Origin of the sequence: Polynucleobacter sp. IMCC 30228 (assembly GCF_021395205.1) — a bacterium.
Lineage (GTDB): Bacteria > Pseudomonadota > Gammaproteobacteria > Burkholderiales > Burkholderiaceae > Polynucleobacter.
Genome location: NZ_JAJVCS010000004.1, coordinates 57,672 through 173,014, shown reverse-complemented (window position 1 = coordinate 173,014; position 115,343 = coordinate 57,672). Strand labels below are relative to the sequence as shown.

The 115,343-nt window shown below is 44.7% G+C and carries 115 protein-coding genes and 1 other RNA gene (2 of these 116 cut by a window edge); 47 read left to right on the top strand and 69 right to left on the bottom strand.

Translation table 11 applies throughout. The features are described from left to right. The 8 genes from rpsA to gyrA form a co-directional block, all read right to left on the bottom strand. Window positions 1-847: the 5' portion of a 30S ribosomal protein S1 gene (gene rpsA / locus LZT21_RS08520; protein WP_233937287.1), read on the bottom strand. It extends 827 nt beyond the left edge of the window; the window shows 847 of its 1,674 coding nt (coding positions 1-847); its start codon is at window positions 845-847; its stop codon lies off the left edge, out of view. Between the two features lie 154 nt (window positions 848-1,001). After that, window positions 1,002-1,658 (bottom strand): (d)CMP kinase, encoded by a 657-nt coding sequence (gene cmk / locus LZT21_RS08515; RefSeq protein ID WP_233990262.1) that lies wholly within the window; start codon window positions 1,656-1,658, stop codon window positions 1,002-1,004. A gap of 19 nt (window positions 1,659-1,677) precedes the next feature. After that, window positions 1,678-3,015 carry a 3-phosphoshikimate 1-carboxyvinyltransferase gene (aroA, locus tag LZT21_RS08510; RefSeq protein WP_233990260.1) on the bottom strand — a complete coding sequence of 446 codons (1,338 nt, stop codon included), beginning with the start codon at window positions 3,013-3,015 and terminating at the stop codon, window positions 1,678-1,680. Beyond that, window positions 3,012-3,884, bottom strand: coding sequence for a prephenate dehydrogenase/arogenate dehydrogenase family protein (locus LZT21_RS08505; RefSeq protein ID WP_233937284.1), 873 nt, complete (start codon window positions 3,882-3,884; stop codon window positions 3,012-3,014). Before LZT21_RS08505 ends, aroA begins: the two co-directional genes overlap by 4 nt. Continuing rightward, on the bottom strand, window positions 3,881-5,017 hold the full coding sequence (gene hisC, locus LZT21_RS08500; protein WP_233924172.1) for a histidinol-phosphate transaminase: 1,137 nt from the start codon (window positions 5,015-5,017) through the stop codon (window positions 3,881-3,883). Before hisC ends, LZT21_RS08505 begins: the two co-directional genes overlap by 4 nt. A gap of 6 nt (window positions 5,018-5,023) precedes the next feature. Beyond that, a complete protein-coding gene (pheA, locus tag LZT21_RS08495; RefSeq protein WP_233990258.1) occupies window positions 5,024-6,106 on the bottom strand; it encodes a prephenate dehydratase in 1,083 nt (360 codons plus the stop codon). A 3-nt stretch (window positions 6,107-6,109) separates the two neighbouring features. Beyond that, complete coding sequence (gene serC / locus LZT21_RS08490) at window positions 6,110-7,207, bottom strand: 3-phosphoserine/phosphohydroxythreonine transaminase (protein WP_233924170.1); 1,098 nt, start codon at window positions 7,205-7,207, stop codon at window positions 6,110-6,112. A gap of 28 nt (window positions 7,208-7,235) precedes the next feature. Beyond that, window positions 7,236-9,923 carry a DNA gyrase subunit A gene (gene gyrA / locus LZT21_RS08485; RefSeq protein ID WP_233924169.1) on the bottom strand — a complete coding sequence of 896 codons (2,688 nt, stop codon included), beginning with the start codon at window positions 9,921-9,923 and terminating at the stop codon, window positions 7,236-7,238. Between the two features lie 153 nt (window positions 9,924-10,076). Here gyrA and ompA point away from each other — a divergent pair, with 153 nt between their 5' ends. The 4 genes from ompA to ssrA all read left to right on the top strand — a co-directional run bounded on the left by ompA (window position 10,077) and on the right by ssrA (window position 12,583). Further along, entirely contained in the window at window positions 10,077-10,679 is a 603-nt protein-coding gene (gene ompA / locus LZT21_RS08480; RefSeq protein WP_233990256.1) for an outer membrane protein OmpA, read from the top strand. Window positions 10,680-10,790: 111 nt separating this feature from the next. Next, window positions 10,791-11,492, top strand: a complete 702-nt coding sequence (ubiG, locus tag LZT21_RS08475) for a bifunctional 2-polyprenyl-6-hydroxyphenol methylase/3-demethylubiquinol 3-O-methyltransferase UbiG (protein WP_233990254.1) — start codon at window positions 10,791-10,793, stop codon at window positions 11,490-11,492. 10 nt (window positions 11,493-11,502) lie between these two features. Beyond that, window positions 11,503-12,171: an HAD family hydrolase gene (locus LZT21_RS08470; RefSeq protein ID WP_233990251.1), complete on the top strand. Its 669-nt coding sequence runs from the start codon at window positions 11,503-11,505 to the stop codon at window positions 12,169-12,171. Window positions 12,172-12,224: 53 nt separating this feature from the next. Beyond that, window positions 12,225-12,583, top strand: a transfer-messenger RNA (tmRNA) gene (ssrA, locus tag LZT21_RS08465). A 103-nt stretch (window positions 12,584-12,686) separates the two neighbouring features. Here ssrA and LZT21_RS08460 read toward each other — a convergent pair. Continuing rightward, window positions 12,687-14,576 (bottom strand): hypothetical protein, encoded by a 1,890-nt coding sequence (locus LZT21_RS08460; protein WP_233924165.1) that lies wholly within the window; start codon window positions 14,574-14,576, stop codon window positions 12,687-12,689. 294 nt (window positions 14,577-14,870) lie between these two features. Here LZT21_RS08460 and LZT21_RS08455 point away from each other — a divergent pair, with 294 nt between their 5' ends. From LZT21_RS08455 to LZT21_RS08440, 4 genes are all read left to right on the top strand, one after another. Further along, window positions 14,871-15,557, top strand: coding sequence for a Crp/Fnr family transcriptional regulator (locus tag LZT21_RS08455; protein WP_233924164.1), 687 nt, complete (start codon window positions 14,871-14,873; stop codon window positions 15,555-15,557). 226 nt (window positions 15,558-15,783) lie between these two features. Next, entirely contained in the window at window positions 15,784-16,425 is a 642-nt protein-coding gene (locus LZT21_RS08450) for an outer membrane protein (RefSeq protein WP_233924163.1), read from the top strand. Between the two features lie 115 nt (window positions 16,426-16,540). Further along, on the top strand, window positions 16,541-17,899 hold the full coding sequence (locus tag LZT21_RS08445) for a chitinase (RefSeq protein ID WP_233990249.1): 1,359 nt from the start codon (window positions 16,541-16,543) through the stop codon (window positions 17,897-17,899). Between the two features lie 102 nt (window positions 17,900-18,001). Continuing rightward, window positions 18,002-19,258: a glycoside hydrolase family 18 protein gene (locus tag LZT21_RS08440; protein ID WP_233924161.1), complete on the top strand. Its 1,257-nt coding sequence runs from the start codon at window positions 18,002-18,004 to the stop codon at window positions 19,256-19,258. Window positions 19,259-19,295: 37 nt separating this feature from the next. On the opposite strand, the gene LZT21_RS08435 is transcribed toward LZT21_RS08440, so the two are convergent. From LZT21_RS08435 to LZT21_RS08410, 6 genes are read right to left on the bottom strand one after another with little or no spacing between them, the layout of a single operon-like run. Next, window positions 19,296-20,498, bottom strand: coding sequence for a class I SAM-dependent methyltransferase (locus LZT21_RS08435; RefSeq protein WP_233990366.1), 1,203 nt, complete (start codon window positions 20,496-20,498; stop codon window positions 19,296-19,298). Continuing rightward, entirely contained in the window at window positions 20,491-20,892 is a 402-nt protein-coding gene (locus LZT21_RS08430) for a Zn-ribbon domain-containing OB-fold protein (protein ID WP_233990247.1), read from the bottom strand. The genes LZT21_RS08435 and LZT21_RS08430 overlap by 8 nt, the downstream gene beginning before the upstream one ends. Then, window positions 20,889-22,061, bottom strand: a complete 1,173-nt coding sequence (locus tag LZT21_RS08425) for a thiolase domain-containing protein (protein ID WP_233990245.1) — start codon at window positions 22,059-22,061, stop codon at window positions 20,889-20,891. Before LZT21_RS08425 ends, LZT21_RS08430 begins: the two co-directional genes overlap by 4 nt. 26 nt (window positions 22,062-22,087) lie before the next feature. Beyond that, on the bottom strand, window positions 22,088-23,083 hold the full coding sequence (locus LZT21_RS08420; RefSeq protein WP_233990243.1) for a tripartite tricarboxylate transporter substrate binding protein: 996 nt from the start codon (window positions 23,081-23,083) through the stop codon (window positions 22,088-22,090). A gap of 36 nt (window positions 23,084-23,119) precedes the next feature. Continuing rightward, window positions 23,120-23,782 (bottom strand): 3-oxoacid CoA-transferase subunit B, encoded by a 663-nt coding sequence (locus tag LZT21_RS08415; protein ID WP_233990241.1) that lies wholly within the window; start codon window positions 23,780-23,782, stop codon window positions 23,120-23,122. Window positions 23,783-23,813: 31 nt separating this feature from the next. Then, window positions 23,814-24,491, bottom strand: a complete 678-nt coding sequence (locus LZT21_RS08410; RefSeq protein ID WP_233990240.1) for a 3-oxoacid CoA-transferase subunit A — start codon at window positions 24,489-24,491, stop codon at window positions 23,814-23,816. Between the two features lie 147 nt (window positions 24,492-24,638). Between LZT21_RS08410 and LZT21_RS08405 the strand changes: the two genes are divergently transcribed. Genes LZT21_RS08405 through LZT21_RS08390 form a run of 4 tightly spaced genes read left to right on the top strand, consistent with a single transcriptional unit; the run spans window position 24,639 to window position 27,449 of the window. After that, entirely contained in the window at window positions 24,639-25,556 is a 918-nt protein-coding gene (locus LZT21_RS08405; RefSeq protein WP_233924155.1) for a DUF6662 family protein, read from the top strand. Window positions 25,557-25,567: 11 nt separating this feature from the next. After that, window positions 25,568-26,107: an FMN-binding protein gene (locus LZT21_RS08400; protein ID WP_233990238.1), complete on the top strand. Its 540-nt coding sequence runs from the start codon at window positions 25,568-25,570 to the stop codon at window positions 26,105-26,107. Further along, window positions 26,108-26,956, top strand: a complete 849-nt coding sequence (locus LZT21_RS08395) for an FAD:protein FMN transferase (protein WP_233937265.1) — start codon at window positions 26,108-26,110, stop codon at window positions 26,954-26,956. Next, window positions 26,949-27,449, top strand: a complete 501-nt coding sequence (locus LZT21_RS08390; protein WP_233937264.1) for a hypothetical protein — start codon at window positions 26,949-26,951, stop codon at window positions 27,447-27,449. The genes LZT21_RS08395 and LZT21_RS08390 overlap by 8 nt, the downstream gene beginning before the upstream one ends. Here the strand turns inward: LZT21_RS08390 and LZT21_RS08385 are convergent. Continuing rightward, window positions 27,421-27,972 carry a carboxymuconolactone decarboxylase family protein gene (locus LZT21_RS08385; RefSeq protein ID WP_233990236.1) on the bottom strand — a complete coding sequence of 184 codons (552 nt, stop codon included), beginning with the start codon at window positions 27,970-27,972 and terminating at the stop codon, window positions 27,421-27,423. The two genes, LZT21_RS08390 and LZT21_RS08385, sit on opposite strands and share 29 nt — an antisense overlap. Before the next feature lie 46 nt (window positions 27,973-28,018). Further along, window positions 28,019-29,035 (bottom strand): tripartite tricarboxylate transporter substrate binding protein, encoded by a 1,017-nt coding sequence (locus LZT21_RS08380; protein WP_233924150.1) that lies wholly within the window; start codon window positions 29,033-29,035, stop codon window positions 28,019-28,021. 181 nt (window positions 29,036-29,216) lie between these two features. On the opposite strand from LZT21_RS08380, the gene LZT21_RS08375 reads away from it, so the two are divergent. From LZT21_RS08375 to LZT21_RS08345, 7 genes are all read left to right on the top strand, one after another. Further along, entirely contained in the window at window positions 29,217-29,993 is a 777-nt protein-coding gene (locus LZT21_RS08375) for a sulfurtransferase (RefSeq protein ID WP_233924149.1), read from the top strand. Window positions 29,994-30,088: 95 nt separating this feature from the next. Further along, a complete protein-coding gene (locus LZT21_RS08370; RefSeq protein WP_233924148.1) occupies window positions 30,089-31,093 on the top strand; it encodes a tripartite tricarboxylate transporter substrate binding protein in 1,005 nt (334 codons plus the stop codon). A gap of 28 nt (window positions 31,094-31,121) precedes the next feature. Then, entirely contained in the window at window positions 31,122-32,495 is a 1,374-nt protein-coding gene (locus LZT21_RS08365; protein WP_233924147.1) for an MmgE/PrpD family protein, read from the top strand. 19 nt (window positions 32,496-32,514) lie between these two features. Beyond that, window positions 32,515-33,489, top strand: a complete 975-nt coding sequence (locus tag LZT21_RS08360; protein ID WP_233990234.1) for a D-2-hydroxyacid dehydrogenase family protein — start codon at window positions 32,515-32,517, stop codon at window positions 33,487-33,489. Between the two features lies 1 nt (window position 33,490). Then, window positions 33,491-34,030, top strand: coding sequence for a chromate transporter (locus LZT21_RS08355; protein ID WP_233924145.1), 540 nt, complete (start codon window positions 33,491-33,493; stop codon window positions 34,028-34,030). Further along, the gene (locus LZT21_RS08350) at window positions 34,027-34,548 is read left to right on the top strand and encodes a chromate transporter (RefSeq protein ID WP_233924144.1); all 522 of its coding nucleotides are present in this window, start codon (window positions 34,027-34,029) and stop codon (window positions 34,546-34,548) included. Before LZT21_RS08355 ends, LZT21_RS08350 begins: the two co-directional genes overlap by 4 nt. 59 nt (window positions 34,549-34,607) lie before the next feature. Beyond that, the gene (locus tag LZT21_RS08345; protein WP_233990233.1) at window positions 34,608-35,606 is read left to right on the top strand and encodes a tripartite tricarboxylate transporter substrate binding protein; all 999 of its coding nucleotides are present in this window, start codon (window positions 34,608-34,610) and stop codon (window positions 35,604-35,606) included. A gap of 36 nt (window positions 35,607-35,642) precedes the next feature. Here the strand turns inward: LZT21_RS08345 and ygiD are convergent, their stop codons facing one another. From ygiD to LZT21_RS08330, 3 genes are all read right to left on the bottom strand, one after another. Next, window positions 35,643-36,422, bottom strand: a complete 780-nt coding sequence (gene ygiD / locus LZT21_RS08340; protein WP_370634817.1) for a 4,5-DOPA dioxygenase extradiol — start codon at window positions 36,420-36,422, stop codon at window positions 35,643-35,645. Between the two features lie 11 nt (window positions 36,423-36,433). After that, a complete protein-coding gene (locus tag LZT21_RS08335) occupies window positions 36,434-36,571 on the bottom strand; it encodes a hypothetical protein (RefSeq protein ID WP_233924141.1) in 138 nt (45 codons plus the stop codon). 94 nt (window positions 36,572-36,665) lie between these two features. Then, window positions 36,666-36,830: a hypothetical protein gene (locus LZT21_RS08330; RefSeq protein WP_233924140.1), complete on the bottom strand. Its 165-nt coding sequence runs from the start codon at window positions 36,828-36,830 to the stop codon at window positions 36,666-36,668. A 28-nt stretch (window positions 36,831-36,858) separates the two neighbouring features. Between LZT21_RS08330 and LZT21_RS08325 the strand changes: the two genes are divergently transcribed. After that, window positions 36,859-37,527: a site-2 protease family protein gene (locus LZT21_RS08325; RefSeq protein ID WP_233924139.1), complete on the top strand. Its 669-nt coding sequence runs from the start codon at window positions 36,859-36,861 to the stop codon at window positions 37,525-37,527. A 7-nt stretch (window positions 37,528-37,534) separates the two neighbouring features. Then, window positions 37,535-38,740, top strand: coding sequence for an MFS transporter (locus LZT21_RS08320; protein ID WP_233924138.1), 1,206 nt, complete (start codon window positions 37,535-37,537; stop codon window positions 38,738-38,740). Between the two features lie 7 nt (window positions 38,741-38,747). On the opposite strand, the gene LZT21_RS08315 is transcribed toward LZT21_RS08320, so the two are convergent. Both LZT21_RS08315 and LZT21_RS08310 read right to left on the bottom strand, forming a co-directional pair. Further along, window positions 38,748-39,689, bottom strand: a complete 942-nt coding sequence (locus tag LZT21_RS08315) for a 3-hydroxyacyl-CoA dehydrogenase family protein (RefSeq protein WP_233924137.1) — start codon at window positions 39,687-39,689, stop codon at window positions 38,748-38,750. A 4-nt stretch (window positions 39,690-39,693) separates the two neighbouring features. Next, window positions 39,694-41,472 carry an IlvD/Edd family dehydratase gene (locus tag LZT21_RS08310; protein WP_255696489.1) on the bottom strand — a complete coding sequence of 593 codons (1,779 nt, stop codon included), beginning with the start codon at window positions 41,470-41,472 and terminating at the stop codon, window positions 39,694-39,696. Window positions 41,473-41,563: 91 nt separating this feature from the next. Here LZT21_RS08310 and LZT21_RS08305 point away from each other — a divergent pair, with 91 nt between their 5' ends. Genes LZT21_RS08305 through LZT21_RS08290 form a run of 4 tightly spaced genes read left to right on the top strand, consistent with a single transcriptional unit; the run spans window position 41,564 to window position 46,465 of the window. Then, window positions 41,564-42,517, top strand: a complete 954-nt coding sequence (locus LZT21_RS08305) for a 2-hydroxyacid dehydrogenase (RefSeq protein WP_233924136.1) — start codon at window positions 41,564-41,566, stop codon at window positions 42,515-42,517. Beyond that, complete coding sequence (locus LZT21_RS08300; protein ID WP_233924135.1) at window positions 42,514-43,434, top strand: dihydrodipicolinate synthase family protein; 921 nt, start codon at window positions 42,514-42,516, stop codon at window positions 43,432-43,434. Before LZT21_RS08305 ends, LZT21_RS08300 begins: the two co-directional genes overlap by 4 nt. Window positions 43,435-43,470: 36 nt before the next feature. Continuing rightward, window positions 43,471-44,421, top strand: coding sequence for a TAXI family TRAP transporter solute-binding subunit (locus tag LZT21_RS08295; RefSeq protein ID WP_233937258.1), 951 nt, complete (start codon window positions 43,471-43,473; stop codon window positions 44,419-44,421). Between the two features lie 28 nt (window positions 44,422-44,449). Further along, window positions 44,450-46,465 carry a TRAP transporter fused permease subunit gene (locus tag LZT21_RS08290; RefSeq protein ID WP_233924133.1) on the top strand — a complete coding sequence of 672 codons (2,016 nt, stop codon included), beginning with the start codon at window positions 44,450-44,452 and terminating at the stop codon, window positions 46,463-46,465. Here the strand turns inward: LZT21_RS08290 and LZT21_RS08285 are convergent. Continuing rightward, window positions 46,462-47,595, bottom strand: a complete 1,134-nt coding sequence (locus LZT21_RS08285; protein ID WP_233990231.1) for a mandelate racemase/muconate lactonizing enzyme family protein — start codon at window positions 47,593-47,595, stop codon at window positions 46,462-46,464. The genes LZT21_RS08290 and LZT21_RS08285 overlap by 4 nt on opposite strands. Before the next feature lie 52 nt (window positions 47,596-47,647). Continuing rightward, window positions 47,648-47,896, bottom strand: coding sequence for a hypothetical protein (locus tag LZT21_RS08280; RefSeq protein WP_233924131.1), 249 nt, complete (start codon window positions 47,894-47,896; stop codon window positions 47,648-47,650). A gap of 130 nt (window positions 47,897-48,026) precedes the next feature. Here LZT21_RS08280 and LZT21_RS08275 point away from each other — a divergent pair, with 130 nt between their 5' ends. The 10 genes from LZT21_RS08275 to ccmI all read left to right on the top strand — a co-directional run bounded on the left by LZT21_RS08275 (window position 48,027) and on the right by ccmI (window position 56,118). Further along, window positions 48,027-49,514 carry a M23 family metallopeptidase gene (locus tag LZT21_RS08275; protein ID WP_233990229.1) on the top strand — a complete coding sequence of 496 codons (1,488 nt, stop codon included), beginning with the start codon at window positions 48,027-48,029 and terminating at the stop codon, window positions 49,512-49,514. Window positions 49,515-49,525: 11 nt separating this feature from the next. Further along, window positions 49,526-50,179 (top strand): cytochrome c biogenesis heme-transporting ATPase CcmA, encoded by a 654-nt coding sequence (gene ccmA, locus LZT21_RS08270; RefSeq protein WP_233990227.1) that lies wholly within the window; start codon window positions 49,526-49,528, stop codon window positions 50,177-50,179. Further along, window positions 50,176-50,862 (top strand): heme exporter protein CcmB, encoded by a 687-nt coding sequence (gene ccmB / locus LZT21_RS08265; protein ID WP_233924128.1) that lies wholly within the window; start codon window positions 50,176-50,178, stop codon window positions 50,860-50,862. Before ccmA ends, ccmB begins: the two co-directional genes overlap by 4 nt. 72 nt (window positions 50,863-50,934) lie before the next feature. Beyond that, the gene (ccmC, locus tag LZT21_RS08260) at window positions 50,935-51,675 is read left to right on the top strand and encodes a heme ABC transporter permease CcmC (RefSeq protein WP_233924127.1); all 741 of its coding nucleotides are present in this window, start codon (window positions 50,935-50,937) and stop codon (window positions 51,673-51,675) included. Next, the gene (gene ccmD / locus LZT21_RS08255) at window positions 51,675-51,851 is read left to right on the top strand and encodes a heme exporter protein CcmD (protein ID WP_233924126.1); all 177 of its coding nucleotides are present in this window, start codon (window positions 51,675-51,677) and stop codon (window positions 51,849-51,851) included. Before ccmC ends, ccmD begins: the two co-directional genes overlap by 1 nt. Further along, on the top strand, window positions 51,835-52,311 hold the full coding sequence (gene ccmE / locus LZT21_RS08250) for a cytochrome c maturation protein CcmE (RefSeq protein ID WP_233990226.1): 477 nt from the start codon (window positions 51,835-51,837) through the stop codon (window positions 52,309-52,311). Before ccmD ends, ccmE begins: the two co-directional genes overlap by 17 nt. Then, window positions 52,311-54,245: a heme lyase CcmF/NrfE family subunit gene (locus tag LZT21_RS08245; protein WP_233924124.1), complete on the top strand. Its 1,935-nt coding sequence runs from the start codon at window positions 52,311-52,313 to the stop codon at window positions 54,243-54,245. The genes ccmE and LZT21_RS08245 overlap by 1 nt, the downstream gene beginning before the upstream one ends. 10 nt (window positions 54,246-54,255) lie before the next feature. Further along, entirely contained in the window at window positions 54,256-54,780 is a 525-nt protein-coding gene (locus LZT21_RS08240; protein WP_233990224.1) for a DsbE family thiol:disulfide interchange protein, read from the top strand. Continuing rightward, entirely contained in the window at window positions 54,773-55,276 is a 504-nt protein-coding gene (locus LZT21_RS08235) for a cytochrome c-type biogenesis protein (protein ID WP_233924122.1), read from the top strand. The genes LZT21_RS08240 and LZT21_RS08235 overlap by 8 nt, the downstream gene beginning before the upstream one ends. Then, window positions 55,273-56,118: a c-type cytochrome biogenesis protein CcmI gene (gene ccmI, locus LZT21_RS08230; protein ID WP_233990222.1), complete on the top strand. Its 846-nt coding sequence runs from the start codon at window positions 55,273-55,275 to the stop codon at window positions 56,116-56,118. Before LZT21_RS08235 ends, ccmI begins: the two co-directional genes overlap by 4 nt. Before the next feature lie 11 nt (window positions 56,119-56,129). Here the strand turns inward: ccmI and LZT21_RS08225 are convergent, their stop codons facing one another. Then, window positions 56,130-56,570, bottom strand: a complete 441-nt coding sequence (locus LZT21_RS08225; protein ID WP_233924120.1) for a universal stress protein — start codon at window positions 56,568-56,570, stop codon at window positions 56,130-56,132. An 81-nt stretch (window positions 56,571-56,651) separates the two neighbouring features. On the opposite strand from LZT21_RS08225, the gene LZT21_RS08220 reads away from it, so the two are divergent. After that, window positions 56,652-57,053, top strand: coding sequence for a DUF2177 family protein (locus tag LZT21_RS08220; protein WP_233924119.1), 402 nt, complete (start codon window positions 56,652-56,654; stop codon window positions 57,051-57,053). A gap of 8 nt (window positions 57,054-57,061) precedes the next feature. Then, entirely contained in the window at window positions 57,062-58,705 is a 1,644-nt protein-coding gene (locus LZT21_RS08215; RefSeq protein ID WP_233924118.1) for a SulP family inorganic anion transporter, read from the top strand. On the opposite strand, the gene LZT21_RS08210 is transcribed toward LZT21_RS08215, so the two are convergent. Continuing rightward, a complete protein-coding gene (locus tag LZT21_RS08210) occupies window positions 58,679-59,398 on the bottom strand; it encodes a sulfite exporter TauE/SafE family protein (RefSeq protein ID WP_233924117.1) in 720 nt (239 codons plus the stop codon). The genes LZT21_RS08215 and LZT21_RS08210 overlap by 27 nt on opposite strands. Window positions 59,399-59,448: 50 nt before the next feature. Here LZT21_RS08210 and LZT21_RS08205 point away from each other — a divergent pair, with 50 nt between their 5' ends. Continuing rightward, window positions 59,449-60,189 carry a helix-turn-helix domain-containing protein gene (locus LZT21_RS08205; RefSeq protein ID WP_233924116.1) on the top strand — a complete coding sequence of 247 codons (741 nt, stop codon included), beginning with the start codon at window positions 59,449-59,451 and terminating at the stop codon, window positions 60,187-60,189. Here the strand turns inward: LZT21_RS08205 and LZT21_RS08200 are convergent. From LZT21_RS08200 to LZT21_RS08145, 12 genes are all read right to left on the bottom strand, one after another. Then, the gene (locus tag LZT21_RS08200) at window positions 60,186-60,446 is read right to left on the bottom strand and encodes a hypothetical protein (protein ID WP_233924115.1); all 261 of its coding nucleotides are present in this window, start codon (window positions 60,444-60,446) and stop codon (window positions 60,186-60,188) included. The two genes, LZT21_RS08205 and LZT21_RS08200, sit on opposite strands and share 4 nt — an antisense overlap. Next, window positions 60,443-60,631, bottom strand: a complete 189-nt coding sequence (locus LZT21_RS08195; RefSeq protein WP_233924114.1) for a FixH family protein — start codon at window positions 60,629-60,631, stop codon at window positions 60,443-60,445. The genes LZT21_RS08200 and LZT21_RS08195 overlap by 4 nt, the downstream gene beginning before the upstream one ends. A 37-nt stretch (window positions 60,632-60,668) precedes the next feature. Beyond that, window positions 60,669-62,129 (bottom strand): cytochrome c oxidase accessory protein CcoG, encoded by a 1,461-nt coding sequence (gene ccoG / locus LZT21_RS08190; RefSeq protein WP_233990220.1) that lies wholly within the window; start codon window positions 62,127-62,129, stop codon window positions 60,669-60,671. 2 nt (window positions 62,130-62,131) lie between these two features. Then, entirely contained in the window at window positions 62,132-63,055 is a 924-nt protein-coding gene (gene ccoP / locus LZT21_RS08185; protein WP_233990218.1) for a cytochrome-c oxidase, cbb3-type subunit III, read from the bottom strand. Window positions 63,056-63,057: 2 nt separating this feature from the next. Further along, on the bottom strand, window positions 63,058-63,219 hold the full coding sequence (locus LZT21_RS08180) for a CcoQ/FixQ family Cbb3-type cytochrome c oxidase assembly chaperone (RefSeq protein WP_255696488.1): 162 nt from the start codon (window positions 63,217-63,219) through the stop codon (window positions 63,058-63,060). Between the two features lie 17 nt (window positions 63,220-63,236). Beyond that, on the bottom strand, window positions 63,237-63,890 hold the full coding sequence (gene ccoO / locus LZT21_RS08175) for a cytochrome-c oxidase, cbb3-type subunit II (RefSeq protein ID WP_233924111.1): 654 nt from the start codon (window positions 63,888-63,890) through the stop codon (window positions 63,237-63,239). A gap of 10 nt (window positions 63,891-63,900) precedes the next feature. After that, complete coding sequence (gene ccoN / locus LZT21_RS08170) at window positions 63,901-65,343, bottom strand: cytochrome-c oxidase, cbb3-type subunit I (protein WP_233924110.1); 1,443 nt, start codon at window positions 65,341-65,343, stop codon at window positions 63,901-63,903. Window positions 65,344-65,455: 112 nt separating this feature from the next. Next, window positions 65,456-65,644 (bottom strand): cbb3-type cytochrome oxidase assembly protein CcoS, encoded by a 189-nt coding sequence (gene ccoS / locus LZT21_RS08165; protein WP_233924109.1) that lies wholly within the window; start codon window positions 65,642-65,644, stop codon window positions 65,456-65,458. A 19-nt stretch (window positions 65,645-65,663) separates the two neighbouring features. Further along, window positions 65,664-68,153, bottom strand: coding sequence for a heavy metal translocating P-type ATPase (locus LZT21_RS08160; protein ID WP_233990216.1), 2,490 nt, complete (start codon window positions 68,151-68,153; stop codon window positions 65,664-65,666). Further along, entirely contained in the window at window positions 68,119-69,315 is a 1,197-nt protein-coding gene (locus LZT21_RS08155; protein WP_233924107.1) for a nitrate/nitrite transporter, read from the bottom strand. The genes LZT21_RS08160 and LZT21_RS08155 overlap by 35 nt, the downstream gene beginning before the upstream one ends. A gap of 13 nt (window positions 69,316-69,328) precedes the next feature. Then, complete coding sequence (locus LZT21_RS08150; protein WP_370634811.1) at window positions 69,329-70,072, bottom strand: 2OG-Fe dioxygenase family protein; 744 nt, start codon at window positions 70,070-70,072, stop codon at window positions 69,329-69,331. 28 nt (window positions 70,073-70,100) lie between these two features. Then, entirely contained in the window at window positions 70,101-71,120 is a 1,020-nt protein-coding gene (locus LZT21_RS08145; protein WP_370634810.1) for a Bug family tripartite tricarboxylate transporter substrate binding protein, read from the bottom strand. A 73-nt stretch (window positions 71,121-71,193) separates the two neighbouring features. On the opposite strand from LZT21_RS08145, the gene LZT21_RS08140 reads away from it, so the two are divergent. Beyond that, window positions 71,194-71,967, top strand: coding sequence for an SDR family oxidoreductase (locus LZT21_RS08140; protein ID WP_233924106.1), 774 nt, complete (start codon window positions 71,194-71,196; stop codon window positions 71,965-71,967). A gap of 3 nt (window positions 71,968-71,970) precedes the next feature. Here the strand turns inward: LZT21_RS08140 and LZT21_RS08135 are convergent, their stop codons facing one another. Continuing rightward, the gene (locus LZT21_RS08135; protein WP_233990214.1) at window positions 71,971-72,882 is read right to left on the bottom strand and encodes a DMT family transporter; all 912 of its coding nucleotides are present in this window, start codon (window positions 72,880-72,882) and stop codon (window positions 71,971-71,973) included. Between the two features lie 24 nt (window positions 72,883-72,906). Continuing rightward, window positions 72,907-73,233 carry an NIPSNAP family protein gene (locus LZT21_RS08130; RefSeq protein WP_233990212.1) on the bottom strand — a complete coding sequence of 109 codons (327 nt, stop codon included), beginning with the start codon at window positions 73,231-73,233 and terminating at the stop codon, window positions 72,907-72,909. 133 nt (window positions 73,234-73,366) lie between these two features. On the opposite strand from LZT21_RS08130, the gene LZT21_RS08125 reads away from it, so the two are divergent. Further along, complete coding sequence (locus tag LZT21_RS08125; RefSeq protein ID WP_233924103.1) at window positions 73,367-74,512, top strand: alpha-hydroxy acid oxidase; 1,146 nt, start codon at window positions 73,367-73,369, stop codon at window positions 74,510-74,512. A gap of 11 nt (window positions 74,513-74,523) precedes the next feature. Here LZT21_RS08125 and LZT21_RS08120 read toward each other — a convergent pair whose 3' ends face one another. The 12 genes from LZT21_RS08120 to LZT21_RS08065 all read right to left on the bottom strand — a co-directional run bounded on the left by LZT21_RS08120 (window position 74,524) and on the right by LZT21_RS08065 (window position 86,889). Next, entirely contained in the window at window positions 74,524-75,825 is a 1,302-nt protein-coding gene (locus tag LZT21_RS08120; protein WP_233937243.1) for a glutamate carboxypeptidase, read from the bottom strand. A 44-nt stretch (window positions 75,826-75,869) separates the two neighbouring features. Next, window positions 75,870-77,846, bottom strand: a complete 1,977-nt coding sequence (locus tag LZT21_RS08115) for a tetratricopeptide repeat protein (RefSeq protein WP_233990210.1) — start codon at window positions 77,844-77,846, stop codon at window positions 75,870-75,872. Next, a complete protein-coding gene (locus LZT21_RS08110; protein WP_233990209.1) occupies window positions 77,843-80,149 on the bottom strand; it encodes a heavy metal translocating P-type ATPase in 2,307 nt (768 codons plus the stop codon). The genes LZT21_RS08115 and LZT21_RS08110 overlap by 4 nt, the downstream gene beginning before the upstream one ends. 100 nt (window positions 80,150-80,249) lie before the next feature. Then, the gene (gene soxA / locus LZT21_RS08105) at window positions 80,250-81,026 is read right to left on the bottom strand and encodes a sulfur oxidation c-type cytochrome SoxA (RefSeq protein WP_233990207.1); all 777 of its coding nucleotides are present in this window, start codon (window positions 81,024-81,026) and stop codon (window positions 80,250-80,252) included. Then, on the bottom strand, window positions 81,027-81,356 hold the full coding sequence (soxZ, locus tag LZT21_RS08100; protein ID WP_233924099.1) for a thiosulfate oxidation carrier complex protein SoxZ: 330 nt from the start codon (window positions 81,354-81,356) through the stop codon (window positions 81,027-81,029). After that, on the bottom strand, window positions 81,353-81,802 hold the full coding sequence (locus LZT21_RS08095) for a SoxY-related AACIE arm protein (RefSeq protein WP_233924098.1): 450 nt from the start codon (window positions 81,800-81,802) through the stop codon (window positions 81,353-81,355). The genes soxZ and LZT21_RS08095 overlap by 4 nt, the downstream gene beginning before the upstream one ends. Next, window positions 81,799-82,242: a sulfur oxidation c-type cytochrome SoxX gene (soxX, locus tag LZT21_RS08090; protein WP_233924097.1), complete on the bottom strand. Its 444-nt coding sequence runs from the start codon at window positions 82,240-82,242 to the stop codon at window positions 81,799-81,801. The genes LZT21_RS08095 and soxX overlap by 4 nt, the downstream gene beginning before the upstream one ends. 4 nt (window positions 82,243-82,246) lie before the next feature. Next, window positions 82,247-84,439, bottom strand: coding sequence for a molybdopterin cofactor-binding domain-containing protein (locus LZT21_RS08085; protein ID WP_233937238.1), 2,193 nt, complete (start codon window positions 84,437-84,439; stop codon window positions 82,247-82,249). Between the two features lie 11 nt (window positions 84,440-84,450). Further along, window positions 84,451-84,897, bottom strand: a complete 447-nt coding sequence (locus LZT21_RS08080) for a (2Fe-2S)-binding protein (protein ID WP_370634816.1) — start codon at window positions 84,895-84,897, stop codon at window positions 84,451-84,453. 47 nt (window positions 84,898-84,944) lie between these two features. Further along, window positions 84,945-85,373: a CHRD domain-containing protein gene (locus LZT21_RS08075; protein ID WP_233937236.1), complete on the bottom strand. Its 429-nt coding sequence runs from the start codon at window positions 85,371-85,373 to the stop codon at window positions 84,945-84,947. Between the two features lie 85 nt (window positions 85,374-85,458). After that, complete coding sequence (locus LZT21_RS08070; protein ID WP_233990205.1) at window positions 85,459-86,550, bottom strand: hypothetical protein; 1,092 nt, start codon at window positions 86,548-86,550, stop codon at window positions 85,459-85,461. A gap of 39 nt (window positions 86,551-86,589) precedes the next feature. Continuing rightward, the gene (locus tag LZT21_RS08065; protein ID WP_233990203.1) at window positions 86,590-86,889 is read right to left on the bottom strand and encodes a hypothetical protein; all 300 of its coding nucleotides are present in this window, start codon (window positions 86,887-86,889) and stop codon (window positions 86,590-86,592) included. A 467-nt stretch (window positions 86,890-87,356) separates the two neighbouring features. Here LZT21_RS08065 and LZT21_RS08060 point away from each other — a divergent pair, with 467 nt between their 5' ends. From LZT21_RS08060 to LZT21_RS08045, 4 genes are all read left to right on the top strand, one after another. Further along, the gene (locus LZT21_RS08060; protein WP_233990201.1) at window positions 87,357-88,349 is read left to right on the top strand and encodes a tripartite tricarboxylate transporter substrate binding protein; all 993 of its coding nucleotides are present in this window, start codon (window positions 87,357-87,359) and stop codon (window positions 88,347-88,349) included. A 2-nt stretch (window positions 88,350-88,351) separates the two neighbouring features. Beyond that, a complete protein-coding gene (locus LZT21_RS08055; RefSeq protein ID WP_233990200.1) occupies window positions 88,352-90,049 on the top strand; it encodes a thiamine pyrophosphate-binding protein in 1,698 nt (565 codons plus the stop codon). A gap of 76 nt (window positions 90,050-90,125) precedes the next feature. After that, on the top strand, window positions 90,126-90,737 hold the full coding sequence (locus tag LZT21_RS08050) for an AraC family ligand binding domain-containing protein (RefSeq protein WP_233990198.1): 612 nt from the start codon (window positions 90,126-90,128) through the stop codon (window positions 90,735-90,737). A gap of 12 nt (window positions 90,738-90,749) precedes the next feature. Then, entirely contained in the window at window positions 90,750-91,859 is a 1,110-nt protein-coding gene (locus LZT21_RS08045) for a hypothetical protein (protein WP_233990197.1), read from the top strand. 8 nt (window positions 91,860-91,867) lie between these two features. Here the strand turns inward: LZT21_RS08045 and LZT21_RS08040 are convergent, their stop codons facing one another. Genes LZT21_RS08040 through LZT21_RS08020 form a run of 5 tightly spaced genes read right to left on the bottom strand, consistent with a single transcriptional unit; the run spans window position 91,868 to window position 96,506 of the window. Beyond that, complete coding sequence (locus tag LZT21_RS08040; RefSeq protein ID WP_233990195.1) at window positions 91,868-92,836, bottom strand: tripartite tricarboxylate transporter substrate binding protein; 969 nt, start codon at window positions 92,834-92,836, stop codon at window positions 91,868-91,870. A 3-nt stretch (window positions 92,837-92,839) separates the two neighbouring features. Then, window positions 92,840-93,622: an enoyl-CoA hydratase gene (locus LZT21_RS08035; protein ID WP_233925360.1), complete on the bottom strand. Its 783-nt coding sequence runs from the start codon at window positions 93,620-93,622 to the stop codon at window positions 92,840-92,842. Between the two features lie 15 nt (window positions 93,623-93,637). Beyond that, window positions 93,638-94,819: a CaiB/BaiF CoA-transferase family protein gene (locus LZT21_RS08030; RefSeq protein ID WP_233925359.1), complete on the bottom strand. Its 1,182-nt coding sequence runs from the start codon at window positions 94,817-94,819 to the stop codon at window positions 93,638-93,640. A 2-nt stretch (window positions 94,820-94,821) separates the two neighbouring features. Next, on the bottom strand, window positions 94,822-96,093 hold the full coding sequence (locus LZT21_RS08025) for an MFS transporter (RefSeq protein ID WP_233925358.1): 1,272 nt from the start codon (window positions 96,091-96,093) through the stop codon (window positions 94,822-94,824). Window positions 96,094-96,143: 50 nt separating this feature from the next. Next, the gene (locus LZT21_RS08020) at window positions 96,144-96,506 is read right to left on the bottom strand and encodes a hypothetical protein (protein ID WP_233925357.1); all 363 of its coding nucleotides are present in this window, start codon (window positions 96,504-96,506) and stop codon (window positions 96,144-96,146) included. Window positions 96,507-96,647: 141 nt separating this feature from the next. Between LZT21_RS08020 and LZT21_RS08015 the strand changes: the two genes are divergently transcribed. From LZT21_RS08015 to LZT21_RS08005, 3 genes are read left to right on the top strand one after another with little or no spacing between them, the layout of a single operon-like run. Beyond that, on the top strand, window positions 96,648-97,754 hold the full coding sequence (locus LZT21_RS08015; protein ID WP_233990193.1) for an alpha/beta fold hydrolase: 1,107 nt from the start codon (window positions 96,648-96,650) through the stop codon (window positions 97,752-97,754). 11 nt (window positions 97,755-97,765) lie between these two features. Beyond that, on the top strand, window positions 97,766-98,968 hold the full coding sequence (locus LZT21_RS08010; RefSeq protein ID WP_233990191.1) for an ammonium transporter: 1,203 nt from the start codon (window positions 97,766-97,768) through the stop codon (window positions 98,966-98,968). Between the two features lie 35 nt (window positions 98,969-99,003). Next, entirely contained in the window at window positions 99,004-99,486 is a 483-nt protein-coding gene (locus tag LZT21_RS08005; protein WP_233925354.1) for a cupin domain-containing protein, read from the top strand. Here the strand turns inward: LZT21_RS08005 and LZT21_RS08000 are convergent. The 12 genes from LZT21_RS08000 to LZT21_RS07945 all read right to left on the bottom strand — a co-directional run. Then, window positions 99,483-99,851 carry a nuclear transport factor 2 family protein gene (locus LZT21_RS08000; RefSeq protein WP_233990189.1) on the bottom strand — a complete coding sequence of 123 codons (369 nt, stop codon included), beginning with the start codon at window positions 99,849-99,851 and terminating at the stop codon, window positions 99,483-99,485. The two genes, LZT21_RS08005 and LZT21_RS08000, sit on opposite strands and share 4 nt — an antisense overlap. A 99-nt stretch (window positions 99,852-99,950) precedes the next feature. Continuing rightward, a complete protein-coding gene (locus tag LZT21_RS07995) occupies window positions 99,951-100,538 on the bottom strand; it encodes a nitroreductase (RefSeq protein WP_233925352.1) in 588 nt (195 codons plus the stop codon). A gap of 35 nt (window positions 100,539-100,573) precedes the next feature. Beyond that, on the bottom strand, window positions 100,574-101,275 hold the full coding sequence (gene narI / locus LZT21_RS07990) for a respiratory nitrate reductase subunit gamma (protein WP_233925351.1): 702 nt from the start codon (window positions 101,273-101,275) through the stop codon (window positions 100,574-100,576). Beyond that, window positions 101,272-101,949: a nitrate reductase molybdenum cofactor assembly chaperone gene (gene narJ, locus LZT21_RS07985; RefSeq protein WP_233990187.1), complete on the bottom strand. Its 678-nt coding sequence runs from the start codon at window positions 101,947-101,949 to the stop codon at window positions 101,272-101,274. Before narJ ends, narI begins: the two co-directional genes overlap by 4 nt. A gap of 10 nt (window positions 101,950-101,959) precedes the next feature. Beyond that, window positions 101,960-103,483, bottom strand: a complete 1,524-nt coding sequence (gene narH / locus LZT21_RS07980) for a nitrate reductase subunit beta (RefSeq protein ID WP_233990185.1) — start codon at window positions 103,481-103,483, stop codon at window positions 101,960-101,962. 14 nt (window positions 103,484-103,497) lie between these two features. Beyond that, window positions 103,498-107,271 (bottom strand): nitrate reductase subunit alpha, encoded by a 3,774-nt coding sequence (locus LZT21_RS07975; RefSeq protein ID WP_233990183.1) that lies wholly within the window; start codon window positions 107,269-107,271, stop codon window positions 103,498-103,500. A 20-nt stretch (window positions 107,272-107,291) separates the two neighbouring features. Then, the gene (locus tag LZT21_RS07970) at window positions 107,292-108,674 is read right to left on the bottom strand and encodes a NarK family nitrate/nitrite MFS transporter (protein ID WP_233990182.1); all 1,383 of its coding nucleotides are present in this window, start codon (window positions 108,672-108,674) and stop codon (window positions 107,292-107,294) included. Between the two features lie 22 nt (window positions 108,675-108,696). Further along, entirely contained in the window at window positions 108,697-109,962 is a 1,266-nt protein-coding gene (locus LZT21_RS07965; RefSeq protein WP_233925346.1) for a nitrate/nitrite transporter, read from the bottom strand. Between the two features lie 124 nt (window positions 109,963-110,086). After that, window positions 110,087-110,749 (bottom strand): response regulator, encoded by a 663-nt coding sequence (locus tag LZT21_RS07960; protein ID WP_233990180.1) that lies wholly within the window; start codon window positions 110,747-110,749, stop codon window positions 110,087-110,089. Window positions 110,750-110,764: 15 nt separating this feature from the next. Next, complete coding sequence (locus LZT21_RS07955; protein WP_233990179.1) at window positions 110,765-112,630, bottom strand: type IV pili methyl-accepting chemotaxis transducer N-terminal domain-containing protein; 1,866 nt, start codon at window positions 112,628-112,630, stop codon at window positions 110,765-110,767. Window positions 112,631-112,641: 11 nt separating this feature from the next. Beyond that, window positions 112,642-115,053, bottom strand: a complete 2,412-nt coding sequence (locus LZT21_RS07950; RefSeq protein ID WP_233990177.1) for an adenosylcobalamin-dependent ribonucleoside-diphosphate reductase — start codon at window positions 115,051-115,053, stop codon at window positions 112,642-112,644. After that, window positions 115,040-115,343, bottom strand: the 3' end of a protein-coding gene (locus LZT21_RS07945) for a nitronate monooxygenase family protein (RefSeq protein ID WP_233925342.1). Its footprint extends 917 nt past the window's final position; only the last 304 of its 1,221 coding nucleotides appear in the window; its start codon lies beyond the right edge, outside the window; its stop codon occupies window positions 115,040-115,042. Before LZT21_RS07945 ends, LZT21_RS07950 begins: the two co-directional genes overlap by 14 nt.

Here is a 115,343-nt window from a genome sequence, read left to right as displayed (position 1 = left end):
TGCCAAATAAACGGGTATTTGGAGGATAGCGTCGAGCGATGCCAACCCAAGGATCATCGCCAAGCTGCTTCACACCGAGTGAGACACGGTTCTTCTCTTGATCGAACTTCAAAATCTTTGCGGTAACTTCTTGACCAACAGTCAACATCTCGCTTGGGTGACGCACGCGACGCCAGGCCAAATCGGTAATGTGTAAGAGGCCGTCAATGCCACCCAAGTCAACGAAGGCGCCGTAATCAGTAATATTTTTCACCACACCCTGTACGACGGAACCTTCTTTGAGATTCGACATCAACTTAGCGCGCTCTTCACCTTGACTGGCTTCGACTACTGCACGACGGGATAAGACCACATTGTTACGCTTCCGATCAAGTTTAATAACTTTAAACTCCATCGTTTTGCCTTCATAGGGGCTTGTGTCTTTAATGGGGCGGGTATCAACCAGTGAGCCAGGTAAAAAAGCGCGAATGCCATTCACCATCACAGTGAGGCCGCCTTTAACTTTGCCAGTCACCGTACCGGTGACGATCTCGGCTTGTTCGAGGGCTTTTTCGAGATTCATCCATGATGCCAATCGTTTGGCCTTGTCACGGGACAAAATCGTATCGCCATAACCATTTTCAAGCGCATCGATGGCAACAGAAACAAAATCGCCAGGGTTAACTTCAATTTCACCAGCGTCGTTATGGAATTCTTCAACAGGAATAAACGCTTCCGACTTTAAACCAGCGTTTACAACTACGAAATTATGATCAATACGAAGTACTTCGGCCGAAATAACCTGGCCGGTTTTCATATTAGAACGGGTTAGGGATTCTTCAAATAGTGCTGCAAAAGATTCAGACATGTGTATTCACTTTGTGCCGCCGGAAGGCCCGACGGGTTAGGTTGCAAAAGCCTTACAGAAACACGCTTTTAAGAATTTGCGTTGTAGAGTTTCTGAAGACGCCAAAAAAACAAGAAAACGAATTACAAACTACTTTTACCAAAAACACTTGGATTCATTCTTCATACCAAGCTAAAACTTGCCGCACCGCTTGGTCAACTGATAAATCAGAGGTATCCAAGGTTTTGGCTCCTTCTGCTATTAAGAGGGGCGCATTTTTGCGGGATTGGTCCCGTGCATCACGCTCTTCTAAATCTCGCAGTAAGTCTGCCATATTAGCAGAAAATCCCTTAGCTATCAACTGCTTATACCTTCGTTGGCCGCGCGCCAGTACGCTCGCGGTGAGGTAGACCTTAAGGCTGGCATCAGGGAAAATCACACTACCCATATCGCGCCCATCAGCCACCAAGCCTGGCAATTGACGAAAACTGCGCTGCAAACCCACTAAAGCGGCTCTAACCTCAGGATGAATCGCGACTTCCGAGGCCCTTTTGCCAATTGACTCTGCCCGAAGAGCGCTACTAACATCCGCCCCATGCAGTAAAACTAAGCCATCCTTGAAGGAAATGGACAGTGTGGCAGTAAGTTGCCCTAAAGCAACAGCCTTGGTGGAACTTAAGCCCGCTCGCTCACTGGCCAGTGCCACTAGACGATATAAGGCGCCACTTTCTAAATAATGGAATCCCAAGGCCTGGGCGACCAATATCGCTACCGTCCCCTTGCCCGAAGCAGTGGGGCCATCGATGGCAATGACGGGGGGTAAAGATGGCATGAATTAAGTCTTAAATCAATTAAGTGAGGTGCTTGATGAGGACGGCAAAATAATCAGGGAAGGTTTTTGCTACGCATGCAGGATCATTTATTTGAATTGCCTTTGGACCGAAGCTGGCTAATGAAAAACACATGGCCATGCGATGATCATCGTAGGTATCGATTCCCGCAACTGGTGAACGCCAATTTGCGCGTGTGGTTGGCGGCCGAATACACAAATAATCATCCCCTTCCTCTACGGTTGCTCCTAATTTTTGTAATTCTTTTGCCATCGCTGCAATGCGATCGGTTTCTTTTACCCGCCAACTAGCAATATTATTTAAGCGAGTTTCTCCTTCAGCAAATAAGGCAACTACCGCTAAGGTCATCGCTGCATCTGGAATCGCCGTGCAATCTAAGGTAATGCCTTGTAAGCGACCTGAGGATGTTTGTACTCCAGCCACCTCAAGCCAATCGGCGCCTTGATGAACTATCGCCCCCATTTGCGCCAACGCGGCCACAAATGCGACATCACCTTGGATACTATCGCGACCGACTCCCAACACCCGCATCGGACCCTTAGTAATGGCGCCGGCTGCTAAAAAATAGGATGCTGATGAAGCATCGCCCTCAACCAGAACTGTGCCAGGGCTTTGGTACGCTGTGCCCTTAGCTGCGGGAATTAAAAAAGTATGGTCATCGGGACACTGCACAACTGCTCCAAATAAAGCCATCATCTTGAGGGTAATCTCAATGTAGGGACGAGAAATTAATTCACCGACCACTTCAAGTCGAATGGCTTGTTTTGCCACTAACGGTAATGCCATCAACAAGGCCGTTAAAAACTGACTCGAAACATCACCACGAACTTGCACTGCTGCAGGAATTGAAATCGCAGCTGGATTAATTTGAATGGGTGGATAACCTTCTGTACCAAGATATTCAATCTCTGCGCCCAGTTGACGTAAGCCATCCACCAAATCGCGAATGGGGCGTTCATGCATTCTCGGCACTCCCGATAAGCGATATGAACCCCCTTGTACAGCTAAAGCCGCCGTTAATGGGCGAATAGCAGTACCCGCATTACCCATCATCAAATCAGCTTGCTTAACAGGAAAGTGCCCGCTACATCCCTGCACCTTACAAGCCAACTCAAAGACCTGATCGGTGACCTGTAAACCCAAAGTGCGCAGGGCTTGCCGCATCACTTGCGTGTCATCAGCATCCAATAAATTTTGTAAACGGGTTTCTCCGCTAGCTAAAGCTGCTAAGAGCAAAGCGCGATTAGAGATACTTTTAGAACCGGGCAATTGCACTGTTCCACTAGCTTGGGTAAAGGGGCCCAATTGAATCATGGGAGCTTGACTAAGCTCAGTCATTCAGACCCAGTCCATTTTTGGCGTGCCTCACTCGCTTTAATAAATAATTTTTCTAAGGCAGCGCCATCGCTATTGGCAATTAAATCGCGTAAGTGTTTTGTTATAGCAAGATATTGATCTAATTCATGCAAGATGGCTGCCCGATTAGCCAAACAAATATCACGCCACATTTCAGGACTAGATGCAGCTATGCGGGTGAAATCACGAAACCCACCGCCCGCGTGGCCTAACTTCTCAGCTGCATCTTCCGCATTCATCACGCTTAACATCAAGGCATAAGATAAAACATGAGGTAAGTGTGATACAGCAGCATAAATAGCGTCGTGTTGGATTGCTGAAATCAGTTTTACAGTTGCGCCTGTAGCACTCCAAAATTGTTTAATTAAATCTAAATCGGTCGCAGAATTTTCTTGTAAGGGGCAAATAATGGTTTGCTTTCCCCTAAACAAATCGGCTTGCGCAGCTGCTGCGCCATGTTGCGCGCCCCCAGCAATTGGGTGGGCCGGAATAAATTGGCAAGCTTTTTTGCCCAAGACTTCTTTTGCGGCCAAAATAATATCGCTCTTAGTACTGCCTGCATCGGTCACTAAGGTATTGACTTGTAAGATCGGCTCGAGGGCAATAAAGCAGGCACGCATTTGCGCAACGGGCATGCATAAAACAATAATTTGCGAGCGCGCGGCAGCCTCAGGAAGACTTACTACCGCATCAATCGCACCCATTGTTAATGCTTGATCTAAATTAGCTTGACTACGCCCCACCCCCAAAACTTCTGTTACGCAACCCGCTTTTTTTAAAGCTAAACCAAGTGAGGCACCAATTAAGCCCACCCCAACAATCGTTACCGTTCCAAAATGGGCTTGACTCATAAGATGGCGCGTAAGGCTGCAATAAAAATGGCGTTTTCTTCAGGCAAGCCAATTGAAATTCGCAACCATTGCGGTAAACCATAATTACCAACCGGTCGCACAATAATGCCCCGCTTAACCAAAGCTAAATTCACTCGCACGCCCGCACCTTCATCGTCGCCTACCCTAACTAAAACAAAGTTACCCGCTGAGGGCAGAAAGGGCAAATTGAGTTCGGTGAATGCTGCAGTCAACTGCGCATAACCAGCGCGATTCAAATCGTAACCACGCTGTAAAAATTCCGTGTCTTGCAAAGCCGCAATCGCCGCAGCTTGGGCCAAACTATTCACATTAAATGGCTGGCGAATCCGATTGAGTAAATCGGTTAACTCGGGTTGTGCAACGCCATAGCCAATTCGTAATCCAGCCAAGCCATAGGCTTTAGAAAAACTTCTTGATACCAGTAAATTGGGAAAGCGCTTAACCCAGTCAATCGCGTTATAACGCTGTTCGGGACTTAAGTATTCGTTGTACGCCTCGTCCAACACCACCACCACATGACTAGGTACAGCGCTTAAAAAAGCTTCAATTGCCGATGCACTTAAATAACTACCCGTTGGATTATTCGGATTGGCAATGAAAACTAACCTGACTTTAGATTTACCTAATGACTCGGTATTGTTAACTGCTGCAAGCATGGCAGTTAAATCATGCCCATAATCTGCCGTGGGTGCAACTTCAATAGCCTGCGCGCCAACGGCTTGCGTTGCTAATGAATAGACCGCAAAAGCATGTTTAGAAAAAATAATGGTGTCGCCTGCTTGGGCTACTGCTCGGGCCGCAAGCTCTAAAATATCATTGCTGCCATTCCCCAAAGTAATCCAATCGCTAGGAACGCCGAGGCGATTAGAAAGAACTTCCTTCAGCTCAAAGCCATTGGAATCAGGGTAGCGACCTAAGTCACTTGCTGCACGAACCATTGCATCCATTGCCGACTGCGGCATACCGAGGGGATTTTCGTTCGAGGCTAGTTTGACAATCTTGCTTTCATCTAGGCCATATTCCCGTGCTACCTCGCTAATAGGCCGGCCGCCAATATAAGGTGCAATAGCCTGCACATGTTGTAAACCCAGTTGGGCAGTCTTCGTAATCATCGTCAATTAAACCGTAGCGCGAGGATAAGAACCCAGCATTTTATAAAATGCTGCTAGCGCCTGTAAATCGCTAAGGGCTAAAGCAACTTGGGCATCTTCAGCATGACCCGCAATATCAATATAAAAATGATATTCCCAAGTGCCCTTACGCGCGGGACGAGACTCAAAGCGCGTCATTGACACCCCATGTTGGGCTAGCGGCGCTAATAAGCGATAAACCGCACCGGCTTGGTTATCCACCGATAACACTAAAGAAGTTTGATCGTGACCCGTTGCCTGGCAAGTATGCCGACCAATAATGACAAAACGGGTGCGATTGTGCGCATCATCTTGAATATGCCCTGCATTCACTTGCAAACCATAAGCAATTTGAGCAGGATCACCGGCTATTGCAGCCAAAGTGGGATCGAGTGCAGCCATGCGAGCCGCCTCAGCATTGCTACTGACGGCCTGTCGTTTGAGGTTTGGAGTATGGGCAGTAAGCCATTGCTGACACTGCGCTAAAGCTTGTGCATGTGCACAAACCGTGGTTACTCCAGCAAGCAAGCCTGTCTTGGTAAGTAAATGGTGACGAATCGGCAAAACTACTTCGCCACTAATTTGCAAGGGCGAATCTAAGAGTAAATCTAAAGTTCTAGAAATTGCCCCTTCACTCGAATTTTCTACAGGCACCACGCCAAATTGCGCTGCCCCCTTTTCAACCGCCTTAAATACCTCATCAAGGCTATTGCAAGCAAGGCCTTCAATCGAACTTCCAAAAGCAGCCTCAGCTGCTTGCTCTGAAAAAGTTCCTCTTGGACCTAAATAGGCAATCGTTTGCTTAGCTTCTAAAGCCCGACAGGCAGACATAATTTCTCGCCATATGGCCGTAATGCCTTCCGCATGCAAAGGGCCCTGATTCGATTGCAGCAAATTAGCAATCACTTGTAGCTCGCGTTCAGGCCGAAAAACTGGCGAAGCGGCCTCGCCTTTAATGTGCCCAATCTCCTGCGCGGTACGAGCGCGCTTAGACATGAGCTCAAGAAGCTTGATGTCGAGAGCATCAATTTGCGCTCGCAAGGGTGCAAGGCGTTGATCTTCCGTTGCCATTAATTAAGCCAATCTTTCAAATTCACGCATAAATTCAATTAGAGTCTCGACACCTTTTAAGGGCATCGCGTTATAAATACTAGCGCGCATCCCTCCCGCTGCCTTATGACCCCGCAATGCTGCTAAGCCATTTTCACTCGATTGCGCTAAAAATGCAGTATTTAATTCTTCATTTTTTAAAAAGAAAGTGACATTCATCCGCGAACGTACCGATTTTTCGACGCGATTTTCGTACAAACTACTACCATCTATAAAATCGTAAAGTAGTTGGGCTTTTAGTTGATTACGCTTGGCCATTACGGGGACACCGCCTTGTTGAATCAACCATTTAAATACCAATCCCGCCATATAAATTGAAAAGGTCGCTGGGGTATTAAACATCGATTGATGATTAACTTGTTTAGCCCAATCAAATACCGAGGGCGTTATTTGCATTTGGTGGCCGATTAAATCGCGCCGAATAATCACTATCGCCGCCCCCGCTGGACCAATATTTTTTTGTGCTCCGGCAAAACAAACACCACAGCGTGACACATCGAACTCTCGCGACAAAATATTACTGGAGATATCGGCAACGAGGGGAGCATCACCCACCTCTGGAATCGTTTGAAACTCCACTCCACCAATGGTTTCATTTGCGCAGTAATGCACATACGCCGCATCACTCGATAATTGCCAAGTCGCTCGATCGGGAATCGAGCGGTAATGATCTGCTACTGAAGTGGCCGCTAAATGGGCAACCCCATATTTTTCAGCCTCTTTAATCGACTTTTCCGACCACACCCCTGTGACAATAAAGTCGGCTTTGGGCCCATTGGGAGCTAAGGACATGAGGTTCAGAGGAATCGCCGCATTTTGACCAATACCGCCCCCTTGCAATAACAAAATTTCGTAGTTATTGGGAATGTGCATTAAGGCACGTAAATCTTGCAAAGCCTCTTCATATACTGCCATGAACTCTTTGCTGCGATGGCTAATTTCCATCACGCTTGTGCCAAGACCATGCCAATTTAATAATTCATCAGCTGCCTGCTGCAAGACTTCGGCAGGCAAGGTTGCGGGCCCCGCTGAAAAATTAAAGATGCGGTGGTCAAACGTCATGTTGGTGAGTTAATTAGCCCAAGACAGGCTAGTTACCCGCATCATCATCAGGCACATCAGACCCCGTATCTAGCGTGCCTTCGCTCACCAGCCCACCATCTGCATCGACCTCTTCGCCATCATCATCGGTATCGCTCTCAGCAATGCGCTGCAGACCTGATAAACGGGTGCCCTCGTCGACATTAATTAAGGTAACGCCCTGAGTAGCTCGGCCCATCTCCCGAATTTCAGCAACCCGGGTGCGCACTAAAACACCTCCCGTTGTAATCAACATAATTTGATCATCTGGGGAAACCAAAGCGGCTGCAACTACTTTGCCATTTCGCTCGGAAGTTTGAATCGCAATCATACCCTTGGTGCCGCGGCCGTGACGGGTGTATTCCACGATAGGTGTGCGCTTACCAAAACCATTTTCGGTAGCTGTTAAGACACTACCCTCGGTAACTTCTGCAGCTGTTTCAGCAGGCGCTACCAACATGGCAATGACCTGCTGGGCGGCGGCGAGGTTCATACCCCTTACCCCACGCGCAGTTCGGCCCATGGGACGCACATCATTTTCATCAAAGCGAACCGCCTTACCAGCATCCGAGAACAACATCACATCATGCTTTCCATCGGTAATTGCTGCGCCAACCAAGAAATCGTTTTCGTTTAAATCAACCGCAATAATGCCGCCTTTACGGGGATTAGAAAAATCAGATAAACGCGTTTTCTTGACGGTTCCCAAGCTGGTGGCCATAAAGACAAAGTGATCATCCTGATAACCCTTAATTGGCAAAATAACAGTGATCTTTTCGCCCTCAATTAAAGGGAACATATTCACAATCGGTTTGCCGCGCGAAGTACGACTACCTTGCGGTACTTCCCACACTTTTAGCCAATACATCCGACCCCGATCGGAAAAACATAAAATCGTGTCATGGGTATTGGCAACAAATAAGGTATCAATCCAATCCTCGTCTTTTGTCGTTGCGGCCTGTTTACCGCGACCCCCCCGTTTTTGTGCCCGATATTCGCTTAAAGGCTGGCTCTTCATGTAGCCGGTATGCGAAAGGGTCACCACCATATCAGTAGGCGTAATTAAATCTTCCGTGAATAATTCCGTCGCATTCATTTCAATAAAAGAGCGCCGCCCTGAATCACCACCAGCAATACCAAATTCAGCTTGCACTTCTTTTAATTCTTCCTCAATAACCTGCGTGACCCTTGATGGCTTGGCTAACAAATCGAGCAGATCGGAAATTTCAGTCATGACCTCTTTATATTCCGCAACAATTTTGTCTTGCTCAAGACCAGTCAAACGCTGCAAGCGCATTTGTAAAATTTCTTGCGCCTGACTATCGGATAAGCGATACAAACCGCTGGCTTGCATGCCATACTCGGGCAATAAACCATCGGGGCGGTAAGCATTACGACCGCCGGGAGTGTCGGTTTCAGCGCGCGCTAACATCTCGCGCACCATGGCAGAATCCCAAGGTTTGCTCATTAATTCTTGTTTAGCAACCACCGGATTTGCCGCGGCTTTAATGAGTACGATGAACTCGTCGATATTCGCCAATGCAACTGCGAGTCCTTCAAGCACATGGCCGCGATCGCGAGCTTTACGCAATTCAAAAATCGTCCGCCGCGTAACTACCTCGCGTCGATGCTGTAAAAAATATTCCAGCATCTGTTTCAAATTGAGCAGGCGTGGTTGGTTATCAACCAAGGCCACCATATTCATCCCGAAGTTATCTTGTAGCTGAGTGCTCTTGTATAAATTATTGAGTACGACTTCTGGCACCTCACCGCGCTTAAGTTCAATAACAACCCGCATGCCTGATTTATCAGACTCATCACGTAAATCGGAAATGCCTTCAACTTTTTTCTCGTTGACTAATTCAGCAATGCGTTCGAGTAAATTCTTTTTATTTACCTGATACGGTAACTCATCAACAATGATGGCTTGGCGTGAACCCTTATCAATATCTTCAAAGTGGGTTTTAGCCCGCATCACTACCCGTCCTCGGCCTGTACGGTAACCTTCACGCACGCCTTGAACCCCATAAATAATGCCCGCAGTAGGGAAGTCGGGGGCGGGCACGATTTCGATTAACTCATCAATAGTGCAATCGGGGTTATGAAGGACATACAAACAAGCGGTGATCACTTCATCTAAGTTATGGGGGGGGATATTCGTAGCCATACCCACGGCGATGCCTGAAGAGCCGTTAATCAGTAAATTGGGTACTTTGGCAGGCATGATCAGGGGTTCGTGTTCGCTCCCATCGTAATTAGGCCCAAAATCAACGGTTTCTTTATCTAAATCGGCTAAAAGCTCATGGGCGATTTTGCGTAAGCGAATCTCGGTATACCGCATTGCCGCGGCATTATCGCCATCCACTGAACCAAAATTGCCCTGGCCATCAACTAACATATACCTTAGCGAGAAATCTTGAGCCATTCGGACAATAGTGTCGTAGACCGCAGAATCGCCGTGCGGATGATATTTACCGATGACATCGCCAACTATACGGGCAGATTTTTTGTAAGGACGATTCCAATCGTTGTTTAATTCATACATCGCGAAAAGGACCCTGCGGTGGACCGGTTTTAGACCGTCACGTACGTCTGGCAAGGCTCTGCCGACTATGACGCTCATGGCGTAGTCCAAATAGGACCTCCGCATTTCGTCTTCTAGGGATATTGGTAGTGTTTCTTTAGCGGCTTGTTCCATATCGAAATAATATCATCTAGAAGACCCATAACTTGTGCTAACATTCTGGTCAGATTGTAAGAAATTTAGATGTGTCGCCTTGCAAAAGCTTAATAAAGCAAAGCGAAACGTGTGAGTTTGACATTATTTTAAAGTGATTTTTGAGGACAAAAAATGAACAAAACCGTAAAACTATTGCTCGCTTCTGTAATTACCATTTCAGCAAGCTCGGCTATGGCCCAAGGTAAAGACAACTGGGCTAACTCAGATGGCACCATACCTTGGAAAAACTCCGATGGCACACTGTGCTGGCGCGATAACAACTGGACACCCGCTTCAGCAATGGCAAAGTGTGATGGCTGGATTGCTCCTAAGCCTCCTGCTCCTGCTCCTGCTGCTGCACCTGCTGTAACCCAAAGCAAAATCACTTTACAAGCCGATACCTTGTATGACTTCGATAAATCAACATTGAAGCCAGAAGGCAAAGCTACTTTAGACAAAATTGCTGCTGATTTAAGCAAAATCAAATTAGAAGTCATCATTGCTGTTGGTAATACCGATAGCATTGGTACTGATGCATACAACATGGCTCTTGGCCAGCGCCGTGCGCAATCAGTTAAAGACTATTTGGTTAGCAAAGGTGTCGATCAAAGCCGTATCTATACCGAAAGCAAAGGCAAGAGCAACCCAGTTGCTAGCAATGCTACTGCTGAAGGACGTGCTAAGAACCGCCGTACCGACATTGAAGTTGTAGGAACAGCTGCTGTTAAGAAGTAAGCGCTTCTCTCGCAAAAAAGCCCGGTTAATCCCGGGCTTTTTTGTTTCCGCTATATTCGTAAATTTGGAAGTCTAGCTCTCTAATTCCTCTTTTCACTCGTCTATAAATATATGAACGTCGATCAATCTGAAATAGCTAAATTTAGCGCTCTTGCCCATCGCTGGTGGGACCAAAATAGCGATTTCAAACCCTTGCATGCTATAAATCCATTACGACTGGGCTGGATAAAGTCTTTCGTCGAACTGAATGATCAACGTGCTTTAGATGTTGGCTGTGGTGGCGGCATTTTGGCTGAAGCCTTGGCACAATCGGGTGCACAAACGACTGGCATTGATTTATCGGAAAAGGCCCTAAAAGTGGCTGAGTTACATGCGCTTGAAAGTGGCGCACAAGTAAATTATCAAGCCATCTCTGCCGAAGCACTTGCGCTAACTGAGCCCGAAAGTTTTGATGTAGTGACCTGCATGGAAATGCTCGAGCATGTACCCAGCCCTGCTTCAGTGGTCCATGCCTGTGCAACACTAGCTAAGCCTGGAGCCACCTTATTTTTTAGCACCCTCAATCGCAACCCAAAATCGTATTTATTTGCCATCATTGGGGCCGAGTATTTACTGCGTTTGCTACCAAAAGGTACTCATGACTACCGTAAATTTATTACGCCCTCTGAATTGGGGCGCTTTGTGCGTGATGCAGGGCTTGAAATCATTGACATTAAAGGTCTTAGCTACAATCCGCTTACGCAAATTTATAGCCTTAGTGACGACACTTCTGTTAATTATTTAATTGCGACGCGTAAAGCTTCTAAAAACTAGGGGTAATGATTTGGCCCATAGCCCGTTCGCAGGAATATTTTTTGATTTAGACGGTACGCTTGCTGATACTGCGCCTGATTTAGTTAATGCTGCCAATTTATTACTCATTGCCCGTCAACTTCCACCAAAGCCTTATGAAGAAATGCGTCCCCACTCATCTGCAGGTGCGCGCGGTTTAATCCAATGCGCCTTTGGTATCGATACCAAGCATCCTGACTTCATTCCTTTGCGCGATGAATTTTTTATTAATTACGAACAAGCGCTATTAGTCCATAGCAGCATCTTCGAAGGTATTCATGATCTATTAAATACCTTAGACGATGCCAAAATGCCTTGGGGTATCGTTACCAATAAAAGTGAGCGCTTTACGCATCCATTAACTGAGCTCATGGGTTTACGGCATCGCGCTGCCTCCACCGTTTCAGGAGACACGACTGCCCATCCAAAACCCCACCCCGCGCCATTGCTGCATGCAGCAGAAATTGCCCAAGTGGACCCCAATAAATCCCTTTATGTCGGTGATGATATTCGCGATATCGTCGCTGGTAAAGCCGCTGGAATGAAAACCGTCGCAGCCGCCTATGGCTACTGTGGTTGTGCTGAACCCCCGCAAGACTGGGGCGCTGACTTCCTCGTCAATGATCCTCGCGAGCTACTGGCGATCGTCTTTCCCAAATAAGGTGCAATTTCTTTAGAAGCGCTTTAAAATAGTCGTCCCAACGTTTTTAATTCGGGGTCGACATGGTTTCGACGTGGATTACAAAGCAGCAAGGGCATACCGAGGACCCGTTATCTCGTAAATCAATGGGAATGTAATAACTGCTAACGACGAACGTTACGCACTAGCCGCTTAAATGCGGTTGCCCCTGAACTGATTCTCTCTTGGGTCAGGTAGCGCAAGCTACATCAGGGTCATTTACAAGAGATAAGATCATCTCGTGTCACGAGGGGTGATACGAAAACTAAGTGAATCGCGATTGCATAGCGTGTTGGTTCGCGGTGCAATGGTTAAATTAAATAACACAACTAAGTATGTAGAACTTGTTGTAGAGGATTTGCGGACGCGGGTTCGATTCCCGCCGACTCCACCATTTTGAAGTCTGTAACAGTGCAACGCCACCCACCAGGGTGGCGTTTTTCTTTATAGATAAAGGCCCGCAATATTCGCCGGGGAATTCAAGCAAACAGTGGTGACTAGCTACAACTTTGTACGGTCCATGCAGAGCTAGTTGCACTACCAGTAGCTGGCGCATAAGCCCATTCCGCACTGCTATTGCACCAAGCTGCAACACCGGCATTGCACTTGTATAAAAAACCATCGCTAGCTTTTACGATGGTTCCACTTAAATAGCTACCACGTCCAGCTGGATATACCTGTGAACCACTTGGACAGTTATTACTAATACTTGATGTTGGGCTTGACATTGGTGATGTCGTAGCACCACCAATGGTGGTTTGAGTAACGGCACTAAAGCTAATGTTTAAGTTAGCAGCTAAATTATTAATCGCAGCATCTAATAAATTAAAGAATTGCGTTCTGCCAGCAGTAGTAGAAATATTTAAAATAGTAGTCGAGCTCAAACCAGTGGCTGTTAAGGCTACAGTAAAAGCTTTATTACTATCTGCGGGCGCTATATAGCTATATTGGTTGGAACTGTTAAGGTACGCCATCGTTCCAAATACGTTACTAAAAATAGTCGCAATATCTTGAGCATTTAATTGCACACTATTTGTAGCAAGAATTGCGCCAGAATTAAATGTTTTTTGGTTATAAATTTGATCAAGGTATAAACGAATTTGGCGGGGATATAAAATAAAGGTTGAACCAGCAGATTCTGTTGAGCCAATGGCTGCTATATAAGCGGTGTCAGACAAGCTGTAGTCACCTATTGATTTCAATTGCGCCATTTCTGGGTTTGTTGTGTACATCCCCGCGCAGACTCTGAAATAATCTTTAATGATTGCGGAATACGTACCCGCGTTATAGGCCGCGTTCAAAATTAAATCATAAATATTATTTACAGCTTGAGCCGAGCTAGGTAGCGATAAATTACTCATACATTTGGCATAATATTGAGATTGGGGACCCCAAGTTTGCGCATTATTCATTGCCAAACGATTCATATCATTAAAATGGAAATATGCGGCGGCTAATGGGCCAAAGTATTTTTGATCAAGGGAATCTGGCCCCTTACTTAAAGTTTGACTACCGTTATCTTGTTGTTCCACGGTATACCCAAGGCCTTTTTGGAGTGCCACAAAATTAACCAAACCAATACCGCTTGAATCTTCAAGGCGTTTTGAGTAGTCATTAATTTGATATGGCCCACCTTGGCCAATCGCTAATAAGCTTGCCCGTTGCGCATCATTTGCATTGATCCAATTGGTCGAATTAATATAACCTGCTGTATCAATATTTTCTTGCAATAATTGACCAAACAAACTGCCATAAATATAATCTTTATTAAACTGTAAGTTCGGATATTTTTCGCGCATCATTCGTCCAAGCAGGGCTCCGGCGACATAATTTGAAATCAATAAATCCGTGTAATTTGAAGTCAAGGTTAATTTTTCAATATTTCCAGAGCCATAGGGCAAATTCAAGTGATAATTAATCACCCCACTAGCAGTACTTAATGGCGTAAATTGAATGGGAGATGGTAAACCATTTGTAGCATTGGTAATATTAGATGGGGCGGGTGGCACCGCAGTCGGTGGATTGACTAAGGGTATTGGTTCAGCTATCGGGGTTGGAGCAACTCCACAATTGCTTATTAATGTCCATGGCTGACCACTCCCAGCACCCCCGCTATTCGTTTCTGGATTATTTCCTTGGGTCCACCAATTATTTTTATATTCACTCCCATTTTGTACTACCAGCATGCCAGGGGTTGCATAAACTTTATTGGTATCCCAAGTAGCAATTCCATCGCATGTTGAATTTGTCAGGCCATTGGCCGATAGTTGTAAAGCGCGGTTTTGCGCTACAGTAGGTTCATTAGATGACCCGCCCCCACAGGAGATGAGCCATAAAAGTGGTAGCAAATACACTATCGACAATAATTTTTTTAAATAAGTAAGCATCGCATTCTTCTTGATTTAATTAGGCGCAAGGATTCGCCCGCTTAGCCAAGTCTAATAGACCCTTATAAGCTCTATCAAGAAATGAATTATTTTGGGCGGTAATAGTACCGATTTTAAGAATTATGTTGATTTTTTAATTAATTTTAAGATCCACTTTAGTAAAGTAAATTTTTGCTAAACTATTTCCAAAGGGGTATTAATTGCGCCTAAAAGCCAGTTAATTTATCCTGAATAATTGAAGGGTGACTCTTTTCGCCGCCTAAAATTTATAGTAATTTGCGGAGACTTTAACTGATGACACTCTCACCGACAGTTTCAAATTTACTACTGCAAAACATCCCTCTTTTTTCTTTGTTATCTGAAGATAGCTTAACTTTACTTTCGAGGGCAACGGCTAGGAAAAAATTTCCAAAAGAATATCTTATTATTTCTGCTGGTGAGCATGCCAATAATCTTTATGCAATTATTAGTGGTGAAGTAAAAGTCTTCATGAATGATAAAAAACAGAAAGAAATTATTATTACCAAGTTACATAAAGGAGACTTCTTTGGGCATATGGGGTTATTAGACAATAGCAAGGGTTTGGCTTCGGTGATGACAACCAAAGATACGGAAATATTATTATTAAGTAAAATTGAATTTCAAAAGTGTCTTAAAAAAAATCCTAATTTGGTTTTAGAATTACTACATACTATGGTTCACTATCTTCGTGCCGCAGATCACAAGATCAGTAGCCTTGCTTTGTTAAGTGTTTACCAGCGCGTTGCTGATTTTCTAATCATGACAGCCAAGCCAATGGGTGATAAGCGGGCATATGTTGATGAGGCTTCAAGACAAGATATTGCAGAAGTTGTGGGCGCTTCTAGAGAAATGGTTGGGAAGGTATTGCATAGCTTGGAAATGAAAGGGTTGATCCAGATTCACGGCAAAGCAATCGTTTTAAGCCAGGAGATTGCATTACCTGCCGATGACGATGAATAAACCGTTCGTTTGATTTAAAAATCAAACTAAGTTCATTTAGCGAGCGCAGGATTAACATGCATATATAGGGCAGTTAATTTATGGCGAATCCTGGCCCAGTTGCTGAGATGTAAGGGAAAACCCTACTATATTGGTAAATGATTGGGTTTAGTATTTAATAAATTGATCAAGTACCAATGCTAATGTTGTCATACATTCAAATTTATTAATAAAAAACAGGGGCCCCATGAAAACTAAACAGCTCATCATCACCACAGCACTGGCTAGCGCATTAATCGCACCCAGTGCTTTCGCACAATCAGTTTTTCAAGGGTTTTATGGCCAAATTGGTATTGGTTATGAATCCTCTGCCCCGAGCTTTTCAGGTGGTACTGTTACTGGCACCCCCTACACCTATTCAGTCTCTTCTAGTAATCTCAATTACTTTACTGGCACAGTCGCAGCGGGCTATTACTTTCCGATCACGAACGCCTTTCTCTTGGGTATTGGCGCTGAGTATTCTCCCATTGAGAGCCCTTCTACTAATTACAGCGTAACCATTCCCAGCGCTAAATACACTGAGCAGCAAGGCGTGAAAAAACAAAATTCTTATAATATTTTTATCTCACCAGCTTGGGCTATTGATAAAGAAAAATTAGCCTACGCCAAAATTGGCTATGCTAGTGCCCAATATAAGGCTGAACAAACCGATACCTTTACTGGCTATTCTTTGGGTCTAGGGTATCGTCAAATTATTACGGGTAATTGGTATGGCTTTGGTGAAATTAACTATACCAGCTACGGCAACCAAAACTTAGCTAGCAATGCGACTGGTACCGTTAGTATTAATGCAACCAATGCCCTTGTTGGGGTAGGTTATAAATTCTAATTTAATAATTTTTATTTAAACCGGCACTATTACCGTTTTTCCTACTTTATTGCTGGAGTAAGATCCAATCAGTCCTTTAAACTTAAAAAGCATCCATTAAACGAGATCAATCCAAATGAAAACTCTAATAAAACGTCTTTTTATCTGCGCTACCGCTGTAATAACTTTAGCCTCTTGTGGTGGCGGTAATGATGTCGCTTCCGGTGGCACGGGTACTGGAGTGACCTCCGCTAGTGCGGTGACTAATACTGCACCAACCTCCGTCACTGCCACTAAGGCGGCGATGGATAAGATTGGCGACCCAACACCAGCGTGGGTAATGCAGGCTTACCAACAAATATTTCCGAGTAATCCTGCTGGGTACACTGCGCAATCGCTATCCGATGCGCTAGCCTTCCATAACGTATTTGCCGGGCAAGATTCTGTTCAGCAAGTTTATAATTTTGCTGGGTTCTTGGCCAATGCAGCTCATGAATCGGGTCTTTTTGTATATATGACTGAATTAGGTGGCTACAGCCCAGGATCCCCCACCAATTGGAGTACAAATGGACAAGGGGTATTTTCTGGTAGCTATGCTGGTTGCCAAGTTCCCTATGGTGGAACCGGTACAAATTGCTACTATGGCAGAGGAGCTCTACAAATTTCGCATGACTATAACTATAAGGTATATGACACAGGTAATGGGGTCTATGCAAACCCGGATAAAATTTTAGGAAGTGGTGCGCCAAACTTTACTAATAATCTTTTATTTGACTCAGCAGTCTGGTTTTGGTCGGATGACTCAACGGGACTCCAAGCACTTCGCCCAGTTGATGGATTTAAAGCCGCTTCCAGCACTTATGCTGCAAGTGATCCTTTTGGGCAATCTATTAAAGTTATTAATGGGGGCATTGAATGTGGCCCAAACCCAGCAGGAGGAGCCACGGCTATTGCCGAAAGAAACGATCGGATAGCTAAATTTATCAGCTATCTTCCTACCATTGCCAAGGCGGCGGGAGTGCAACTGGTTTCGGGCTATAGTTCAGCAGCAGATGGCACAATTGGTGTGGCTTGTACAGCCGGCGCGGCTCCCGCAGCTTTTACAATGACCATTCAAAATACTGGGAGCACCTATGCTTCCGTCATTCTTCAGGCGCCTGACTATAGTGCGTATTACTATATCGGCGCAGGGAATATTGCAATTGCGCCAGGCGCAACAGTTACCGTTGGCACTACAGCAGCTAAACTGCCTCTGGTTAGTAGTGGTTTAAATAGTGCATTTCCCAGCACTGCAGCGCAAGTAGTCATTCCCAGAATTAGTATCGGTACTTATGGAAGTGCTGTCGATGTGACCACTTCAAACCCAACTAATGGCGCAGCGGGAACCCTCTGTAGCAGCTTGCCCCTGCCCGCGGCTAATTTTCGGCCTAATACTAAAGCATCAATCGTCATCAATGTTGGGGCTGGGACATGTGCTTTAACAAATCCCAGTTAAAAACTTAGCGCCTCCTCATCTCAACAGTCGTGCTGAATATACAGTGCGACTGTTTCGGGGTTTCAGCATAAATAGTGCTTCTCTTTTAATAGGAAATTGACTATGCTGCCCATCCTCAAAAAAATGACTATGTGCGTTTCTGCCGTCATCGTTTTAGCTTCGTGCGGTGGTGGCAATGATGTGGCCTCTGGTGGCACGGGTACTGGAGTGACTTCCGCTAGTGCTGTTGCGCCTGCTGCGAGTGTAGCCAGTTCTAATACTAGTGCTCGCACTTCGATATCCCCAACCATGGCAGCAATCGATAAAGTGGGGAACTCCTTCTCATCAGTTCCCGCAGGCTCAATTCTGCGCGTAGCTTACGTTGATGCATTTGCAAATACATTTGCAGGGATTCCAACTGCGGGGTTTGCTGCACCCGACATTCTGATTTATGCATTTGTGCAGTCTGGCTTAACTTCTCCGGTCTTAGATTCTGCGCTAATCAGCGCTATTACAAGCGCGGCACCAAAACAAAGTGTGGGATCAAAAACTTTTATTAGCATTGGCGGTCAAAATGGCTCGAGCGCAACCCTCAGCAATACCGCAACGGTAGTGAGCAATGTTAGTGCAGGAATTAAAGCGCTTAATGCTACGCTCCCCAAAGCAAATCAAGTAGTAGGGGTTGATTTAGATTTAGAGAATGGCATTAGTGCAGCGACCATTTCAGCCTTAGCAGCTGGCTTTAAGCAGGCTGGGTTCTTAGTTTCAATTGCGCCGCAACCCATTGCGGGACCTGTGCAAGCTGCACCTTGGAATGCGCCTAACGTAGATCCAGCTGCTCCAAATGGAGTTACAGGAGTTAGCTCGGCATTATATTTAAGCTCGGGGAGCACCTCTAACGACTACGGCGCTGCTATAGCCAGCGGTAATGTGGACTATATTTTTGCTCAGGCCTATAACACTGGGCCGGGTGCAGTTAATATCGGCCAGTGTGCTGAAACCCAAACCTGTATTATTGGTCAGCTAGCAACTGCATTTAATAATCTAATCAAAACAAGTTGTGCAGGCTCTACTGGCACGCCTTTATGTATTCCGAGCACTACTCAATATGCCATTGGCTTACCTTCGATTCGCGGTGCGGCTGGAACTTATACGATCTGGCAACCACCTTCGTCTGCCGCTTACAGCGATCAAACTATTCTCAGTGCACTAGCCGCCGAGATTAATAAAGCGCCACTAAATGGTAAAAATGGAATTATGACTTGGGTCCTAAATGCAGACTATTCACCAGCTAAGGATCCTTACAATGACTCGTATGCCTGTACTGGAGGATTTAGCTCAGTTGTATTTGGAGCAACACAAGCCATGAGTTGCCCCTAAAGCATTTGCTAGCTTGACTCATGAAAACAGTTGACGCCTAAGGTTTAGTCAATACTCCCAAGCGCCACAAATTAGTGATCTCAGCAGAGCGCGCAGCATGTAGCGGATCTGTTGCGTCACTTATCTTGGGATGACGTGGCTTGATGGATTCTTTTCCCAGAACCACTAAGCCTGCATTTTCAATCCACGTCATTAACTCTGCCTGCGAGCGTAAACCTAAGTGTTCAGCTATATCGGAAAGAATCAACCACCCTTCGCCATTTGTTTCTAAATGCGCAGCTAAGCCATTGATAAACACGCGTAACATTTGACTATCGGGATCGTAAATAGCGCGCTCTAATGCAGAACTCGGGCGTGCTGGAATCCACGGCGGATTACAAACGATGAGGGCTGCTTTACTTGGCGGAAATAAATCGTACTCAGCTACGGTCACCTGCTCGCTTAAGCCCAACTGTAAGAGATTTTCTTGTGCGCAGATTAAGGCACGCGCATCAATCTCAGTGGCAATAATTTTTTCAATGCCACGCTTTGCCAAAATGGCAGCGAGCACGCCCGTTCCTGTACCAATATCGAATGCTGTGGAATTCAAGCTAAGCGCTTTTGGTAGCACAGCATTTGCCACCAACTCAAGATATTCACCGCGAATCGGGGAAAAAACACCGTAATGGGGATAAATACGTTGCGTGCCATTGGCGTCTAAAGCCTTAATTACTACCCCTTTTTTACGCCATTCATGGGCACCTACTAAACCCAATAATTCGCGTAAGGAAATGAGGTAAGACGCATTGATTTCCCCGAAAGCCTCAAAGCAAGCTTCTGCAACTAATGGTGCTCGGCGTAATGCAATCTGGTGATTTGGGTCAACCCGAATTATGATCTGACCTAAAGTTCTCGCACGCTGTGATTGCGCTAGGCGATGCAGATTAAATACATCATTTGTTATTGCAACTGGCAATTTGTCATGCAGCTTCTCCTGCACATTCTTTTTGGAAACACGTTTTTTCTTCCGTGGGCGATCAATGCGCCGCGCAATTGCTTGTAAAAGTTGCCGGGCATTTTGAAAGTCGCCCCGCCATAATAATGCAGTCCCCTCACAAGCTAGCCGATACGCATCGTCTGCGGGGATTGTATCGTCTGCCAGCACCATTTTTTTAGGGGGCAGCAGTCGATTTTCTGAATGCCAAAGTGCCGAGTGGCTTTGATCGCCCTCAAGCCAAGTAACGGTAGACTTATCAGGCAATGGGTTCAAACAACGGTACTTTCTGACCTTCTTGGGTTTCTTGCATCACCACCTTAACCGGTTGACCAATATAAATTGCATCAAAATCACAATTGGTAATATGCGTTAGCATTTTGATACCCTCTTCTAAGGTCACATAAGCCATGGCAAATGGTACCTCTACGCCACGGCGCATGACGGTAAACGAATAAATTTCGCCTTTACCACTCGACTCAACCCAACGGGTTTGATCACTGCCACAATGCGGACAAATCGTTCGCGGATAAAAATGGGGTTCATTGCAAGCTGAGCACATTTTTAGTAGTAAACGCCCATCTTGAGCCGCCTCCCAAAAAGGCTTATTTTCGGCATTAATCACTGGGCTTGGCAAGGGTACATTCAAAATATTGCTCATGACACTCTGCCCATAATTAAGGTGGCTGCGCCGTGGCGCGTTCCCAGAGCGCCGCCAATGCCAGAGGCTAAAGCAAATTCCAGATTCGGAATTTGCACTGCCGGATGGGCTTCACCGCGCAATTGGCGCACTGCCTCAATGATCTTCGTCATACCGCCTCGATTGGCTGGATGGTTGTTGCATAAGCCACCACCATCAGTATTAAAAGCTAGCGAACCTTTACCAGCGATTAACTGGCCGTACTCGACAAAACGACCACCTTCGCCTTTTTTACAAAAACCTAAATCTTCTAACTGAATTAATACGGTGATAGTAAAACTATCGTAAATCGAGGCATACCGAATTTGCTTTGGCGTTATACCGGCTTCTGCAAACGCGCGAGGGCCAGTCCAAGCTACACCAGAATAGGTTAAATCGACCTTGCCACCCATTTGTCCTTTGGCCGATTCAGCAGCACCCAGCATTTGTACTACTGGGCGCTTTAATGACTTAGCGATATCGGGATGCACCACAATTACTGCGCCGCCGCTATCGGTTACCACACAACAATCGGCTCGGTGCAAGGGATCAGCAATCATTGGCGAGCTTAAAACATCTTCTACCGTTAGCACTTCCCGCAGTAAAGCATGGGGATTATGTTGCGCATGCGCTGAAGCGGCTACTTTAATCCACGCCAGCTGTTCGCTGGTAGTGCCAAATTCGAACATATGGCGCATGGCACACATCGCATACGTATTTAATGGCGCTGGTGAGTAGGGTTTTTCAAAAGCAAAGTCGGGCGCAGATGCATGTTGACTGCGCACCTGTGTACCGCTCGATCCCTCTGATTTAGGCCGGCCTGCTAAGGTAATCAAGGCAACCTTACACTGCCCTTGGGCGATTGCGCGAGCAGCATGATTTACATGCGCTAAATAAGAAGCGCCACCAATATCGCTTGAATCAAGATAGTTAACCTTTTTTAAGCCCAAATAATCGACCATCGACACTGGGCCCATTCCTGGAGCATCGCCAGCACAAAAGTAGCCATCAACATCATTTAAGCTTAAGCCTGCATCTAATAGCGCACCTCGAGCTACCTCAGCATGCAATTGCGCCACCGTATGATTAGGCGCTACCCGTAGTGGGTGTTCATAAATACCTACAATGCAGGCGTTTGATTTAGATGACATTCGTAATTCCTAGCGGACCAGCGCAATTATTCAATGGTAATTTTCGATTGCACTATTAACTTGCGCCAGCGCTCAACTTCACTGGAAATAAAGCGGGTAAATTGTTCTGGAGTGCCTGGCATTGGATCAGCTCCTTGCGCAATTAATTTATCTTTAAATTTAGGATCAGCCAAAATCAGTTGTAGTTCTTTATTTAAACGATTCCGAATCTCTACTGGCAAGCCCGCTGGACCCACTAAGCCATACCATGTGCCCATGTCATACCCAGGTACACCTGCTTCTGCAATGGTGGGTACATTGGGGGCTGCAGGGGAGCGCTTGGCGGTAGTAACACCCAAAGCCCGTAAATTTCCAGCCTTCACTTGCGGTAATGCACTGGGTAAATTCGGGAAAGCCATATCTACTTGCCCCGAAATAATATCGGCCATTGCACTACCAGTTCCTTTGTAGGGAATATGGACTAAATCAATATTGGCCATTTTCATGAAAAGTTCAGCCGATAAATGGACTGAGGTGCCATTACCGCTAGAAGCAAAAGTGAGTTTGCCTGGGCTTGCTTTAGCTGCGGTAATGAGCTCGCCCACTGTCTTATAGGGCGAACTCATCGGCACCACGAACATATTAGGCGCCGAAAAAACGCTACCAATTGCCGTAAAGTCTTTAATCGGATCGTAATTGAGATTCTTATACAGCGAAGCATTGACTGCTTGGCCAATCGAAGGAAAATATAAAACATAGCCATCAGGCGCTGAACGCGCGACTAATTCTGCAGCGATATTGCCATTGGCCCCTGCACGGTTTTCAACAATGACTGATTGACCTAGGCGTAACGATAAATTTTCTGCTAACGAGCGCCCTACCGTATCCGCTGCTCCGCCAGGAGAAAACCCGACAATCAAGCGTATGGTTTTCGATGGATAGGTCGAGTTATCGGTCGCCGCGAATACCGCAGTACCGCATAAGACCAGTAAAGTAGCCAGTCCCGAAGTAAATAGGGATATAAAACGATATTCTTGTCTCATGATGTAATCTGCCGCGCTCTTCTGATCTGCATCAACTTAACTGCTTTTGCCATTGCGTAGCTCAACTCCACTGAGTTCACGCAACTGCTCAAAGCTTAAACCGTCCACCCAATCGAGTGCAACAAGCCCACTTGGGGTAACTAAAATTGTTGCTAAATCAGTATAAATACAATCAACCACGGCTAGCCCTGTAATGGGGTAGGTACAAGTATTAACAATCTTAGATACACCTGATTTAGTCAGATGTTCCATCATCACAAATAATTTTTTTGCCCCTAAAGCTAAATCCATCGCTCCACCTACTGCTGGAATGGCCTTGGGATCGCCAGTACGCCAATTAGCTAAGTCACCTACTACTGAAACCTGAAAGCCGCCTAAAACACAAATATCAATGTGCCCTCCGCGAATCATGGCGAATGAATCAGCATGATGAAACAATGATGCGCCAGGCAGCATCGTGACAGGTTGTTTACCCGCATTAACAATTTCTTCGTCTATTTGTTCGCCTACAGCTAAAGGCCCCATACCCAGCAAACCATTTTCGCTATGCAAAATAATTTCGCGATCAGGCGGTAAATAATTGGAAATAGTCATTGGCTGACCAATCCCTAAATTCACCGTTGCGCCATCGGGTATGTCTGCGACGATGCGTTTAGCAATCTCTGCAGTACTACGCTTTTTAAGCTGACTTAGATCCATGCTAAGCCCCGCCTTGAATTTATTTTGAGAGTCATGTTTTCTCCCGTTCACCGATACAGACCACGCGCTTCACAAAAATCCCGGGGGTAATAATCGTCTCGGGATTTAATTCTCCTAATTCCACCAGCCGATTTACCTGAGCAATCGTGCACGTTGCGGCAGTAGCCATGACAGGCCCAAAATTACGGCCTGTACCGTGATACGTTAAATTGCCCCAACGATCACCTAGATCAGCTTTAATTAATGCGAAATCGGCTTGAATCGCCATTTCTAAAATTTGTTGAACACCATTGATCTCTTTAATCTCTTTGCCAACTGCTAGTTCAGTGCCATAAGCAGTAGGGGTGAAAAAAGCGCCTATACCTGCACCGCCAGCACGTATACGCTCGGCTAAAGTGCCTTGTGGCACTAATTCCAATTCAATTTTTCCAGCACGAAATAAATCATCAAAAGCCCCAGATTCAGGTTGACGTGGAAATGAACAGATCATTTTGCGTACCCGTCCATTAGCAATTAATTTAGCAATCCCCAAACCCGCATTACCAGCATTGTTACTCACAATGGTTAAGTCTTTAGCGCCCTGTTCGAGGAGGGCATCTAAAAGCTGAAATGGTAGGCCTGCGCCTCCAAATCCTGACACCAGAATGGTGGCGCCATCCAAAATATTTCTCACTGCTTCGGCTGTATTGGCGACGATTTTTTGGATCACTACTGCCCTCCCTTTTGCTTCATGCGCATAGCTTAACCTCTTTTTTTCTTATCCGAATAATCCCACAATTATGTAGTTGATAATTGTTCTCATTTAGAATTTCTCCTCACCCACTCAGTTCATCAACGTATTCACCAAGGAGAAATAATGGCAGTAAGAAAACAATCATTCCCGCTAGGCCTAAAACAATACCTCTGTGCTGGCCTAATTTCAGTCAGTAGTTTAGCAAGTGCGGGTGAAGGCCTATTTGGGTGGATTTATACCCTTGATTTACAACCCAAAGGTAGCCTCGAGTTTGAGCAACGCTTGCAATTAACAACTGGTCAAGCGAACGGGAAATACGATTTTTGGTATTCGCGTTCTGAGCTGGAATACGGCCTAACGGATGATATTCAAGTGGCGGCTTATCTCAATGCCTATTCAGTTGATGCCTCGCAAAATTACCTTAATCCTGAGGTTTGTGGTGATGCCGTCTCTTGTACTTCTGGGTACGGGGTTCCAGATAGTGCCAATGAATTTGATGGCTACGGTAAAACTGGCTTAGATGGCGGCTCATTAGAAGGTATTTGGCGGATTACCAACCCTGTTACTCAACCTATTGGCGTGGGAATTTATTTAGAACCTACTTTAGGAAAACTGAAAAATGCATTTGAGTCGCGCCTTCTAGTGCAAGCTAACTTTATTGATGATCGTTTAATTTTGGCCGGCAACCTCGTCTTAGAAAATGAGCAGTTGAAATCGACTGGCGAAACCATTCCTGAATCGTTAATTGATGTTTTACTCGGGGCAAGCTACCGATTTGCGCCTAAATGGTCAGCTGGTATTGAGTATCGATATCACACCGATTACAACAGCTATTTCTGGCAAAACCAAGTGCAAACTGCCAACTTCATTGGGCCCAATTTGCACTATGCGGATAAAAATTGGTGGGCCACCCTTGCTTGGCGTTACCAAATAGATGGGCAATGCATGGGTGAAGGTACGGCAGAGTGCTCTGGAGGCAATGTCTGGGATAGCCATGGCACGAATGAAATTATTGCCAAAATTGGTTTTCCATTTAGCTAAGAAATCGCAACATGCTTTGGAAACCTAGTTCAATTATGTTTTTGACGGGGGCTAGCGTTATTAGTGGGGCTAGCCTCGCCCACGCCAAGATTTATATCTCGGCCGAACAAGCGCAAAAAATCATCTTTCCTAGTAAGAAATTTACTTTGCAGCCGATGATTATTCATTCTTCACTTCAAGCCAGCATGAAAAAAATATCTGGGGTGCACTACCCCTTTCGCGGTGAGCACATTTGGCATGATCAAGCAGGTAACTATCTTATAGTCGATGAAGTCGTTGGCAAACATGAAATGATTCGCTATGCCGTTGGTATAAGCTCTACAGGACGCATTCAGGGGGTTGAAATTTTAGAGTACCGAGAATCATATGGCTATGAAGTAGCTGAGCAGCAATGGCGCCAACAATTTGTAGGTAAAACAGCGCAAGACCCGCTTAAACTCAATCGCGATATCCAAAATATTTCAGGGGCTACTCTTTCTAGTAAGCACATTACTGATGGTGTAAAGCGGGTGATGCATTTCTATGAAATAGCGCTTAAGGTTGCCAACTAAATGAACCAAACTGATTGGCGAAGTTTAAAGCGCTGTAAACCCTTATTAGGCACCTATGTGGATATATCTGCGCATACCTACACAGGACATTCGATTGCATATCGCGATCTTAAATACTGCATCGAAAAAGCTTTTACTACTATTAGCGAGATCCAGAGCAGACTAAATTTTTATGCAGACGACAGTGAGCTTTCACATTTCAATCGCTTAGTACATTTAAGGCCACTAAGCATCTCGACTGAATTAAAGACAATCTTATTAATTGCCCAACAGATCTTTGTGCACTCTGCTGGTTTATTTAACTGCGGAATTGGTCAGCGCACCATTAAATTAAAAAAAGCGCGGGCAGCCTTTGGTGATCTGGCTGATCTGGAATTTCTTCCCAATGGCCTAGTTTATGCAAAACGACCTTTATGCTTAAATCTAGGTGGTATTGCAAAAGGGTATGCGGTCGACTGTGCGGTCGAAAATTTACTGCAACAAGGGGTTGCTGCAGGTTGTGTAAATGCTGGAGGAGACCTCAGAGTATTTGGCGCAAGTGGACAAAAAATTTATATTCGCCTGCCGCATCAATGGCAAAGTTTGATCGAGTTAGGTGAATTACAAAATGGTGCAGTTGCTAGTTCAGCTAATTATTTTTATCGCCACGATCAAGCACAAACAGAACGTCAAGGCATTGTTCACCCTACAGCAGGGTTACGAAGTGACTCACCCCATTCCTATTCAGTTATAGCGCCGCAGTGTGTACATGCCGATGCCTTAACTAAGGTATTGATACTTTCAAATGATGTAAGGCATCCCTGCTTTGAGCGATTTAGCGCTAAACCTGTGATTTTTTACCATGAATAAAGTTGCTCCAAAAATGAAGTCGCCCAGTCAGTCTTTAACAAAATCTACTCTTAAGGTGATGCCAAACTGGCAGAGGCACTTAAGTTATCCTAGTTTTTGTATTTGCATGGGGAGCGGTCTTCTCTATCTGCTTATTCAAGAATGGGCTACTGAACTTAGCTTTGTGGCTAATCGATGGGTACTTATTTTGCATGGGGTATCGGCAATGGCAGTAACGATTATTTTTGGTGCCGCTCTGCCCCTACATATTCGGCTTGGCCTGCATTTGAATAAAAATATTCTCAGTGGACTTGGTTTCACTACAGTCCTGATGGTGCTAATGATCTCTGGTCAATTACTCTATTACGGCAGTGGCGATACTCGCGAATGGGTCATTACTGCACATTGGCTTATTGGAGTGTTAAGCATATTAATTGCTTACTGCCATATTGTGAAGCGCTCAGGGAGCAAATGTAGTGTCGCGCTTAAGCGGGGGGATGATCTTCAGGGTTAATATCAAGCGCGATGAGAAAACGTGAAACCATATTGTAGGCGGCGATCACGCTTACCAATTCCACCACTGCCGTATTGCCTAAGGCTTTTTGTAAATGGTTGATAACGGTTTTATCCACCACTACATCACGCGTCATTTGTAAAGTGAGCTTCACAGTATCAAGTTCTACTGCATTAAAACGCTCTTGTGGAAAGCTACTCTCGCCAATGTGACGTAGGGCCTCTACTTGCTCTTCGGTGCCGCCGGCTTTACGAAATGGCGGAGCATGATGAAAAAACTCATACTCCGCACCATTTAACACGGCCACACCACACATTGCTAATTCACGTAGCTTTGGATCCAGCGATAAATTTTCCCGAATTTCACCAATAAATGCGTTCCAGCCCCGTGCCACAGGAATGCTATGCAAAAGCATGCGGTCTAAATTAATCAATTGTCCGCCACGACGTTTACGAATTGCGGCCACTAATTCAGCCGGCTCTGCGATATCAAGTGGTTGATAGTTAATGGCGCGATTGGTCATCAGCTAGCTTTCTGGAGAGTTAAGGTGACTAAATGAACGGTATTAATTAAGGCGTATCTTTAATACCATTTTCGATCACAAACTTACCCCATAGGGCAATCTGCTTACCAATCCAATCTTTAGTAGCTTCGGGTCCGCCAGCCACAATCTCAATGCCTTGAGCGCGCAATTTATCGGCGACTGCTGGGCTTTTTAGCGCTTTAGTAACCGCTTGATTCATCGCATTCACAATCGCTGGTGGCGTTTTAGCCGGTGCTAATACCGCCCACCATGCTGGCGCATTAAATCCCGGGAAACCACTTTCTGCAATCGTGGGAACTTTCGGTAATTCGGCAGTACGTTTAGTAGTAGTGACTGCCAAAGGAATAACACCACCGCTATCGATATGCGGCTTGACTAAAAACACCGAGCCAATAGCAAGGGGCACCTGGCCACCCAGAATATCTTGCATTAAAGGCCCACCCCCCCGATAAGGTACGTGTACCCAATCAAAGCCTGCAGTTTTGGCTAAACGCGCAATGGCTAAATGCCCTAAGCTACCGACCCCAATTGAGCCATAGTTAAACTTTTTCTTGGCTTTCGACTCTTCCACTAATTGCTGAAAAGTTTTAATTCCCGAGTTTTTACTAGCTACCAAGACCATAGCTGATGTGCCAATTAAGGTAACTGGCGCAATGTCAGTGATGGTGTCGTAGGGTAATTTATCTTTGATACTAGGATTCACGCCATGTGTATCAAAAACAATTGCAAAAGTGTAACCGTCAGGATCTGAGCGCACCATCGCCCCAGTACCGATTACGCCAGAAGCACCACCAATATTTTCCACAATCACATTTTGTTTGAGTTCAGCCTGAATAGCGGGCGCCAAAATTCGCGCCACCTGATCAACCGAACCGCCAGGAGGAAAAACCGCAATCAGACGCACTGGTTTTTGGGTCGGCCAAGTGCCTAAGCCAGCAGCAATGCGACTGGTTTGGCTAAAGGCGTTGAACCCGAGCAAACAAGCTGCAAGGCCAAAAATAAAGCTAAAAAGGCAGGTTTTTAATTTGCTTCGGTAACTCATACTCATCTCCTAAATACAGCGTTTTGCGGATCTTTATACCTTGTTTGGGCTCGCTTAGGGTTGACAATAGGCTTGTTTAGACTAAGCCTCGCCAGCAAGCAAGCGCCTCAGTTTAACCGCCTTCGCGCTCTAGCGCAGTGCGCCCTCGATAGTCAGTATTCATCTTGTTTGATAATAGGGTATGTCGCCCATTTTAAATATTGCTAGTTACCAATTTGTGGAGATTGAAAATCCCAGCGAATTGCGCCAAAGCGCTTTGGCAGAGTGTGAGCGCCTTCATTTGAAGGGGACCATCTTACTTGCACCTGAGGGTATCAATTTATTTCTCGCGGGCACTGAAAATGCCGTGCGTACTTTTGTCGCTTGGCTACGGAATGATCCGCGCTTTGCCCAAATTGAAGCGAAAGAAAGTTGGTCTGATGTGCAACCGTTTCGTCGATTGCTGATCAAAATTAAAGCAGAAATTATCCGCATGAATCATCCCACCATTCAACCTAAAAAAGGTCGCGCCCAATTTATTTCCCCTCAACAGTTATGTGCTTGGCTAGATCGTGGTGCCGATGATCTGGGTCGACCAGTAGTCATGCTCGACACCCGTAATGGCTTTGAAGTGGAATACGGTACTTTTATAAATGCCCTGAACTTGCAGCTTGAAAAATTCAGTGACTTTCCTGCCGCAATTCAGCCGCACCTTGCAGACTTACAAAATAAAACCGTCGTCAGCTTTTGTACGGGCGGAATTCGCTGTGAAAAATCGGGTATCTACATGCGTGAATTAGGTGCCCAACATAGCTATCAATTAGAGGGTGGGATCTTGAAGTATTTTGAAGAAGTCGGGTCAAATCATTATCAGGGCACCTGTTTTGTTTTCGACGAACGTGAAGCACTCGAGCCAAATCTTGCAACTATTGGTCTTGAGCAATCGATCCGCAAACAACGGATTAAAATAGTAAAATAACCTTGTAAATATTTCTAGCTCTCAGCAAAGTCTTAAAAAAAAATAGAACAAGAAATATAATTAACATAATAAGCATAATATTCGGGGATAAATTCATGAACCAACTAGTTAATCGGCTACCGCCGATTTTTTTATCTATACAAATAGTTGCGCTGGGCTGTTTTACTTTGGGTTGGTCCCTATCTGGGCTAGCACAACCTGCTCCCTACCCTAATAAATCGATTCGTTTGCTAGCACCAGTTGCTGCTGGTGGCGGCCTTGATAAAATTGCCCGCACTGTGGCTGAACGCTTAGGTCATGCTTTAGGGCAAACCATCATCGTTGAGAACCTCACTGGCGGGGGCGGCATTATTGCCTCGCAAGCGACTGCCAAAGCTGCTCCTGACGGCTACACCCTGATGATTGGTTATGTCGGCACCCATGGCACTAACCCTGCAGTCCGCAAGCTTCCTTATGATGCAATTAAAGATTTCACGCCGATTGGCATGATTGGCGCAACTCCAAATGTCCTCGTTTTAAACATGTCCATACCCGCAAAGAACGTGAAAGAATTTATTGCCTATGCTAAAAAAAATCCCGCTAAATTAAGTTATGGTTCAGCTGGCCCTGGTACTCTCACGCATTTATCAATGGAACAATTTAAGAATGAGTCGGGTATTTATTTAGTTCACATTCCTTACCGAGGAATTGCTCCGGCTTTTACTGATTTAATGGGTGGGCAAACCCAAGCGATGTTTCCCGCACTCTTTGCTGCGCTGCCCTATATTGATACCGATAAAATTCGCCCGCTTGCCGTAACTGGCCCAAACCGAAACCCGGCGATTCCCAATGTGCCCACTTTTAAAGAGCTCGGTTACGCTGGGTTTGAAGGTCAACAATGGTACGGTATTGTTGGTCCCGCAAAAATGCCTGAAGTTCTTGTCAATAAATTAAACATGGAATTGAATAAGGTTTTAAATAATCCCGAGTTTGCGGCGAAGTTAACCAGCGAAGCATTAGTAGTCATGCCCATGTCATCCAGCCAATTTGGGCGTTATATGGCCGACGACATTGCCCGCTGGACTAAAGTTGTCAAAGACCGAAAAATCGAAATCGAATAAATAATTAAATAAAGCGCTAGAACCCATCATGTCAAACACAATTCAAGCAGCAGCCGATCTTAACGCCCCACCTGTTACCCAAATTCTGGCTGATTTTGTTGCCAAGCATCCCAGTCGGGGCTGGACTCCTGAAGTCGAACATGAAGCCCATCGCACTTTTTTAAACTGGCTCGGCTGTGCAATTGGCGCAGCTCAACACGAAAGCGTTGCCACATCATTAGCGGCAATTCAAGAATTTCAACCTGCCCCACAAGCCACTATTCTGGGCCGCAAAGAACGGGTTGATATGGCGGGTGCGGCGCTAATTAATGGCATTAGTTCGCACACCTTCGACTTTGACGACACCCACTTAAAAACTGTGATTCATCCTGCTGGACCCGTAGCCTCCGCTATTTTGGCTTTAGGCGAACATATTAATACCAATGGTCGTAAGCTGATTGATGCGCTGGTTTTAGGGATTGATGTTGAATGTCGGATTGGTAATTGTATGTATCCCGATCACTACCATCGTGGTTGGCACATTACCAGCTCAACTGGAATGTTAGGCGCAGCCGCAGCGAGTGCTCGCTTAATGGGGCTCAATGCCCAACAAACTACCATGGCACTCGGAATTGCCGCTTCGCAACCCATTGGGATGCGGGAACAATTTGGCACGATGACTAAACCATTTCATCCTGGTGGAGCGGCACGAGCAGGTCAACTTTCAGCTTTATTAGCAAAACACGGCTTTACTGCTAGCAGTAAAGCGCTTGAGGCTGGTCGAGGATATGTCCAGACCGTTTCAACCAAAGCCGATTGGTCTGAAATCGAGCGCGGTCTAGGTAAGGTATTTGAAATTTCCCTTAATACCTATAAACCTTTTGCTTGCGGCATTGTGATTCATCCAAGTATCGATGCGTGTGTACAACTTAGAGCGCAAGGCGTGAAGCCAGATGAAGTAGAACGCCTTGAAATAAAAGTTCATCCTTTAGTGTTAGAACTAACTGGCAAGAAAACCCCGCAGCGGGGTCTTGAGGGTAAATTTAGTGTTTATCATGGTTGTGCTGTTGGGCTTATTTTTGGTCAAGCCGCTGAAAGTGAATATGCTGATGACATCGTTACCCGTGCCGATGTCGTTGCTTTGCGCGATAAAGTTCATGCCACGATTGATGCTTCAATCAGCGAAGCAGCAGTTGATGTCACGGCCTTCTTAAAAAGTGGGCAGCAAGTGCATGTGTTTGTTGAACATGCAATTGGATCGATTGAAAATCCCATGAGCGATGCCCAACTCGAAGCTAAATTTACCAGTTTGGCGGAGCCCATTATTGGCAAAGAAAAAACCCAGCAATTAATTGCAGCACTATGGAGTCTGGGTAAAGCGCCCGATTTACACACCATCTTGCGCTTAAGTATTCCTTCGTAACACTAGAGGAAATATGCAGATGAAAACGCGTCCAAATATCGTCATTCTAGGTGACTATGAGCAAGCCATTCGCCGTTTCTCAAATTGGGATGCACTTGAACAACGTGCGAATCTAAGCTTCCATCATCAACCGCTTCGCGATGAGGCGCTCTTTGAGGTAATTAAAGATGCTGATGCCATTGCGATTGTGCGCGACCGTGCGCCCTTAAATAAAGCCCTCCTCAAGCGCTTAAATAAACTCAAATTTTTGATGTTTACTGGCGAGCGTAATGGCACTCTTGAAGCTACTGCGCTAGTCGAGCGCAATATTCCTATGGCTTGTTCCCCTGGTGGACCATCAAAAGAAACTACTGCCGAATTAACTTGGGCTTTAATTTTGGGTGCTTCTAAACGCCTACTTGAACAAAATCAGTTAATCGTCCAAGGTGGCTGGCGTGACGCACTATCTGTTCTGCCAATGCTGAGTGGCGAACGCTTGGGCATTATTGGTTTAGGTGCGATTGGTAGTCGAGTAGCCCGCGTCGGCCAAGCCTTTGGCATGGAAGTGGTCACTTGGAGCCCACGCATGACTGTAGAGCGCGCAGCAGCTGAGAACACAAAATCTGTCACTCTTGATGAGCTACTTAGTACCGCAAAAGTCGTCAGCCTGCATTTAGTAGCTGGGCCTCATACCAAAGGTTTAATCAACGCGGAAAAATTAGCTCTGATGCGATCCGATGCCATTCTGGTGAACACCTCGCGCGCTAGCTTAATTGATATGCAAGCCCTGCCTGCGGCCTTGGCTTACGGTCACCCAGGTCAAGCCGCAATCGATGTATTTGATCTTGAACCACTACCTATTGGTGATCCTTTGCGTAAAACCCCCAATTTATTAGTTACGCCCCACTTAGGCTTTATTGCCGAACCTATTTTTGCCGCCTTTGCTGACGGCATCACGCAAACCTTAATGGCCTGGCTCGATAACAAACCCCTACCGCATCCATTTAAGCCTTAACTTGAAATCAGTCAGTCCCAAACAACTATTTATTGGCTTTACCAAAATTGGATTATCGGGCTTTGGCGGCGTGCTACCTTGGGCGCGCAGGACTGTTGTTGAACAAAATAAATGGTTAACCGCGCATGAGTTCAACGCCATATTAGGTATATGTCAAATCGTGCCTGGGCCTAATATTATGAATTTAGCCGTTTGCATTGGTTCACGCTTTGCTGGTGTCAAAGGTGCTATTGCCGCAGTAGCAGGCTTGATGCTGGGTCCAATCAGCTTGGTATTGGTGTTAGCGGCACTCTATGATCGGTACGGCTACCTGACTGCAGTCCAAGGCGTCTTGCGTGGCATCTCTGCAGTTGGCGTAGGGTTAATTGCCGCCACTGGCTTCAAAATGATGCGCGATGAATTTCACTATCCGCTGATGTTCATTGTGGTAGCAGTCACGTTTGTCGCAGCAACCGTATTTCACTTAGCGCTTGGCTGGGTGGTACTTATCGCTCTGCCGCTGGGCTTGTGGCTCGCGTGGGGTAAGGTTAAGCAACCATGAGCGTCCTTCTCGGTCTATTTCTTCAATTCTCGGCTTTTTCTTTAATTGCCTTTGGCGGCGTCAATGCCTTACTACCCGTGCTCTACGATATATCAGTCAACCAAGAGCATTGGATTGATGCCCAAACCTTTGCCAACTATTTTGCCATTGCACAAGCAGCCCCAGGCCCTAACTTTATGACTGTCACCTTAATTGGTTGGCATGTTTACGGCGTATTTGGAGCCTTAGTGGCGACTCTGGCTATTGCTTGGCCCTCTTCTATTCTTATTTTCTGGTTACAACGCTATATTCAGAGTATGAAAAATGTGCAACATCAGCAAGCTATTCAGTATGCGGCGGCGGCCCTCGCAATTGGTTTAGTGCTTGCTTCCGCGTGGCAAATATCCTGGCAAATTAATCATGGGGTCGTAGCTTATGTCATTACTCTGGGCACCCTTGCTATCATGCTGCTAACGCCTTGGCACCCCTTATGGCTTATTTTGCTGGGCGCCCTATGCGGTTTATTCGGTATTATTTAAGTTATTCCTATTTCACTTGAACGTACTAATCTCAATTCCTTCAAAACGTGGAGCATGACATGTCTAAACTAAACAATTTACCTTGGGTTCGAATTGCCTTCATTGCGCTGGGCTTAATCGGTGCTAGTTGCAATATCAGCCTTAGTCATGCACAAGCAGACTATCCCACTAAGCCGATTAATTTCATCGTGCCTTATGGTGCTGGTGGCGGTGCAGATTCACGTAGCCGTCAAATTGCCCTGCGCATGAGCGCAATTTTGAAGCAAAGCATCATCGTGGAAAATAAAGCTGGTGCTGGCGGTAATATTGGTACCGAATTTATTGCCCGGGCTGCGCCAGATGGGTACACCATCGGCATGGGGAATTTTGCCCCCCTAGCCGTTAATAAAAGTTTATTTGGTAATTTACGCTACGATCCTGAAGCCGATCTCGTACCGATTGTATTAATCGAAAAAGGGCCTTTAGTTTTAGTGGTTAATCCTAAATCGCCCTATAAAACTGTGCAAGATATTGTTGCTGCGGCTAAAGCAAAGCCTGGTGTTCTGACTTTTTCTTCTGGGGGTATCGGTGGTAGCCACCAACTTTCAGCTGAAGTATTTATGGATAGCGCCGGTATAACAATGATTCATGTACCTTATAAAAGTGGGTCTGCAGGTCTAACCGATTTAATGGCGGGTAATGTTGATATGATGTTTGATCAAATGTATTCAGCCATGCCAAGCATTAAAGGCGATAAATTACGCGCCTTGGCTATTACCAGCAAAAAACGTTCACCCTTGTTGCCTAATATCCCCAGCTTCACCGAGCTTGGCTACCCCAAAGTTGAGGTGCTCAATTGGCAAGGTTTGGTCGCCCCCAAAGGCACACCCAAAGCAATTATTGATAAACTCAATGCAGTGGCCAACGAAGCATTAAAAGATCCCCAGTTTCGTGAATTGATGCTTGCGCAAGGTAATGAAATTGGCGGTGGTACACCGGCAGACTTTGCAGCACTGATTAAAGCAGAAGCGGCTAAGTGGAGTGCAGTAGTAAAGGCTCATAACATCAAGCCTGAATAAATTTGGGACAGCCACTAGGGTCAAAAAATAGGGGTCCTAGTGGATGATGAAGCTCAACATACTAATTGAGCTCATTTCAATTCCATCAGTAATGACAGTAACTTTTTCACCTGGCTGCTGTAAAGCTAGCGGATAAAGTGCCGGCCAATAATGCTCAGGTGTTGGAATCGCTAAGCGGGCCGCCTCACCAAGACTTTCGTAGTCAATTAAAGCCTGATACTGGTTTGCTTGCAACGCCTGTAAAAAGAAATGATTAAACTCCAGAGCCCAAGGATAAGGGGTAGCATCTGCCTGCCAATGAATGAGGCGTAGGTTATGAACTACATTGCCACTCGCCAGAATTAAAATATTTTCTGCTCGCAGGGGGGCTAATTGACGAGCTAAATCGTAATGGCCTTGCGCGTCTAAGCCGCCATTTAAACTCATTTGCACTACTGGTATATCGGCTGCAGGATAGAGGTAGCGCAGTACCGACCAAGCACCGTGATCGATACCCCATTCATTTTCTTCTAAAACCACTGCGGTCAGCGGTGCTAATAAGGTTTTTACCCGTTGCGCTAAATTAGGGCTGCCAGGAGCAGGGTACTGCAACTGAAATAGGGCATCTGGAAAGCCACCAAAATCATGAATTGTTTGGGGCATTTGCATTGCGGTAGCCCAAACGCCGCGGGTTAACCAATGGGCTGAAATGACTAAAATCGCGTCGGGACGAGGGAGATTTTTTCCTAATTCGGCCCAAGCTTTGGTATGCCGATTAGCCTCAAGCGCATACATAGGGCTTCCATGGCCAAGAAAAACAAGGGGTTGTAACTGTATACGGTTAACGTTTATCTAAAAACGTATCCAATATGGGCAGCAGTAATCGCAAACAAAATAGCCAAGCTCGTTGCTACCGCAAGCATTACAACTAAAACAATAATCTTACGATTAATTGCCGATTTTTCCTCACCATGCCATTCATTCATTTTGATCCCCTAGTGCATTCCTCATATTTGAATTATCCCCTATTCAGAAGCCAAGCTCCTACTTCTGCCACCTAAGCGCCTCGCTTCGTGATTCTTAACGCCCACGGCCAGCCTTGCGCATCATGCCCTTGCCGCCACCAAAGCCTGCCTGCGGACGCCCGCCTAAGCTCTGTGGGCCTTTCGCTACAGGACGTGCCGGGGGTTTACCCGCCGCTGGCTTGGCTGGATTCTTACTTGCTGGTTTCTTTTCTTCCGTCACAATTTGCTCCTATCGATATCATATTGTCATGATTACTGACTATTCTATCCAAGCTGTCGCCATTAATGCAATTCCGCTCATTTTTGCCATTACCATACATGAGGCAGCCCATGGTTATGCGGCTAAGCGTTTTGGCGACAACACGGCATACATGCTAGGCCGAGTGACCCTTAACCCAGCCAAGCACATCGACTTGGTGGGCACCATCTTAATCCCCTTAGCACTTATTTTAATGGGGTCTTCGTTTTTAATTGGTTACGCGAAACCAGTACCTGTTCGCTTTGACCATTTACGTAACCCCAAAATCGATATGATTTGGGTTGCTTTGGCTGGCCCCGGCTCGAATTTTATCCAAGCCATCGTCTGGGCCTTTCTCTGGATTACCTTGCAAGGATTCGGTATCGATGAGACTTTTTTTATTTCCATGGCTAAAGCAGGGGTGCTCTGGAATATTGGCTTGCTAGTGTTCAATTTATTTCCCTTGCCACCATTAGACGGTGGCCGAATTTTGTCTGGCCTCTTACCCGTGCGTCAATCCATTGCTTTAGGAAAAATAGAGCCCTGGGGATTTTTTATTGTGCTCGGTTTAGCTTTCACCGGTTTCATTACCACTTGGTGGATGCAGCCGCTCAGTGCTTTTTTTATTTGGTTGCTCACCCTCATTACTTCGCCGCTACGACTCCTCTTTGGAGCATAAACTCGAGATGTCCACTCGCCAAGCTTTTCAAACGCTTTTAATCTACCGCATAGGCGTCACCCTCAACTACCAAATTATCATGGTTGCAGTGGGTTGGCATATTTATGAGCTAACGAATAGCGTGGTGTCACTGGGGTTAGTTGGCTTAGCGGAGCTAGTACCCTACTTTGCTTTTGCGCTTTACTCAGGTCACGCAGTCGATACCTACTCGCGACGTTTGATTGCGGCCATTGCCTGCTCTATTCATATCGGTGTAGCCTTTTTTCTGGTGGCTATTGCGCTCAATTTAATGAGTCCACCAGTACCCCTTATTTATACGGCAGTTGCCTTTCTAGGTATCGGTAGAGCGCTGATGCGCCCCTCGTATACGGCCATCTTTGGCCAAATTATTCCGCGTGCAGAACTCACCCGCTACACCGCGCTCGCTTCTTCGGTATTTCAAATTTGTGTGGTTGCGGGGCCCGGTATCGGCGGCCTACTCATTGGCTTTGCTGGTCTATCGTGGACTTATTGTCTAGCTGGACTCTGCGCTGGAGTCGGCTTGTATGGTGCTTGGCTTATTCAAGCGCAAAAACCGCAGCTCAGCACGGTAAGGGCTCATTTTTTTACGAGTTTTTTAGAGGGCTTTAATTATGTTCGTAAGCACGAGTTAATTTTAGCGACAATGGCCCTCGATATGTTTGCAGTTTTGCTGGGGGGTGCGGTGTCAATCTTGCCAGCTTTTGTGAAAGAAGTTTTACATGCTGGACCAGAAACTTTAGGTATTTTACGTGCCTCACCCGCACTCGCGGCAGTGATTACAGGCGTTATCTTGGCTCGCAAACCCATGCTATATAACTCGGGCCGTTATTTATTAATGTCGGTTGCGGGCTTTGGCTTGGCCATTGTTGGCTTTGGGCTGTCGACTGAGTTATGGGTAGCGGCAAGCTTCTTAATGCTATCGGGCTGCTGTGACTCAGTATCGGTGGTCATTCGCGGTTCGATTATGCAGCTCACTACCCCGGATCAAATGCGTGGCAGAGTCAGTGCTATCAACGGTATTTTTATTGGCTCTTCGAATGAACTCGGCGCACTCGAATCAGGCATTGCTGCCAGCTTAATGGGTCTAGTGCCCTCAATTATTTTTGGCGGAATTGCCACAATTGCAGTGGTAACCTGCACTTACTATCTTGCCCCACAATTGCGCCGCTTACATATTGCCGATTTATCTTAAAAATAATTTATTTAATTTCAGGTAATTCTTTTTGAATTAATTGCAAGCTAGCCCTTAAAAGATTGTTATAGCGCTCTCGCTCTGCTCGAATCGTTTCTGGCGTCCATTGAAAAAACCCCTCACCGGTTTTCATGCCCAATTTGCCATGGGCTGCAGGCTCTGCTAAGCATTGCGCAATTTGTGGAGAATTGTTAAGCGATGGATAAATGCTCGCGCCTGCAGCGGCATGAATATCAAGGCCGGCATGATCACGCTGTAACACGGGGCCAGCAGCTAAATAACGAAAGCCAAAGCCAAAGCGCACCGCTTTATCAATATCCTCCAAACTTGCAATACCTTCATCCACCATCCAAAAGGCTTCGCGTGATAAAGCATGTTGCAGCCGGTTGGCTAAAAAACCAGGTAAATCTTTTTTTACCCTCACTGGCACCATGCCGCATGCCGTCATGAGGCGTGACAGACTTTCGCCGACAAGTGGTGACGTTTTTGGACCATAAACAACTTCGACACAGGGCACCAAATGCGCTGGCATAAAAAAATGCAGTCCAATCATACGAGCTTGCGTTTTTAAATCTGTACAGATCGCGCTAATTGGAAAGCTTGAGCTATTGCTCGCTAAGACTGTTTCAGCTTTAGCGCGTTTTTCTAATTCAATAAATAAGGCTTGTTTAATATCTAAGCGCTCGGGAATACACTCAACGACTAAATCGACTTCAGACCAATCGACGTCATTCAACGAGCCTGCTGTCGTCAAAAGATGGATGCGCTGCTCGTAGCCCAACTCGATCATTTGATTAGCAAAGTAAGTAGGTAAAGCTGCACGGCGTTCGGTGGTGAGTTCACATACTTGCGTAGCACAGCCACCGCGGGCAAATACGGTTGCCACATCAGCGCCCATCGTGCCGCCGCCAATAATTAATACTTTAGTTTCAGCTGGAGTAAATAACATCACACTATTCCTTAATTAGGGGTGCAGAACGAGTTGCTACAGGCACCATAAAATCAAAATCACAGCCCACATCGGCTTGTGTAACAGTCGTTTGGTAAAGCCGACGATAACCTGTCGCTGGAATCTCTAAGCGTGCTTCAGGGGCGCCTAACTCGGCTAAACGTTGCTTAATTTCTGCCTCATCGACTAACAGTGTGATGCTGCGCTTAGGTACATCTAATTCAATCATGTCACCGTTACGTACCGCTGCAAGTGGTCCATTTTCAGCAGCCTCTGGAGTAATATGCAAAACGATCGTGCCAAAGGCAGTACCACTCATCCGTGCATCGGAAAGACGCACCATATCTTTCACTCCAGCTTGGGCTAATTTTTTGGGGATCGGTAAATATCCCGCCTCGGGCATTCCTGGGGCGCCTTTTGGACCCGCATTTTGTAACACTAAAATATCTTCCGCTCGTACATCTAAATCATCGCGATCAATACGCGAAGCTAAATCTTCTAAAGAGGTGAATACCACAGCGCGACCGCGATGCTGCAATAAAGCAGGGGTCGCAGCCGAGTGTTTAATGACGGCTCCGCGCGGGGCTAAATTGCCTTTTAAGACCGCTAAACCTCCGACAGGGAAGATCGGCTCGGCAGCGATCCGAATCACCTTTTTATGACGCGCCATACTTTTATTATTTTGTGCTGATTCTATTTCTTCGCCTAGGGTGCGACCACTAATCGTCAGGCAATCTAAATAGAGATGGGGTTTTAATTCTTGCAAGATCGCCATCAAGCCACCATCTTCGTACAAATGTTCCATGTAATGGCTACCACTCGGTTTTAAATCAACCAGAACTGGCACATGACGACCTAAACGGTCAATCGCCTCTAAGTCAATCTGTATTCCTAGGCGTGCGGCAATGGCAGTGAAGTGAATCAAGGCATTGGTCGAACCACCAATCGCATGCAATACGGTAAATGCATTCGTAAAAGCCTGTGGAGTCAAAATGGCCTGACTAGAAAATGTACTAGGATCAGGTAATTGCGCCAGCTCGACTGCACGCCGACCAGTGAACTCGGCAAGACGAAAGCGTTCAGCCATCACTGCGGGTACTGCTGCCGTTCCCGCTAAACTCATGCCGGCAGCCTCAGTCATGCAGGCAATCGTGCTAGCCGTTCCCATGACCATGCAGGTACCCGTCGTCGGGGCTAATTTTTCATTCACTGCATCAATTTCAGTCTGATCGATTTCATGCGCACGAAACTTTGCCCAGTAACGCCGACAATCCGTACAAGCCCCCAAACGATCGCCTTGATAAGTGGTGGTTAGCATGGGTCCTGTGGGGATCACAATAACTGGCACTGCTACGCTAGCTGCAGCCATTAATTGCGCTGGAATCGTTTTATCGCAGCCCCCAATTAACACCACTGCATCAACGGGCTGTGCACGGATCATTTCTTCCGTATCTAAAGCCATCAAATTACGTAAGTACATACTGGTTGGGAAGGCAAAAGACTCATGAATCGAAATAGTAGGAAAAACCATCGGCATGCCGCCAGCTTGCATCACACCACGCTTGGCAGCCTCAATCATTTGGGGCACATTGCCGTGACAGGGGTTAAAGTCGCTGAAGGTATTCGTAATACCAATAATTGGGCGGTCGAGGGCACTATCGCTATAACCCATCGCCTTAATAAAGGCTTTGCGTAAAAATAGTGAAAATCCCGCATCGCCATAGCGTGTCAGCCCCTTAAGCATGCCGCGGGAGGTAGTCTTGGCTGGATCGGAATTGCTCAATGGTTTGCCCCAAAAGTGGTTAATGAATCAGGGTAGCAGGATTAAGAAAACACTTACAATGTGCCATTATTTCAAAAAAACATAAAGAGACATGATTCCCGTCAATTCGGTGCTCCAAGTCGGCCCATTTTCAGGCCCCATGCAAGCGGAAATCGATCGCCGGATCGGTCATGGTAACTATGGTAAGTTACTTAATCCGCTCGATAAACCGCCCCTTGGTGTATTTAAGGCGATCCTCACCCGCTCGCCTACTATTCTTCCCATTAGCCTTTTAGAACAATTGCCAAAATTAGAAATTATCGCCAATTGTGGGGTTGGTTACGATAATTTGCCGCTAGATTACTTGCAGCAAAAACATATTATTGCTAGCAATACACCTGGGGTTCTTAATGATGCAGTCTGCGAATTGGCAGTGGGTTTGCTGTTGGCATTAATGCGCCAAATACCCGCTGCAGAACAGTATTTACGTGCCGGCACTTGGAGTAACGGGCCCTACACCTTAACTAGCAGTTTGGCTGGCAAGCGGGTGGGTATCGTCGGCCTTGGCCGTATTGCCCTCGATTTGGTTGAGCGTCTCAAGCCATTTAAAGTCCATTTGAGTTATTGCGGTCCGAATCAAAAAAATGTGCCCTACACCTACTATAGCGATATCGTCAGCTTAGCTGCCAATAGTGATATTTTGATCATGCTGTGCCCCGCTGGGCCAAGCACCGCAAAAATCGCGAATGCGGCGGTGTTTAAGGCCCTCGGACCCACCGCTTATTTTATTAATATTGCCCGTGGCAGTGTGCTAGATGAAGCCGCGCTCTTACACGCACTAGAAAATAAGCTGATTGCTGGAGCCGCCTTAGATGTATTCGAAAATGAGCCCACTCCTAATCCTGAATTTTTTAAATATAGCAATGTTGTACTCACGCCGCATATGGCTAGCGGTACGAATGAAACCCGCATTGCCATGACAAACTTAACCCTCGATAATCTCGACGCTTTTTTTCAACAGCAGCCCCTTCTTACCCCAATACCATTTGATCTGGAGACCTTATGAAAACGATTGCCTCTTCCCTGCCAACTATTCTTTCGCCGGTGTTAACTCCATTTAACGCAGATGGCAGTCCCAATTCCAAAGTCTTATTAAAACAATGTCAATGGTTATCAAAAAATGGCGTTGGGCATGCCGTTTTTGGTACTAATTCCGAAGCAAATTCCATGTCGGCCACCCAAAAATTGCGGGTACTTGATGATTTATTGGCGGGCGGGCTCGATCCAAGCCAAATGATGCCAGGTACCGGTGCTTGCTCCGTCGATGATGCTGTCACCATGACTAAAGCTGCAGTCAAGGCTAAATGTGCCGGCGTTTTAATGTTGCCGCCCTTTTACTATAAAGATGTTTCAGACGATGGATTGTTTGCTTACTTTGCTGAAGTGATTGAAAAAGTTGGTGATAGCGCTTTACAAATTTATGTTTACAACATCCCGCCTGTGAGCAAAATTGGTTTGAGCTTAGATTTGCTCGAACGCTTAGTCGAGGCCTTTCCAAAAACCGTAGTCGGCATTAAAGACAGTTCGGGCGACTGGGATTACACTGAATCGGTGATTAAAGTATTAGCTCCTACTGGCTTTCGCGTCTATGCGGGCAGCGAAATATTTTTACTGCGTACCATGCGCGCTGGCGGAGTGGGCTGTATTTCTGCTACAGCTAATATCAACCCAAAAGCCATTGCCGATTTAGGCGCCCACTGGGAAGATGCTTATGCTGATGAAAGTCAGGCGGCTTTAGACAAGGTGCGCGCAGTGTTTATGCAATATCCCCCAATGGCCGCCATGAAAGCAGTGGTTGCCCACTTCAGTAAAGATCCAGGTTGGTTACGTATGCGCCCACCTCTCGTCACCTTGCCAGTTGAGCAGCAGAAAAAATTAATTGCTGAATTAGCAGCCATTAATTTCACCATGCCTGGACTGTGATTTCCCCACGTTTATTTTCCTCTTTGGAGACACTTTATGAAACTATCTAAATTACTTTTTGTACTTACTGCATTCTGTTTTTCTAGTGTTCAAGCGGAAAATTTATCAATTGCCACTGGTGGTACTGGGGGGGTGTATTACCCCATGGGCGGCGGGCTTGCAGCGGTGCTTTCTAAATATATTCCCAATATGTCGGCTACTGCTGAGGTCACTGGTGGCTCGGTTGACAATTTGAATTTGATTGGCACAGGAAAACCGTATGTTGGATTTTCAATGGCCGATGCGGCTAAAGACGCGCAAATGGGTGAAGGTAAATTTGTAAATAAAAAAGTCGACTTACGTACGCTCTTAGTACTCTATCCCAATTTAATGCACGTGGCCACAGTAGAGTCAACTGGTATTAAAACCATGAAAGATTTAAAAGGTAAGCGAGTAAGCACTGGAGCCCCAGGTAGCGCTACTGAGATTATGGCCTTTCGTGAGCTCGAGGCAGCTGGGCTGGATAAAGATAAAGATGTGAAACGCGAACGCCTCAGTGTTGCTGAATCCGTCAACGCAATCAAAGATCGGAAAATTGATGCCTTCTTTTGGGTTGGTGGTCTGCCAACTGCAGCAGTTACTGATTTAGCCAATAGTCCTGGCATGAAAATCGTCATGATTGATAATGCAGATGAAGTCGCTGCGATGAATAAAAAGTATGGCAACCTCTATTTTCCTACCGTCATTCCAAAAACAATTTATAGCGGCATGGCCAAAGATAACAAAGTGGCAGCGGTGGCCAATATTTTGGTTGTCAACGCTAATATGTCAGATGCAGAAGCCTACCAAATTGTCAAAACCATTTTTGATCATAAACTCGATTTAGTGCGGACCCATCAGGAATACATTAACGTCACTTTAGAAAATCAAAAAACCAAATCTACGCCAGTAGCCTACCATCCTGGTGCTTTAAAGTACTTCAAAGAAAAGAAATTAAATTTGAATTAATCACCCGCTTCATTTAATTAGGTCAATCATGGAACAAGTGCCCATTGATAACATCACTCAAGCCAAACTTGAGTCATTTATCAAACAAGAAGAAGGTGATGCAAATGATTACCGTGGGTGGTTAGCAACCTTTATTACTTTGGCGGCAGTTGGCATGTCGCTATTTCACCTCTACGCGGCCTATGCCATCGTGCCTACCCAAGTACTGCGCACGGTGCATGTGGGTATTGTGTTGTTTTTGGTATTCCTCAGCTTTCCGTTTTTAAATCGCTTTAAAAATCGTTTGATGTGGTGGGATGTGCTGTTAGCCGTTGGCTCAATTGTGATTGCCTATTACATCTTAAGTAGTGGCGATGAGTTTGCTGATCGTAATACAGCCCCTAATCCCACGGATGTAATGTATGGCATTGCACTAATTTTAATGATTCTAGAGGCTGTGCGTCGCACCAATGGCTTAGTCTTAGTCGCGGTTACGGTCTGTTTTTTACTTTATGCCCTTTTTGGCAATCATTTACCTGCACCTTGGACACACAAAGGTTACGACCTAGATCGCCTCGTAGGCTATATGTACATGACGCTTGAAGGTATTTATGGCACAGCTGTAGATGTTTCGGCAACCTTAATTATTCTCTTCACTATTTTTGGGGCTTTTTTACAGTTCACTGGTGCGGGTAAATTTTTTATCGATTTTTCATTCGCTGCTATGGGTGGTAAATCGTCGGGTGTGGGGCGCACCATCGTCTTATCGTCATTTTTACTTGGCGGCCCATCAGGCTCTGGAGTTGCAACAACTGTTACCGTTGGCTCAGTGGCAGCGCCAATGCTCGAAAAAGTGGGTTATGAACGCAATGCGGCTGGCGGTCTTTTGGCTGCAGGCGGGCTGGGAGCCATTATCTCGCCGCCGGTATTGGGGGCGGCAGCATTTTTGATTGCTGACTTCTTAAAAATTTCTTATCTCGATGTACTGCTAATGGCTAGTATTCCTACGGTTTTATTTTATCTTGGTCTTTTTGTCATGGTTGAAATTGATGTACGTAAATACGGCATGAAAGATATTCATTTTGAAACAGCTGAAAGTGCCTGGTCTTTAGCCAAAAAATACTGGTATCACTTCTTTTCCTTGATTTCTATTGTGGTCTTCATGATGTATGGTTTTTCTCCCATCATGTCGGTCTTCTGGGCTACAGTGGTATCAGCTGCATCAAGCATGCTGCGGCGAGATACCGCAATTATTCCGTATGCCTGGTTTACCGGTAAATTGCCCTTCCTATCAGGACTGTATCAATCTAACTTAATTAAAGCCCTAGCCGCTGGCTCTACTGGCGTTCTAGCCATTGCGGTGACCTGCGCTGGCGCGGGCTTAATTGTTGGCACAGTCACCCTGACTGGCTTAGGTCTTAAATTTAGTACCATCGTTATTCAATATGCCGGTGGCTCTTTATTACTAACCACTATTTTTACGGCTCTGGTAGTTTGGGTGGTTGGTCTAGCTGTTCCAGTAACTGCTTCGTATATTATTTGCGCAGTTATTGCAGCCCCAGCACTAATTAATTTAGGTGTGCCGGCTTTTGCTGCCCACATGTTTATTTTTTATTACGCTGTACTTTCGGAAGTATCTCCACCTACCGCGCTCTCGCCTTTTGCAGCGGCGGCTATTTGTAAAGGTAACCCCTACAAAACCACCATGCAAACGTGGAAGTATGTTGCGCCAGCTATTTTGGTGCCCTTTATGTTTACTTTAGACAAGTCGGGCACTGCTTTACTGCTGATGGGGTCTATGGAGGCCTTAAGCAAAGCGAATTGGGCTGATATTGCTTGGGTCTCTTTTACCGCCGCAATTGGTGTTGTCTGTTTGGCCGGCGGCTTACAAGGCTGGTTTATTGAAAAGACTAAATGGCTCGAGCGCACTATTATGGTGATCTCGGGTGTGGCCTTAGCTTACCCATCAACTGAAGCAGATTTAATTGGCTTTATTGGCTTTGCGGTCGTTCTAGCAACCCAAGTTCTGCGACACTTCCGAATCCAGCGATCCCAGATTACTTAAGCGATGGTAGTCCACGCTAATTTACCTGCCAACTTTTTAATTTCCACTTCATTAAATTCAAAACCTAAACCAGGGCTTTGGTGCAAAATTAAATCGCCGTTGTTGAAGCTTAATTGCTTATTGATAAGGCGCCGGAAATTAAGCACCTGATCGTCAGCAAAAAACTCGACAAACCGCGCATTTGGTGTAGCTGCTACTAGCGGTGCGTGTAAATCATGAAACCAGTGTGGACAAACGGTGATGCCTTTAGCATCGGCATAATTCGCAATGCGCCGCCATTCTGAAATGCCACCACAAACCGCTGCATCGCTTTGTAAAATGCCTGCACCACCCGCGTCAATGAGCTCACGAAAGCGCCAGCGGCCAGCCTCAATCTCTCCAGTGGCTACGGTAATCATGGTGCTACGGGCTAAAGCGGCATGCAAATCAATGGCATCAGGTGAAAAGGGTTCTTCAATCCAATATGGGTCATAAGCCTCAAACCGCCGTAGATAATCTAAAGCAGTAGGTAGGTCGCGCCAAGCATTATTGGCATCTAACATCAATAAAATATCGGGGCCAATTGCCTGACGAGCCGCCTTCACTCGCGCCTCTTCCTCGCGTGGCGAGAGGCGACCTACTTTCATTTTGACCGCTTTAAAACCTAACTTAAGATAGGACTCCATTTCTTTACCTAATTTGGCTGGAGTCTTGCCTGCCAAATAGTAACCGCCACTAGCATAGGCGGGCACCCGATCATTGACCACTGCCCCTAAGTAGAGATGCAAAGGTAAGCTAGCGGAACGGGCATTCAGATCCCAAAGGGCATTATCTAAAATAGAAATGCCACGCATCACCGAACCTGTACGACCCTGTAATACTGATTCGTTATACATGTCTAACCACAACCCTTCACTTCGGTGGCTTTCTTGACCTAGTAATTTGGGGGCCAGTAATTGCACTACGGCAATCTTGGCAATCTCACCAGCGGCGCTACCAACATAACAAAAACCGATACCCTCAAGCCCCTCTTTACTACGCACTTTTACCAAACAATAATGGCGCTCAGAAACCGTACGGGTTGAGAATGAAGTCACTTGATCTAAAGGAACAGCAATGACAGCAACTTGAACCGATTCAATAATAGGCATGGGGCTCTCTTAAAAAAACTTATTGTAGCCATATTTAAAACGCGAATTGGGCTTAATGGCTCGCCGCATCCTTGCTACATTTAAGCACATGACTATGCCGTACTGCACCAGTTAATTTTTTTTCATTGGCGCTCGCCTCGCAAGCCGCTTTAATATCTTTTTCACATTTTTTTAAAAAGCTCGATTTAGCCGCGCCGGTTAATTTTTTTTCAGTTGCACTGGCGGCACACGTTTTAGCTAATCCACTTGGTAGATAACTGCTAGCGGCAATCAGTACTACTAAACCGAGGTACTTGCGCATTTAACATCCTTTTTGCAACGAGGGTACTAGGTAGAACTATGTAGGTAATTATGCCTACTATAGCTATCTAAAATGTTGCAGCACAGCAAAAATAACTAGCCCAAGTCTAACAATATTAGATAATCTAGCGGTGATTGCACTTCTCCATACCCTGCGCGTTTTTAGACTCAAGGCCTTACTGCTTGTTTTATGTGGATTGATGGGGGCTGCGCTCGCTCAAACCCCAGCTTCCAACAAACCCTCAGTTGCGTCTAATGAAGGTAACCCTAATCAAAAAAGGGCTCCTATTGTTGTTAAAGAAAGAAAGCCCACTATTAACTCAAGTAATACAGCGAAAGCGAATAAGGGCGTTAACCCTCAAACTGGCGGCATTCAAGATCGCTCTAAAACGGGTCTAGAAGTACGCAAGCTGAATAGTGCTTTAGTGGATTCAAATGCCCAAGATGATGTGCTCATTACTGGCGCCGGGAATTTAGATTACCGGGTAGAACGTGGCTGTGCCCGCCGTAACTTTTTCGATGGCCAACTACTAGAACAAATTGGGGTTGAAAATAAACTGTTCAATGCTTTTTTTGCAACCCAGGCTAATGCTTTTTTTGCCCGCGTACGGGGAAATTGCATTCCCTATGCTTTAGCACTTGGGAAGCGAAATCGCTTCGAGTCCTTAAGTCTTTTAACGGGTAATGAACGTGACTCTAAAACAGAAATTTGGACTTTTACACCCTCAGCATTTGATGGTTTTTTATTACAACAAGAGCCTTTAGTGAATGAATTGGGGCGCTTAACTGAAATTGAAATCCCATTAAAGGCGGTTCTCTATGACCCAAATCAAGTTGAAAATAAATTACCAATTGAATTAGTCTGGGAATTAAACACTGTGGTGAAACAAATTTATACCGAAGAAAATAACATCACAGAACAAACTAATAACATCGTCCGCGTGATCGTAGATTATGGCGATCGCGAGCAATGGGCGCAAATTTGGGCGGTGGAAATTATTGCCCCAAGCACAAAAGAGGTTTTGGCTAGTGCTTTTTGGCTCAATCGCAACGAGCTCCCTGGAGGCTTTTACACCCCTAATGGTGAATCGATAGAACGAACCATGTGGACTAATCCCCTCAGTTATCGGCGCATCTCGCGTGGAGTGGGAATGGTTCCTGCAGGGCGGAAAAAAGTGCCTGCCGTAACTAGTAAAAATAATACTGTACAAGCGCCACCTACTAACTCGAGGTATCGAGCGCATATGGGCATTGATTACTCTGCCCCTATTGGTACGCCCGTCTTTAGCGTGGCTACTGGCAAGGTTGTAGCGCGCGGCTATAACGGGGCTTTTGGTAATCTGATTATCTTAGAACACCCAGGCGGATATCGAACGTATTACGCCCACCTCAGCAACTTCAATGCGGAATTAGATGTAGGTAACGAAGTTCGGCGCGGTTTTGAAATTGGCTATGTCGGCAATACAGGTCGCTCAACTGGCCCCCACTTGCATTTTGAATTACGCAAAGATGGGGTTTACCTCAATCCATACAATCCTAAGTTACAACTCGACTTATGGACCATGTTAAATAGTGATAGCGGACAATTCACTAAATTACTATTACTTTTTGGCAGTTAATTATTTTCCTTATGCCAACTAGCCCTATATCTACTTATCTCGATCAATCATTACTGCTGGAGAACCTCGCTGGTACGCGGGGGGGTAAAGTACTTTTTTCTGAGTTAACCCAGTTAATTAAACCAGGTCAGCTACTACATATTGTGGGTAAAAATGGTTCAGGTAAATCCAGTTTGCTCCGTATCTTATGTGGGCTGCTTAGCCCCAGTAGCGGGCAAGTAAAATGGTCAGGGCAGGCAATTCGTACTGATGCCGAACAATTTAATGCACAATTGATTTATCTTGGTCATGTGCCAGCACTGAAGGGTGATCTTACCGCCGCTGAAAATCTGCTGAGCGCTGCACTCTGTCGCCAAGATGCCTTGTCAATTTCTGAGGTAGACGATGTTCTTAGGAAAGTGGGATTATTAGCCCTCCGGAATACAATGGTTCGCACCTTATCTCAAGGGCAAAAACAGCGAATCGCCTTAGCGCAACTTCAACTTCAGCCGCGTAAACAATTTTGGCTATTAGACGAGCCTTTTAATGCGCTTGATCGTGATGCCAGTGACGCTTTACAACAATGTATTCAGCAACATCTTCAGTTGGGTGGAATAGTGGCTCTGAGTAGTCATCAAGAAATTCTGCTTCAGCAGCCCAATGCACTAGTACGTATTGAATTATGACCAATATCTTCAGTCTCTTTACTGCCATGGCCGCGCTGATTCAACGCGACTTAAGCTTAGTCTGGCGACGGAAAAATGATAGCCTTGCAACCCTATTTTTCTTTGCTGTTGTCGCTAGTTTATTCCCCCTGGGGGTGGGACCAGAGCCCAAATTACTACAGCAAATTGCCTCTGGAATGTTATGGATTGCAGCCTTACTTGCAGCGATGCTTTCTTTAAATCGTCTCTTTGCTGATGATTTCCAAGATGGCACGCTTGATCTGCTCCTCTTGGGTACGATTCCTCTGCCATTAGCAGTGCTAGCAAAAATGATTGCGCATTGGATTAGTTCAGGGCTCTTGCTGAGTTTTGCTGCAGTACTGCTGGCCTTACAATTTAACCTCTCGGCTGAAAGTGTGTTGATTCTTTTTCTCTCACTGCTATTAGGTACGCCTATCTTTAGCCTGATTGGCGCCATCGGTGCGGCCCTAACCTTAGGTACCCGGGGGGGTGGTGTTCTGTTATCTCTCTTAGTCTTGCCGCTTTTAATCCCAATCTTAATTTTTGGTGCAGGGGCAGTTGAGGCACATCAATCTGGGCTACCCGTGGCGGGTCATTTTTATTTATTAGGAGCCCTTTTTGTGCTTAGCCTATTTTTTGCCCCTTTAGCTGCTGCCCTGAGCTTGCGTATTGCAGTGGAATAAACGGATCGAATAATCGTTCTAAAATTCCCTATACCATTCAATCCATTTCAATTTTATAGAAAGCACTTCCTTTTGCCCCTCAGAAATATCAACTGGTTCAAGTATTCAGCACCCCAACCCTTTTATGGCTTGGCTGGCAAATTGATCCCTTGGTTTGCGGCAGGCGCATTATTTCTTGGGCTTGCTGGACTTTATGTTGGACTCTTAGTTGCCCCCACGGATGCCCAACAGGGAGACGCCTACCGCATTATTTTTGTCCATGTACCCGCCGCTTGGATGTCGATGTTCATTTATCTCCTCGTTGCTTTCTGGGCGGCTATTGGCTTAATTTTTAATGCTCGCTTAGCTAGCATGCTGGCTTTATCATTGGCACCCACTGGTGCCCTCATGACTTTTATTGCTTTGTTTACTGGTGCGCTTTGGGGTAAGCCCACTTGGGGCGCTTGGTGGGTTTGGGATGCGCGCTTAACTTCTGAGTTGATCTTATTATTTTTATATTTTGGCTTCTTATCACTTCATGCCGCAATTGATGACCCGCGGCGAGCTGATCGCAGTGCAGCGGTATTAGCTTTAGTTGGCGTGATTAACGTGCCTATTATTTATTTTTCGGTGAAGTGGTGGAATACCTTGCACCAAGGCGCGACCATTAGTATGACAAAAGCACCGTCGATGGCAAGTCAAATGCTGCTTGGCATGCTGCTCATGGCGGGCTCATTTTGGCTTTATGCCATTGCTACTAGCTTTTATCGCTGCCGCACACTGGTATTAGAACGTGAAGAGCATACTGCTTGGGTCATGAAAGAGGCGCAATAATGTACTGGACTAATGTTAGTGAATTTTTCGCGATGGGAGGCTATGGCGCCTATGTCTGGTGGTCATTTGGCGTCACCTTCATGCTCTTTATTGGGGAATGGATTGGCCTGATTCGCAGCAGAAAAGCAACTTGCGAAAAATTAGGCAAAATAAGGGGCTATGAAACCCCGCACTAAACGTCTACTGGCAATTGTTATTGGCCTCATTAGCCTTGCCGTTGCCGCCTTTTTGGTTTTTAAAACCTTTCAAAGTAATTTGGTCTTCTTTTTTAGTCCAAGCCAAATTGTCGCGCAAGAGGCGCCCATCGATAAAGCCTTTCGCCTTGGTGGCTTAGTTAAGGCAGGTAGCTTACAACGTGACCCTGCCGGACTCAAGGTTAATTTTATTGTCACCGACTTAGTTAATGAAACCCCAGTATCTTATGAGGGAATGTTGCCAGACCTCTTTAAGGAAGGTAAGGGTGTGGTAGCCCAAGGACGCCTAAATAATCAAGGCATGTTTATCGCCGATCAAGTACTCGCGAAGCACGATGAAAACTATATGCCCCCTGAAGCAGCAGAAGCCTTGAAAAAAGCCCAAAGCCATCAAACTCAAGCTGCGCCAACCTTGAGCGCACCCGCAGGAAGTTCCCGCTAATGATCCCTGAATTAGGTCAGCTGGCGCTCATTCTAGCTTTAATAACAGCACTCATATTAGGCGTCTTGCCGCTCATTGGAGCGCAAACCAACCGCCCCTCTCTTACTCTCGTCGGCAGACCGGCCGCGATCGCTTTATTTATTTGGGTAGCGATGGCTTTTATTTGCCTAATGATTGCCTTTATTCAAAATGATTTTTCTGTTTTATATGTGGCGCAAAATTCGAATTCACTGCTGCCCACAATTTATCGTATTGGTGCAGTGTGGGGTGGCCATGAGGGCTCCATTTTATTGTGGGCTTTAATGCTCGCTGGTTGGACTTTAGCAGTCGCAGTTTTTTCCAAGCACCTGCCCCAAAAAATGGTTGCCCGAATTTTGGCTGTCTTAGGTTTACTCAGCGTAGGTGTGTTGCTATTTACATTATTAACTTCTAACCCGTTCATGCGCCTTTTACCAGCAGCCATGGAAGGAAAAGACCTTAACCCACTGTTGCAAGATCCTGGCATGATTGCGCATCCTCCTTTTTTGTATATGGGGTATGTGGGTTCCTCAGTCGCTTTTGCCTTTGCTATCGCTGCACTTTTATCAGGGCGTCTTGATGCTGCATGGGCGCGCTGGTCACGACCATGGGTTACATCAGCATGGTGTTTCTTGACCATTGGCATTGCCTTAGGCAGTGCTTGGGCCTATTACGAATTAGGTTGGGGTGGCTGGTGGTTTTGGGACCCAGTAGAAAATGCTTCTTTCATGCCGTGGTTAGTGGGTACGGCACTCATTCACTCGTTAGCGGTGACTGAAAAAAGGGGTGGGTTCAAAATGTGGACTGCGCTCTTAGCCATTATTGCTTTCTCTTTATCCTTATTGGGCACTTTTTTAGTCCGCTCAGGTGTACTTACCTCAGTGCATGCTTTTGCCACCGACCCTAAACGCGGTATTTTTATTCTTGGCTTTCTGGCAGTCGTCATTGGCGGTTCTTTACTTCTCTTCGCTTGGCGCGCCCCCAAAGCTAACATCGGTGGCTCATTTGCCACGGTTTCGCGTGAAAGTATGTTGCTAGCAAATAATGTTTTATTTTTAGTAGCAGCCGGCGCAGTATTGCTCGGCACCTTATACCCAATGATTCTGGATGCACTGAACTTAGGCAAAATTTCGGTGGGGGTACCCTATTTTGAAGCCGTGTTCTTGCCCTTGATGACCCCCGCACTCTTTCTCATCGGCATTGGGCCCATGACTCGTTGGCGGCAATCGGCTCCCCTTGATATTGCTGAAAAACTCAAATGGGCCGCGGCAGTAAGTGCACTCACTGCAGTCATTGCACCTTTCATTTTGCGTGGCTGGACACCACTGATTGGTTTTGGATTATTTTTAGCAGCTTGGATTATCACCACCAGTACGGTACAACTTATTGAGCGTGCGCGTAGTACTGCTGAACGAAGCTGGTGGCAAAATTTACTAGCACAGCCAGCCAGCTTTTATGGCATGGTCATGGCGCACCTTGGAGTGGCTTTTTTTATCATCGGCGTCACTGGCGTGCGGGGCTTTGAAAGTGAACAAGATTTACGCATGACCGTGGGTAGCAGCGCCCAACTCGGCGGCTATGACTTTGAATTGCGCGCCTTAAATCCACTTCAAGGACCAAACTATCAAGCCATGCAAGGTCAATTTGTCGTCACACAAAATGGCCAAGTTATTACCATGATGGCGCCAGAAAAACGTCTCTATGATTCCAGTCAAATGCCAATGACCGAGGCGGCTATTAGCGTTGGCTTGAGTCGTGATCTCTATATTTCACTTGGCGAGCAACTCAACGAGCGCGACTGGAGTGTGCGCATTCATATTAAGCCGTTTGTTGATTGGATTTGGGGTGGGTGTTTTGTGATGGCCTTAGGCGGTTTACTGGCTATTACCGATCGCCGCTATCGCAAACGGTCTTGACCCCTAAATCATGAAGCGATTTCTAATCCCTCTAGCAATTTTTGTCCTACTCTTAGGATTTTTAGGTTTGGGTTTACAACTTAATCCCCGCGAAGTACCCTCACCCTTAATTGATAAGCCAGCTCCAAACTTTACTTTAGGTGTTTTAGGTAATGAAACACTCCGCTTTTCCCCGCCACAAATGCGTGGCCAAGTCTGGCTGCTCAATGTCTGGGCATCTTGGTGCGTAGCTTGTCGAGAAGAGCATGATTTATTAATGACGATTAGCCAACAAAAATTAGTGCCGATGATTGGCCTAGATTACAAAGACAAAGTAGCTGATGCCGAGTTGTGGCTTAAAGAGCGTGGGAATCCATATGTCCTCTCAATTTCGGATAGCCAAGGCCAAGTGGGAATTGATTATGGTGTGTATGGCGTGCCCGAAACATTTGTCATCGATCGAAATGGCGTTATTCGCTATAAACAGATTGGCCCCTTAACACCACAAATATTCCAAGACAAAATTTTGCCACTGATTCGGAAATTAAATGCGTAAAGTGATTTCAGTCGCACTCTTGATTTATGCTTGGCAAGTTAGTTGTTTAGCACAAGCGCCAAGTGCTGCACAACCCCTCAGCACTAATCCTGCTCTCGAAGCGCAAGTGAATATCATTGCCAATGAGTTACGCTGCTTAGTTTGTCAAAATCAAACGATTGCCGATTCGCATGCCGACTTAGCAGTTGATCTCAAAAATCAAATCCGCACCCAGTTAACCCAAGGCCGAACCCAAACAGAAATTCTTGACTATATGGTGCAGCGCTATGGTGATTTTGTACTCTACAAGCCGCCATTAAAAGCCAGTACTTGGTTTTTATGGCTCGGGCCTTTTGCTATTTTATTACTAGCGTTTTTCTTTTTGTGGCGGCAAATTCAGGTGCGCAAAAAATTACTTGGTGAACAGCAATTTTCTGCGGCAGACCTCGCTAGAGCAAAAGCATTACTCAATAATGGTACGCAAAATAATCTAGCTCAGCCTAAGGATCAAGCATGACTTGGTTATTTTTTGCTATTGCACTAGGAATGGTAACGCTGGCAATTCTTGTATTGGTTTTGCCCCTTAGAAAACCGGCCACTTTTAACGCGGGCGATCAAGCTGATAATCTGGCTATTTTGCGCGATCAATTGCAACAGTTGACCATTGATTTTAGTAATGGACGTATCGATCGCGATCAACTTGAGCTGGCCCAAACTGATATTGCCAAACGTGTGCTCCTCGAAGAGCGAGCCATAGCGGCAGACTTACCAAGCCCGGCGACAAAAAAAATAAAGATGCTGATACCGGTCTTGCTCATTAGTATTGGCTTACCTATTCTCGCTTTAAGCCTTTATTTAATTGTAGGCAGTCCTTTCGCCATAGACGCTCCGCAGCGTACGACCCAAAATATTCCGAGCCAACAAGATATTGAAGGAATGGTTGAGCGTCTGGCCGAAAAATTGAAGTCTGAGCCCAATAATGCCCAAGGCTGGCAAATGCTAGCCCGCTCTTATCTAGCTTTGCAGCGCCTGCCAGAAGCTGTACAAGCTTATAGTAAGGCGGTAGCGTTAGCTCCCAATGATGCGCAGCTCTTAATTGATTACGCTGACTTACTTGCCTTTCAAAATCGCAGCACCAAGGGCGAGCCGCTGCAATTAATTCAGAAAGCGTTAGTCCTTGATCCAAAAAACTTGAAAGTGCTTGCTTTAGCTGGTACAGCCTATTTTGAAGTAGGGGATTTTGCTAAAGCTGAAAAATACTGGCAACAAGCTTATGCACTCGCACCACCAGAAAGTGATTTTGCTAAAGGCATGGCAGAAAATATAACGGCGGCAAAAAATGCCGCCGCTAAAAAATAAAGCGCGCTAAATTAGCTTAAAACTAACACTGGCAAGCTTGCATGAACGATCACCTCCTGAGCTTCACTGCCAAGCAACATACCCTTAATGCCGGTGCGCTTATGAGATGCCATGACGACGACATCCGCCTTGGCTTTCTTGGCCGCGTCTAATATGCCTTCAGCTAAATTGGGATGATACAAATGCAATGTACTCGCTTTAAGCCCTATTCCTAATATTGGTAGGGCTTTTTTAAAGAGCGCTTTAGCATAGGCATCGCAGGCTTTTTTATGCTCTTTCTGCGTAAAACCATAGCCTAAGGTGCTATCCCCATAAACCATCGGCGGGGTTGGATCAGATACATAGGCTAAAACAACCTTAGCATCATCGGCCTTAGCTAAAGCAGCGACCTTTTTCAGGGCCTTTTTAGTCAGCTCAGAGCCGTCAATCGGAACCAATAATTGCTTAAACATACACACTCCCCTTTGAGTAACAAGTCTACATCTATGATAATGCTCTTATTAACTAATCAACAGCTAAAAAGGTGAACTGAATTGCTCAAGTATTTAATCACGTATTTTGCGGTTTTTATCACTCTTTTGGCACTTGATCTCACTTGGTTGCTCGGCATTGCCAAAAACCTCTACCAGTCCCAAATGGGGGGGCTCATGTCACCAGACCCGAAACTAGGGGCGGGGCTCGCCTTTTACGTCCTTTACGCTCTAGGCGTTTGTATTTTTGTTGTGGGGCCAGCCCTTTCTAAAGAATCATGGCTTTATGCCTTAGGTATGGGCGCCCTTTTCGGCTTCTTTTGCTATATGACCTACGATTTAACCAATTTAGCAGTGGTGCGCGATTTTCCTACGCAATTGGCTTTTATTGATATTGCATGGGGTTGTACTGTAACCGCGATTACCTCTACCTTTGCTTATTGGGTAGTCAATAAATTGGCTTAATTTACTAAATGCACTATCGCCCGCAATTATTACAATCATTTGCTGGCTATAACTTTAGGCTTTTTACCCAAGATATTTTGGCTGGTATTACGGTTGGGGTTGTTGCCCTCCCCTTAGCAATGGCGTTTGCAATTGCCAGCGGCCTCAAACCAGAGCTTGGTATTTACACCGCCATTATTGGTGGTGGTTTGATCTCGCTATTTGGCGGTAGTCGAGTGCAGATTGGCGGACCAGCCGGCGCTTTCATCGTCATCGTCTATGGCATCGTTGATCGCTACGGTATTGCTAACCTCCTTATCGCCACCTTTATGTCTGGCATCTTCTTGTTTGCCATGGGATTCTTCCGCTTAGGTACCTTGGTACGCTTTATCCCCATCGCTGTCATCGTCGGCTTTACAAATGGGATTGCCCTGTTAATTGCCCTGTCGCAAATAAATAATTTCTTCGGCCTGACTATTGAGAAAATGCCAGCGCAATTTTTCGGCATGATGAGCGCAATTTTTAGCGCCTTAAATACCTTCAATCCCATTACCCTAAGTGTCTCAGTTGCGAGTCTGGGTCTGCTTATTGCTTGGCGCTTCTTGCATCATCATTTCGGTTGGTTTAGGCATTTACCAGGTCCCGTTGTAGTGATGGTAAGCGCAACTTGGGCAGTCAGTTTTTTTAATTTATCCACCGCGACGATTGGCAGTCGCTTTGGCGGAATCCCAGCGAGCCTACCGCAATTTGATTTGATCGCAGTGAATTGGGATAGCGCTCAATTAATGATTGCACCAGCAATCACTTTAGCGCTATTAGGAGCAATTGAATCACTGCTATGTGCTCGAGTTGCTGACGGCTTAATTCATCAACGTCATGATTCAAATCAAGAATTAATGGCCCAGGGCATGGCTAACTGTGTCGTACCATTTTTTGGCGGGATGCCAGCTACGGGAACTATTGCCCGCACCGTTACCAATATACAAAGCGGCGGCACGACACCCCTAGCTGGCCTGATCCATGCCTTAACTTTATTACTCATTATTTTATTTGCCGCCCCTTTAGCACAAAATATTCCGCTCGGTTGTTTGGCGGCTATCTTGATGTATGTAGCATGGAATATGGGCGAATGGCGTAAGTTAATTTACCTTAAGCAATTTCGCCTACCCTACCGTATCACTTTGCTAAGCGTTTTTATCCTCACGGTAGTAGTTGATTTAACGGTTGCTCTTGAAGTAGGTTTGCTTTGTGCGCTCCTAACTTTTGTTTACCGCGTGTCAAACCTCTCGCGCTCTGAGGCGGTGAATTTAGAGGAACACCCTGAACTCAAGCCATTGACAGGTGAAGTCGCCGCTTACCGCATGTATGGCGCACTTTTCTTTGGCGCAGTTAAGCTCATTGAACGACTTGAAACTAAACTACCAAAAAAAATATTAATCCTTGATTTAAAAAATATTATTTATATCGATAGCTCAGGCATGGATGCCCTTCTCGAGCTTTATCGCCACTGCCAACAGGCAGGGGTACACTTCATTCTCTGTGGGCTGAATAACCAACCTCATGATATTGCTCAGCGGATGGATTTATTTAAGCTGATGCCGGCAGAATATTTTTATCCCGATCTAGCGCAGGGCATTCACTTTGCATTAAGTAAAACAAAAGCCACCTTTTAAGAGCGCTTCGGGTAGCGTCCAAGCACGATAAAAACCAAATATACCGCTCACAATTAACAGACTGGCCGCAAAGATTCGTACCCAAGGATAGTGACTAAATTGCACTAAGGCAGCTGAAAACCGAGTGATTAGTAATAAATTGGGTAAAGTACCCAAGCCAAAAGCTAACATGAATGCTGCCCCAGTCAGGGGTGAACCCGATAAAAAAGCTAAGGGCAAAATACTATAGACCAAACCACATGGCACTAAGCCCCACAACATGCCACTAAACCAGCGGGCTGGCGTACTTGCCTGGCGCCCTAAATAGTGGGCCCAATAGCGAGCCAAATGATTCCCAAACCAAAGACCGGCAAGCCCAACCTTGGCTTTTTCTCGATAAAGCAGCCGTAGCCCAAGAAAAATCAAAATACTGGAAGCAAGTGCAAATAAAGGCCGCTGCAAGGGGATGAAATTTTGTTGCCATAACGCCGCCCCAATACCTCCTGCCAGGGCTCCTAAGAGCACATAAGTTGTCATGCGCCCGAAATGCATAATGAGCTGTTGTTGCCATAAACGCTGGATTGACGTCTTTAGTAACGGTTTTTCAGCGCCGCTCTCAATACCGGCGGCAATCCCCCCACACATCAAGGCACAATGCCAGCCGCTGAGTAAAGAACCCAGAAAAATCGCTAATAATAGGCTAGTGGTTAACACGAGGTTTTAAGTTGGTTCGGCATAGGGTCTATCGTAATAGAATAGGGGGAATGAAAGAGCTTAAAAATAAATGCTCGACCTGCGTGCTTGGGCAGTTTTGTTTGCCGGTAGGGCTTTCTCCCGCTGATATTGGGCGAGTAGACTCCTTGGTAGATAAACGCCTTCACCTTAAAAAAGGGGATTCTCTCTATCGGCATGGCGACCCCTTAAGCGCGGTTTACAGCCTCCGTTTTGGTTCATTAAAAACCGAACATACCCTGCCCGATGGTCGTTTACAAATTATTGGCTTTCACTTGCCAGGCGAAATGCTTGGACTTGATGGCATTGGTGAAAGCCAATATCAATTAAATGCCATTGCCCTTGAAGAAAGTGAAGCTTGTGTTATCGATTTTCATGAACTCGAAGGCCTTGCCCACCAAATTCCCAATTTACAACAGCAGTTCCACCGTATTATGAGCCGCGAATTAACCCAAGATCAGCGGCACCTTTTATCGCTTGGCAGCTTAAGAGCCGAGGAACGATTAGCCGGGTTTTTAATTAATTTTTCAGTGCGCCTGGCAGCCCGCGGTTATCTCAATAATGAATTTACATTACGCATGAGTCGTGAAGAAATCGGCAGTTACCTGGGTATTAAATTTGAAACGGTTAGTCGTATGTTTTCTCGTTTTGCTGAATCTGGCCTCATTCAATTACAACAAAGACATGTGAAATTAATTGATATGGATGGCCTCTATGAGTTGGCTGGTCAACCTAATCCCCTCCATTTAAACACCATCAAAACGCCCTGCTAAATAAGACCTGAATCTTGCTCAGAGCTGCCATGAGCATCTTTGCTTGGCAAAATATAAATACTGAGGGCGCTCGATAAAGCGCAAAAACCCCAGATTAGAAAAAACCCAAGCGAATAAATACCCTCATCGGAGAGGGTTAAGTGGTGCCCAAAGAAAATTAAATCTTCGGGCCGAATAAAACTAAAGAGCAAACCCTCAGCTAAACCCGCAACCAAAAAAGCTGGCCACAGTATCCAGATCAGTATGCGGAATTTCATTTTGCAACCTGCTCAACTTTGAAGCCTTGTTTAACCACTCCATCCCGGATAGGTGCATCAGGATACAGACTAAAGGCCAACCAAATCGTAATCGAGCATCCAACTACTGCAATAGTTGGCAGACTAATTAAAAACCAGGGCCAACTTTGTTTCCACCAGGGCGTTATGGCTATTTCGTTTGTCATCATCTTTCCTCTCAATATTATGATTTCGATAAAATTTTTAATGGGGAATAATAAAAATTGATTTTTCATCCCGCTGCCGTAGTACACGTTTTGCACCATCCTCTATCTCATACGCGTTGACTGCAAAATGAATGGGGTAATTTCCTGCTTCAATTTTTCCTAATTTTGAACTCACTTTAATTGGCATGAGTAAATTACTTGAGGGCTCTACTTTAATTTCAGTTATTTCTTTATTTTGAGAGTTTAAAATTTTTAGCTCTTCTAGACCATTTACCTTTAAATTAACTGTCATCGGATGCTCCGATGAATTCATAATCTGCATGCGATAAATATTTTCAATTCGCTCACCATCAACTTCACGAGCTAATGCACCGCGATCACGCATGACATCTACCCGCAGTGGATTTCGAGTAAAGAGAGAAAACAAAAAAGCGGCCGATAAAGCAGCAATAAAAAGGGTATAGAAAATAACGCGGGGCCGTAAAATATGTCGTATGGCACTTTGATTGGTTTCATGATCAAGCATTGCTCGCTCAGTGGTGTAGCGGATTAAACCCTTTGGGTATTGCATCTTTTCCATCACTAAGTCGCAGGCGTCGATACAGGCACCACATCCAATACACATATATTGCAAGCCATCGCGAATATCGATGCCAGTTGGACATACCTGCACACAAATACTGCAATCTACGCAGTCTCCTAAGCCCTCGGCTACGACATCAGTAGTTTTATGTCGGCTACCTCTGGGTTCGCCACGTAATTTATCGTAGGTCACCACAAAAGTATCTTTATCGACCATTACACTTTGAAAGCGCGCATAAGGGCACATGTATTTGCAGACTTGCTCGCGCATAAAGCCTGCATTTCCCCAAGTTGCAAAGCTGTAAAAGAACAACCAAAATGCTTGCCACGGACCTAAGGACAAGGTGAGAATGGCACCACTAAGCTCATGAATTGGGGTGAAATAACCAATAAAGGTGAAACCCGTCCAGAAGGCGATGATTAACCATAGGCTGTGCTTGACTACTTTTAAGCGCCACTTATGCAAACTCCATGGCCATTCCTCGCCATCCAACCGTATTCGTGCGAAGCGATCGCCCTCGACTTGACGCTCGATCCACATAAAAATTTCGGTATAGACGGTTTGTGGGCAAGCATAGCCACAAAACAAGCGTCCCGCAACGGCGGTAAAGAGGAATAGCGCTAAAGCCGAAAGAATCAGTAATAGGGTTAAGTAAATCACGTCTTGTGGCCATAACACTAAGCCAAAGATATAAAACTTACGTTGAATTAAATCAAATAGAACGGCTTGGCGACCATTCCAGCTCACCCACGGCAAACCATAAAAAAGAATTTGCGTGAGAAAAACAAAATAAATCCGCCACCGTGCAAACGTGCCTGATACTGATCTGGCGTAAATTTTTTGCCTGATTTCGTAAAGAGATTCTTCTACGATCTCAATCGGAATAGCCTTTCTAGGCGTTAATGGAGTGGACACTGCTACTTAGTTGAGGCTGGCTTGAGATTAGATAAGCCCCATACATAGGCAGTTAATAAATGAATTTTTTCAGGTGTTAAATTATTTTCCTGAGCTGGCATTAAGGCATTGCGACCCTTATTTATGGTTTCTTCAATAGCAGCCTGTGAGCTACCATATAACCAGGTTTTATCGGTTAAATTCGGTGCGCCTAGTAATTGATTGCCCTTTCCCTCAGCGCCATGACAAGCGACACAATTTTCAGCAAAAATTGGGGCGCCTAAATTGGCTTTGGCGGCATCTACTGTTAAACCAGAAAGACTACGTACGTAAATAGCGAGTTCTTGAATTTTTGCCGCACCCAAATGGACGTAAGGTGGCATCACGCCTGCGCGCCCTTGCTTAATAGTCGTTTTAATTGCCTCTGGACTACCGCCATAAAGCCAATCACCATCGGTCAAATTTGGGAAACCCTTAGCACCCCCTGCATCAGAGCCATGGCATTGGGAGCAATAATTTAAAAATAAACGCTGGCCAATATCATGCGCCTTTGGATCGGCAGCCACTTGAGCGATATCCATCGCCATGTATTTAGTATAGAGGGGTTGTACTTCTTTATTTGCCTCGATGACCGATTCTTGGTGTGAACTTACGGTGGTGTATCCCAACATACCAGGCATTGAACCCAGTCCTGGATATAGCACTAAATAAACTAAGCCAAAAATACATGACAATAAAAACATCCACATCCACCAACGTGGCAAAGGATTATTGAGTTCACGTAAATCACCATCCCACACGTGACCAGTATCAGCTACAGAGCCGTCAGCGTTGTACTTAACCTTAACCTTACGCTGAGAAAATAATAACCAGATACACCAAACAATGCCGATAATCGTGATCGAGGCAATATAAATACTCCAACCAGCACTTAAAAAATCACTCATGATTAGTCCTTGCGGTATTCGTCGGGAAGGTCGAACGGTAGTTCAGCAGATGCTTCATTCGCTTTTTTTCGTTTTGCGGAATAAGCCCACCAAACAATACCTAAAAAAAGTAGGATGCCGATGAGATTAGTGATCGCTGAAATATAGGGGAAAATCTGTTCCATGTTTATGTCTTTCCCGATCAATTATTGGCCGTTGTTTTAGTTAATGGAATCGCACGCCGATTAATACCCAGGCCCTGTAAATATGCAATCAAAGCGTCTTCTTCGGTTTTACCTGCCAAATCTTTGGGTGCATTCGCAATTTGCTCATCGGTATAAGGAACGCCTACTCGACGCAGTGCAATTAAGTGGGATTGAATTGAATCAGCATCTGCAGGGGCATTTTCTAGCCACGGATATGCTGGCATATTTGATTCGGGTACAACCGCCCGCGGATTGCGTAAATGAATACGATGCCAATCGTCAGAATAACGGCCGCCAACCCGAGCTAAATCAGGGCCAGTTCGTTTGCTCCCCCACAAGAACGGGTGATCGTATACCGATTCGCCCGCCAAGGAATAGGGGCCATAACGTTCAGTCTCAGAACGTAATAAGCGAATTTGCTGTGAATGGCAATTAGAGCAGCCCTCGCGCTGAAAAATATCTCGACCAGCTAAATTGAGTGGGGGGAAGGGTTTTATGCCTTCGCTAGGTGTAGTGGTGGAATGCTGAAAATACAAGGGCACAATCTGCACCAAGCCCGCTACAGCGACAGCCAAAATCGTGGCAACGATTAACCAACCGACATTACGCTCTAGCGTGGCGTGCGAAAAAAATGGGTGATGTTCAGACATTCTCGCCTCCTTAGTGAGCTAATTGAGTGGTTACTGGAATAATGGCGTCAATACAGGGCTTGCGATAGACCGTCTTAAATACGTTGTAAGCCATCAGCAGCATGCCGCTTAAATAACAAATACCGCCAATTAAACGAATGACATAAAAGGGATAAGTCGCTTTGACACTTTCCACAAAGCTATAGGTTAAAGTTCCGTCGGGCTCGAATGCCCGCCACATTAAACCTTGCATGACTCCCGCAATCCACATTGCAGCGATATAAATAACCACGCCTGTTGTAGCAATCCAGAAATGTAAATCAATTAACTTCACGCTATACATATCTTTTTGCCCGACGAGTCGCGGAATCATGTAATACAAGGAGCCAATACTAATCATGCCCACCCAGCCCAAAGCTCCAGAGTGCACGTGGCCAATTGTCCAATCGGTGTAGTGCGATAAAGCATTGACGGTTTTGATGGACATCATCGAGCCTTCAAAAGTCGACATGCCATAAAAAGATAAGGCGACAACCAAAAACTTCAGAATTGGGTCACTGCGTAATTTATGCCACGCGCCCGACAAAGTCATGATGCCGTTAATCATGCCCCCCCATGACGGTGCCAATAAAATTAATGAAAATACCGTGCCTAATGATTGCGTCCAATCGGGTAAGGAGGTATTTTGTAAATGATGTGGACCAGCCCACATATACGTAAAATTCAACGCCCAGAAGTGCACAATTGATAAGCGATATGAGTAAATGGGGCGCTCAGCGGCTTTAGGAATAAAGTAATACATCATGCCTAAAAAACTAGTGGTTAAAAAGAAACCGACTGCATTATGCCCATACCACCATTGAATCATGGCATCCTGTGCACCAGAGTAAGCTGAGTAAGACTTCCATAGGCTAGCTGGCATCTCAACGTTGTTGACAAGATGTAGAATCGCAATCGTCAAAATAAAAGCGCCAAAAAACCAATTAGAAACATAAATATGTTTAGTTTTACGCTTGATCAGAGTGCCAAAAAATACTACTGCATAAGCAACCCACACCAAGGTTATTAAAATATCGATGGGCCATTCCAGCTCAGCATATTCTTTCGAGGTAGTAATCCCCAAGGGCAAAGTAATTGCTGCAGCAACAATCACTAATTGCCAACCCCAAAATGTGAATGCCGCTAACTTATCGCAAAATAAGCGGGTTTGACAAGTGCGCTGAACAATATAGTAAGAAGTGGCAAAGAGAGCGCATCCACCAAAGGCAAAAATCACCGCATTGGTATGCAAAGGGCGCAAACGACCATAACTAAGCCAAGGAATATTAAAGGTAATCTCAGGCCAAATCAATTGGGCAGCAATTAATACCCCCACTAACATTCCGACAATGCCCCATAAAACCGTTACCAAGGCAAATTGCCGCACAATTTTGTAATTAAATGATGTCTGACTGTTATCCACGGCAGTGCCCATGGTTTCTCCCTAGTTAACCCATACTTCACGCAATCTAATAATTCCTCTGAATTATCAAATTAAGCGGCCGAGTGTAGGTTGATCTAGATCAAAACGGTGGCGGGTAAAACGACTAACTTGGCAGATTCTGCCGATCTTGCTGATCTGCCGTGGGTTTAGGCACATCTTCATCCATTAATAAGGCCTGTGCTGGCCCATCCATATCATCAAACTGCCCACTTTTAATCGACCAATGAAATAAATAGGCTAATAAGGCAATCAGTATGAGTGAGAAGGGAATCAACAAATATAAGCTTTCCATATTCTTAGTCTAGCTTGATTTAGGTTTTACGCAATCGCCAAGCATTTAAGGTCACAAACAATGATGACAGCGACATACCAATGCCCGCTACCCAGGGATTAACCCAACCCAGCATGGCAACTGGAATAGCGACTACGTTATATAACAAAGCCCACGCGATATTTTCTTTAATAATGAGACGCGTCTTGATGGCACTGCGTAGTAAATAAACCAAAGGCTCGAGCGAGTTAGCGGTTAAAATAGCATCTGCCCCAGCTGTAATCAGGGGTGCACCGGCTCCTACTGCTACTGAAACGTTGGCACGCGCTAATAGGGGCGCATCATTTACGCCATCACCAATCGCCCACACTATTTTCCCTTGTTCTTGTAGCTTAGCGACATAAGCATATTTTCCCTCGGGTGAAGCCGCGCTAGAAAAATTCGTAATGCCAAAATAATTTGCCCACCAAGCGACAGTCTGAGCATCATCTCCAGAAACTAAATGGACGGTGATCTTTCTTTGTTGTACGGCTGACAATAATTCTTGTACTCCTGGACGGGGGGTATCTAAAAATAAGAAAGTCGCAATCAATCCCTGTCCATCGACCAAGTAAACTTTGCCGTGTTCGCCAGATTGTCGCTCCAAAAGATCAGCTTCTATTTGTTGATCCAGGCCAACATGAAGCGCGCTACCTAGGCGATATTCGCCCGCACGTAAACCGCGCCCCAATTCGCCGACCGAAGCGAGGGGTAAATTTTGGACGGGCAGATTTTCTACTGCTGCCGCACGTAAGAGTGAGAGGGCCAATGGATGCGTTTGCCCTGCCTCCATTGCGGCCGCCAAACTTAAAGCGCGGTGAGCAGAAAAGTCAGCTCGCGCCACTCGAATAGTTTGCAATTCAGGCTGCCCCAAAGTTAAGGTGCCCGTTTTGTCTATTACTAAATCACTTACCTCAACCAAGCTTTCCATGACGTGCCCGCGCACGATGAGGATGCCCAATTTTGTTACGGCGCCTTGGGCTGCAGCCATCGCCGTTGGCACTGCCAACGACAGTGCGCAAGGACAACTCGCTACCAATACCGCCACTAAGACGGTCCATGATTTACTAGGATCAAATATAAACCAGAGACCAGAAGCGATCAGAGCAGTCGCAAGCAAAAATAGAATGAAATGGCTCGCCCAGCGTTCTGCCAAGCTAACTAAATGAGGTTTGGCTAATAAAGCCTGATCTAATAAGGCAGCAATACCTGCAATGCGTGTAGCTTGACCTACTGTATCAATCCGCATGATGCAAGGATTCAAAATATTATGACTTCCAGCGTAAAGAGGGTCGCCAATTTTTTTCCTAATCGCCCGTGCCTCCCCCGTTAATAGAGATTCATTAATCTCGGTTTCATTGGCTATTAAAACTCCATCGGCTGGAATAATCTCGCCTGGTGATACTCGTATAAAATCACCTTGATGGCAGTTCACTACTGGCACTTCTTTTAACTCTAAGGAGTCTGGATAGTGTAAATATTTTTCACAGATAGCAGGTAATTGTTTTGCTAAAGCTTCGGCACCGCTTTGGGCATCTTGCCGGGCTAATAGTTCAACATAGCGCGCGCCCAAAATAAAAGCCACAAACATGGTGATCGAATCAAAATAACTTGCGCCATTACCAGTTAATAAATTCAAGGTGCCAGCAAAAAACGCTAAGCCCAAAGCAATGGCAATTGGCACATCCATACCCAATATATGGGTTTGCGGGAAAAGTCGTACGCTCCGCCAAGCAGCAAGAAAAATCGGTCCAGCAGAATAAAGAATTACAGGCACGGTTAAAACCCAACTCGCCCAGCCCAATAAGGCACCGTATTCTTGGCTTAAATCGCCCGTCCCAGTATAGGTTGGCCAAGCATACATCATCACCTGCATCATGCCTAATAAGGCCACGCCAAGCCGCGTAAGTAATTGGCGTCGCTCTCTTCTACCTAAATCCGCTGCTTGCGATGGTTCGAATGGCCAAGCAGAAAATCCAATCCGCTCAATTTCAAATAACAAGTGCGACAAATTGCATTGCTCTAAGTCAAACTGTATTTTGGCTTTTTGCGTAACATAATTAATTTGCACATCACGAACCCCTGTGAGCCGCTTTAAATACTGATCACATAACCAAACACAAGCAGCACAGCGAATTTTTTCTAAGCGCAAGGTTGTTTCTAATAGACCATCAGCTATTGGGCGCGAGAAGCGTGCAAGCAAGGCAGAATCATCATAAGCAAGTAAACGATTCGGAATCGTATTGCCGCTAAGCGCTTGGTCTGGTTTGACGCCTAACTGTATCCGGCGAGCATAAAATACATCGAGACCTTTACCATGAATAGTTTGGGCAATCGCCATACAGCCTGCGCAACAAAAGACTTGCTTCAACCCGCCTAGCTCGGCTACGAAATAAGTAGCGGCAGGAATGAGGCTGCCGCAGTGATAGCAGTTATGCACTGCGGCCATCTGCTCCCTAGCGCTTTCTACTCCAGCCGTGGCGTTTTTCATACATCACGAACAATACACCCCAAATGACAATTGCGCCATACGCCCAAATCCAAGCATCTGGCGAGCTACGCGAACCCGTTAAATCTAAAACAAAACCAAAAATAGCGGGCCCTAATAAACCGCCTCCAAAGCCCATTAAAGAATGTAAGCCCATCGCTGCGCCTTTAATATTCTCTGGCGCACTCATTACTAAGCCCGCAGTTAGCGTTGCCGAGTCGGCCATAATAAAAATCGCATGGGCAATGGCTAAGCTAACAATTAACCACCAGGCTTGTCCTGAAGCGGTAGCTAAAGCAATGCCCGCTACCGCACTGCCTAGCATCACAAATGCAATCCAATTTTTTCGACCTACGCGTAGAGCAATTTCATTACCAATGATCGATGCGGGTACACCAAAGAAATTAATCATGCCTGCCAGGGTGGTAATCGCCAAGAAAAAATTGCTGCCAGAAGCAAGTGTACAAAAACCAAAAAAGGCTACTAGCCAGCTACGTGAAGCAAATAGTTCTAGCGAATGGGTAGTGTAGCCAAAGATGTATCCTGCAGCATCGCGATTATGCAAAACTAAGCGCCAGGTTTTAATCGGGAATAAATCGCGCCAATGTAAATTTAAACTACCCAGCCCTGCTGCGGACTTTAAAGGTGGAATAAAAAATAAAACAATTAAGGTCGCTGCCAGTGGTCCTAAGGCAATCCATCGATACACTGCCTGCCAATCTTGAGCCTCTAAAATCCAGCCTGAAAGTACATAAGATAAGCCAGTGCCGATACCAAAGAAGGCGGTATAAAAAGAAATATGTCGACTTAATTCGCCTTGTTGAATGCGGTCAGAAAGAATTTTCAGGCCAGGCATATACGTACCTGCCAGCCCAGCGCCACTGATCACCATAAAAAGCACAGCGGACCAAAATCCATTGGCGATAAACCCCATACCCAAAAGACCCAAAAACCCGAGCAAGCCACCAACAAAATAAATTTTGCGGGCATCGATACGATCGGTTAAGGCAGTGGCAAATGGCACCGCACACATATACCCTAAGAAAATTGCGCTAGCAATTAAACCGGATTGCAAATTACTGAGTTGCCACAAGGCTTGTAAGGGCAACAAAGTTGTGGCATAACAGGCGAAGCCGAGCAAAGCGCAGGACTGCGCCAGCAACATTATCGGGGTGTAATTATTGCTCTTGGCCAACTTGTTCTTGAAAACCATGCGCCCTGAAGGTTAGCACTAAGGTATCGCGATAGCCCCCGGGTTGAAGTGGCTGAATTGGAGTTGACTCATGGATCATGCGCTCATCATCTAACATTAATAACGACCAAGAGTCGGTTAAGGTAAAGCGTTGTCCAGCCGAACCTTGGGCCTCAAAAATGCGCGTCTCACCGCCTTTAATATGATGACGATCGACCAAAAATACAGCTACATAATCGACTCCATCGCGGTGCGCGCCCTCCGGTGTTGGTCGACCAATACCCTCAGCAGTATCAATCCGAAACTGATGGGCTTCAACAAACCAAGTAGTTACTGGCTTTGCTTGACTTAATATTTTTGCGGTAGCGCATAGGAGTTTTCGCCACACTGGATCGCGCGATAAACCACTAACGATCGGCTCAAACCACCGGTGAATTCCGCCATGCAAAGCGTTATAGTTAAGTGATTGCCAGTGTGCTCGATGCGGCATAAGCTCTAATGCACCTTGATGAATTCGATAACTATCATGCCGTCTAAAACGATAGCGACCACCATCTTTCAAATAGGGATCACGGGGCAAATCGTGCCAATATTGTTGAAGGTGGGATAAGTCAGAGAGCGAGAGTTGGCTGTAATCGGCCACTGCTTGCGGCGCAGCTACTGCAAAACTTTGGCGCTGTAAAGTTTTAACTAATTGCTTGGCGGGTGTAAAGGGGGGCTGTAGAATCACCCCCCTATTTTAGGACATCTCTTCGCCTTTAATCGAGTTGCGCCCCAGATGCCTTAACAATACGAGCCCACTTCATTATTTCTTCTTTTAAAAAGCCCGCTAATTTATTGGTAGTAACGGGTGTTAAATCAAGTCCTTGTTGTGTTAGACGCTCTCGCACATCTGGGCGAGCCATAACCTTAGCCATAGCCGCTTGAATTGTTTTGGCAATTTCTGGATTCACGCCGGTTGGTGCAAAGAGGCCAACCCATACTTCACCTACACAATCAGGATAGGTTTCAGCAATCGTTGGCACATCTGGAGCAGCTGGCGAACGTTTGGCCGAACTAATCGCAATCGATTGCAATTTACCCGCTTTCATATAGGATAAGGCTGAAGGGAGACTAGCAAAAGCCAAAGGAACCTGCCCACCTAAGACATCATTAATCGCTGGGGCTACTCCTTTGTAAGGAATGTGTTGAAGTTCAATGCCTGCACTCGTCGCTAACATAGCTCCTAATAAATGACTAATAGTGCCATTGCCGGCTGAGGCATAAGCTAACTCACCCGGTTTCTTTTTCGCTGCCGCTACTACCTCGGCCAGCGTTTTTAGAGGCGAGCCAGGCGGCGAAACTAATACGTAGGGAGTTGCGCCAAGGTAATATAAAAAAGTAAAATCAGCAACGGGATCAAACCCAGGATTTTTATAAAGCGCGGGATTAATTGCCTGCGCACTATTAATCGTGAGAAGCAAGGTGTAACCATCTTTAGGGCCTTTGGCCACTGCTTGTGTACCAATATTACCGCCAGCCCCAGGTCGGTTTTCAACAACCACCGAACCATTCAAAGCCTCGCTGAGAGCAGGCGCAATTAAGCGGGCAACAATATCATTCGTGCCAGCGGCCGCTTGCGGTACGACCAATATCACTGGCTTGGTGGGGTAGGTCTGGGCTTGTACAGTTTCAGTCAGTAAACTTAAAGCCAAACTGAAGCCTAAACTTGCCGCCAAACTGAAGCCTAAATTGAACTGCCTACTCAACAATTTCCTGCTTGATTGTGTTTGATACATAAGCCCCCCTATTCAGTTAAGATCCTACTATAAATACGTAAATTAAACCCAACTAATAAAAGATCAAACCACCATGACGAATTCTCCTAACACTTCCCACCAACGTGTTGCCCTAGTTACAGGCGCTGGCACCGGTATTGGGAGAGCGGCAGCCAAGGCCTTACTCCATGGCGGCTTTCAGATTGTTCTTACCGGCAGAAATATTGATAAATTAAAAACGGCCATTACTACGATTGGTGGTACTGAGGCAAACTGCTTAGCGGTTGCTTGCGATGTTGGCAAACCTGATGAGGTTAAAAAATTATTTGCCGCCTTAGAGGCAAAATTTGGGCGAATCGATCTCTTATTTAATAATGCTGGTTTAGGCACACCTGCAATGCCGATGGAAGACATTAGTTACGAACAGTGGATGTCGGTAGTTAATACTAATTTAAGTGGGGCCTTTTTATGCTCGCAAGAGGCAATTCGCATGATGAAAGCGCAATCACCCCAAGGGGGACGCATCATTAATAATGGCTCGATCTCTGCGCATGCACCGCGCCCTTTTTCCGCTCCCTATACGGCGACTAAACACGCGATGACGGGCCTAACCAAAGCCATTTCGTTAGATGGCCGCAATCATCACATTGTCTGTGGACAAATTGATATTGGTAATGCTGCTACCGAAATGACTGAGCGCATGGCTAAGGGCATTATTCAAGCGGATGGCTCGAGCAAAATTGAGCCCCGCATGGATGTTGATCACGTCGGCCAAGCCGTTTTACATATGGCGCAATTACCGCTTGAGAGTAATGTGCTCTTTATGACCATCATGGCTAACAATATGCCTTTCGTTGGTCGCGGCTAAATCCTAAACCGTTGCTGATTTACTTGCCACTGTACGAATCGGCATTTTTCTGCCAATCATCACCACAGCGACTACGGCGGTAGCGAAAAGAATATTTACCAAGGTAATGGGCTCAGGTAAAAATAGGCTCGCCGCTAAAAAAGTCATGAAGGGTTGTAAAAGCTGCACCTGACCAACCCGTGCAATGCCTCCTAAAGCGAGGCCGTTATACCAAAAGAAGTTGGCGATAAACGCCGAGACTAGACCCAGAAAAAGTAAGGCCACCCAAGTGCTAACAGAAATGGTCGGCGCAATCTGCAAAAAATTCGGCTCTTGAAAAGCAAAATAGAGGGCCATAGGAAGATTAATCACTAGCCCCATTACAAGTATCCAAGAGATGACCACTGGGCCGCCCATTTTTTGCGATAACTTTGCTGCTTCAGCATAACCATATGAAGCTGAAACTGCCGCAATAATTAACGCCCAATCGGCAAACTCTAAGCCGCCATGACTTTGCCAAAGTGAATACAGAATTACCAGCAGACTACCAATGGCAGCGGTAATCCAAAATCCTACCGAAGGCCGCTCGCCGAATCGCAAAGCACCAAATAAAGCCGTTAATAATGGCGTAATACCCAACACTACGCCCCCACGCGAGGAGGGTAAGTAAGTCATTGCCACACTAATGCCTAAAGGAAAGCCGAAGACAATAAAAACAGTAGTGACCAGTAAAGCTAATGCATCTTTACGATTGGGCCAAGCAGGTCGTAAATAAAGTAAGTAAGCTAAAGCACCTAGGCCGCCCAAAGTAGCACGATAAAAAGCAGCAGGGAAGGTGCCAAAGTCAGCGACAACTAAGCGTGTCGCCGGCAGGGTAATGCTGAAAAAAATAATCCCTACTAGCCCAAGCCAAAGGCCCTTAGTTTCCGCTTTCATTAAACCTGGTAGCTTTTTTGCGAGTTAACGTAAAGCTGAATACGAGGTTGGCACCAAGATCATATTTTCAATACGCTCGACTAGAGGCCCATTGACTTCAGTACCCACTTTAGCTGATTTCCATGCGGGGTCATTTTGAAAAGCATTCCACTTGCTTTCACGCTCAGCAAGGCTATCCCATTCCAAAAGATAATAAAGTGAATTACTATTCACTCCTACCAAGACCGTCCAAAAACCAATCTGCCGAATACCATGTTTTTTCCACATCTCTAAAGTGATGGTTTCAAAACGCTTATTAAGCTCTGGCAGTTTGCCGGGCACCGAATGATAAATACGTAATTCATGCAACATAGCCAATCCTTTATAAAACATATACTGTTAGCAATGATAATAACGAAATTGCCAAGACGAGCCCCAAAGTGAGTTAAATTGACCCTATCTAACACCCCGTGAGCCCTAATTTAGCCTTAAATTAAAGGAAGTTATGCCAATCATTACGAATATTGAAGATTTGCGTATATTGCATCAAAAGCGCGCCCCAAAAATGTTCTACGACTATGCCGATTCAGGCTCGTGGACTGAAACCACCTATCGCGCTAACGAAGCTGATTTCCAGAAAATTAAATTTCGGCAGCGGGTTGCTGTCAATATGGAAAATCGTACTACCCAAACGACCATGATTGGTGAAACTGTTGCCATGCCGGTGGCTTTAGCGCCAACTGGTTTAACTGGCATGCAATACGCCGATGGTGAAATCTTAGCGGCACGCGCTGCTGAAAAATTTGGTGTCCCCTTTTGTTTATCAACCATGAGTATTTGTTCCATTGAAGAGGTAGCCAAGCACACCACTAAACCATTTTGGTTTCAGTTGTATGTAATGAAGGACCGCGACTTTATCGAGCGTCTAATTGAGCGTGCTCGAGCAGCATCCTGCTCAGCTTTAGTACTTACTCTAGACCTACAAATTTTGGGACAACGCCATAAAGATTTAAAAAATGGTTTAAGCGCTCCGCCCAAACTAACTATTGCAAACATCATCAATATGATGACTAAACCCAGTTGGTGTCTTGGTATGGCCCAAACCCCACGTAGAAATTTTGGCAACATTGTGGGGCATGCCTCTGGAGTTGGCAATATGGCCTCCTTATCCTCATGGACCGCGGAACAATTTGACCCGGGCTTAAGCTGGGATGATGTTGCATGGATTAAAAAACGCTGGGGCGGTAAACTTATTATTAAAGGTATTTTAGATGTGGAAGATGCGCGCTTAGCTGTCAACTCGGGGGCAGATGCATTAATTGTGTCAAATCATGGTGGACGGCAACTCGACCATGCGGTCTCCAGTATTCACGCCCTACCCGCAATTGTTGATGCAGTTGGCAAAGAGATTGAAGTTTGGGTTGATGGCGGCATTCGCTCAGGGCAAGATGTCCTTAAGGCCTGGGCTTTAGGCGCTCGCGGCACAATGATTGGTAGAGCCTTTTTATATGGCCTAGGCGCAATGGGCGAAGCTGGTGTTACGAAGTGCTTGGAAATTATTCATCGCGAACTTGATCTCTCAATGGCTTTTACTGGCCATCGAGATATTCACAAAGTAACTAAAGATATTTTATATCCTGGTACCTATTAGGGTGTGAAGTACTACTTAGCTGAATTATGTTGCCGCGAATATTGATCAATCAACATGCTTGTAATGAATAATCTGGGCTTGATTGATTCAATCAAGATGTATTCAGCGTTATCTGTATGGCCGCCAAAGCCCTGCAAACCAAAACTTTCAATCACCGCACCACGATTGCGAATTTGCGCATAAGCAGCGTCAGTACCCCCACCAGTTGGAGTTTCAAGGATACCCAAGGGCCATTGAATTTCTTTTGCAATTGACTGTGTCAATTTGGCTACTGCTAAACTTTTTTCAGTCGGCACTAAAGGGGGTCGAGAGCGCACAAAATCCAGTGTGACAGTAGTCTCTGGAATTAAATGATGTTGAATCTTTTCCTTGAGCTTTTCCTCCACTAAATCAAAGTCACTCATTTTATTAGCCCGAATATCCGCCGTTGCTGTTGCCCCAAAGGGAATCATATTGCGCACAGTGCCAGCCTGTGCCAAGGTCCAATTAAATTTAACTCCTGGGGCTATATTATTTAAATCGCGCGTTTGCAAAACTTGATGTGCCATTTCATATAAAGCATTTCGGCCAAATTCAGGATTAGCGCCAGAATGCGCAGCCTTACCCTGAACCTTAAGATCAGCACGAGCAATGCTGGATGTTGCTAAGCGTACATAATCGGCTTTAGTGCCACTGGTTTCACATGAAATCACCAGATCATTTGCCTCGCCTAATGCCATAATAGTTTCTTTAGATCCAGGCGAGCCAATTTCTTCATCAGCATTAATAAGTACTGTTAACTCACCAAAAGAATTGATTCCAGCAGTTTTAATCATTTTGAGGGTATGCAAAATAACTGCAATACCAGCGCGATCATCCTGAATACCTAATCCATAGGCCTTACCGTCTGCGACTTTAAAGGGCTGCTTCTTGCTATCTCCCTTTTGATACACCGTATCCATATGGGCAATAAGCGCTATTTTTGCCGTTCCATTGCCTTTTATTTTGACTAAAATCATCGCTCCAGTTTTAGTATTTCCGCTACCCTGAATTAATTGATAGGGAATACCAAGTCCATCTAATTTTTTACCGATCGCTGCCTGTATTTTCGCCAAACCCTCTAAATCAGTACTGCCTGATTCAATTGCGACTAATTCTTCTAAAGTTTTTAATAACTCAGGAACTTCGTTATTGGCAAGCACCTCGATCTGGCTAGCTTGAATTTCCTTTAATTCCGCAGCTAGAGAGGATGGCGCCCAACACAAGCTGCCCATTGCTAGAATTGGAGCAACAATCAAGGGCATAAAAATGCGTAAGGTTCGAAATATTTTCATAGTCTCTTTATATTCTCATTTTTACTTATTGTCTCGCATTCGCCCTAGGGTAAATGCTGAATATGATCTATTGGTAAATCATCCCAATAGCGCTCCATCATTTGTTGGTAGGCGGCCTCAATCTGCTGTGCAAATAAGGGGGTATTAAATAATGGCGCACTTAAACGTTGCTCGGCTAATTTCTCCCTCAGTTGCTGCAGTCTAGCGGAATCATTTGCTAAGGCAATCGCTAGAGACTCATATTCTTCGGTATTCGTGGTAATTAACTCTGGCAAGCCAATTGCCTTGAGCAAACTAGCCGCCACCCTACTAGCAAAAGCGGCATTCACACAAGTTAACACGGGTAGCCCAGCCCAGAGTGCATCACTCGCCGTAGTATGGGCGTTGTAGGGCAAGGTATCCAAGAATAAATCAGCGGCCTGATGGCGCGCCAAGTGCTCGGCTAAGCTTAGGCGTGGAGCAAATATTAAGCGCTCAGGTTTAATATTTCTTTTAATTGCCTCTAAGCGCAAATTTTGCGCTATAAAACGATTGTCCTCTAAGAGCCATAAAACGCTGCCCTCTACCTGCCCCAAAATACGCATCCAAGAATCAAATATGGGTGGATTGATTTTGTAATTATTATTAAAACAACAGAAAACAAAGCCCTGTTCGGGTAACCCTAACTCAGGGCGCGAAGCTTTTTTTTCTGCAATCTGTTTTTTATTGTCGTTAGCTTGATATGAAAAAGGGAGATAGGCAATTTTTTCTGAATAATATTGCCGACAATCTTCAGGAATTAAGGTGTGATCAGCAATAATGTAATCGATATAGTCAGCGCCCATGGTGCCTGGATAACCCAGGTAATTTACCTGAATTGGCGCCGCCCGATAAGCCAATAAACCAGGACGACTATCCTGCACTAAGCCCATTAAATCGACCGCAATATCGATTTCCATTTCGCGTGACAGTTTTGCTACCTCAAGGTCACTCAGGCCTTGAATATCAACTAATTGATCTAGGGCTTGATTAATCCGCTGAAAAACTTCAGCATTATTATCTTGGCCAAACGAAAAAGCAATGACTTCAAATTGCGCTTTATCATGATTTTCAAATAAACCAGAGATCAGTTGAGTAACCGCATGGTTACGAAAATCTGCCGAATAATAGCCAAGCCGAATTTTTTTATTGCGCTTACGTTTAACAATTGCTGGTAGTGCTAACTCGGCTTTAGCTCTTTTTTGCGTATATTGTTTTGCCACAGCAAGCTGTAACTCAGGATCACTAGAGATGGCGAGTACGCCAAATGGGGTGATCGCCTTTTCGCCAACACTGAGCTTATTGAGAATGGCCGCTAAAGCAGCATCATAGCCAATCCATTTACCCATACTCATTTTGAGATTAAATGGCATCGCATATAAATAGTCGTAGTTGGGTTTTATGGCTACCGCTTTTTCATAAGCAATGAAGGCCTTATCTTCGTAGTGGAGTTGGGTAAATAAAATCGCCGTATTAAGCCAAGCTTCAAAATAATCAGGTTTAAGACTAATGGCCCGCCCATACGCATTGAGTGCAGCTTCGTTACGCCCTAAGGCTTTAAGTGCCAGCCCTTGGTTAAACCAAGCTGCAGCATTAGTATCTTGGATAGCTAAGGCTTTTTGATAGCAGCTGAGGGCCTCCTCATAATTACTTAGCTTAAATAAACTAATACCAAAATTAAGCCATGCCGCAGGATTAAAGGGAGTTAATTGCGTGGCTAACTCATGGTGGGCTAAAGCGGCATGCTCTTGATCAGACTCAGACAAAGCTTTTGCCAAATTAAATTGTAGCCCTGCATCTTGTGGATCAATCTGGGCCGCTTGTTGTAAGAAGTTGGCTGCAGCATGATGCTGACCTTGGCTAGCCTTAACTAAACCATAAATCTGTAAAGCCGATAAATGCTTAGGCTCAGCATGTAATGCCTCATCTAAAGCAAGTTCGCAAGCGGTAAAATTACCAGCCTCAAATGCGGTAATGGCTTGCTTTAATAAATCATCAATCATTTCAGGCGCAGTGCATTCGTGATGACTGAAACAGAGCTAAAACTCATTGCTACTGCTGCAATCATCGGCGATAACAAAAGTCCAATAAATGGGTACAACACACCTGCTGCAATAGGTACACCTAAGGCGTTATAAACCATTGCAAAAGCTAAATTTTGTTTCATATTACGCACGGTTGCCCGCGAGATTAAAAATGCTTGCGCAATGCCGCGTAAATCACCCTTCACTAAGGTAATTTGGGCGTTGTTAATGGCCACGTCAGTACCCGTACCCATGGCAATGCCAATATTGGCTTTGGCTAAGGCAGGCGCATCATTAATACCATCACCGGCCATTGCTACAATCCGACCAGTTTTTTGTAGACGTTCCACTAGCGCTAATTTATCAGCCGGCTTTACGTTGCCATAGACTTCACTAATACCCAGTCTTGCGCCAATGGCTGCGGCGGCCAGCTGATGATCTCCAGAGGCCATCACAATCTTGATACCGAGACCTTGCAGGCTAGCAAGGGCCTCTGCCGAGCTTGCTTTAATAGGATCAGATAGTACGATAGCGCCGGCAAACTGTTGGTCGACCCCTAAATACATTACTGTCGCACCCTGCGCCAACGCCTCTTGAATTGCTGAAGATTGAGCAAGGCTTATCTGATTTGCTTCCATTAACTCAACATTACCAATTGCCAGCCAGCGACCATTGATAAGACCCTTCACGCCCATCCCAGGTACAGCTTCAAAATGCTCAACCCGATCTAATCCTAAATTTTTCTCAACAGCAGCCGCCACAATACTGGCAGCAAGGGGATGTTCACTACTGTGATCGACACTCGCAGCCATTTGTAAAATTTCTTGCTCACTATAGTTTCCAACAGAAATAATACGCTCTACTTGTGGACGGCCTTCAGTGAGCGTGCCGGTTTTATCAACGATTAAAGTATTCACTTTACAAAGATTTTCAATCGCTGCCGCATCACGAAAGAGTATGCCTTGCGATGCCGCTTTACCGCTTGCAACCATAATCGACATGGGTGTTGCCAAGCCTAGCGCACAGGGGCAGGCAATGATTAATACCGACACTGCATTAATTAAACCGAAGACCCAACTGGGTTGGGGACCAAATAAACCCCAGGCAAAAAAACTAAGTAAGGCAATGCTCACCACTGAGAGCACAAAATAGTTTGAGACTACATCAGCCATCTTTTGCATTGGGGCTTTAGAGCGCTGGGCTTGGGCTACCATTTGTACGATCTGCGCCAACATCGTCTCAGAACCAATGCGTTCAGCACGAATCACTAGGGTGCCATTCGTATTCAAGGTAGCGCCAATGACTTTACCGCCGGCTTTACGGCTAACCGGTACAGGCTCACCAGTAATCATGGCTTCATCAATATAACTCGCACCTTCTACCACCACACCATCAACCGGTATTTTCTCTCCTGGCCGTACCCGAATTAAATCGCCCAGCTGTATCACCTCTAAGGGCACATCTTCTTCCTTGCCATCAATACCGATGCGCCGTGCGGTCTTAGGGCTTAGGCCTAATAAAGAACGGATTGCTGCGGAAGTTTGTGAACGTGCACGCAGCTCCATCAACTGCCCCACTAAAGTTAAAGAAATAATGACGGCCGCTGCCTCAAAATACACTGAGACCCGTCCCATAGAAGTAAAGGAACTCGGAAAAAAATTCGGTACGAGGGTTGCAACCACACTGTAAATATAGGCAGAACCGGTACCCATGCCAATGAGCGTGAACATATTGGGGCTCCGATTTTGAATCGAAACCCAAGCTTGCACAAAGAAAGGCCAGCCAGCCCACAAAACAACTGGCGTAGCTAAGGCAAACTCAAGCCAACTCGCACTCGCCATCGAGACTAAATGCAGCGACTCATTAAACATCGCCAGAATAAAAACGCTGATCGTTAGAGGTAAAGTCCACCAAAAACGACGTCGATATGAAATTAACTCAGGATTTTCGCCTTCGTCGAGACTGGGCATCTCTGGCTCTAAAGCCATGCCACACAAGGGGCAACTACCAGGGTGGTCTTGGCGAATTTCAGGATGCATCGGGCAGGTGTAAATCGCTCCGGGTTTTACAGGTTCAGGCTCTTTAGGGGCCGGATGTAAGTAGGACTCCGGGTCAGCACTAAATTTGGTGCGGCATTTGGCGCCGCAAAAATAATATTGATGGTGCTGGTATTCAAAATGATGTACTGACTGCTCAGTAACATTCATATTGCAAACTGGGTCTTTTAACTGAGGATGGTCAGGGGAATTCGGCTGACTAGAGACTTGATGTGTATGGTCCATCCTCTAATTCTAGTGCCAAACCACCACCATCAGCCTCTAAGCAAAATTCGCTACTATTGCATCAAGCAAAAAGATGATGGAGCGCTATAGAGAATCATCATTAAGGCCTAACTCCTGGGGCTTCAAGCGGCATGCCATTGGCGCGCATCATTAAAAATAGCTCCAGCTCAGTTAACTCTTTCGAGCCATACGCATAAGGCTCGGCCCGTACTCCGCTCATGCAATTACGTAAACGCCGCTGTAATGAACCCACGCTTTGCCACTCAATTCGATAGATGGGATAAGCAGTAGGATGAGCCTGAGGTATTGGAATACCGGCTAACTTTTCACCGGCCCGCTCTTCATGGCATTGCTTACAAGATAAATTCAGCTGGCCAATACGTTGATTAAATTGGCGCTTACCAGCATCAAGGTAAGGCTGTGTTGCTGGATTAGCCTTAATTTGAATTGGCATGCCTTTCGACTGCACTGAAATATAGGCTAACAAAGATAAGAGTTCTTTGCTTTCATAAGGAAGCGGTTTAACTTTTTGTTTTTCAGCACGACACTGGTTAATGCGACCCTCTAAATTTGTTAACTTGCCATCCACTAACTGTGGGTAACGGGTAGCCACTCCCCGCATTGATTTTGCTGCATCACCATGACAACTTGCACACGCTTGATTAGAGCTCCCAAGCTTTTCTTGCCAAGCACTTTGGCCATCTAAGATGGCAAAAGTTGCTGGATTCAGGTTGGGGTCATCCTGCATCGCCTTATTTTCAGCTGACATTAACTGATAACTAGATTGCCGTGGATCGGCAGCAGATAACTTAATAGCGTGAAATAGTATGAACTGTAGGCCTACCAGAACTACTACTCGGAAATGAAAGGGACTCACTTAAGTTACGGAAATTTGACTTTGATTGGTAGCCAAATAGCCGTCGTCACCCGCCCAAGAAAATTGTAAAATTCCACTAGTCGTTGCAATGACCGTAAATATCAGTAATGGATTAGCCCCAACAGCTGGAAAAAAATCAGCCTTAAAGACTTCGGCGCCATTATATTGACACGTAAAAACCCGAATAATATCCCGCGGTATCAACTTACCCTGCTCGGTATGCCTAAAACCCGTCTCCATATCGTGCTGCACAATTGCTTTGATCTCGATAATTTCACCTTTACGCGCCATCTTTGGCATAGTAATTAGGGTGCGCGAAGTTTTACTCATATAAATCCCTCAGAGCAAGCAGAGCTAGTAACCAGCGTATCAGCATACGTCTGATAAAAACTACCATCACTCATTTGCGCAATCGCCCAAACCCGCTGGGTATCAGCCAAACGAATACGGGTAGTGAAGTTCGCAGTTCCAGATAGAGGAGTGAAATATGCACTAATGATATTAGGCAAAGGATTTTTTCCAGCTACCAAATGAATTGCTTTAACATAATCATTCGCAGTCATTGGGCTATCGACACGAATTTTAATGACTACTAAATTGCCATTTTCAATTAAGCTGGCTAATTCTAATTGCACCCTGCCTTCTTTGGCTGTATTAGCACCAATAATGCTATTGATTGCTGCGGACGCTTCTTCTGGAGTTGCATGCGCTTGCTGTACTGGAATTAAACCTACTATTCCTAAAGCCTTAAGTAACTTTCGGCGCTGATTTTTCATTGCTTTAGACTCGCTAAAAAACTGATTACATCTTCAATTTCTTGGGCACTCAAAATAGTCTTTCCAGTGAACTGTGGCGCAACTCGGTTTAAATGATTGACACGAAAATAGGCGGGCATGATGGTATTTGGATTGAAACGACTTGCATCGACCAAACGCGCGCGTAATTGAGGTGATGATAAACGCGCACTACTGACCAGCAAATCGGGGGCCAAATTACCCTGAAAACGCTCCTCAGGAAATGGCCCACTATGGCACAAAAGACAAAGTCCAGTTTGGCGACTTGCCACTACAGCGCGACCGCGCATGACGTTGCCCGCTTCTTGAGTCAGCGGTTCGGGGATAGCATCGCCAGAATAGCTTTGGGAAAAAACTGGTAGTGGATATAAAAGCGGCAGCGCTAGAAATAAACTGATGACTAGCGCAGACCGCATGGGCATAGAATTAAACCAACTTAACGCCACTATTCTTCAGGGGAATCGTCCGATAGCGTTTACCAGTCGCCCGATAAATGGCATTTAATACTGCTGGTGCTGCCACCGCAATAGTGGGTTCACCAATACCGCCCCACTCTGGTCCGCCCCCTTCAAGAATGATCGTTTCTACCTTAGGCATTTGGGCTAAACGTAGAGAATTAAAGGTATCAAAATTCGTTTGCTCAATGCGCCCATTCTTGACCGTACATTCCTCTAAAAAGAGTGCTGATAAGCCATACACAAATGAACCAGAAACTTGACGACGAATTTGTGCGGGATTTACGGCATAACCACAATCGGTTGCAGCCACTATACGGTGAATTTTTACTTCATTGTTTTTATTCACGGATAACTCACAGGCTGCTGCAACGAAACTGCCAAAAGCCTTCATTTGAGCAATACCGCGGTGTACTCCAGCAGGAGCTGGTTTTGTCCAGCCAATACCTTCAGCGGCAGCATTCAGCACAGCTAAATTTCGTGGGTATTTGTCCATATACTTACGGCGAAACTCGACAGCATCAACGCCGGCAATCTCGGCCATTTCATCCATAAAACATTCCATGAAAATAGCGTTTTGATTGACATTGACCCCGCGCCAAAAACCTGGCGGCACATGGGTATTGCGCATCACATGGTCAATATGGTAATCGGGAAAGTGGTAACCGAAAGCATGTTCACCAGTATTAAATACACCCTGAAAAGTAAGGGGGTCCATCCCTTTATTGGCAGCTACAATTGCCGGCCGCACTGCATGCAAAATTGACTGCCCACATAAGCGCATATGAAATGAGGTGAGATTTTTCTTATCATCAAAAGAAGCGCTCATTTTTGCCATCATCACGGGGTGATAACGTCCTTGGGTCATATCCTCTTCGCGAGTCCAAATTAATTTAATTGGCACGCCAGGCATTTGCTTGGCTATATTCACCACCTGAGTGGTGTAATCCTGAAATGCACCACGGCGTCCAAAACCGCCACCTAAATTAATCTTGGTGACGTTGCACTTTTCCCCTGGCAAACCCGAAGCAGCAATCACCGCGGCAAGCGATGCCTCGCCATCTTGGGTTGGTACCCAAGCTTCGCAACTATCGGTCGTCCAGACTGCAGTTGCATTCTGGGGCTCCATCGTGGCGTGATTTAAAAAGGGATAAAAGAAAATCGATTGATGGGTTTTAGCGGAACCAGCCATGGCTTTTTTCATGTCGCCATTGGTGTTGCCAGTAAAGGCTTCGTCAGCATTTAAGCCATCTTCAAGCATCTTTTTAATAGTCGCGCTGGAATTATTGGCATTAGGGCCCTCATCCCACACAATCGGCAACTTATCAAGTGCGGTTTTAGCTATCCAAAAGGTATCTGCCACGACAGCTACTGCTGAGTCGCCAACTTGTACTACTTTCTTCACGCCTTTAATGCCAGTCACTTTACTAGCATCAAAACTTTTTACTTTGCCACCAAATACGGGGCATTCTTTAATATTGGCAATCAACATGCCTGGCATTTTTAAATCAATAGCATAAATCTGCTTGCCAGTTACCTTACCAATCGTGTCATCAATTCGATCTACTGGCTTACCAATGAGCTTCCAATCTTTAGGATTTTTTAAGATAATTTCAGTTGGCACGGGTAATTTTGCGGCTGCTACTGAGACTTTGCCAAATGTTGTTTTACGCCCTGTAGGAGTATGCGTAATCACGCCATTACTTGCCACACACTCCCCTACTGGCACACCCCAATCACTTGCTGCAGCTTGTATTAACATCATGCGCGCCGCAGCGCCGCCTTTACGAACATAGTCTTGAGAAGTACGAATACCACGACTACCACCAGTACCAAAATCGCCCCAAACACGCTTACGTTTGACGTTTTCAGCGGGGCTCGGATATTCATAGCCCACCATTTTCCAATCACACTCCAGCTCTTCAGCAACCATTTGGGCCAAACCTGTGATCGTCCCCTGCCCCATCTCAGAGCGAGCAACGCGGACAATCACGCGCTCATCGGGCTGAATTACGACCCACACACCAATTTCTGGCGCACTTAGGGCAGCATCAGCCTCACATAAACCAAACGGAATTTCAAACCCTAGGGTTAGGCCAGTGCCAACTGCCGCAGTTTGAACAATAAATTTTCTACGCGCTGGGCTTTGTATTGTTGTATTCATTAATCAGCCCCTTAAGCTTTAGCAACAGCATGAATTGCAGTACGTACTTCTTGGAAGGTGCCGCACCGACAAATATTCGTGATAGCAGCGTCAATTTGAGCATCAGTTGGTTTCGGATTTTTACGCAACAATGCCGTAGTGGCCATGACCATGCCCGACTGGCAATACCCACATTGAGGAACTTGATTGTCAACCCAGGCTTGCTGAATTTTGCTGAGCTGGCCATTCTTTTCTAAGCTTTCAATGGTTTCTATTTTTTTACCAGCAGCAGCACTGACCGGTAACATGCAACTCCGCAAAGCCTGCCCTTCAAACAAAATAGTGCAAGACCCACACTGGCCAATACCACAGCCATATTTTGTCCCAGTAAGGTCGAGTTGTTCACGCAGAACCCAAAGTAAAGGCGTACTAGGATCAACGTCCACACTCATTTTTTTACCATTAACATTTAATGTAATCACACTATTTCCTTTTTTTAGGCTTTATTTATTTCTTTTGATATTCTTTATTTAGCTACAGTGACCTGTCCACGTATTTCACCGCCTGGGTTTTCTTTGGTGTGAATATTGATGTACCACATGCCGGCTAATAAATTTTTTGCCTGATCAGCAGTAATCGTAGCCTTCCCCTTAATTGGACTTTCTACACTACCTTGAAAGGGAACTACTACACCTGCATTCGCTCCTACTGCGGCTGGACCATGAAAGTGGCCCATCGTAGCAGGACCAGAAAGACCTGAATAAGTTACCGTCCAAGACAATTCGTTGTTATCTTTATTGAACATCACGGTTGCCGCGCCTTTGCCCGCAGTCTTGACGGGAGGTACTGTTTGCGCACCACTGAGATCTGCAGTCATTTTTACTTCATTTGCTGCAAAAGCGGAACCTGCAAAAAGTAACGTGCAAATAACGAGAATTTTAGAAATCATTTTCATAGTAAGTCCTTAAATAAATTGATACTCAATCATAGCTACATTTAGGGAAAAATGTCTGCTGAACTCTTGAGTAATATTGAAGAAATTATTGCAATGCAACAAGCGCCTGCTTCACGCATTTTTCAATCTTGGCATAGCCCTGCTCATTTGGATGGGGATCATTGAGATGGAAATCAGCAGTCCCTAACCCACATTGTGAAAACCCATCGACCCACTTTCCACCCTGCTGCTGAATGTGCTCACGAGCCAATAGACCTAAATCATCAGGCTGGTTGCCTGCCAGAATCTCATCCTTAGTGGGTAAGTGAATAAAAATCATACCGTCGCCGTATTTTTTTGTCAGTTGCTCAATCACTTCTGGGCTTTTGCTACGAAAATGAATTTGGAAATTCTGTTTAGTAAATTCCCAAGCATGATGCACCGAGGATAAATAGCGCCTGATCCATTTTTCGGATTGCCGCGCATCTTTAATCGCATATTCCTGAGTACGAAAATCTTGCATTTTTTGCAAAAAGGACTTCAATTCCTGGTCTGGGGAAATGGGAAAATATCCCTCATCGCCCACGCAATTTTCAATCTTGCTTAAACAGGCAATCACCTTAGCGGGAAAATTCCAAACCGTCCTGCGATAATCATCAGAAATAAAAATGACCGCGACTTTTTTGACCTTTACACCTGTTTTAATCAGGTGGTCATGCAATAAGCCCCATTGCTCAAACCCCGTGCCTAAAAGGCCGCCATTAATCAGTTGCAGTCCATTTGGCTTGGTGTGTACTAATCGCTCAAACCAAGGGCTTGCCCCCTGTCCTTCAGTAAAGGAATCGCCTAATAACAATAAGCTATCTTTATTAAGGTCAATATCTTGACCTTGCACTAAGCCTAAATTATTAGTTTTAAATTCATAGCCATATTCTTTGCTTAAATTATTGTTAACGTCATAAAATGCTTCAGCACGAATTGTTGAGTTGGGTTTATAGGTAAAGATAGTGTCTAAGTTTTGAAAGGCGCTACCACCGCTAGATGAACCAAACAACATGTAGCGATTGCTTTTGCCTGAATTCGTACTAACACGGTCGCTATAAATGGTGCGATATGCTAATTCCACCGTACCCAGAGCAATAGCAAGAGAGATTGCTATGAGTACTATGGGTTGAGCTTGGACAGCAAAATATCGCATTGCGGAATTCTATCCGCGTTTGATAAAAAATGCTGAGAGCTATTTGGTATTTAGCGTCAGCGTTGTTTCACCTACGACGTTATCACCCTGCATCGTTTGTACTTTAACTTGCAGTGACTGCAAGCCTTCAGGGGCTTTATCTGCTGAGAAAGTTTTGGTGTCAGGATTAAATTTAAGCCACCCAGGCATGGGAGATCCATCGGCCATCACTGCTGTAACGACCGTTCCCGCTCCAGCAGTTGAGACAGTGCCTGTTTCGGTGGGCCGCGCAATTAAGGCATCGGGCACTTTAAAGTTAAACCCATTGGTAGGTGTTGTGTTAACCACTATCGTCGGCACGCCATTTTCGATAATCTGAATTTTTACATTTACATAACCCACTGTATTGGGATAAACCAAAACAAGACGATAGCTCGTCGAGAAAATTGCTGATTATTCCAGTTGGCATATAAAATGACGAGCGCTATGTTAGCAGCAACATAAGCAACATTAGCGATAGTTAATAAAAATCGATTGATCCAAGGCGCTAAAGCGAAACACAAACAACAAAGTGTATAAAGCGCAATGCTAATTAGTAGGTTGTAATTAGTTAATTCATTTACTAAAATTAAATTGCCACAAATAACTTAATAGGAAAGTTAAGGAGAGCAGAGCAAAAACTAGAAAGAAAATTTGATCGGCTATTTCCATTTGTAAATTATAGGTTTTTGCTGTATGGCGTGTCTCATGAAGGAATGGGATTTCAGTTCAATATAGCGCATACTAATGCCTCGTCTCCCTTTAACTACCTTTCAGGGCTTTATTTCATGACCTATTTATCTCTATTCTTGCCTTCATTTAGCTTACTCAGCCGATTTTCAATTTTTGCTAGCACCTTATTGATAGTCTGCGCCGCCTATGCCCAAGTTGATAAACCTTTGGTCTTGGTGGTGCCATTCCCCCCTGGTGGTAGCACTGATATTACCGCACGTACGATTCAAACTAAATTATCCGAGCGGATTGGCAAACCAGTAGTGATTGAAAATCGCGCAGGAGCTGCTAGCCAAATTGCGACCCAACATGTGGCCCGCTCACCCGCTGATGGTAATACGCTATTAGTTAGTTTTGATAATCATGCGATTAATCCCATTGTTAAGCCTAAATTACCTTATGACACCTTTAAAGATTTTGTTGGGGTGAGTTTATTGGTGCGCTTTCCATTGGTCATTGCAGCTAACCCATCAGTACCAGCAAATAATTTAGCGGGTTTTATTGAAGCGGCTAGAAAAAAACCAGGTGCATATAGTTATGCCTCAACTGGAGTTGGCTCATTAAATCAATTGGCCATGGAAGATATCAAACGGAAATTTGGTATTTTTGTTTTACATGTTCCTTATGGCGGCGGTGGACCAGCTATTCAAGCTGTAGTCAGTAATACTGCTAGCCTTACTTTACTTAGTTATGCAGCTCTGAAGGGGCAAATACAGGCGGACAAGTTAAAGCCCTTGGCCGTCACTGGTTCGCGCAGATTACCTGAGTTACCCCAAACGCCTACCGTTGCTGAATCAGGCTACCCTAATTTTGAAGCCTACTCCTGGATTGGTATTTTTGCCCCTGCTGACACTTCACCAGCGATTCTAAAAAAACTGACGGCTGATTTTCAAGCAGTTTTAAATGACCCTGAAATTAAAGCCAAATTAACTCAAGGTGGTTTTGACGTCTTGGCATCGGATGGGCCGAGTTTAGATCGCTACACTAAAACGGAATTTGACCGTTGGGGCCAATTTGTTAAAACAACCCAGTTAAAACTGGATGACTAATTATGGCCAATCAATTAACGGGCGCTGAAGCCCTAGTAAGAATGCTTGAGGCCTATCAGGTCAAACATATTTTTGGCTTATGTGGAGATACGTCGTTACCTTTTTACGATGCCTTGCAGCGGCTTGATCATGGTATGGCACATATACTCACACGCGATGAACGTAGTGCTGGGTATATGGCTGACGCCTATGCCCGGGTAACAGGTAAAGTAGGTGTCTGTGAAGGGCCCAGCGGTGGCGGAGCAACCTATCTACTCCCAGCCTTACTTGAAGCCAATGAATCATCAATTCCCATTTTGGGGATTACCTCTGATGTACCGGTTACTTCGCGCGGTAAATACCCACTGACAGAACTCAACCAGCAAGCGCTTTATCAGCCACTAACAAAATGGAATGCCACCATCGACTTAGCAGAACAAATTCCCTCGGTCGTACGTAATGCCTTTCGTGCGATGACAACAGGTCGACCTGGGGCAGCTCATATTTGTTTACCGCATGATGTACAAAAACATCCTGTTTCAGTTAGCGATATTTGGGCACAAACAGAAAACAGTATTTATCCGGCACAACGTTTTGTAGCCAATGCAAGCGATCTTGAGCGGGCCGCTGAACTGATCCTCCAAGCACAATATCCTGTCATCATTTGCGGCGGCGGAGTAATTAATTCTGGCGCTGAAGCAATTTTGCAAAGCCTTGTTGAGCTTCTCAATATTCCTCTTTGTACTACCGTCAGTGGTCAAGGTAGCTTAGCGGGTACGCACCCCCTCAATGCTGGTGTGGTTGGTGCCAATGGTGGCGTGATGGCTACACGCGCTGTAGTCAGTGCTGCTGATTTAGTTTTTTTTATCTCTTGCCGAGCAGGCTCCACCACCACCGAAAATTGGCGCTTCCCCAATAAAAATACAACCATCATTCACCTAGATGTTGATCCTGAAACTATTGGCGCTAACTACCCTACTGCTGTTGGTTTGGTAGGTGATGCTAAATTAACTCTAGAACAGTTGTTTGTATCTATTCAAGCTAACCTCTCTAGTCGGCGCCAAAGCTGTGTCGATGGTAAGGCGGTTGTCAGCAAAGCCAAAGAAGAAAAAATGCTACCTTTTTTAAAATTGGCTAGCGCTAAAGAAACTCCAATTCTTCCAGAGCGTATTGTGCATACCTTAAATCGCTTATTACCCAGCGATGCTATTGTGTGCGCTGACCCAGGCACACCTTGCCCCTACTTTTCCGCTTATTTTCAAGCTGATGTGGCTGGCCGTCATTTCATTACCAACCGTGCGCAAGGGGCGCTTGGTTTTGCCATGTCCGCTGCCATTGGTGCAGTCATTGGTCGACCGAATGCAAAATGCGTTGCGGTAATGGGTGATGGTAGTTTTGGTTTTACTGTTGGTGAATTAGAAACTATTACTCGCTATAAACTGCCCTTGCTGATGATTGTCATTTCTAATTCAGTATATGGATGGATTAAAGCAAGTCAAAAATCAGGCTATGACCAGCGCTACTTTTCGGTCGATTTCAATCGCACTGATCACGCTAAAGTTGCTGCAGCCTATGGCATTAAATCCTGGCGGGTAGAGGACCCACTCAAATTAGAGGCCGTCATGAAAGAGGCCATTGCTAGTGATGAACCAACGCTTATCGACATCATTTCCCAACCCTTACAAGACGCGCAAGCGCCAGTTAGTCAATGGATGGGTTAGCCCTAATAGGCGAAAATCAATAAAGCTGTTCATAATTAATAAAAACGGCACTAAGCCGTTCATTTAGGGGACAAGCATGAAATTGATTATTAGCTTTTTGGCTATTATTGGAATTAGCAGTATTGCTCTAGCGCAGCCTAAGGTCAACCCAACTGATCCACAGCCAACTTGCTATATGTGTCCTGGTACTTATATTCCAGTTGCTGAGTTAGATGCTTACACAAAAAAAGCACTTGCTGAAAAGCATATTGATCAACAAGTACGCGATATTAATATCGGTAAAGCTAATGTCGGAATTGGCATGGTCTACAGGGGCAAACTAGATAAACCAGCTCCCGACTCTGTGGCCGAGCATGATCAAATTAGTGAGGTCTATCACATCATCTCCGGCTCGGGAACTTTAGTACTTGGTCCCGATATTACGAATCGCCAGCGCCGCCCGGCTACCCAAAAAACCGTAGTTGAGTTTAACGGTCCCGGCAATAATGGCACTGAAATTCTGAATGGTGAAGCCCATAACCTGAAGGCAGGTGATGTTGTTGTCATTCCAGCTGGTACTGGGCATTGGTTTACTAAAATTGATGATCACATTAATTACCTGATGATCCGCTTTGACCCTGATAAAGTCACGCCACTGAAAAGCGCTGCACAATCAAAAGAGTATTTATCCAAACCTGCTTCACGTTAAAGAAAAATAATCATGTTTAATGCAATGCGTAATTATTTCTTGGTATTGTTGCTGGGCCTCCTCACTACTTCATTGGTGCAGGCGCAAAGTACAGGGCGAGTTGAGGGAGCGGCTAAAGGCCCACGTTACCAAGTTGATCCCTATTGGCCCAAGCCCCTACCTAACAATTGGATTTTGGGACAAGTAGCCGGTATAGCAACCGATAAAAATGATCATATTTGGCTTATTCATCGGCCACGCACGACAACCGAGGATGAACGTGGTGCAACTCTAGATCCAAAGCGCTCTAAATGTTGTGTGCCTGCTCCTCCTGTTTTGGAATTTGATAAAAAGGGGAACTTAATTCAAGCCTGGGGTGGTGCGGGAGCTGGCTATGATTGGCCAAAAAATGAACATGGAATTTATATTGACCCCACAGGGAACGTCTGGATTGGTGGTAATGATGCCAGCGACCATATGCTGCTCAAATTTACCTCGACTGGCAAATTTTTACTGCAAATTGGCTCGCCAGGAAAAAGTTTAGGCAGCAATCATCCAACTCAATTAGGCCGCCCTGCGCATATGAACCTTGATCCGGTCGCTAATGAATTATATATTGCAGATGGCTACCTCAATCAACGCATTATTGTGGTCGATGCCAATACGGGGGAATATAAGCGCCATTGGGGTGCCTATGGAAATGTGCCGACCGATGAAAAAATACCAAACTTTAATCCTAAATCACCCCAATTTGCTAACCCAGTGCACTGCGTTCGCTTAATGAAAGATAACACGGTATTTGTTTGTGATCGCGCCAATAATCGGATACAAGTATTTGAAAAGAACGGTAAATTTATTCGTGAAATGGCTTTTGATACCGATACACGGGGATCTGGATCAGTCTGGGATTTAATACCTTCTGATGCGAGTCAGAAATATATTTTAATTGCTGATGGCACGAACAATGAAGTATCGATTGTGGTGCGTGAGACTGGTGAAAAATTAGGCTCATTTGGTCGCAGCGGTCGTAATGCTGGTGACTTCCATTGGGTGCATAACATCGCAGTCGACTCAGATGGCAGCGTTTACACCTCAGAGGTTGATACGGGTAAGCGGGCCCAACGTTTTACAGCAGTGAAATAGTCTATCGGCTATTCCACCTTGGCACCAGATAGCCTCACTACCTCAGCTAGTGCTGGCGCTTCTGCTGTTAAGGTGGCCTGAAACTGGGCTGGTGATTTCGATAAGACCAAATCCATTCCCTGTGAGGCTAACTTTTGTTTAACGCCAGCTTGGGTCATACCTTTAGCGACCGCTGCAAACATTTTATTCACGATGATTGCAGGCGTGCCAGCGGGAAAATAAAGGCCATAAGAAAACGTGGAGTTATATCCCATTAAACCGCTCTCCTCCGCACTTGGAATTCCTGGAATTGCTGCTGAGGGTTTGGCTGAAGTTAACGACAATGGCCTTAAGGTGCCATTTTTGATAAAACCCATTACTGTAGGTGGCGTTGCAATCATCACTTGTGTATTGCCCGCAATGGTGGAAACTGCTGCCGGACTACCGCCTTTAAATTGAATAGTAGTGAACTTCACTTGCGTAACACCCTCAAACAAAGCAGTGGCTAAATGGGGTGTGGAACCATTGCCCGACGAAGCATTAAAAATAATCCCCGGATTTGCTTTGCCAAATTTAATTAAGTCTTGTAAATTCTTATAAGGCTCATTGGGGTTAACGCAAATAATCATAGAGCCACTAGCAAGATTAGTCACGGGAATAAAATCGGTCTGTTGATCCAAGGCCATTTTGGGAAAAAGCGCTTTAATTTGCGCATGCGGCCCTGACATCGAAATCGTATAGCCATCGGGCGCCGCTTTGGCTACTAAATCGGCTGCGATCGCACCTCCGACTCCCGGTCTATTCTCAACATTGACGGGCACACCAATTTCTTTAGAAATTTGATCGGCGCTAATTCGCGCAACAAAATCAGCTGCGCCACCTGGGGGATAGCCAATGACTAATTTAATTGGCCGCTCAGGATAAACACCTTGGGCCATGACCGCAGTGTTGTACACAAGAAAACCCATAATCAAGGCAAAACTTAGCTTTCTTAACATTATTTATTTACCTTTAAAAATAGGGGTCCGCTTTTCTGCAAAGGCTTTACGGCCCTCTTTGTAGTCTTCACTAGCAAAGCAGGCATCGACCATTGCCATCGCTTGGGCATGGTCTTGTTGATTTTGCTCAGCTAAGGCCTGCTGAATCGCAAATTTACTTGCCGCAATCGTTAACGGCGCATTTTCTGCGATCCCTTCTGCGTAGGCCAAAACCTCTGCGTCTAAGGTATTTACACTATGGACCTTGGACACAAACCCCATTTGCAATGCGTCGGCAGAATTAAAACGGCGGGCACTAAAGAATATATCGGCAGTGTTAGCCGGCCCCATGATACTAATAAAACGCGCTATTCCTGTTGGGCTATAAGCAAGACCTAAACGGGCGGCAGGCATCCTAAACTGCGCGTCTTCTGCACACAGTCGAATATCGCAAGATGAAGCAAACCCCAAGCCGCCACCAAAGCAATAACCCCGAATACTCGCAACCACGGGTTTCGAACAGGCCATAGGTGCAGCATAGGCTGCTAAGACAGCATTGTTGTATTGCTCCTGAGCCTCAGCTGTACCTCTTAATTTATCAAATTGAGAAATATCTGCCCCTGAAATAAATGCTTTATCCCCATCGCCCGCAACCACTATGACGCCTACAGTTGGATCAGCATCAAAGCTCTGCATCGCAGCGGGTAAATTCGCCCACATCTCGAAGGTCATTGCATTCATTTTTTCTTGGTTAGAAAAAATAATAAAGCCTACTGCACCATTTTTACGAATAATGAGTTCTGCCATAAGTATTTTATTTGCTTAAATAATTGCGTTTTTAGTAAAAGAATCAATTGTTGCACTGTCATAGCCTAACTCAGTCAAGATTTCAGTAGTATGCTGACCACGCAATGGTGAGCTAGCAACAATCTGAGAGGGTGTTCTAGTTAACTTAATCGACTGGTTTAACAGAGCAAGCTCGCCTAGCGTGGGGTGCGTAGCCTTACCGACAGCCTCCAAATGCATTACCTGTGGGTCGCTAAAGACTTGATCCATCGTATAAATAGGGCCGCACGGGATACCTTTTTCTAGAAGTAATTCTACCCATTTAGCGCTAGTTTTATGCATTAAAGTTTTACTTAACTCAGCATTGAGTCTTGCTCTACCAGCAGAACGACCTTTAGCATTTTTAAATTGCTCATCGAGGAGTAAATCATCACGCTCAATCGCGCTAGCAAATTTTTCCCAAACCCCTAAACCAGTGGCGGCGATATTAATAAAGCCATCCTGGGTTTTATAAGCCGATGTTGGCATGAAGGTAGGATGATCATTACCTACTTGCTTGGCTACCTCACCACTCATCGTGTAGCGCGCCGCTTGAAAATCTAATAAGGTTAAACCCGCTTGCAAGAGATTGGCTTGTACCCACTGCCCTTGCCCACTTTCATCCCGTTCAAGTAAGGCAGTCATTACCCCCATTGCTGCCAGCAGGCCAGCAGTTACATCGGTTACAGCGCCGCCTACGCGCATCGGGCCATCTCCTGGGGCTCCTGTCACGGACATTAAGCCAGATAAGCCTTGAGTAATTTGATCAAAACCAGGGCGATTTTTATACGGGCCATCTTCACCATAACCCGAAATACTCGCCAGAATAATTTTGGGATTGATTTTTTTTAATGAGTCGTAATCAATTCCTAAGCGATACTTAACATCTGGTCGATAATTTTCTACGACGACATCGGCAGTTTTTGCTAATTGCTCAAAAATAGCTTTGCCTTCAGGGGTTTTCAAATTTAAAGTAATCGAGCGTTTATTGCGATGTAGATTTTGAAAGTCGGCAGCATCGCGTGGACCAGCATATTCTTCAGGCCCCGGGTTTTCAATCTTCACTACGTCAGCACCAAAATCGGCTAAGTGCCTGACGCATACTGGTCCAGCACGAACGCGGGTTAAATCAAGCACTCGAAAACGGGATAAGGCTTTGGAAGCAACTATTTTGGACATACTTAATGCATCATTTCAAGTGCAGGCTTTTTTCTTATCAGATAAAGGCCGATACAAAAACCCAAAGCCCCTAATGCAGCCACATAATAGGCAGGCGACATCATATTTAAAGGAATTAATAGGCTTATAAAAATTGGAGTGAGTCCACCAAAAATCGCATAAGCCACGTTGTAGGAAAAGGAAAGCCCGGAGAATCGAACGGGTGCAGGAAACGCCATTACCCCAACCGCAGGAATAATGGCGATAACGCCGACAAAAAAACCATTTAAACCATAGAGCAGAAAAATATGTTCAGATGAAATTGCCAACTGTTGGTAAAAAAGAATTGACGTTGCTGCCAGCCCAGTTGAGCCAATCAGCATGACTCGTCCTGCATTGAATTTTCCTGCTAAAGCGCCAAAAACTAAACACCCTGCTGTTAAGCTTAGGGTTGCAAAAATATTAGCCTCAAGTGCGAGTCTAGCGGGCACTTTAAATAAAGTTTGCAACAAGGTTGGTGTCATTAAAATCATCGTCACAATTGCTGCAGATAACATCCAAGTCATTAATGCTGTTAACACAATTGCTGGACGATGCGCACGCAAAACGACCTTTAAAGGTAATTCTTGACGACTTAATTGCTGTTGCATTGCTTGAAATACTGGGGTTTCATGTAACCATTGCCTCAGAAAAACTGCAATAACCCCAAACACGCCACCCAGAATAAAGGGGACACGCCAACCCCCGCTTAAAATTTGCTCTGGTGAATAAAATGTATTGATTAACACGGCTACAACTGCGCCTAATAAAATACCGCCAGTTAATCCAGCTGTTAAAACAGCACATGCGAAACTAACATAGCGAGGGGCCACATGCTCAGCGACAAATACCCATGCCCCCGGAACCTCGCCACCAATCGCTGCGCCTTGCATCATCCGAAATAATAATAAGATAAGCGGCGCTAATATGCCGATATCAGCGTAAGTTGGCATCAGCCCAATGGCCAGAGTGGGAATTGCCATTAAAAATATACTAAGCGTAAACATTTTTTTGCGCCCACGGGTATCGCCAAAGTGCGCCATCACAATACCACCAATGGGACGCACTAAATATCCTGCCGCAAAAATACCAAAGGTTTGTAATTGACGCAACCAGTCGGGCATATTAGCTGGAAAAAATAATGCCCCAATTGAGGTAGCAAAATAAACAAAGATAATGAAGTCATAAAATTCGAGCACACCGCCGAGCGCAGAAAGGCTTAAGATTTTTAATTCAGAACGGCTCAGTGAGCTCATCAATAATATCTTTTATGTGCGTGGCCAATAGGCTATCGAAGATTGATTGATTACTTCTTGAAATTACTAGGCTTACATTGATATTCAGTCGTTTTATTGCCATCGGCAAGATCTTGAACAGTCATCGTGCCTTCTTTTGGATTGATGACGGTAATTGAGTCGCTAGTATTGCTTTTGTAATTGATGGTGTAAATACCGCTCTTTTTGGATATCTGGGCAACACCACCCAAAGCATCAGTTTTACCATTCTTCATCACTAACTCATCGATTTGGTAGACCCATTGGTTTTTTTGATGATGTACTTGAATCAATAAATTGGATGTTGAATTAGCCTCAGCGCAAATTAGCCGAACCCCTTTAGCATGGACACTAAAAGAAAAAAGAATGCCTAATAACAGTATAGATAGCTTCATTTCTAACCCTTTAAAATTAGTGCTTAATTATTGCTTAATTATCACCTAATTAGCCTCAGCAATGGTGACCAGCCTAGCAATTATTGGTAGGTCGCCAATTCCTGTTATAAATACAGCTATATTAGCCTTTGGAGGTGCAGTATGTATTTAAGAGGGTTACAAGTAATCGTCTATGGCATCAGCTTTATGCTGAGCTGTATTTCTTTTGCAACCTTTGCCCATCGCGCCAATGAACCTGAACACCAGATATACCATGAAGGCAATTTGCCCCTTGAAAATGGTGCATTTATTCGGGTTTTTTCCTTAAGCTATACAACCTTTGGTACGCTAAATAAAGATAAAAGTAATGCAATTTTGATGGTTACGGCCATTGGTGGCAATCATCATCGCCTTGATTATTTAATCGGCCCTGGCAAAGCACTGGATCCTGATAAATATTTCATTATTTGTACCGATGCCATTGGCAATGGTCTTACTACTTCGCCATCGAACAGCAAATTACAACCCAATACGAGTTTTCCTGAATTTAATATTCGCGATATGGTGAATTCGCAATACCGTCTGGTGGTCGATCACTTTGGTATTACGAAATTAGTAGCGGTAATTGGCGCATCGATGGGGGGTATGCAAGCCTTGCAATGGGGTGTCTCTTACCCTTATGCCATGCAAGCCATTATTCCCATTGTGCCGCTTGCAAAAACACCAGCCTGGACTACAGGGATTCTAGAAATGCTACGCCAAAGTATTATGAGCGACCCCAATTACCGGAATGGTCAATACGACAAACCACTGGAAGCAGGTATGCGACTGTGGTCTGGTTGGCTTAGCGGCGTGATTGTTCGTACTCCCGCCTACCAAAATCAATTGATTTCCTCGCCGGAAGCAGAAATCGAAGCCCTGCGTAAGATACAAGATGCAGGCTGGAAAAGAATGGATGCCAACGATTGGATTTGGCAATCGCGAGCATACGATCGCCACGATGTTGGTCAAACTGCTGGCTTTAATGGCGACACAGCCGCAGCACTGCGCTCGATTAAAGCCAAAACCCTGATTCTTGCAGGCACTGGCGACTTACTGAACCCAGAAGCAGATGCCCTAAAAACTGCCAAGATCATTCCTAATGCTAAATATATTGCGATTAATGAGCGCTTGCCAATGGGGCACTACTCTGGGGCAGGCGCCACTAAAGATGAAAATGATTTACAAAACCAGGTCATTAAAAGTTTCTTGGCCACCCTTAAACTATAACAATTAGGTCTATGGAAAGTCTAAAGCCAGCTCTCGATGCACTTTTTATTATGTTGGGTGCTGTTATGGTATTAGCCATGCATGCGGGCTTTGCTTTTTTAGAGCTTGGTACAGTACGCGAAAAAAATCAAGTTAATGCCTTAGTCAAAATTTTGATTGATTTTGCGGTCTCAACAATTGCCTATTTTTTTATTGGTTATGGCCTGGCTTATGGTATCGGGTTTTGGGATTCGGCTACCGTCTTAGCGCAAAAAAGTGGTTTTGAGTTAGTTAAATTTTTCTTCTTACTCACCTTTGCTGCCGCAATTCCTGCTATTGTTTCTGGCGGCATTGCCGAGCGCGCTAAATTTAACCCTCAGTTAATTGCTACCTTTATTTTGGTCGGTTTTCTTTACCCCTTTTTCGAAGGCATTGTCTGGAATCAAAACTATGGTATTCAAGCTTGGATTAAAAACCTTACAGGTGAGGAATTCCATGACTTCGCAGGCTCAATTGTGGTTCATGCGGTCGGCGGCTGGATTGCCTTGCCTGCAATTATTTTATTAGGCGCACGTTATGGTCGGTACAACAAAGATGGCAAAGTCTCCGCTCATCCGCCCTCGAGTATTCCATTCCTTGCGCTAGGGGCATGGATTCTAACGGTAGGTTGGTTTGGCTTTAATGTCATGAGCGCACAAACCATTGATAAGATGAGTGGCCTTGTGGCTATGAATTCACTAATGGCCATGGTTGGCGGAACTCTGGCAGCATGGCTGGTTGGTAAGAATGATCCTGGCTTTGCCTATAACGGGCCATTAGCTGGTTTAGTTGCCGTTTGTGCAGGCTCAGATTTAATGCATCCCGTAGGCGCCTTAGTAGTTGGTCTGGTCGCTGGCGCGCTCTTTGTCAAAGTATTTACCTTAGAGCAAAATCGCTGGCGTATTGACGACGTATTAGGGGTGTGGCCGTTACATGGTTTATGTGGACTATGGGGCGGCTTAGCGGCAGGAATCTTTGGGCAGAAATTTTTTGGAGGAATTGGCGGCATATCCTTTTCAGCGCAATTAATTGGCTCGGCCCTTGGTGTTGCAATTGCGCTAGTTGGCGGCTTTATTGTGTATGGCGTGCTAAAGCGTGCGATGGGACTAAAACTCAGCCCCGAAGAAGAACATGCTGGCGCCGATTTAAGTATCCATCAAATTACGTCTACGCCAGGCAAAGAGTCGGTTTGGTAGTCTCAACGAAATTCCCCGTAACCCAGAAAGAAGAAATGAAGCCCTTTTCCAATACACACCATTTACTGAAACACCTGATTACGCTTAGTTTATTTGCCCTGTCTGGACATACCCTAGCCGTCACGCATTTAGGCGGCGATGTACCCTATGAGGATATCAAGGCGACAGTCATTCCTTTAATAGATGCCCCTAAAACGATTTTAGGACAATCATTTAAATATCCCACTGGCACACCCTTAATTAATGCGTACAACATTGAAATACCTGTAGGTAAAAAAACTTCACTTCATAAACATGCTGTCCCGTTATTTATATACGTGGTTTCAGGTGAAGTAATCGTTGACTATGGCAGCAAAGGTAAGCGCACCTTCAAATCTGGCGCGTCATATATTGAGGCGATTGAATGGTGCCATATTGCTCACGCCGTGGGTAATCAACCGGTAAAAATTATTGGTGTGTATATGGGCCAAGAAAAACCAGATCAAATTAAGCCAGAAGTTTGCACCAAACCGAATTAAAGTGTCCTTAAATTCGCGATAGCAATCATCTGCCAAGTGCCTTGATTTTGCTTCCAAACACTAAGGCGCGCAAAAGATTTAGCTGGAAGTCTTTTGCCGTCGATGGTTTCCTCTACTGCCAGCATATTAGTCACGACTAGGCAACCGTCTACCTGAGTTACTTTGAAATCACTTACCGTACACTTGCCAATCTTTTCGTTTTTAATCATTTGAATTTCGGTAGCTCTATCACGTGCTCCATCAGAATGAACTGATTGAAATCCGGGGGCAAACATTGCTTCCACCGCTGGCCAGTTGCAGGCGGTAATTTCAGCTAATAACTGACGATAGAGGCGCTCGCCTTCTGTAGCAATATTAATTTCCATAGTCTCATTACCTTAAGGTAAATTATTAATCATGATGAATAATAACTATAAACTAAAAAATAAATTATTTCTTACGCCAATATGATTTCTTGCGCAAGACTAATTCAGTATTGAGACAAACTCTGTAGGTTGCATTCGTAGTTTTTGTGGCATCGACCGATCCGGTGTGCCAATATTGATAAAACATAAAGGATCTTCATCCACACTAAGGCCAAATAAATCACGAATAGGCTGCATATACATCGACTTACCACTCGTTGGACTGGCTCCAAAGCCCATTGCATGTGCCATTAGAAAGATATTTTGAATAGCACATCCAGCAGAAATAATGCGTTCACTTAAGGGCACTGAATGGTCTGAGCCCCTTGCATTAACGACTAACAGCATCACAAAGGGCGCCCGATGTGCCTTAACCATCGCATCTTGAACTTGTTGGTCGGTGGCTGAAGAGTCTCGATCTAATAGCGATTGAGCAAATGCTTGAGCTAACTCCCCCCTTTTTTCGAGCGGGCATATCACAAAACGCCATGGACGAATTAACCCATGATCTGGCGCAGTTGCCGCCATTGAAAATAGGGTATCTAACTGCCCCTGAGTTGGGCCAGGCTGAAATAAACGTTTTGGCAAAAAGGATTGGCGAGTTGAAATTAGAGTTTGGATTGTTTCGCACAATTGACTATTTACCATTTTTTTATTTCCCGTGATTCATTGCTAAGTATTGACTATTTTCTTCCAATACCCAATCGTCGGCTGCGCACAATTTGGTATGGGCGAAATAAATAGGTGATAGAGGCAAAGCCACTCCAAATATGCACCAGCCGGGTAAATGGAAAGATTAGAAACAGCGTCATACCCAAAAACATATGGAGGCGAAAGATCCAATTAACTCCACTTAATAACTCAACTGCACTACCCTGAAATGTCATAATATGCTGCGCCCAACCAGCCAGCTTCAACATCATCGAACCATCTAAGTGAGCAGCAGATAATGGAATTGTTGCTAACCCAAGTACAAGTTGTACCCATAAAATAAGCAATATTAAAATATCGCTAGGCTTACTAGTAAGCCGAATACGATCATCCATTAAACGCCGATACAATAAAATACTTATACCAACCAATCCAAAGATACCTGCAATACCACCCGTTATCATGGCAACAAGCTGCTTTTCACCAGCAGCAATAAATGACTCATAAAAGAAATGGGGGGTGAGCATCCCAAAGAAGTGCCCAAAGAACAAAAATAACACACCAATATGAAACAACATACTACCTAAACGTAGTTGTTTTTTACGCAATAGCTGGCTTGAATCACTTTTCCAGGTGTATTGATCGCGATCAAAGCGAATTAAACTGCCTAAAAAAAATATCGTTAGGCATATATAGGGATAAATTCCAAAAATAAATAACTCTAAATAGTTCATATTTGAACTCCTTGTTTATCTTTAGCATGCTGAATAAAATGAAGTGGCTGTTCATCGCCTGGCTTACCTTGACCTTGAGTAGTGCATCCCCCAAATGCAGGAGGTTCTGCCCAAGTCTCGTCAATTGATTCTTCTTTAAGCTTTAGAGCAAGAATTTTTACTTTCTCTCTAGAATATTCAATTGCAGCAGCGACAACCCATGCATACCTACTTTGGCGGGCTACTAATGCACTATAAATTGCGTTCAAAACATGCGCCATTTCTGCGATAAATTGCCTTGACTGAGCTAGTCTTAAAGTGGAAGCAAACTCAAGCACAATTGATAATTGATCTGGTAGTTCGTTGGTTGCAAGTATCAAACCACCCGCTTTATAGGTCTGTAATAAATCAACCATCGCTTGACCACGTTCACGTGAGTCGCCATGCACATGCTCAAATAAATGTAAGGAGGTAGCCCTTCCCCGATCAAAATACTCTACATATTCCTCCTGCAGAACATAAAGATCGGTAGAGTGTAAATATTGTATTAATTCATTTAATCCAATTCCTACAGACTTGCTTATTTTTGGCAAGGCCATAACAATAGGCTTCATTTCTAATAAATTTTCCCGAAGTTCGACATCGGGATATTGAATTAATCTAGATAATGCGCGTAGTGGTAATGAATCTTTCATCCGTATCCCCTTAAGCACTTAGGTTTATTGGAATCGTGCGGCGCTTAGTTCCACCAAAGAGGCTAGCTTCTGAATCTCCATCTGAACAGCCGTTGCCGAATGTAAACCCGCAACTTCCTTTCATCTCAAATGTGTTTTCTGCATATTCACGATGCGTAGTTGGAATCACGAATCGATCTTCGTAGTTTGCAATTGCCATAATTTGATACATATCTTCAACTTGACTAGCAGAAATTCCGGCTTGATTTAAAGCAGCATGATTTTCAGTGCCATTGACATGTTTATCTCGTTGCCAAGCTCGCATTGCAAGCATTTTTTCTAATGCAGCAACTACTGGAGCCTCGTCTCCCGCCGTTAACATATTTGCCAAATATTGAATTGGAATGCGTAATTGCCTAACATCGGGAATATGGCCATTCACACCAACATATCCGGCCTCAACTGCGCCAGTAATCGGAGAAAGTGGTGGCACATACCAAACCATGGGTAGGGTTCTGTATTCAGGGTGCAGCGGCAATGCAATTTTCCAGTCCATGGCCATTTTATAGACTGGACTTTTCTTAGCGGCATCTAACCAATTTTGCGGCACACCATCTTGTAAAGCTTGCCTTTGCACTACTGGATCATGTGGATCCAGAAAAATCTTTAATTGGGCTTCATATAAATTCTGTTCACTCTCAACGCTGGCAGCATGTTCAATTTGATCAGCATCGTATAACATGACGCCCAAATATCGAATTCTGCCTACACAAGTTTCTGAGCATACGGTAGGCTGTCCGGACTCGATGCGTGGGTAGCAAAAAATACACTTTTCAGCCTTACTACTCTTCCAGTTATAGTAAATCTTTTTATAAGGGCAGGCTGAAACACACATCCGCCAGCCGCGACACTTGTCTTGATCAATTAAGACGATGCCGTCTTCTTCGCGCTTATAAATTGACCCTGACGGACATGAGGCTACACAGGCAGGGTTCAAGCAATGTTCACATAATCTTGGCATATACATCATGAAGGTATTTTCAAATTGCCCATAGACATCTTTTTGCATCTGATCAAAGTTGGTATCTTTACTCCGTTTAGAAAATTCACCACCTAAAATTTCCTCCCAGTTGGGTCCCCACTCAATTTTTTCCATTCGCTTCCCAGTAATTAAGCTTTTAGGCCGCGCAGTTGGGGTTGCCTTAGACTCTGGAGCATTTTGTAAGTGCTCGTAATCAAAGGTAAAAGGTTCGTAGTAATCATCAATTTCAGGTAAATTAGGATTGCCAAATAAATTCATCCAAATTTTTGATCGACCGCCTTGCTTGGGCTCAAGCTTGCCATTGCTTTTCCGAGTCCAGCCGCCCTTCCACTTTTCTTGGTTTTCCCAATTTTTAGGATAACCAATACCAGGCTTCGTTTCTACGTTATTAAACCAAGCGTATTCCATGCCCGGACGATTAGTCCAGACTTGTTTACAGGTTACTGAGCAAGTATGGCAACCAATGCATTTATCAAGGTTTAATACCATGCCAATTTGCGCTCGAATTTTCATTTTAATTTTCCTTGTTACGCTTGTATAGCGTTCCTATTTTCACTATCTAGCCAATCAATCTTGCGCATTTTTCGAATGGTGACAAATTCATCGCGATTAGTGCCTATGGTGCCGTAATAATTAAAGCCGTAACTGTATTGCGCATAACCCCCAATCATGTGGGTTGGCTTTAATACAATACGGGTTACCGAGTTATGAATACCACCACGCAAACCCGTAATTTCGGAGCCAGGTGTATTTATTATTTTTTCTTGGGCGTGGTACATCATCACCATTCCAGGATTAACGCGTTGACTAACTACTGCGCGCGCAGCTATAGCGCCATTAGTGTTATAAAGTTCTACCCAATCGTTATCTACAATTCCTGCATCACCCGCATCATCTTCACTGAGCCATACCACTGGGCCCCCGCGGTTTAAGGTCAACATCATCAAGTTATCGCTATAAGTAGAATGGATTCCCCATTTTTGATGTGGCGTAATGAAATTCAGGACAATTTCTTTATTGCCATTAGGTTTAATCCCTTTAATGCCATTAATTGTTTTTAAATCAACTGGGGGTCTATACGACACTAAACCCTCCCCAAATGCCCGCATCCATTTGTGATCTTGATAAAACTGTTGCCGGCCACTTAAGGTTCGCCATGGAATATATTCATGCACGTTGGTGTATCCAGCGTTGTAAGAAACTTTTTCACTTTCTAGGCCTGACCATGTTGGTGAACTAATAATTTTTCTAGGTTGCGCTTGAATATCTCTAAAGCGAATTTTTTCATCTTCACGATGTAAGGCTAAATGCGCATGCTCAAGACCAGTTATTTTCGATAAGGCATTCCAGGCCTTTACAGCTACATGACCATTAGTTTCTGGGGCTAGCATTAATACTACTTCTGCTGCGTCTATATCAGTATTAATGTTAGCCATCCCCTTCATGGCTCCATCTTTAACACGTCCATTTAAATCACGTAGCTGCTCAACCTCATCTTTGGTGTCCCATGCAATACCTTTACCCCCATTCCCTACTTTATCCATTAGCGGCCCTAAAGCCGTGAACAGCTGATAAGTATTAGGATAATCTCGCTCGACTAGAGTAATTTGAGGTGCAGTTTTACCAGGAATAAGCTCGCATTCGCCTTTTTTCCAATCATGCACATCAAACGCTTGAGCAAGCTCGGCAGGCGTATCGTGCATTAATGGTGTTAATACAATATCCTTTTCTACGCCTAAATGACCAACACAAACTTCGGAAAATTTCTTAGCAAATCCTTTATAAATATCCCAATCACTTCGAGCTTCCCACGCTGGATCTACTGCGGTTGATAAAGGGTGAATAAAAGGGTGCATATCGCTGGTGTTTAAATCATTCTTTTCATACCAAGTTGCAGTAGGTAAAACAATGTCAGAATATAAGCAGGTTGTACTCATTCGAAAATCTAATGTAACCAATAAATCTAATTTTCCTTCGGGTGCTTGCTCATGCCAAGCTACCTCAGAAGGTCTAGCCTCATCGACACCCAAGTCTTTGCCCTGAACTCCATGAGACGTACCCAGTAAGTGCTTGAGAAAATATTCATGGCCTTTACCAGAAGACCCCAGTAAGTTTGAGCGCCAGACAAACATGTTTCGCGGCCAATTATTGGGATGATCAGGGTCCTCACAGCTCATTTTTAATGAGCCAGTCTGCAAATTCTTTACCACATATTCTTTGGGATCAATTCCTGCAGCGAGAGCATCTCTCGCAACATCTAATGGATTTGTTTTTAACTGTGGCGCTGAGGGTAACCAGCCCATTCTCTCAGCACGAACGTTGTAATCAATCATGCTGCCTTGATAGTCAGCTTTATTAGCTAAGGGTGAAAGAATTTCTTCCATCCCTAGCTTTTCATAACGCCATTGATCAGTATGTGCATAAAAAAAACTGGTTGAATTTTGTTGACGCGGAGGACGAATCCAATCTAAAGCAAAAGCCAAAGGAGTCCATCCTGTTTGCGGGCGCAACTTTTCTTGACCTACATAATGTGCCCATCCTCCGCCGCTTTGTCCTATACAGCCGCACATCATTAGCATATTTATAATGCCGCGATAATTCATATCGCAGTGATACCAGTGATTCATTGCGGCGCCAATAATCACCATTGACTTACCTTGCGTTTTTTCGGCGTTTTCAGCAAACTGGCGAGCAACGGCAATTACTTGCTCCTGTTTGACTCCAGTAATTAATTCTTGCCAGGCGGGCGTATAGGGCACATTGTCCTCGTATGATTTTGCGCATTCGCCGCCTAGGCCTCGATTAATTCCATAATTTCCGGCCAATAAATCAAAGACTGTGGCAACATAAACTTCTTTTTTATTATCTACTTCACCTAAGCTAATTTTTTTTGCAGGTATATTGCGAACCAATACATCGGTTTGTTTATTAACATCAAAGTGAGGCGTAACAATTCCACCAAAATAGGGAAATCCAACTGGCACAATCTCATGTAACAACTGATCTTCCATGAGAGACAGTTTTAATTTGATTTCTCGGTCATATTGCGCTTCTTTTGATTCTAAATTCCACTTGCCTAAATCTTTGCGCCCGTCGGGACCCCATCTAAAGCCAATCGATCCATTAGGCACTACTGGTTTACCACCGATATCAAATGCTACTGTTTTCCAATCAGCGCCATTGGTCTGCCCCAACTTGCCCTCAAAATCACTCGAACGAACATAACGGCCAGGGACAAGGATCGTCCTGCCATCCTCAATGACCTTTTCTTCTAGCATGACTAACATTGGCATATCGGTATAACGACGCACGTAATCGTCAAAATACGCAGTCCGTTTAATAAAATAAAACTCTTTAAGAATGACGTGCCCCATTGCCATAGCGATAGCAGCATCGGTGCCTTGCTTCGGATGCATCCAAATATCAGCTAACTTTGAAACTTCTGCGTAGTCTGGTGTGATGGCTACAGTTTTGGCACCTTTGTATCGAACTTCGGTAAAAAAATGTGCGTCAGGTGTGCGCGTTTGCGGTACGTTTGATCCCCAAGCGATAATGAAAGTTGAGTTATACCAATCGGCTGACTCAGGAACATCAGTTTGCTCTCCCCACACCTGAGGGCTAGCAGGCGGTAAATCACAATACCAATCATAGAAGCTCATACAAACACCGCCAATTAGACTCAGGTATCTCGAGCCTGCGGCGTAACTTACCATTGACATTGCAGGGATGGGTGAAAAGCCAATAATACGATCTGGGCCATACTGCTTAATGGTGTAAATATTTGCTGCCACTATTATTTCATTTACTTCATCCCATGAGGCCCTTACAAATCCACCCATTCCACGTTGTGCCTGCCACTCCTTACGTTTTTCTTGGTTTTCTACTAAATTGGCCCACGCATCAACAGGACTTTTGACAATTGATTTTGCTTCTCGCCATTGTTTAAGCAAGCGTCCTCGTATCATTGGATACTTCACTCGATTTGCGCTATACATGTACCAGCTATAACTAGCCCCCCGTGCGCACCCTCGTGGCTCATGATTGGGTAAATCAGGCCGAGTTCTTGGGTAATCTGTCTGTTGGGTTTCCCAAGTAACTATTCCACCCTTTACATAAATCTTCCACGAACAAGATCCAGTGCAATTAGTGCCATGGGTCGAACGTACAATCTTATCGTGCTGCCAGCGAGAACGATAGGCATCTTCCCAAGTGCGGTCTTCTGCAACTGTTTTACCGTGACCATTCGAAAATTTCTCAGAATCAGCAGTTAAAAATTTCAGGCGATCTAGAAAGTGGCTCATATTTATCCTTTAATGAATTCTTAACAAGGCATTGGGGCATTTTTACGGCTGTAATACCGCCAAGTGATCACAGTGCATGTAACATAAAAAACAATAAATGCATATAAAGCGGCCTCTGGACCGCCCGTTGCGGCGATTGATGAGCCATAACTTTTGGGTATAAAGAAACCACCATAAGCACCAACTGCGGAACTAAATCCCAGCACAGCTGCAGCCTCCTTATTAGCATCACGAATTGCCTGATCCTGTCCTGACTGTTTTTGGCTCGCTTCCCGTTGACGTTCAGTGAGAAAAATAACGGGAATCATACGAAAGGTAGAGCCATTACCAATACCGGAGGTAGCAAATAAAGTCATAAAAGCAATTAAAAAACCGAAGAAATTTCCACCTGTTCCATGGCTAGGTAAATAATTTAAAACAGCAAATACACCCCCACTCATGGCAATAAAATTCCAAAAAGTGACTCTGGCTCCCCCTAACTTGTCAGATAACCATCCGCCAATAGGTCTAGCTAGCGCACCAACTAAGGGGCCTAACCAGGCATAGCTCAAAGCATTTACCCCAGGAAATTGACTTTTAATAAGCAGGGGGAACCCGGCAGAATAGCCAATAAAAGATCCAAATGTGCCTAGATACAGCCAGCACATTAGCCAATTATGTTTACGTTTAAAAATTACTGCCTGATCTGCGAAAGATGCCTTTGCTTCAGCTAAATCATTCATGCCAAACCAAGCAGCAATAGATGCTGCAGCTATAAAAGGTAACCAAATAAATCCCGCATTTTGCAACCAAAGCAAAGAAGTATTGCCTGCCTTAATCACTGTTTGAGGTTCGCCACCAAATACTCCAAATATCCCTGTGGTAATGACCAACGGTACAACTAATTGCACAATTGATACACCCAAATTACCTAATCCAGCGTTTAATCCTAGGGCCGTCCCTTTTTGTGCCTTCGGATAAAAAAAGCTAATGTTTGCCATAGATGATGCAAAATTACCGCCTCCAAATCCACACAACAATGCGAGCAAGATAAATATTTCATATGGCGTAGCAGTATTTTGGACTGCCAAACCAATCCCAGTTGCTGGAATTAATAATGAAGCCGTAGAAATTGCCGTCCAACGACGACCGCCAAAAATAGGTACTGCAAAAGAATAAAAAATACGCAGGGTTGCACCACAAAGCGCAGGTAAAGAAGCGAGCCAAAATAATTGATTAGTGGAGAATTTAAAGCCTACGTTTGGTAAATTCACTACTACTACAGACCAAACCATCCAAACTGAAAATGCTAAGGTTAATGCCGGAATTGAAATTAATAAATTTCGTTTTGCTATAGCCTTACCGATTCCATCCCAAAATTGTTTATTTTCAGGATCCCAGCGGGTGATGACAGTAGAAGACATATAAGTCGCCTTTAATAGTAAATTATTGAATTGCAGATGGAATGGCCTTACCACCCATTAGTTCAGAACGACGGACTTCAGTGAAATACATCCAAATGAGTGATACCCATACCACTCCATACATCAACATAAATGCACTCGACCGAATACCGGTGATATCTAATAATGCTCCAAATAAGATAGGCAATACAAAACCCCCTAGCCCCCCTGCTAAGCCAACAATTCCTGAAATGGTGCCAATATTATTTGGGTAGTCGTCGCCAATATATTTAAAGACACTCGCCTTGCCAAATGCCCAAGCAATTCCTAAAATAAACATCAGCGCAGTAAATAAATAAATATTTAAACCAATATGAAAGGTTTCTGGTCCATTAATTGTTTGAATGATGAATTCAGTTGGAGGATAGGAAAGCAAGAAAAGGCATATCCAACTAACCCACATTACCCACCAAGTTATTTGGTGGGCACCATACTTATCTGCAAACCATCCGCCAATTGCGCGTAAAACTCCACCTGGTAATGAAAAACATGCAGCCAATAGCGCTGCTGTACGTATTTCTAGGCCAAACTCGCCTACGTAATACTGAACCATCCATAAACTAAGGCCTACATAGCCGCCAAAAACAATGCTGTAATACTGGCAATAGCGCAATACTTTGGGATCTTTTAATGCCTTGAGTTGCTCTTTAAATGAGGTATTAGTACTCACTAGATGCGTGGAATCACTATAACTAATAAACCAAAATAATATGGCGGCACCAAGCATGACAGCCGCGTAAACTTGTGGCACAACTGACCAACCAAAAGCAACTACCAATGCAGGTGCTAGAAATTTATTTACTGCCGCGCCAGAATTTCCAGCGCCAAAAACACCCATGGCAAAACCTTGGCGATTATTTGGGAACCATCTCGCTACATAGGGAGTGCCTACTGAGAAAGATCCACCTGCCAAACCGACAAATAGTCCGATCATTAAGAAATGCCAATATTGCGTTGCATATGACATCAGCCAGATTGGAATTACGCAAGCTAACATTAAAGAAAGCATGACTATTCTTCCCCCATAGCGATCAGTCCATATCCCTAAAGGCACACGAACCAAAGAACCCGTTAAGATCGGCATTGCAGTAAGAAGGCCAAATTGAGTAGAGCTTAAATTCAGTGTTTTCTTAATAGGAATGCCAATTACGCCAAACATCATCCAGACCATGAAGCACACCGTAAAGGCAAAGGTGCTAATAATTAGAACTGAATATGCTTTAGAATTTGTTTGAGTAATGGCACTCATGAAAATCTCCCTTTTCATGAGTCATTATCAAAACTAAATTGCTCTAGGAATATCCCCCAAAAGGATATTTAAGAATAGCAAAGGAACTAGACTTTTCATCTTTACTAGTCCTTTAGGGCTACTTCTAAGGGCAGAGCCTCTCGACGTTTGCAAATACGGCTACCTGCACTCGGGAGGAAAGATTTAATTTACGCAAGACATGCTGCACATGAATCTTAACAGTAGTATCAGCAATACCAAGTTCACGAGCAATTACTTTATTACTCGATCCCTTGGCAATTTGACAAACGATTTGCAACTCTCGAGGTGAAAGACTGGCAGCCAAGGCGCCACTAGTATTTTTATCTAAATTATTTTTTTTACTAAATTTAAATGCAGTAACTAATTTATGGGTCATTTCCTGACTAATAACAGACTCACCATTAAATGCTTTTCGTATTCCAATAAGTAAATCATCTTTTTCGCTCGTCTTTAGCAAATAGCCTTGGGCACCATTTTGTAAAGCCTGAATTAAATCAGACTCATCTTCGCTCACTGTAAGCATAATGACCGTGACATCAGGAGCAGCGCGAAAAATATCCGGCAAAGATTGAATGCCGCTAGCACCAGGCAAGTGATTATCAAGCAAAACCACATCGGGATGCAAGGCCTCACAAATTCGCAAAGCTCCAACTGCATCACCTGCCTCACCAATTACATCGAAATCAGGAGCTTGAGCAAGTAAAGAAATTAACCCCCTTCTAAAAAGAGTATGGTCATCAACTACAAGTATGCTAATTTTTTCCAATTAATTATTATTTAATTAAGCACTCATTGAAGCCAAGTTAGGTAAACGTAAAAAAACCCTCGAGCCGCCATTTGGAGAAGAAGAAATAGTTACTTCGGCATTAATTTTACTGGCCCGTTCTCTCATGATACTCATCCCTACATGGGTACTATCCAATTTATCTAAATCAATTAAAAAACCAATACCATCATCTATAACTTCAAAAGACCAAATCGGATTTTGCCTTACCGTTAGGGTAACAGTTTCCGCTTTAGCATGCTTTCTAATGTTGGATAAAGCCTCTTGAATAATATGTAGCACTTGAATTTGCACATCAGGCGCCAAGGGTAATCCCTGACCATACATTTTAAGGTTTACTTGAATGCCAAATTGGTGCTCAAATTTTTGCAACGTAGTCTTAATAGCCGATTCAATATCTTCAACATTTGTTCTAGTTCTATAGTGCAATAAAAGTTCGCGCACATCACTATAACTTTCCCTCAAACCCTCATCTAGTTCATTCAAAATTGCTTTGACATTTGGCATTTGCAATGTTGATATTTCATCGCGTAATAGACTAGCTTGAATTTTTAAAAATGCTAATGATTGTGCAATCGAATCATGAAGCTCTCTAGCTAAGAGACTACGTTCATCAGAAATGGCAGCCTCCTTCTCTAAGGCCTTGATTCGAAGAGCTTCCATTGCCCCAGCCAAATGATTGGCCAGCGTTTCAAGTAAAGCATATTGCTCATGATCAATAATGCATGATTCAGCATAAAATAAATCAATTTCCCCCAATAACTTTTGCTGAAAAAGTATAGGCACAGTAATAAGAGATTGAAAGCCTGCTTTAACGCAAAATCGATCCCTCTCCTCGTTCAGGTTAAATTTAATTACCTTAATATCTTGTATACCTGTAGAGTTTCCACAGTGGCATTCACCTGCATTCATGCACTGCTCACCAGCCAAAATTGAATCCGGTAAATTTGTTCCAGATAATAAAAAATAACGCTTATTAGCTTCATCGGTCCACCGAATAGCAATTGCTGCTGCATGACTAATTAATGACACACGATCAGCAAAACCTTTTGCCAGATTCTCTAAATTATTTTCACTCGAAACGAAAGAACTTAAATCATATATGGCAGCTAATCTTTCTTGGCGTTCTTGCAAGTGCATAGTTTTCTCGCGTACTTTTGCTTCCAGGCTTTCATATAGATCATTTAAATTTTCAGTCATGGCATTAAAACCTTTAGCCAAATCTCCAAATTCATCCTGGGCATCAATTTGTACATGGGTTTTTAATTTGCCTGACCTAACTTCATCAAACCCAATGCGTAACTTAGCTACAGGATCTAAAATAACAGAATAGCCAACATACATTATGACTAGAGTTGCCATCAAAGAAATGGCTAACATCCCAAATTGAAATAAATGCAATAGCCCAGTCCAGTAATCAACCTCTCCCTCGATCAGGCCTACAAAGCGATCAATGCTAAAGATAAAGCGATCAATATTCTGGACGGAAAGTACATTGGCCTGCTGTAAAGCAAGGCCATGTTTAATATCATTCCATTGTGCTTGAATATTTAAAAAAACTGCCGTATTTGCCTGATTCCAAGGTACGAATAAAGGCCTAGATGGGTCTCCCAACCTCAACACTTGCATGCTATCGTCAAATTTTTGCTCTAGTTGCGCCGCTAGCTTTGACTCATTTTCATTAATTAAGAGAGTTAGCTGATAAGTTTGCATTCGCATTCTACCTGCCTCATTTATTGCCGCTGCCCCACCTTCAAGCTTCCAAGTTACCCACAAAGTAAAGCTAATAGATATCATTGCTAGCACTAAGAGTGCTGTGCCAATAATGACTAATTTATGTTTGAGGGTAAATTCGTTTTGCATTTTTAATTATCTTATCCACAAGCTCCGATAAATCCACAATTAGTGCAATATTCACAGCCATCTTTTTTAATTAATGCGTGCGCCCCACATTCAGGGCATTTTTTTCCCCTCATCATTCCTGAAGTATTTAATTCAGCTGTCTCATTACTAATCTGAATATCAGTATGTGCATTAAATTGTGCAACACCACGCCTTATCAAAATGTTTTCAATGGCAAATGCAACTGCTGATACTTCAGAGTCATGCCACATTGGCACCTCGATACCATCATCTTTTTTCCTAGTTCCCAAGCGAACTGGTCCGCGATCCCATGCAACTTTACGCATATCTCCTAGCGCTCTTACTAGAAATCCACCGCGTGCAGCCAATGAAAGAAGGCGCATACTTGAAGTAATCCATTGTTGCGATTCACCACTTTGGCCTACTGGCATAAAAAATTCAATAGCTCGCTCTGATTGAACTTCTTCTCCATTAACAAACCCATGTACGTTTAAAAATGAAATAATTAAATATAGCGTTTTTTGACCATCTTGAGTCCAGTAATTAATTTTTTCAGCTACAGCTGGTAACTCGCCATTGGGTCGGCGATCAACTACTTTTTTTGATGGATTACCTCCCAAGTTAGATACACCTTGAGTTGTTATTGGTATCTCTTCTGGCTCAGTTTCATTCACATGCAAAACTGAACCTAAAATTGAATTTGGCCGGTAGGTTGCCAGGCCTTTTAAATTTGATTGCCACGCCTTCAAATATAAATTTACAAAGCTTGCGAACGGATAATCGGCAGGCACATTAACTGTTTTTGATATGGCTGTATCAATATAGGGCTGCACTACCTCCATCATGGCAATATGATCTTCCGCAGACATTGTTAAGGCGGTAATAAAGTAGTCTGGTAAAGCATTTATATCTCCCCCCATTTCTTTAAAAACTCGCCATGCATGATCTTCTACTGAGTACTCCCTGGTTGATCCATCAGCCTCTCTTTTTTTGCGCTGATAAGCCCAAGAAAATGGTGGCTCAATTCCATTGGAAGCATTATCAGCAAAAGCCAGACTGACTGTTCCGGTTGGGGCAATTGAAAGCAAGTGACTGTTCCGAATTCCAAATTTTCGAATCTCGGTTTTTAAATTGCTATCTAAACGGTTAGCAAAATTTGTTCCGCCCAAATACTGCTCAATATCTAAAGCAGGAAAAGCACCTTTTTCTTTTGCCAAATCGACTGAAGCTTGATATGCGGCGTCGCGTAAATGTTTTGCGATATTTGCCGCCTCAGATCTACCGGTGTTACTGTTATAAGCTAATTTAAGCATTATCAAGGCATCCCCAAGACCCGTAAAACCAACACCAATCCGACGTTTTGATTGGGCCTCAATAGCTTGTTCTTTTAGAGGCCAATAAGTTACGTCTAGTACGTTATCCAGCATTCTTACTTGAATTTTTACTGCCTCAATAAATCCAGGGTAATCAAACGATGCAGTTCCAGCAAATCCAAATGGATTAATAACGAAGCGAGGCAAAATTATTGGGCCTAAATCACAACATCCATATGGTGGTAAGGGTTGTTCGCCACATGGATTCGTAGCTTCAATAGATTCACAATAACTTAAATTATTATCACTATTAATATTATCTAAAAATAAAATCCCAGGTTCAGCAAAATCATATGCGGATTCCATCACCAGGTGCCAAATTTCTTTTGCCTTGATTGTTTGATAAACCCAAAGCCCATCTGCACGTTGATGAAATTCTTTGGTAATATTTTTATCGCTTGGCTTAGCTTTATGAACTAAATCCCATAAACTATCTCTTTCAACTGCGCGCATAAATTCATCAGAAACACCCACAGAAACATTAAAATTATTCCAGCGCCCAGGGGTTCGCTTAGCATTAATAAACTCAAAAATATCGGGATGATCTATTTTTAGAACTCCCATTTGTGCACCCCGCCGCGAGCCTGCACTTTCAACAGTAGAACAAGATTGATCAAATACATTGATATAACTACAAGGACCAGAAGCAAATGATGCAGTGCCTTTTACCTCGGCACCTTTTGGCCGAATGCGCGAAAAATCATAGCCAACTCCACCGCCACGACGCATAGTTTCTGCGGCTTGTTTTAATGCCTCATATATTCCTGGAAATCCATCTTCATCAAAATCCTGAATACAATCACCAACTGGCTGCACAAAACAATTAATTAAGGTTGATTGAATACCGGTTCCGCCAGCACTCATAATTCGACCAGCGCCGATTGCTCCCGCTAGCATATTTTTCAGAAAAAGGGCTTCTATTTTTTTTTGTAATGCTGGTAATTCAACAGCAGCCAAACCCATAGCTACCCTTTTAAAAATAGCCTCAGCATCCTCTTCGCCAGGCTTAAGGTATTTTTCCTTTAAAACATCAATACTAATTTGTTGCATAGTTATCTATCTTGGGCATTACTTCTAATAACAGCCAATTAAATAAATCAGCCACTGAACGAATTTGATCGCCGAAGGGTAATATTCCAGCCCCTCTAAAAAATAAGCCTTTTTGGGTATCTCCCGTTAATGCACTCCCAAGAACTTTATCTATACAAAATTGTCCCCAAGCAGCATTACCGTCTCTTAAGCCGCAATCATGCAAACAATCAAATATCATTGTGCATCTTGGCTTTTTACGTGCCTTATTTTTTAACTTGGCCTCGGCTTTCATATAATTTTTTAACCAA

Coding starts and splice junctions, on each gene's coding strand:
- ccmB (WP_233924128.1), top strand. CDS start 50,176: ATGACCAATATCTTCAGTCTCTTTACTGCCATGGCCGCGCTGATTCAA.
- LZT21_RS07975 (WP_233990183.1), bottom strand. CDS start 107,271: ATGAGCCACTTTCTAGATCGCCTGAAATTTTTAACTGCTGATTCTGAG.
- narH (WP_233990185.1), bottom strand. CDS start 103,483: ATGAAAATTCGAGCGCAAATTGGCATGGTATTAAACCTTGATAAATGC.
- LZT21_RS08000 (WP_233990189.1), bottom strand. CDS start 99,851: ATGGAAATTAATATTGCTACAGAAGGCGAGCGCCTCTATCGTCAGTTA.
- LZT21_RS08385 (WP_233990236.1), bottom strand. CDS start 27,972: ATGACCAATCGCGCCATTAACTATCAACCACTTGATATCGCAGAGCCG.
- LZT21_RS08445 (WP_233990249.1), top strand. CDS start 16,541: ATGAAAACTCTAATAAAACGTCTTTTTATCTGCGCTACCGCTGTAATA.
- LZT21_RS08015 (WP_233990193.1), top strand. CDS start 96,648: ATGTATTTAAGAGGGTTACAAGTAATCGTCTATGGCATCAGCTTTATG.
- LZT21_RS08370 (WP_233924148.1), top strand. CDS start 30,089: ATGAACCAACTAGTTAATCGGCTACCGCCGATTTTTTTATCTATACAA.
- ubiG (WP_233990254.1), top strand. CDS start 10,791: ATGAACGTCGATCAATCTGAAATAGCTAAATTTAGCGCTCTTGCCCAT.
- LZT21_RS08030 (WP_233925359.1), bottom strand. CDS start 94,819: ATGTCCAAAATAGTTGCTTCCAAAGCCTTATCCCGTTTTCGAGTGCTT.
- LZT21_RS08110 (WP_233990209.1), bottom strand. CDS start 80,149: ATGGACCATACACATCAAGTCTCTAGTCAGCCGAATTCCCCTGACCAT.
- LZT21_RS08400 (WP_233990238.1), top strand. CDS start 25,568: ATGCTTTGGAAACCTAGTTCAATTATGTTTTTGACGGGGGCTAGCGTT.
- LZT21_RS08280 (WP_233924131.1), bottom strand. CDS start 47,896: ATGCGCAAGTACCTCGGTTTAGTAGTACTGATTGCCGCTAGCAGTTAT.
- LZT21_RS08405 (WP_233924155.1), top strand. CDS start 24,639: ATGGCAGTAAGAAAACAATCATTCCCGCTAGGCCTAAAACAATACCTC.
- LZT21_RS08130 (WP_233990212.1), bottom strand. CDS start 73,233: ATGTTGCATGAATTACGTATTTATCATTCGGTGCCCGGCAAACTGCCA.
- gyrA (WP_233924169.1), bottom strand. CDS start 9,923: ATGGAACAAGCCGCTAAAGAAACACTACCAATATCCCTAGAAGACGAA.
- LZT21_RS08035 (WP_233925360.1), bottom strand. CDS start 93,622: ATGGCAGAACTCATTATTCGTAAAAATGGTGCAGTAGGCTTTATTATT.
- LZT21_RS08360 (WP_233990234.1), top strand. CDS start 32,515: ATGAAAACGCGTCCAAATATCGTCATTCTAGGTGACTATGAGCAAGCC.
- LZT21_RS07950 (WP_233990177.1), bottom strand. CDS start 115,053: ATGCAACAAATTAGTATTGATGTTTTAAAGGAAAAATACCTTAAGCCT.
- LZT21_RS08325 (WP_233924139.1), top strand. CDS start 36,859: ATGATTACTGACTATTCTATCCAAGCTGTCGCCATTAATGCAATTCCG.
- hisC (WP_233924172.1), bottom strand. CDS start 5,017: ATGATTACGAAGACTGCCCAACTGGGTTTACAACATGTGCAGGCTATT.
- LZT21_RS08430 (WP_233990247.1), bottom strand. CDS start 20,892: ATGAGCAATATTTTGAATGTACCCTTGCCAAGCCCAGTGATTAATGCC.
- LZT21_RS08120 (WP_233937243.1), bottom strand. CDS start 75,825: ATGAAAATATTTCGAACCTTACGCATTTTTATGCCCTTGATTGTTGCT.
- LZT21_RS08365 (WP_233924147.1), top strand. CDS start 31,122: ATGTCAAACACAATTCAAGCAGCAGCCGATCTTAACGCCCCACCTGTT.
- ompA (WP_233990256.1), top strand. CDS start 10,077: ATGAACAAAACCGTAAAACTATTGCTCGCTTCTGTAATTACCATTTCA.
- LZT21_RS08020 (WP_233925357.1), bottom strand. CDS start 96,506: ATGAAGCTATCTATACTGTTATTAGGCATTCTTTTTTCTTTTAGTGTC.
- serC (WP_233924170.1), bottom strand. CDS start 7,207: ATGACGTTTGACCACCGCATCTTTAATTTTTCAGCGGGGCCCGCAACC.
- narI (WP_233925351.1), bottom strand. CDS start 101,275: ATGAACTATTTAGAGTTATTTATTTTTGGAATTTATCCCTATATATGC.
- LZT21_RS08005 (WP_233925354.1), top strand. CDS start 99,004: ATGAAGCCCTTTTCCAATACACACCATTTACTGAAACACCTGATTACG.
- narJ (WP_233990187.1), bottom strand. CDS start 101,949: ATGAAAGATTCATTACCACTACGCGCATTATCTAGATTAATTCAATAT.
- LZT21_RS08315 (WP_233924137.1), bottom strand. CDS start 39,689: ATGTTATTTACTCCAGCTGAAACTAAAGTATTAATTATTGGCGGCGGC.
- aroA (WP_233990260.1), bottom strand. CDS start 3,015: ATGACTGAGCTTAGTCAAGCTCCCATGATTCAATTGGGCCCCTTTACC.
- ccmD (WP_233924126.1), top strand. CDS start 51,675: ATGTACTGGACTAATGTTAGTGAATTTTTCGCGATGGGAGGCTATGGC.
- LZT21_RS08040 (WP_233990195.1), bottom strand. CDS start 92,836: ATGTTAAGAAAGCTAAGTTTTGCCTTGATTATGGGTTTTCTTGTGTAC.
- LZT21_RS08320 (WP_233924138.1), top strand. CDS start 37,535: ATGTCCACTCGCCAAGCTTTTCAAACGCTTTTAATCTACCGCATAGGC.
- LZT21_RS08285 (WP_233990231.1), bottom strand. CDS start 47,595: ATGCCTATTATTGAATCGGTTCAAGTTGCTGTCATTGCTGTTCCTTTA.
- LZT21_RS08290 (WP_233924133.1), top strand. CDS start 44,450: ATGGAACAAGTGCCCATTGATAACATCACTCAAGCCAAACTTGAGTCA.
- LZT21_RS08055 (WP_233990200.1), top strand. CDS start 88,352: ATGGCCAATCAATTAACGGGCGCTGAAGCCCTAGTAAGAATGCTTGAG.
- LZT21_RS08145 (WP_370634810.1), bottom strand. CDS start 71,120: ATGTATCAAACACAATCAAGCAGGAAATTGTTGAGTAGGCAGTTCAAT.
- LZT21_RS08420 (WP_233990243.1), bottom strand. CDS start 23,083: ATGAGACAAGAATATCGTTTTATATCCCTATTTACTTCGGGACTGGCT.
- ccmI (WP_233990222.1), top strand. CDS start 55,273: ATGACTTGGTTATTTTTTGCTATTGCACTAGGAATGGTAACGCTGGCA.
- LZT21_RS08245 (WP_233924124.1), top strand. CDS start 52,311: ATGATCCCTGAATTAGGTCAGCTGGCGCTCATTCTAGCTTTAATAACA.
- LZT21_RS08195 (WP_233924114.1), bottom strand. CDS start 60,631: ATGACAAACGAAATAGCCATAACGCCCTGGTGGAAACAAAGTTGGCCC.
- LZT21_RS08125 (WP_233924103.1), top strand. CDS start 73,367: ATGCCAATCATTACGAATATTGAAGATTTGCGTATATTGCATCAAAAG.
- LZT21_RS07965 (WP_233925346.1), bottom strand. CDS start 109,962: ATGAGTGCCATTACTCAAACAAATTCTAAAGCATATTCAGTTCTAATT.
- LZT21_RS07955 (WP_233990179.1), bottom strand. CDS start 112,630: ATGCAAAACGAATTTACCCTCAAACATAAATTAGTCATTATTGGCACA.
- ccoP (WP_233990218.1), bottom strand. CDS start 63,055: ATGAGTGATTTTTTAAGTGCTGGTTGGAGTATTTATATTGCCTCGATC.
- LZT21_RS08380 (WP_233924150.1), bottom strand. CDS start 29,035: ATGAGTTACCGAAGCAAATTAAAAACCTGCCTTTTTAGCTTTATTTTT.
- LZT21_RS08045 (WP_233990197.1), top strand. CDS start 90,750: ATGTTTAATGCAATGCGTAATTATTTCTTGGTATTGTTGCTGGGCCTC.
- LZT21_RS08205 (WP_233924116.1), top strand. CDS start 59,449: ATGAAAGAGCTTAAAAATAAATGCTCGACCTGCGTGCTTGGGCAGTTT.
- LZT21_RS08455 (WP_233924164.1), top strand. CDS start 14,871: ATGACACTCTCACCGACAGTTTCAAATTTACTACTGCAAAACATCCCT.
- LZT21_RS08075 (WP_233937236.1), bottom strand. CDS start 85,373: ATGAAAATGATTTCTAAAATTCTCGTTATTTGCACGTTACTTTTTGCA.
- LZT21_RS08215 (WP_233924118.1), top strand. CDS start 57,062: ATGCACTATCGCCCGCAATTATTACAATCATTTGCTGGCTATAACTTT.
- LZT21_RS08450 (WP_233924163.1), top strand. CDS start 15,784: ATGAAAACTAAACAGCTCATCATCACCACAGCACTGGCTAGCGCATTA.
- ccoO (WP_233924111.1), bottom strand. CDS start 63,890: ATGTCTGAACATCACCCATTTTTTTCGCACGCCACGCTAGAGCGTAAT.
- ccoS (WP_233924109.1), bottom strand. CDS start 65,644: ATGGAAAGCTTATATTTGTTGATTCCCTTCTCACTCATACTGATTGCC.
- LZT21_RS08425 (WP_233990245.1), bottom strand. CDS start 22,061: ATGTCATCTAAATCAAACGCCTGCATTGTAGGTATTTATGAACACCCA.
- LZT21_RS08140 (WP_233924106.1), top strand. CDS start 71,194: ATGACGAATTCTCCTAACACTTCCCACCAACGTGTTGCCCTAGTTACA.
- LZT21_RS08225 (WP_233924120.1), bottom strand. CDS start 56,570: ATGTTTAAGCAATTATTGGTTCCGATTGACGGCTCTGAGCTGACTAAA.
- LZT21_RS08305 (WP_233924136.1), top strand. CDS start 41,564: ATGATTCCCGTCAATTCGGTGCTCCAAGTCGGCCCATTTTCAGGCCCC.
- LZT21_RS08240 (WP_233990224.1), top strand. CDS start 54,256: ATGAAGCGATTTCTAATCCCTCTAGCAATTTTTGTCCTACTCTTAGGA.
- LZT21_RS08295 (WP_233937258.1), top strand. CDS start 43,471: ATGAAACTATCTAAATTACTTTTTGTACTTACTGCATTCTGTTTTTCT.
- cmk (WP_233990262.1), bottom strand. CDS start 1,658: ATGCCATCTTTACCCCCCGTCATTGCCATCGATGGCCCCACTGCTTCG.
- LZT21_RS08300 (WP_233924135.1), top strand. CDS start 42,514: ATGAAAACGATTGCCTCTTCCCTGCCAACTATTCTTTCGCCGGTGTTA.
- ccmE (WP_233990226.1), top strand. CDS start 51,835: ATGAAACCCCGCACTAAACGTCTACTGGCAATTGTTATTGGCCTCATT.
- LZT21_RS08160 (WP_233990216.1), bottom strand. CDS start 68,153: ATGAAAAACGCCACGGCTGGAGTAGAAAGCGCTAGGGAGCAGATGGCC.
- LZT21_RS08115 (WP_233990210.1), bottom strand. CDS start 77,846: ATGATTGATGATTTATTAAAGCAAGCCATTACCGCATTTGAGGCTGGT.
- LZT21_RS08395 (WP_233937265.1), top strand. CDS start 26,108: ATGAACCAAACTGATTGGCGAAGTTTAAAGCGCTGTAAACCCTTATTA.
- soxZ (WP_233924099.1), bottom strand. CDS start 81,356: ATGAGTAAAACTTCGCGCACCCTAATTACTATGCCAAAGATGGCGCGT.
- LZT21_RS08505 (WP_233937284.1), bottom strand. CDS start 3,884: ATGAGTCAAGCCCATTTTGGAACGGTAACGATTGTTGGGGTGGGCTTA.
- LZT21_RS08235 (WP_233924122.1), top strand. CDS start 54,773: ATGCGTAAAGTGATTTCAGTCGCACTCTTGATTTATGCTTGGCAAGTT.
- LZT21_RS08095 (WP_233924098.1), bottom strand. CDS start 81,802: ATGAAAAATCAGCGCCGAAAGTTACTTAAGGCTTTAGGAATAGTAGGT.
- pheA (WP_233990258.1), bottom strand. CDS start 6,106: ATGGCAACGGAAGATCAACGCCTTGCACCCTTGCGAGCGCAAATTGAT.
- LZT21_RS08085 (WP_233937238.1), bottom strand. CDS start 84,439: ATGAATACAACAATACAAAGCCCAGCGCGTAGAAAATTTATTGTTCAA.
- ccmA (WP_233990227.1), top strand. CDS start 49,526: ATGCCAACTAGCCCTATATCTACTTATCTCGATCAATCATTACTGCTG.
- LZT21_RS08180 (WP_255696488.1), bottom strand. CDS start 63,219: ATGGAACAGATTTTCCCCTATATTTCAGCGATCACTAATCTCATCGGC.
- LZT21_RS08390 (WP_233937264.1), top strand. CDS start 26,949: ATGAATAAAGTTGCTCCAAAAATGAAGTCGCCCAGTCAGTCTTTAACA.
- LZT21_RS08415 (WP_233990241.1), bottom strand. CDS start 23,782: ATGGATCTAAGTCAGCTTAAAAAGCGTAGTACTGCAGAGATTGCTAAA.
- LZT21_RS08440 (WP_233924161.1), top strand. CDS start 18,002: ATGCTGCCCATCCTCAAAAAAATGACTATGTGCGTTTCTGCCGTCATC.
- LZT21_RS07970 (WP_233990182.1), bottom strand. CDS start 108,674: ATGTCTTCTACTGTCATCACCCGCTGGGATCCTGAAAATAAACAATTT.
- LZT21_RS08200 (WP_233924115.1), bottom strand. CDS start 60,446: ATGAAATTCCGCATACTGATCTGGATACTGTGGCCAGCTTTTTTGGTT.
- LZT21_RS08135 (WP_233990214.1), bottom strand. CDS start 72,882: ATGAAAGCGGAAACTAAGGGCCTTTGGCTTGGGCTAGTAGGGATTATT.
- LZT21_RS08070 (WP_233990205.1), bottom strand. CDS start 86,550: ATGCGATATTTTGCTGTCCAAGCTCAACCCATAGTACTCATAGCAATC.
- LZT21_RS08060 (WP_233990201.1), top strand. CDS start 87,357: ATGACCTATTTATCTCTATTCTTGCCTTCATTTAGCTTACTCAGCCGA.
- LZT21_RS07995 (WP_233925352.1), bottom strand. CDS start 100,538: ATGGTAAATAGTCAATTGTGCGAAACAATCCAAACTCTAATTTCAACT.
- LZT21_RS08010 (WP_233990191.1), top strand. CDS start 97,766: ATGGAAAGTCTAAAGCCAGCTCTCGATGCACTTTTTATTATGTTGGGT.
- LZT21_RS08375 (WP_233924149.1), top strand. CDS start 29,217: ATGTCGCCCATTTTAAATATTGCTAGTTACCAATTTGTGGAGATTGAA.
- LZT21_RS08335 (WP_233924141.1), bottom strand. CDS start 36,571: ATGAATGAATGGCATGGTGAGGAAAAATCGGCAATTAATCGTAAGATT.
- LZT21_RS08050 (WP_233990198.1), top strand. CDS start 90,126: ATGAAATTGATTATTAGCTTTTTGGCTATTATTGGAATTAGCAGTATT.
- LZT21_RS08460 (WP_233924165.1), bottom strand. CDS start 14,576: ATGCTTACTTATTTAAAAAAATTATTGTCGATAGTGTATTTGCTACCA.
- LZT21_RS08025 (WP_233925358.1), bottom strand. CDS start 96,093: ATGAGCTCACTGAGCCGTTCTGAATTAAAAATCTTAAGCCTTTCTGCG.
- soxX (WP_233924097.1), bottom strand. CDS start 82,242: ATGCCCATGCGGTCTGCGCTAGTCATCAGTTTATTTCTAGCGCTGCCG.
- ccoN (WP_233924110.1), bottom strand. CDS start 65,343: ATGGGCACTGCCGTGGATAACAGTCAGACATCATTTAATTACAAAATT.
- LZT21_RS08350 (WP_233924144.1), top strand. CDS start 34,027: ATGAGCGTCCTTCTCGGTCTATTTCTTCAATTCTCGGCTTTTTCTTTA.
- LZT21_RS08155 (WP_233924107.1), bottom strand. CDS start 69,315: ATGTTGCTGGCGCAGTCCTGCGCTTTGCTCGGCTTCGCCTGTTATGCC.
- LZT21_RS08345 (WP_233990233.1), top strand. CDS start 34,608: ATGTCTAAACTAAACAATTTACCTTGGGTTCGAATTGCCTTCATTGCG.